101 protein-coding genes, 2 tRNA genes and 2 other RNA genes (1 of these 105 running past the window's edge) are annotated in these 115,343 nt (G+C 54.1%); 65 read left to right on the top strand and 40 right to left on the bottom strand.

All coding sequences use genetic code 11. From position 1 onward, the window contains the following. Both N5923_RS05300 and N5923_RS05295 read right to left on the bottom strand, forming a co-directional pair. On the bottom strand, window positions 1-3,400 hold the 5' portion of the coding sequence (locus N5923_RS05300; protein WP_267143442.1) for a hypothetical protein. Its footprint begins 806 nt before the window's first position; only the first 3,400 of its 4,206 coding nucleotides appear in the window; it begins with the start codon at window positions 3,398-3,400; its stop codon lies beyond the left edge, outside the window. A 178-nt stretch (window positions 3,401-3,578) separates the two neighbouring features. After that, window positions 3,579-8,021, bottom strand: coding sequence for a hypothetical protein (locus N5923_RS05295; protein WP_267143443.1), 4,443 nt, complete (start codon window positions 8,019-8,021; stop codon window positions 3,579-3,581). Window positions 8,022-8,421: 400 nt separating this feature from the next. Between N5923_RS05295 and chiP the strand changes: the two genes are divergently transcribed. Next, window positions 8,422-9,825 (top strand): chitoporin ChiP, encoded by a 1,404-nt coding sequence (gene chiP / locus N5923_RS05290; protein ID WP_407704386.1) that lies wholly within the window; start codon window positions 8,422-8,424, stop codon window positions 9,823-9,825. 43 nt (window positions 9,826-9,868) lie between these two features. Continuing rightward, window positions 9,869-12,544: a beta-N-acetylhexosaminidase gene (locus tag N5923_RS05285; protein ID WP_407704385.1), complete on the top strand. Its 2,676-nt coding sequence runs from the start codon at window positions 9,869-9,871 to the stop codon at window positions 12,542-12,544. 57 nt (window positions 12,545-12,601) lie between these two features. Here N5923_RS05285 and fur read toward each other — a convergent pair whose 3' ends face one another. The 4 genes from fur to ybfF form a co-directional block, all read right to left on the bottom strand. Continuing rightward, complete coding sequence (gene fur / locus N5923_RS05280) at window positions 12,602-13,045, bottom strand: ferric iron uptake transcriptional regulator (protein WP_017799238.1); 444 nt, start codon at window positions 13,043-13,045, stop codon at window positions 12,602-12,604. Window positions 13,046-13,415: 370 nt separating this feature from the next. Further along, window positions 13,416-13,946: a flavodoxin FldA gene (gene fldA / locus N5923_RS05275; protein ID WP_267143444.1), complete on the bottom strand. Its 531-nt coding sequence runs from the start codon at window positions 13,944-13,946 to the stop codon at window positions 13,416-13,418. 167 nt (window positions 13,947-14,113) lie between these two features. Further along, complete coding sequence (ybfE, locus tag N5923_RS05270) at window positions 14,114-14,392, bottom strand: LexA regulated protein (protein WP_017799236.1); 279 nt, start codon at window positions 14,390-14,392, stop codon at window positions 14,114-14,116. A 221-nt stretch (window positions 14,393-14,613) separates the two neighbouring features. Beyond that, window positions 14,614-15,378, bottom strand: a complete 765-nt coding sequence (gene ybfF / locus N5923_RS05265) for an esterase (RefSeq protein ID WP_267143445.1) — start codon at window positions 15,376-15,378, stop codon at window positions 14,614-14,616. Window positions 15,379-15,627: 249 nt separating this feature from the next. Between ybfF and seqA the strand changes: the two genes are divergently transcribed. Next, on the top strand, window positions 15,628-16,164 hold the full coding sequence (seqA, locus tag N5923_RS05260; RefSeq protein ID WP_017799234.1) for a replication initiation negative regulator SeqA: 537 nt from the start codon (window positions 15,628-15,630) through the stop codon (window positions 16,162-16,164). A 24-nt stretch (window positions 16,165-16,188) separates the two neighbouring features. After that, complete coding sequence (gene pgm, locus N5923_RS05255; RefSeq protein WP_267143446.1) at window positions 16,189-17,829, top strand: phosphoglucomutase (alpha-D-glucose-1,6-bisphosphate-dependent); 1,641 nt, start codon at window positions 16,189-16,191, stop codon at window positions 17,827-17,829. 126 nt (window positions 17,830-17,955) lie between these two features. Here pgm and kdpE read toward each other — a convergent pair whose 3' ends face one another. The 6 genes from kdpE to N5923_RS05225 are packed head-to-tail and all read right to left on the bottom strand — an operon-like array spanning window position 17,956 to window position 25,759. Further along, complete coding sequence (gene kdpE, locus N5923_RS05250) at window positions 17,956-18,633, bottom strand: two-component system response regulator KdpE (protein ID WP_267143447.1); 678 nt, start codon at window positions 18,631-18,633, stop codon at window positions 17,956-17,958. Next, on the bottom strand, window positions 18,630-21,299 hold the full coding sequence (kdpD, locus tag N5923_RS05245; protein WP_267143448.1) for a two-component system sensor histidine kinase KdpD: 2,670 nt from the start codon (window positions 21,297-21,299) through the stop codon (window positions 18,630-18,632). Before kdpD ends, kdpE begins: the two co-directional genes overlap by 4 nt. A gap of 42 nt (window positions 21,300-21,341) precedes the next feature. Continuing rightward, a complete protein-coding gene (gene kdpC, locus N5923_RS05240; RefSeq protein WP_267143449.1) occupies window positions 21,342-21,911 on the bottom strand; it encodes a potassium-transporting ATPase subunit KdpC in 570 nt (189 codons plus the stop codon). 9 nt (window positions 21,912-21,920) lie between these two features. Beyond that, a complete protein-coding gene (kdpB, locus tag N5923_RS05235; protein WP_267143450.1) occupies window positions 21,921-23,969 on the bottom strand; it encodes a potassium-transporting ATPase subunit KdpB in 2,049 nt (682 codons plus the stop codon). A gap of 15 nt (window positions 23,970-23,984) precedes the next feature. Beyond that, window positions 23,985-25,670 (bottom strand): potassium-transporting ATPase subunit KdpA, encoded by a 1,686-nt coding sequence (gene kdpA, locus N5923_RS05230; RefSeq protein ID WP_267143451.1) that lies wholly within the window; start codon window positions 25,668-25,670, stop codon window positions 23,985-23,987. Next, window positions 25,670-25,759 (bottom strand): potassium-transporting ATPase subunit F, encoded by a 90-nt coding sequence (locus N5923_RS05225; protein ID WP_267143452.1) that lies wholly within the window; start codon window positions 25,757-25,759, stop codon window positions 25,670-25,672. Before N5923_RS05225 ends, kdpA begins: the two co-directional genes overlap by 1 nt. A gap of 304 nt (window positions 25,760-26,063) precedes the next feature. On the opposite strand from N5923_RS05225, the gene N5923_RS05220 reads away from it, so the two are divergent. The 11 genes from N5923_RS05220 to nei all read left to right on the top strand — a co-directional run bounded on the left by N5923_RS05220 (window position 26,064) and on the right by nei (window position 35,417). Continuing rightward, on the top strand, window positions 26,064-26,264 hold the full coding sequence (locus N5923_RS05220) for a YbfA family protein (protein ID WP_267143453.1): 201 nt from the start codon (window positions 26,064-26,066) through the stop codon (window positions 26,262-26,264). Window positions 26,265-26,510: 246 nt separating this feature from the next. Beyond that, window positions 26,511-27,473: a YbgA family protein gene (locus tag N5923_RS05215; RefSeq protein WP_267143454.1), complete on the top strand. Its 963-nt coding sequence runs from the start codon at window positions 26,511-26,513 to the stop codon at window positions 27,471-27,473. 14 nt (window positions 27,474-27,487) lie between these two features. Next, the gene (phrB, locus tag N5923_RS05210) at window positions 27,488-28,909 is read left to right on the top strand and encodes a deoxyribodipyrimidine photo-lyase (protein ID WP_267143455.1); all 1,422 of its coding nucleotides are present in this window, start codon (window positions 27,488-27,490) and stop codon (window positions 28,907-28,909) included. Between the two features lie 12 nt (window positions 28,910-28,921). Continuing rightward, window positions 28,922-29,665, top strand: a complete 744-nt coding sequence (locus N5923_RS05205; RefSeq protein ID WP_267143456.1) for a type 2 GTP cyclohydrolase I — start codon at window positions 28,922-28,924, stop codon at window positions 29,663-29,665. A gap of 172 nt (window positions 29,666-29,837) precedes the next feature. Next, window positions 29,838-30,494, top strand: coding sequence for a 5-oxoprolinase subunit PxpB (gene pxpB, locus N5923_RS05200; protein WP_267143457.1), 657 nt, complete (start codon window positions 29,838-29,840; stop codon window positions 30,492-30,494). After that, a complete protein-coding gene (pxpC, locus tag N5923_RS05195) occupies window positions 30,488-31,420 on the top strand; it encodes a 5-oxoprolinase subunit PxpC (protein ID WP_267143458.1) in 933 nt (310 codons plus the stop codon). The genes pxpB and pxpC overlap by 7 nt, the downstream gene beginning before the upstream one ends. Continuing rightward, window positions 31,410-32,147: a 5-oxoprolinase subunit PxpA gene (pxpA, locus tag N5923_RS05190; protein ID WP_267143459.1), complete on the top strand. Its 738-nt coding sequence runs from the start codon at window positions 31,410-31,412 to the stop codon at window positions 32,145-32,147. Before pxpC ends, pxpA begins: the two co-directional genes overlap by 11 nt. A gap of 63 nt (window positions 32,148-32,210) precedes the next feature. Beyond that, window positions 32,211-32,939 (top strand): DUF969 domain-containing protein, encoded by a 729-nt coding sequence (locus N5923_RS05185; protein ID WP_267143460.1) that lies wholly within the window; start codon window positions 32,211-32,213, stop codon window positions 32,937-32,939. Further along, window positions 32,936-33,955 (top strand): DUF979 domain-containing protein, encoded by a 1,020-nt coding sequence (locus N5923_RS05180; protein WP_267143539.1) that lies wholly within the window; start codon window positions 32,936-32,938, stop codon window positions 33,953-33,955. Before N5923_RS05185 ends, N5923_RS05180 begins: the two co-directional genes overlap by 4 nt. A gap of 7 nt (window positions 33,956-33,962) precedes the next feature. Beyond that, complete coding sequence (pcp, locus tag N5923_RS05175) at window positions 33,963-34,610, top strand: pyroglutamyl-peptidase I (protein ID WP_267143461.1); 648 nt, start codon at window positions 33,963-33,965, stop codon at window positions 34,608-34,610. 15 nt (window positions 34,611-34,625) lie between these two features. Beyond that, window positions 34,626-35,417 (top strand): endonuclease VIII, encoded by a 792-nt coding sequence (gene nei, locus N5923_RS05170; protein WP_267143462.1) that lies wholly within the window; start codon window positions 34,626-34,628, stop codon window positions 35,415-35,417. A gap of 129 nt (window positions 35,418-35,546) precedes the next feature. On the opposite strand, the gene N5923_RS05165 is transcribed toward nei, so the two are convergent. After that, window positions 35,547-36,029: a cold shock domain-containing protein gene (locus tag N5923_RS05165; RefSeq protein WP_267143540.1), complete on the bottom strand. Its 483-nt coding sequence runs from the start codon at window positions 36,027-36,029 to the stop codon at window positions 35,547-35,549. Between the two features lie 285 nt (window positions 36,030-36,314). Between N5923_RS05165 and yajD the strand changes: the two genes are divergently transcribed. The 9 genes from yajD to N5923_RS05120 all read left to right on the top strand — a co-directional run bounded on the left by yajD (window position 36,315) and on the right by N5923_RS05120 (window position 46,146). Next, window positions 36,315-36,662 carry an HNH nuclease YajD gene (gene yajD, locus N5923_RS05160; RefSeq protein ID WP_267143463.1) on the top strand — a complete coding sequence of 116 codons (348 nt, stop codon included), beginning with the start codon at window positions 36,315-36,317 and terminating at the stop codon, window positions 36,660-36,662. 211 nt (window positions 36,663-36,873) lie between these two features. Continuing rightward, window positions 36,874-37,881: an N-acetyltransferase DgcN gene (dgcN, locus tag N5923_RS05155; protein WP_267143464.1), complete on the top strand. Its 1,008-nt coding sequence runs from the start codon at window positions 36,874-36,876 to the stop codon at window positions 37,879-37,881. A 1-nt stretch (window position 37,882) separates the two neighbouring features. Further along, window positions 37,883-38,848: an N-acetyl-D-Glu racemase DgcA gene (gene dgcA, locus N5923_RS05150; RefSeq protein ID WP_267143465.1), complete on the top strand. Its 966-nt coding sequence runs from the start codon at window positions 37,883-37,885 to the stop codon at window positions 38,846-38,848. Window positions 38,849-38,866: 18 nt separating this feature from the next. After that, window positions 38,867-40,747: an ABC transporter ATP-binding protein gene (locus N5923_RS05145; protein WP_267143466.1), complete on the top strand. Its 1,881-nt coding sequence runs from the start codon at window positions 38,867-38,869 to the stop codon at window positions 40,745-40,747. A 21-nt stretch (window positions 40,748-40,768) separates the two neighbouring features. Next, window positions 40,769-42,310, top strand: a complete 1,542-nt coding sequence (locus N5923_RS05140) for a glutathione ABC transporter substrate-binding protein (RefSeq protein ID WP_267143467.1) — start codon at window positions 40,769-40,771, stop codon at window positions 42,308-42,310. A gap of 128 nt (window positions 42,311-42,438) precedes the next feature. Next, complete coding sequence (locus tag N5923_RS05135; RefSeq protein ID WP_267143468.1) at window positions 42,439-43,368, top strand: ABC transporter permease; 930 nt, start codon at window positions 42,439-42,441, stop codon at window positions 43,366-43,368. Further along, complete coding sequence (locus N5923_RS05130; protein ID WP_267143469.1) at window positions 43,368-44,264, top strand: ABC transporter permease subunit; 897 nt, start codon at window positions 43,368-43,370, stop codon at window positions 44,262-44,264. The genes N5923_RS05135 and N5923_RS05130 overlap by 1 nt, the downstream gene beginning before the upstream one ends. Before the next feature lie 8 nt (window positions 44,265-44,272). Continuing rightward, window positions 44,273-45,313, top strand: a complete 1,041-nt coding sequence (locus tag N5923_RS05125) for a DmpA family aminopeptidase (RefSeq protein ID WP_267143470.1) — start codon at window positions 44,273-44,275, stop codon at window positions 45,311-45,313. Window positions 45,314-45,324: 11 nt separating this feature from the next. Continuing rightward, entirely contained in the window at window positions 45,325-46,146 is an 822-nt protein-coding gene (locus tag N5923_RS05120; RefSeq protein ID WP_267143471.1) for a M55 family metallopeptidase, read from the top strand. Window positions 46,147-46,235: 89 nt separating this feature from the next. Here the strand turns inward: N5923_RS05120 and N5923_RS05115 are convergent, their stop codons facing one another. The 6 genes from N5923_RS05115 to N5923_RS05090 are packed head-to-tail and all read right to left on the bottom strand — an operon-like array spanning window position 46,236 to window position 52,819. Then, window positions 46,236-47,744: a serine hydrolase domain-containing protein gene (locus N5923_RS05115; RefSeq protein ID WP_267143472.1), complete on the bottom strand. Its 1,509-nt coding sequence runs from the start codon at window positions 47,742-47,744 to the stop codon at window positions 46,236-46,238. After that, complete coding sequence (locus N5923_RS05110; RefSeq protein WP_267143473.1) at window positions 47,741-48,481, bottom strand: ABC transporter ATP-binding protein; 741 nt, start codon at window positions 48,479-48,481, stop codon at window positions 47,741-47,743. The genes N5923_RS05115 and N5923_RS05110 overlap by 4 nt, the downstream gene beginning before the upstream one ends. Next, window positions 48,478-49,311 (bottom strand): ABC transporter ATP-binding protein, encoded by an 834-nt coding sequence (locus N5923_RS05105; RefSeq protein WP_267143474.1) that lies wholly within the window; start codon window positions 49,309-49,311, stop codon window positions 48,478-48,480. The genes N5923_RS05110 and N5923_RS05105 overlap by 4 nt, the downstream gene beginning before the upstream one ends. Further along, complete coding sequence (locus N5923_RS05100; protein ID WP_267143475.1) at window positions 49,312-50,211, bottom strand: ABC transporter permease; 900 nt, start codon at window positions 50,209-50,211, stop codon at window positions 49,312-49,314. Continuing rightward, a complete protein-coding gene (locus tag N5923_RS05095; RefSeq protein ID WP_267143476.1) occupies window positions 50,208-51,218 on the bottom strand; it encodes an ABC transporter permease in 1,011 nt (336 codons plus the stop codon). Before N5923_RS05095 ends, N5923_RS05100 begins: the two co-directional genes overlap by 4 nt. Next, window positions 51,218-52,819, bottom strand: coding sequence for an ABC transporter substrate-binding protein (locus N5923_RS05090; RefSeq protein ID WP_267143477.1), 1,602 nt, complete (start codon window positions 52,817-52,819; stop codon window positions 51,218-51,220). Before N5923_RS05090 ends, N5923_RS05095 begins: the two co-directional genes overlap by 1 nt. 212 nt (window positions 52,820-53,031) lie before the next feature. Between N5923_RS05090 and N5923_RS05085 the strand changes: the two genes are divergently transcribed. After that, a complete protein-coding gene (locus N5923_RS05085) occupies window positions 53,032-54,108 on the top strand; it encodes a dipeptidase (RefSeq protein WP_267143478.1) in 1,077 nt (358 codons plus the stop codon). Between the two features lie 75 nt (window positions 54,109-54,183). Beyond that, window positions 54,184-55,098 (top strand): LysR family transcriptional regulator, encoded by a 915-nt coding sequence (locus N5923_RS05080; RefSeq protein ID WP_267143479.1) that lies wholly within the window; start codon window positions 54,184-54,186, stop codon window positions 55,096-55,098. A 78-nt stretch (window positions 55,099-55,176) separates the two neighbouring features. On the opposite strand, the gene N5923_RS05075 is transcribed toward N5923_RS05080, so the two are convergent. Then, window positions 55,177-56,466, bottom strand: coding sequence for a citrate synthase (locus tag N5923_RS05075; protein ID WP_267143480.1), 1,290 nt, complete (start codon window positions 56,464-56,466; stop codon window positions 55,177-55,179). A 637-nt stretch (window positions 56,467-57,103) separates the two neighbouring features. Here N5923_RS05075 and sdhC point away from each other — a divergent pair. The 23 genes from sdhC to N5923_RS04960 all read left to right on the top strand — a co-directional run bounded on the left by sdhC (window position 57,104) and on the right by N5923_RS04960 (window position 77,152). Further along, on the top strand, window positions 57,104-57,493 hold the full coding sequence (sdhC, locus tag N5923_RS05070; protein WP_267143481.1) for a succinate dehydrogenase cytochrome b556 subunit: 390 nt from the start codon (window positions 57,104-57,106) through the stop codon (window positions 57,491-57,493). Continuing rightward, window positions 57,487-57,834 carry a succinate dehydrogenase membrane anchor subunit gene (gene sdhD, locus N5923_RS05065; protein ID WP_017799196.1) on the top strand — a complete coding sequence of 116 codons (348 nt, stop codon included), beginning with the start codon at window positions 57,487-57,489 and terminating at the stop codon, window positions 57,832-57,834. Before sdhC ends, sdhD begins: the two co-directional genes overlap by 7 nt. Continuing rightward, window positions 57,834-59,600: a succinate dehydrogenase flavoprotein subunit gene (gene sdhA, locus N5923_RS05060; RefSeq protein ID WP_267143482.1), complete on the top strand. Its 1,767-nt coding sequence runs from the start codon at window positions 57,834-57,836 to the stop codon at window positions 59,598-59,600. Before sdhD ends, sdhA begins: the two co-directional genes overlap by 1 nt. Window positions 59,601-59,616: 16 nt before the next feature. After that, on the top strand, window positions 59,617-60,333 hold the full coding sequence (locus N5923_RS05055; protein ID WP_017799194.1) for a succinate dehydrogenase iron-sulfur subunit: 717 nt from the start codon (window positions 59,617-59,619) through the stop codon (window positions 60,331-60,333). A 208-nt stretch (window positions 60,334-60,541) separates the two neighbouring features. Next, window positions 60,542-63,349: a 2-oxoglutarate dehydrogenase E1 component gene (sucA, locus tag N5923_RS05050; RefSeq protein ID WP_267143483.1), complete on the top strand. Its 2,808-nt coding sequence runs from the start codon at window positions 60,542-60,544 to the stop codon at window positions 63,347-63,349. Between the two features lie 14 nt (window positions 63,350-63,363). Continuing rightward, window positions 63,364-64,593 carry a 2-oxoglutarate dehydrogenase complex dihydrolipoyllysine-residue succinyltransferase gene (odhB, locus tag N5923_RS05045; RefSeq protein WP_267143484.1) on the top strand — a complete coding sequence of 410 codons (1,230 nt, stop codon included), beginning with the start codon at window positions 63,364-63,366 and terminating at the stop codon, window positions 64,591-64,593. 131 nt (window positions 64,594-64,724) lie between these two features. Beyond that, window positions 64,725-65,891 carry an ADP-forming succinate--CoA ligase subunit beta gene (gene sucC / locus N5923_RS05040; protein ID WP_267143485.1) on the top strand — a complete coding sequence of 389 codons (1,167 nt, stop codon included), beginning with the start codon at window positions 64,725-64,727 and terminating at the stop codon, window positions 65,889-65,891. Further along, window positions 65,891-66,763 carry a succinate--CoA ligase subunit alpha gene (sucD, locus tag N5923_RS05035; RefSeq protein WP_267143486.1) on the top strand — a complete coding sequence of 291 codons (873 nt, stop codon included), beginning with the start codon at window positions 65,891-65,893 and terminating at the stop codon, window positions 66,761-66,763. Before sucC ends, sucD begins: the two co-directional genes overlap by 1 nt. 796 nt (window positions 66,764-67,559) lie before the next feature. Next, complete coding sequence (gene cydA / locus N5923_RS05030) at window positions 67,560-69,128, top strand: cytochrome ubiquinol oxidase subunit I (protein WP_267143541.1); 1,569 nt, start codon at window positions 67,560-67,562, stop codon at window positions 69,126-69,128. Between the two features lie 14 nt (window positions 69,129-69,142). Next, window positions 69,143-70,282 (top strand): cytochrome d ubiquinol oxidase subunit II, encoded by a 1,140-nt coding sequence (cydB, locus tag N5923_RS05025; protein ID WP_267143487.1) that lies wholly within the window; start codon window positions 69,143-69,145, stop codon window positions 70,280-70,282. A gap of 15 nt (window positions 70,283-70,297) precedes the next feature. After that, a complete protein-coding gene (cydX, locus tag N5923_RS05020; protein WP_267143488.1) occupies window positions 70,298-70,408 on the top strand; it encodes a cytochrome bd-I oxidase subunit CydX in 111 nt (36 codons plus the stop codon). Further along, the gene (gene ybgE / locus N5923_RS05015; protein ID WP_267143489.1) at window positions 70,408-70,701 is read left to right on the top strand and encodes a cyd operon protein YbgE; all 294 of its coding nucleotides are present in this window, start codon (window positions 70,408-70,410) and stop codon (window positions 70,699-70,701) included. The genes cydX and ybgE overlap by 1 nt, the downstream gene beginning before the upstream one ends. 205 nt (window positions 70,702-70,906) lie before the next feature. Further along, window positions 70,907-71,311: a tol-pal system-associated acyl-CoA thioesterase gene (gene ybgC, locus N5923_RS05010; RefSeq protein WP_267143490.1), complete on the top strand. Its 405-nt coding sequence runs from the start codon at window positions 70,907-70,909 to the stop codon at window positions 71,309-71,311. 5 nt (window positions 71,312-71,316) lie between these two features. Further along, window positions 71,317-71,994 (top strand): Tol-Pal system protein TolQ, encoded by a 678-nt coding sequence (tolQ, locus tag N5923_RS05005; RefSeq protein ID WP_017799184.1) that lies wholly within the window; start codon window positions 71,317-71,319, stop codon window positions 71,992-71,994. Between the two features lie 13 nt (window positions 71,995-72,007). Beyond that, window positions 72,008-72,439 carry a colicin uptake protein TolR gene (tolR, locus tag N5923_RS05000; protein WP_017799183.1) on the top strand — a complete coding sequence of 144 codons (432 nt, stop codon included), beginning with the start codon at window positions 72,008-72,010 and terminating at the stop codon, window positions 72,437-72,439. A gap of 30 nt (window positions 72,440-72,469) precedes the next feature. Beyond that, complete coding sequence (gene tolA / locus N5923_RS04995; RefSeq protein ID WP_267143491.1) at window positions 72,470-73,708, top strand: cell envelope integrity protein TolA; 1,239 nt, start codon at window positions 72,470-72,472, stop codon at window positions 73,706-73,708. Window positions 73,709-73,833: 125 nt separating this feature from the next. Then, complete coding sequence (tolB, locus tag N5923_RS04990) at window positions 73,834-75,126, top strand: Tol-Pal system beta propeller repeat protein TolB (protein WP_267143492.1); 1,293 nt, start codon at window positions 73,834-73,836, stop codon at window positions 75,124-75,126. Between the two features lie 42 nt (window positions 75,127-75,168). Continuing rightward, window positions 75,169-75,678: a peptidoglycan-associated lipoprotein Pal gene (gene pal, locus N5923_RS04985; RefSeq protein ID WP_267143493.1), complete on the top strand. Its 510-nt coding sequence runs from the start codon at window positions 75,169-75,171 to the stop codon at window positions 75,676-75,678. A 9-nt stretch (window positions 75,679-75,687) separates the two neighbouring features. Continuing rightward, the gene (cpoB, locus tag N5923_RS04980) at window positions 75,688-76,491 is read left to right on the top strand and encodes a cell division protein CpoB (RefSeq protein WP_267143494.1); all 804 of its coding nucleotides are present in this window, start codon (window positions 75,688-75,690) and stop codon (window positions 76,489-76,491) included. A 164-nt stretch (window positions 76,492-76,655) separates the two neighbouring features. Next, a tRNA-Lys gene (locus N5923_RS04975) sits at window positions 76,656-76,731 on the top strand. A gap of 13 nt (window positions 76,732-76,744) precedes the next feature. Further along, window positions 76,745-76,870, top strand: a non-coding RNA gene (locus N5923_RS04970) — RtT sRNA. A 33-nt stretch (window positions 76,871-76,903) separates the two neighbouring features. Next, window positions 76,904-76,979 (top strand) — tRNA-Lys (locus tag N5923_RS04965). Between the two features lie 45 nt (window positions 76,980-77,024). Then, a non-coding RNA gene (locus N5923_RS04960) (RtT sRNA) lies at window positions 77,025-77,152 on the top strand. Between the two features lie 114 nt (window positions 77,153-77,266). Here the strand turns inward: N5923_RS04960 and N5923_RS04955 are convergent. Further along, window positions 77,267-78,718, bottom strand: coding sequence for an AlkA N-terminal domain-containing protein (locus N5923_RS04955; protein ID WP_267143542.1), 1,452 nt, complete (start codon window positions 78,716-78,718; stop codon window positions 77,267-77,269). Window positions 78,719-78,890: 172 nt separating this feature from the next. Between N5923_RS04955 and N5923_RS04950 the strand changes: the two genes are divergently transcribed. The 3 genes from N5923_RS04950 to pnuC all read left to right on the top strand — a co-directional run bounded on the left by N5923_RS04950 (window position 78,891) and on the right by pnuC (window position 81,348). Then, window positions 78,891-79,388 carry a methylated-DNA--[protein]-cysteine S-methyltransferase gene (locus N5923_RS04950; RefSeq protein ID WP_267143495.1) on the top strand — a complete coding sequence of 166 codons (498 nt, stop codon included), beginning with the start codon at window positions 78,891-78,893 and terminating at the stop codon, window positions 79,386-79,388. Between the two features lie 155 nt (window positions 79,389-79,543). Further along, on the top strand, window positions 79,544-80,605 hold the full coding sequence (gene nadA / locus N5923_RS04945) for a quinolinate synthase NadA (RefSeq protein ID WP_267143496.1): 1,062 nt from the start codon (window positions 79,544-79,546) through the stop codon (window positions 80,603-80,605). 26 nt (window positions 80,606-80,631) lie between these two features. Beyond that, complete coding sequence (pnuC, locus tag N5923_RS04940; RefSeq protein ID WP_267143497.1) at window positions 80,632-81,348, top strand: nicotinamide riboside transporter PnuC; 717 nt, start codon at window positions 80,632-80,634, stop codon at window positions 81,346-81,348. Window positions 81,349-81,351: 3 nt separating this feature from the next. Here pnuC and zitB read toward each other — a convergent pair whose 3' ends face one another. The 4 genes from zitB to N5923_RS04920 form a co-directional block, all read right to left on the bottom strand. Then, window positions 81,352-82,281 (bottom strand): CDF family zinc transporter ZitB, encoded by a 930-nt coding sequence (gene zitB / locus N5923_RS04935; RefSeq protein WP_267143498.1) that lies wholly within the window; start codon window positions 82,279-82,281, stop codon window positions 81,352-81,354. Further along, entirely contained in the window at window positions 82,256-85,381 is a 3,126-nt protein-coding gene (locus N5923_RS04930) for a hybrid sensor histidine kinase/response regulator (protein ID WP_267143499.1), read from the bottom strand. The genes zitB and N5923_RS04930 overlap by 26 nt, the downstream gene beginning before the upstream one ends. Continuing rightward, entirely contained in the window at window positions 85,363-85,956 is a 594-nt protein-coding gene (locus tag N5923_RS04925; protein WP_267143500.1) for a response regulator transcription factor, read from the bottom strand. Before N5923_RS04925 ends, N5923_RS04930 begins: the two co-directional genes overlap by 19 nt. Window positions 85,957-86,052: 96 nt before the next feature. After that, window positions 86,053-86,391, bottom strand: a complete 339-nt coding sequence (locus tag N5923_RS04920; protein ID WP_267143501.1) for a YbgS-like family protein — start codon at window positions 86,389-86,391, stop codon at window positions 86,053-86,055. A 296-nt stretch (window positions 86,392-86,687) separates the two neighbouring features. Here N5923_RS04920 and aroG point away from each other — a divergent pair, with 296 nt between their 5' ends. Next, complete coding sequence (gene aroG, locus N5923_RS04915) at window positions 86,688-87,740, top strand: 3-deoxy-7-phosphoheptulonate synthase AroG (protein WP_267143502.1); 1,053 nt, start codon at window positions 86,688-86,690, stop codon at window positions 87,738-87,740. 39 nt (window positions 87,741-87,779) lie between these two features. Here aroG and N5923_RS04910 read toward each other — a convergent pair whose 3' ends face one another. The 7 genes from N5923_RS04910 to modE form a co-directional block, all read right to left on the bottom strand. Continuing rightward, window positions 87,780-89,825: an LTA synthase family protein gene (locus N5923_RS04910; RefSeq protein ID WP_267143503.1), complete on the bottom strand. Its 2,046-nt coding sequence runs from the start codon at window positions 89,823-89,825 to the stop codon at window positions 87,780-87,782. A 438-nt stretch (window positions 89,826-90,263) separates the two neighbouring features. After that, window positions 90,264-91,016 (bottom strand): 2,3-diphosphoglycerate-dependent phosphoglycerate mutase, encoded by a 753-nt coding sequence (gene gpmA / locus N5923_RS04905; protein WP_267143504.1) that lies wholly within the window; start codon window positions 91,014-91,016, stop codon window positions 90,264-90,266. Window positions 91,017-91,174: 158 nt separating this feature from the next. Then, the gene (gene galM, locus N5923_RS04900) at window positions 91,175-92,209 is read right to left on the bottom strand and encodes a galactose-1-epimerase (RefSeq protein WP_267143505.1); all 1,035 of its coding nucleotides are present in this window, start codon (window positions 92,207-92,209) and stop codon (window positions 91,175-91,177) included. After that, the gene (gene galK, locus N5923_RS04895) at window positions 92,203-93,351 is read right to left on the bottom strand and encodes a galactokinase (protein ID WP_267143506.1); all 1,149 of its coding nucleotides are present in this window, start codon (window positions 93,349-93,351) and stop codon (window positions 92,203-92,205) included. Before galK ends, galM begins: the two co-directional genes overlap by 7 nt. Further along, window positions 93,348-94,400, bottom strand: coding sequence for a galactose-1-phosphate uridylyltransferase (gene galT, locus N5923_RS04890; protein WP_267143507.1), 1,053 nt, complete (start codon window positions 94,398-94,400; stop codon window positions 93,348-93,350). Before galT ends, galK begins: the two co-directional genes overlap by 4 nt. 271 nt (window positions 94,401-94,671) lie before the next feature. Continuing rightward, window positions 94,672-96,144 (bottom strand): molybdate ABC transporter ATP-binding protein ModF, encoded by a 1,473-nt coding sequence (gene modF / locus N5923_RS04885; protein WP_267143508.1) that lies wholly within the window; start codon window positions 96,142-96,144, stop codon window positions 94,672-94,674. A 75-nt stretch (window positions 96,145-96,219) separates the two neighbouring features. Next, complete coding sequence (modE, locus tag N5923_RS04880; protein WP_267143509.1) at window positions 96,220-97,002, bottom strand: molybdenum-dependent transcriptional regulator; 783 nt, start codon at window positions 97,000-97,002, stop codon at window positions 96,220-96,222. A 111-nt stretch (window positions 97,003-97,113) separates the two neighbouring features. On the opposite strand from modE, the gene N5923_RS04875 reads away from it, so the two are divergent. The 4 genes from N5923_RS04875 to modC all read left to right on the top strand — a co-directional run bounded on the left by N5923_RS04875 (window position 97,114) and on the right by modC (window position 99,951). After that, window positions 97,114-97,272: an AcrZ family multidrug efflux pump-associated protein gene (locus N5923_RS04875; RefSeq protein WP_026111405.1), complete on the top strand. Its 159-nt coding sequence runs from the start codon at window positions 97,114-97,116 to the stop codon at window positions 97,270-97,272. Between the two features lie 161 nt (window positions 97,273-97,433). Beyond that, on the top strand, window positions 97,434-98,207 hold the full coding sequence (modA, locus tag N5923_RS04870; protein ID WP_267143510.1) for a molybdate ABC transporter substrate-binding protein: 774 nt from the start codon (window positions 97,434-97,436) through the stop codon (window positions 98,205-98,207). Then, complete coding sequence (gene modB / locus N5923_RS04865) at window positions 98,204-98,893, top strand: molybdate ABC transporter permease subunit (RefSeq protein WP_267143511.1); 690 nt, start codon at window positions 98,204-98,206, stop codon at window positions 98,891-98,893. Before modA ends, modB begins: the two co-directional genes overlap by 4 nt. After that, the gene (gene modC, locus N5923_RS04860) at window positions 98,893-99,951 is read left to right on the top strand and encodes a molybdenum ABC transporter ATP-binding protein ModC (RefSeq protein WP_267143512.1); all 1,059 of its coding nucleotides are present in this window, start codon (window positions 98,893-98,895) and stop codon (window positions 99,949-99,951) included. The genes modB and modC overlap by 1 nt, the downstream gene beginning before the upstream one ends. Here modC and N5923_RS04855 read toward each other — a convergent pair whose 3' ends face one another. Further along, entirely contained in the window at window positions 99,952-100,770 is an 819-nt protein-coding gene (locus N5923_RS04855; protein ID WP_267143513.1) for a pyridoxal phosphatase, read from the bottom strand. Window positions 100,771-100,926: 156 nt separating this feature from the next. Between N5923_RS04855 and pgl the strand changes: the two genes are divergently transcribed. Continuing rightward, window positions 100,927-101,922, top strand: a complete 996-nt coding sequence (pgl, locus tag N5923_RS04850; protein ID WP_267143514.1) for a 6-phosphogluconolactonase — start codon at window positions 100,927-100,929, stop codon at window positions 101,920-101,922. Between the two features lie 107 nt (window positions 101,923-102,029). Here pgl and N5923_RS04845 read toward each other — a convergent pair whose 3' ends face one another. The 4 genes from N5923_RS04845 to bioA form a co-directional block, all read right to left on the bottom strand. Next, a complete protein-coding gene (locus N5923_RS04845) occupies window positions 102,030-102,506 on the bottom strand; it encodes a kinase inhibitor (protein WP_267143515.1) in 477 nt (158 codons plus the stop codon). Window positions 102,507-102,528: 22 nt separating this feature from the next. Continuing rightward, window positions 102,529-103,209, bottom strand: coding sequence for a type 1 glutamine amidotransferase domain-containing protein (locus N5923_RS04840; protein ID WP_267143516.1), 681 nt, complete (start codon window positions 103,207-103,209; stop codon window positions 102,529-102,531). Beyond that, the gene (locus N5923_RS04835; RefSeq protein ID WP_267143517.1) at window positions 103,209-104,261 is read right to left on the bottom strand and encodes an NADP-dependent oxidoreductase; all 1,053 of its coding nucleotides are present in this window, start codon (window positions 104,259-104,261) and stop codon (window positions 103,209-103,211) included. Before N5923_RS04835 ends, N5923_RS04840 begins: the two co-directional genes overlap by 1 nt. Window positions 104,262-104,333: 72 nt before the next feature. Next, window positions 104,334-105,626 (bottom strand): adenosylmethionine--8-amino-7-oxononanoate transaminase, encoded by a 1,293-nt coding sequence (gene bioA / locus N5923_RS04830; RefSeq protein WP_267143518.1) that lies wholly within the window; start codon window positions 105,624-105,626, stop codon window positions 104,334-104,336. Window positions 105,627-105,715: 89 nt separating this feature from the next. Here bioA and bioB point away from each other — a divergent pair, with 89 nt between their 5' ends. Genes bioB through bioD form a run of 4 tightly spaced genes read left to right on the top strand, consistent with a single transcriptional unit; the run spans window position 105,716 to window position 109,314 of the window. After that, on the top strand, window positions 105,716-106,747 hold the full coding sequence (gene bioB, locus N5923_RS04825) for a biotin synthase BioB (RefSeq protein ID WP_267143519.1): 1,032 nt from the start codon (window positions 105,716-105,718) through the stop codon (window positions 106,745-106,747). Then, a complete protein-coding gene (gene bioF, locus N5923_RS04820; RefSeq protein WP_267143520.1) occupies window positions 106,747-107,901 on the top strand; it encodes an 8-amino-7-oxononanoate synthase in 1,155 nt (384 codons plus the stop codon). The genes bioB and bioF overlap by 1 nt, the downstream gene beginning before the upstream one ends. Continuing rightward, window positions 107,882-108,637: a malonyl-ACP O-methyltransferase BioC gene (gene bioC / locus N5923_RS04815; protein ID WP_267143521.1), complete on the top strand. Its 756-nt coding sequence runs from the start codon at window positions 107,882-107,884 to the stop codon at window positions 108,635-108,637. Before bioF ends, bioC begins: the two co-directional genes overlap by 20 nt. Then, window positions 108,634-109,314, top strand: coding sequence for a dethiobiotin synthase (gene bioD, locus N5923_RS04810; RefSeq protein ID WP_267143522.1), 681 nt, complete (start codon window positions 108,634-108,636; stop codon window positions 109,312-109,314). The genes bioC and bioD overlap by 4 nt, the downstream gene beginning before the upstream one ends. A 29-nt stretch (window positions 109,315-109,343) precedes the next feature. Here bioD and N5923_RS04805 read toward each other — a convergent pair whose 3' ends face one another. Further along, on the bottom strand, window positions 109,344-110,060 hold the full coding sequence (locus tag N5923_RS04805; protein ID WP_267143523.1) for an ATP-binding cassette domain-containing protein: 717 nt from the start codon (window positions 110,058-110,060) through the stop codon (window positions 109,344-109,346). A 218-nt stretch (window positions 110,061-110,278) separates the two neighbouring features. Here N5923_RS04805 and N5923_RS04800 point away from each other — a divergent pair, with 218 nt between their 5' ends. The 3 genes from N5923_RS04800 to N5923_RS04790 all read left to right on the top strand — a co-directional run bounded on the left by N5923_RS04800 (window position 110,279) and on the right by N5923_RS04790 (window position 113,469). Then, entirely contained in the window at window positions 110,279-110,500 is a 222-nt protein-coding gene (locus N5923_RS04800; protein ID WP_267143524.1) for a hypothetical protein, read from the top strand. A 478-nt stretch (window positions 110,501-110,978) separates the two neighbouring features. Then, window positions 110,979-113,003, top strand: a complete 2,025-nt coding sequence (uvrB, locus tag N5923_RS04795) for an excinuclease ABC subunit UvrB (RefSeq protein WP_267143525.1) — start codon at window positions 110,979-110,981, stop codon at window positions 113,001-113,003. Window positions 113,004-113,016: 13 nt separating this feature from the next. Further along, complete coding sequence (locus tag N5923_RS04790; RefSeq protein WP_267143526.1) at window positions 113,017-113,469, top strand: GNAT family N-acetyltransferase; 453 nt, start codon at window positions 113,017-113,019, stop codon at window positions 113,467-113,469. 174 nt (window positions 113,470-113,643) lie between these two features. Here the strand turns inward: N5923_RS04790 and N5923_RS24705 are convergent, their stop codons facing one another. Both N5923_RS24705 and N5923_RS04785 read right to left on the bottom strand, forming a co-directional pair. Then, on the bottom strand, window positions 113,644-113,883 hold the full coding sequence (locus N5923_RS24705; RefSeq protein WP_323379595.1) for a helix-turn-helix transcriptional regulator: 240 nt from the start codon (window positions 113,881-113,883) through the stop codon (window positions 113,644-113,646). A gap of 30 nt (window positions 113,884-113,913) precedes the next feature. Further along, complete coding sequence (locus N5923_RS04785; RefSeq protein WP_323372736.1) at window positions 113,914-114,435, bottom strand: autoinducer binding domain-containing protein; 522 nt, start codon at window positions 114,433-114,435, stop codon at window positions 113,914-113,916. Between the last annotated feature and the right edge of the window lie 908 nt (window positions 114,436-115,343).

Raw genomic sequence — 115,343 nt, 5'->3', positions numbered from 1 at the left:
AGAGATAGTTTAGCGAATGTTCTAAATCATTGAGATAATTTATTGGCGTCTCAGTCGTTAACTTTTGCTCAATGCTGCTTAAGCAGGATCTGATAAAGTTTGCAGGTTCCTGTTTTAATACATCAGCAATAAATCGCATCATTAAGTCTTTAGCCATCGGGGGGAGGAGCAGAAAGCAGGGGGGGTTGATTAACCATTCAGTATTGATGCGGATACCTTCGGTAAGGTTATTTTCTTCTGCATTTTCACTATATATTTCCGTATAGGCACGCTGGAATATATTCCAGCAAACCGGTGAGGAGGTAATAAATGTGATGAGTGCCTGCAGTTCCTGGTTGTTTAACGGCAGCGTTGAGCTCTGCGGTTTGCGGGTGGAGCCCATCTCCCTCTTAACAATATACAGAAAGGCATTATATCCAGATTGTTCACTGGCCAGATTGGTGTTTATTCTGGCGAGAGAAAGAAAGAGTTTGTCGCGTTCTTTAATCACTTTTAATGCGATTTTTAGCACCATTGTTCGGATAATCTCACCCGTCTGTTTATCCAGTAACTGGTTACATGAATTTTCCAACGTTCGGCTAATTATATCAATGTAGAGATCTTCACTAATTTTTTCCGCTAACAAGCCGGCATTAAGTATATTCAGCGGTATGGCAATTTTTTCTGCTACACTTATCGTCGAGAAATTATTGCTAATGCTACTGATTAATTCATCTTTAATGTTTTTACTGTTGTGGTTTAGCAGGTTAAGGTGGAGAGTTAATACCGAGCTGGTTAAATGATTGCACAGCTCTTCACGCTCTTTTTTTGTTGTGAGTGGATTTTCATTAATAGCATTTATCGTGGTTTTTAGCATTATCTGGAAACGGTTAGCGGTTTTATGGATATCGTATTTATCCGAATTGATGTTGGCGCTGGCTATCTCATCGATTATCGTTTTACTTTCCTCGCTATTGGCCATTGGCGACAGAAATTGCAAAATACCGGCGACTATTTCAATGGTGTTATTATCGGTAAATATATAGTTACCGATAAAGTTAAACTTATTTATTAAACGATTGGCTACAGCTGCGGGCAATGCTAGTGGCACTCTTTTTCTCTGTTCAATATGAGCTTTCCACTTTTTGTGGTCTTCTATTATAGCACCGCCCTGATCGACAATCAGGCATTTATCATTGGCAATCTTTTCTGATTTAACAGATCTAATCTTTTTCCAGTAAGAGAGGAATGTTTTTACCACATCCTCCTTCTTGTCGGTATAAATATCAATTACTTTATCCGGTGGGTAGACTTCAATAAGTAGTAACATCACAATAGCATTAAGTCGCTCATTTTTTTTTACGTTAACCTCAAAGAACTTGTGAAACATCTTCTCGCTGTATTCTCTGGATAAACGTTCGTAACAAAAAGCGATAAAATAGATGGTGGCTAATGGTCTGTTACCATCGCTGCCGGCTTGGGATAAGATGCCTTCAAACTGCCTGGCGATAGATTCACTCCAGGTTAACGGCTGGCGAAAAGCGGCTGTAAGCCGTAATGATATAAGGCGATCTTCAATGCTACAGAGTTTTCGATGCTTAAATGATAACGATGTTTTTATTTCAGAATGGTATCTTTTAAAACCGCCCTCACAACTGTAGATTAAAGGCCAGAATACTTGTTTTATCGAGTTTTTATAGCCCTCACTTTTAGTATGACTTTCCGTGGCTTGCATAAATGTAGTGAAGTAGTTTTCTAACCTATTTTGCGTGATTTCCTCCTCTAAGGATTCTTTTGCCAGTTCACGATAAACGTTTTCGACCATTTTTTGTGCAATGGAAAAAAAGGTATTTGTGTTATCATTAAATATCGACATGATACCATTGAAGGCGGCGCTAAATTCCGTGGATTTATTTCCGAGTATGTTTTTTGACAATCTGTACAGGTAGTTAGCCAATGTGTCAATATTTGACTTATCCTGGATAACCATTGCAGTCATGGCATTAAAAGCCCAGGGGGGAGGAGCCTCGATCTCACTAACAATAAAGTGTACCTGTGCCGGGGTGACCCGCTCTCTTTTCGCTGCGGCTGCGGCTGTACCTGAACTGGCTGGATGGTTTTTATTTCCTTGTTGAGCTTTTCTTGTTTGTTCTGGGAATAAAGTAAATTTGATATTTAATAACAGCGTCAGGAAAAACTCATTTTTGGCAATGCTATTGCAAGGGTTTTGATTAAAAAAAACGTTTATTTTTTCTAATGCGGTTTTTATTGCTAAGGTATTTCCTTTAGTAAATAAAGAGTGAAGGGTAGTATATTGTGCGACGCCCTGTTGTTGCAAAATATCAGGGGTGCTGGTAAATGTATTATAGATCGCGATGTTATCCGTTGTCCGAAACAGGTTTATCGGAATAGTTTCCAAAAGGGTTACCAGAGCGGAAGACTCAAGTTCTGTGCGCATTTGGTCGTTGCCCGCTTTTCTAATTATCATCGAGGTGCCATTTCTTGTTTTTAAAAAAGAAATCGCATCACTGATTTCATAGGGCGATATTTTCTTTTTCACGGGTTCGCCGTTGTTATAAACCGTCGACTCATTGCTTTCTGATGTAGTGATCAACACTGGCAGCCGAATAGCGCAAGAGAGCAAACGCATAAAATATTCGGCCTTACATCTGTTTATTTTGTCTCGCTGTTCTGGGGTGAACTGCAGATGCTTTGCAGCAGATGTATTCTGGCTCGTTCCGGGGCTAGATGCGGGGTGAGGGGGCGGCGGATAGGGTTCTGATGCCTCTGCACCGCCTGATGCCTCTGCACGACGTGACGTTACTGGCGGAATGGTTTCTTCCATCATATAGACCAGCACATTACTCTTGCTGATTTGACTGGGATTGAACTTAAGCAGTTGCGCGAGCCTGGCGTTGGCCTCCTGCCATTTAACGTTGACGGGATTTTCCTGGCAACTGCGGGTGATATAATCAGGCAGCGGGGACTTTCCGGGGGCATGTTTACTGCCAGTTACTACATCGCGTTGTTGCATCAAATTGCAAGTGTTGCTGAACGCTTTGATCTGCGGCTTACATTGCGGGCTGCCCGGGGGAACCTGTGGGGATAGCTGCGGCATTTGCGTGCTGCTGGGGCCGGCAGGCAGGGATAACTGCGGCATTTGCGCGCTACTGGGGCCAGCAGGCAGGGATAACTGCGGCATTTGCGTGCTGCTGGGGCCGGCATGTGGCTGCTGAATGGTAAAGGAGTGCTGGCGCAGGTCAATTTCCGTTGGCGGTTGCAGAGTAGCGGGCAGCACAGACACATTATCTGCCGACTTCAGGGATTGACCAACTATGTTGTCAGGTTGCCGGGCGGGTCGTAGGGCGGAATTATCAACCTTATTAACCGCCACGGCGCGTGAGAGTGGAGGAGTCTTCATGCTAAATATCCTTTTAGTTGTGACTGACAGACTCAATCGAAAAAAGCCAGCGGTCAGATATACACTGACCGCTACGATAAATTTTTTTAAAAGAAATCTTCTTCACTAACAGGTTTATAGTGATCTTTTTTCTCATCAAATTTAAGGATCCTTAATTTCAATGCTGGGTTATTTATAATTATATCAATGGATTTTTTTCCATATCTTTATAGTTTTGGGCTTCAGATTCAATTTCTTTATGGGTGCCAATTTTAATAAGATAGCAATGTTTTTTGGATCCTATTAGTATCAGGCCTCGACAATTCCCCCTGCCTCCTTTGCCCAGATATATATCAAAGCTAAACGCTCGCCCAGCGTATTTATGAACATTTAATTCATGATCATTTTTACCTGTCGCCAATAGACTTATTGATTTCTGTAAAGGTTGCATTAAATCTTTTTCGGTACTATATCTCTCCCACTTTTTATCAACATAGATGGTTCTTGTGGTAACAGGTGGTGTCTTCTGCCCCTTATCTGGTCTTTGCTCAGCGTCAACTGAGTCGGGGGCGAAGTCGGTATCTGACTCCACGCTGACGCGCGGCCTCGGTTCATATCTATCGGGGACAAACCGGAATTCTTGCACTACTGACTGATCCGGCAGCAGCAGAGTTTTATAGTCACCCGTTAGTTTTTTGTGGATTTCAGCAGATGTGGTTTCCAGGTTTTCCAGTATCGAATGAAGAGATTTATTGAGTGAAATGCTTATGGTCGGTTTTACTTTACGTAGCATAATGCTATTGCTAAGGATAAAAATTCGGCTAACTAACTCCGGAAGATCCTGATGATTAATTTTTTTTATTCCATTACAAATGAGCGAAAGCGAGTTTTCTAAATTAATAATCGTGATATTGTCTTGTGGCAATGTTAACATGCCTTCTATCTTCTCCAGATACCGCTTAATCCAGACAACGGTTTCCGTGCTAAATTTGTCAGATATGAATCTCAGCATCAGCGCCTGCACTTCTGCTGAAACATTAAAAAAGCTTTCCGGCTTCATTATCCACTCTATTTTACCGGGAGATTTATAGGCATCTTCAAATATCCCCCATGCGGCCGGGCTGCTCGTTATAAAGGTTGTAAATGCCTGCAGTTGTTTCTCATTCAGTAAATCAGGCGTTTTAGACGTACTGGCATTAGCACTATCTGGCGTCAGCTGCATTTGCCGGGACACAATGTCGGAAAATACTTTATATCCGCTCAATTTGCTGTTTTTTAAAGTTAATTCTGCCAGTCGAGGAAACAGTTCTTCTGGGGCGATGCTTCCGAGGGCGGTCTTAAGTATTTTTGCTCGAACCTCCTCGCCTTTTTTAGTTTGCCAGGTGGCGTATGACTTTTTCACTGCCTGTGCAATTATTTCAAGATATATGATATTTTTTACTTTTAGTTCTTTTCTGTTGTCGGTAATGTTTTTTTTAGCAGTCCTGACTGCAGCATTTTCAGTACTACTGACTTTCAGCCACTTGTTTAACCTTACCAAAGGCTGGATAATTTCATTGGAATCATCTATCTCCGCAAGATTATTTTGCAGGGAGTAAGTAACATGAGATTCGGTACAATATTTCATTAATTCAGCCTGAATCGATGACACATTACTGAGTAACTTGTTCCAGAGAGTGTGATCCTTTTGACTTTTTAATGCGTTTCGCTTGCTATCAATGATTTTTTGTAAGCGAGTAACCAGATTAATGATTATCTCTTGATTTTTAATCCCTGTCTGTACATTAAGATTAACTATTCTATTTATTATTTCTGTTTTTTGTACAGGGGGGATAGAATGCAATATCTCGCCCAGAATTGGTGCGTACTCTTCACCGGTAAATACCATTTCCTCAATATTTTTATATTTTTCCAGAGTGCGTTTGACCTCGATATGATTTAGCGCATAAGTCAACGTGCTATTAATATCCCCCTCCTTAATAACCCGCATCTCATCCTGACTCTGTATCAGAAAATCCCCTGGCAAAATGGTTGGGTGAGTTAACAGAATGTTCTGGTATTGCAACCATTTATTTACAAAGGCTTTAATCGCTTTTTCATCACCTGCTACGCTATAGATAGCGTTAGCGATTTCTTCGGAGCCCATTGTCCGAATCATTATCGCCGTGATGGCTTTAATTTTATTAATATTTGTTTTTATATTTCTACCAATGAGGTTGGCTGATATTACTTTTGCACGTTCAGGCGAAACCATCATATTGGTGAACTCGATCAACTCAATACAGGAAAAAGGCAAGGTGCCATTTTCCCCTAATTTATTGATGATTTTATAGTAGAAGGTCGTGATGTATTCTGACCAGTCAGTAGGGAGTGTGTAGCTGTTGGTGATAAACATCGACAATAAACTATCTGTGGTACCTTGTGGGAGTGTTATTTTGCTTGAGCTTACCGAACCATAAACAATTCTGTTAAAGTTTGTTATCAAGTCACTCAGAGTTTTTTGGATAAAAATCTCTGGCAACTCAGTAAGGACAGTAAGTGGCAATAAGGCTTCTGCAGCATAATACTGCTTCTGCTCGCTTAAACCGGATTTTTTCAGCGCCCCGATAAACCGGTTGTAGTAAAAAAAAATGGTCTTGCGGGCATCTTTATGATTGGGTTTTTCCTTCAGTTCGCTGCAAATAAATTTTCTAATCTCTTTGAAAAGCTCCTTCGGAGTAACAGATTGTTGCTGATGATCAAGCGCCGACAATATTTCCCGCAACTCCTTTTCCAGTGACGGGATTTCATTATCTGCAATGAACTTTGCGAGATAATATAACCGTGCGCAGGTAGAGGGGATATCACAGGTTTCACGTCTGAAGTTTCCTGATCCACTGGCATAAATTTTTTCTAATACCTCTGTAGCCGACAATTTAAAAATATCAATAATTAGCGGCATAATTTTGCTGAAACCCGTCGGGTTTCTTTGTGAATGTATTTTCGCCGCCTGAAAAAAGCCTCGTTCGGTAATCCAGCGTCTGGTCAGACTATTAAAACGGGTTTCTATTTCTTTACCGACTTTTTTCGCCTGATATAAATTTACTGCTGTCGCCTTAAAGAGTGATTCATAGCTGGCCGGACCCAAAAGGATGTCATTATAGGTTTCAGGATCGAACATCGCACAAATTGCGCCTGCTTCGTACATCACCAGCATCAGTGGCGGTATCTTTTCCAGCAGGCTGGCGAGCTGATCACCAGGAACCGTGGCGCAGCTAATCTCAGTCCCTGCAATGCGCACGCTTATCCCGATATGAGCATCCTGTGGCTTCAGCACCACCGCATCTCTGACCTCATCCTCTGATAAATTCCCCATCCCGATTCCGGCGATAAACACCTCGTCAGCTTTGTTGACGATTTGGAGAATAACCGGGAATTCGCAGATAGCGGAAATTGTGCTCGCAAAATGTATCTTTGCTCTGTTGATCGCTATTTTCTGCTGCTCACTCAGTGTTAATTGAGTAGCCATCCTCTTCATCTTATGCGGGATAAGCGCCTCATAGTGCTGCCCTTCAGCATTAATAATATGCACCACATCGCCGACGCCAGGCTCTGCGCCTGCAGCATGCAGAAACTCTTTGGCCGGACCATCATCCTGAGGTGCAAAATCATGAAAAATCACCCGCAACGGTGGCAGTCCTTTACTCTTCAGTTTTTCATTAACCGCCGCTAATAGCTGCTTTGTTGAGGCGCTGCCGGGTGCCATATAACCGTTGGCGCCAAATCCGCCCGGTGCTCCGAGCCAGCCTTGCTGCACCAGCATCAGGCGTAGCTCTCCAACCAGGAGCGCGTTATAGGCATCATCCGGTTCATAATATCCGGTCATATGCTGGACTATCGCAAACAGCAGGCAGTCCGAATAGCCTGTTTCAGAGAAGAAAGGGTTATTGGCCATAATCTGAAACCTGCTGGCGGGGAGCTTCTCCTCCTCCGCAACGCCTTCGGCTGGATCAAGGACCGCATCTTGGCGCTGTTTAGCGGTGGTGCGCTGGGCATCGGCATATTCCTGCTCCTTCTCCGGCGTCCATTCTATTTGTCTCTGAGGAGGGTTATCTGGCTTTTGCTGAGGGTCGGTATTGGCATCCGCCATGTAAACAATGGTGTTTTTGGATTGCTGATCGAACTGCGTGGGGTCCGGCATCGATAATCCGGCGAGATATAACTGATTAATGGCTTTCCGCAAATTATCATTAGTTATAGCAGACTGAGCGTGTGACTTTTGCATGTGATATTGCACAGTCATTTGCGGTGGATTCGTATTGTCACTGCGTGGCGAGACTTGCTGTGATGGAATAGTATATTTTATCTGTGGAAGCAATTGCGGCATGGGTTCGGGAGGGGGCATCTGACCCAGCGATCCTGGCCTTAAAGGTCCGGGCCGATGGTCGGTTTTAGCGGCGGATTCTGTTACCGATAAATACGTTGCGGCCTTATGTGGTGGCGGGGAGGATTCTTGAAAAAAGCGGATGGGCTTTTGCTGGGTATTTGTGATTTCCATCACTGGCAAAACATTTCGCTGCGGTGTGCTTTGCGTGGGTGTTACTGGCGGAGGTTGAGTAGCCCGAACTAAATCGCGGCCATCTGTCTGTTGTGTTGGATTCATAGAAGTTTTCCTTAACTGCAGTTTATTTTTAACAATAACAGATGCGTCGGCTAGAAATAGTGAATGGATTTTCCTTAAATAATCGATGTATGTTGATAATATTATTTTATTCTTGGGTGCTGTAAATAAAGCCCCGGAAGTTATTTCCATTACTGGCATGTTAATGGTTAGTGATTTTAATATGATATATCAATTTTAAATTAGCCTGATATTAAATTTAATCGCAATTGTTTTATGCTCTTGGTTTTTATACCTTTCACACTTGTGGTGATGATCATATTTATCTGACTTTTTGTTGATAATTTACTGCTGCGAAAATAGTATGGCGTCGACATCAAAAAAACGAGATTTAGTTGTACTCATCGCTAATTATTATCGCCTAAACATAAAAGGGAATTTTATGTCTGCAACCAAAGGAATGCGCAAAGCAGTGGCCTTTGCGACCGCCTGTATCACTACCATGCCAGTCATGGTGATATCTGCCGAAGCCAGAGCCGAAGGGTTTATCGAGGACTCATCGTTAACCGGTGGTCTCTATTACTGGCAGCGCCAGCGCGATCGGAAAAACCTTGAACCTGGCAGCGATCACTATGGCCAGTATCAGAATAACCTGCATCACTCCAGCTTGAACGGCAGTCTGGATTTCAGTTCCGGCTATGCTGGTGACGTGATAGGCGCCGATCTTGGCGTCTATGGCGCCGTTGAAATGGCTAACAGCGGCCCGGCCGCGCCCAATGAGATTGGCTTTAGCAAGGCGCGAACACGCTGGGAGGAAGAGTGGGCCGGTGATAAGGGCGGTGTAAGTTTTTATCAGGCGGCGGTGAAACTGAAGTTTGACGACTACTGGCTGCGCGGCGGCTATTTACAGCCGAGCGGCCAGACGTTAATGACGCCGCACTGGAGTTTCCTGCCGGGCACTTATCGCGGTGCTGAAGTCGGTGTGGCGCAGGATTATGGCGATAGCGGCGTTTTTTCACTCTCTTATATGTGGGCCGACGCCTATAAAGCGCCCTGGTATCAGCATCTTTACCGCTTCCGCAAAGCTGATGGTGAAGCAGAAGTGCCTTATCTGCATTCGGTCGGTGCCAGATATGATTTTAAAAACAACCTGACACTGGAAGCCGCTGTTGGCCAGGCAGCGCACTATGTTGACCAGTACTTTGCTAAAGCCTCTTACGCCTTTCCGGTCGCCGGTAACGACCTGCGCACCAGCTATCAGTTCTATGGCGCCCGCGATAAAGAGCGCGGAGGCGCGGCGAATGTTAATGATATCTACGATGGCCTCGCCTGGTTACAGGCATTAACCTTTGGTTATACCACCGGCCCGTTTGATTTCCGCCTCGAAGGTACCTGGGTTAAAGCTGAGGGCAATCAGGGCTATTTTCTGCAGCGTATGACACCCGGCTATGCCACGTCTAATGGCCGGCTTGATATCTGGTGGGATGCGCGTTCTGACTGGAACGCCAATGGCGAAAAGGCGCTGTTTGCAGGGGTCATGTATGACCTGAAAGAGTGGCAGCTGCCAGGGTGGCAAATGGGAACCTCATTTGCCTGGGGCTGGGATGCGAAACCCGCCAGTAATCCGCAATGGGACCAGAGTCAGCGGCTGAAAGAGTCGGCATGGAGTATGGATCTGCTCTATACCATTCCGCAGGGGCGTGCGGAAGGCACGATGTTTAAACTGCATTACACCCAGTATAGCAACCACAGTTCGCTACCCAGCTACAGCGGCGGCTACGGCAATATGTTCCAGGATGAGAAAGATGTGAAATTTATCGTTACGGCTCCTTTCACCATTTTTTAACCAGTGCTGACCTTAACTGCGGGCAATAACAGGAGATAAGTACGTGAGACGACGTAAATCAGGGATGATGGTGGCTGTATTAAGCGGTTTACTGGCTTGTGGCAGCAGTATGGCAAGTGATCAACAGCTGGTCGATCAAATCAGCCAGTTTGGTGTGAAGTATCAGGTGACGGATAATCATGCTGCGCAGCATGGCGTTGATTGTGCGGCGTTGGGGGCCGACTGGGCTTCCTGTTATCGCGCAGTGATTACGCTGACCAATCCTGGCCCGGCATTAAGCGGACAGAACTGGGCAATCTATATCAGTAGTATCCGCCAGATATTAAAGGTCGACAGTGAGCAGTTCCGTATTACGCATATTATTGGCGACCTGCATAAATTGCAGCCGACGGAAAAATTTAACGGTTTTGCCGCCGGAGAGAGCGTCAGCATCCCGATTATTAACGAATACTGGCAGCTGGCGCTAACTGATGTGATGCCGCGCTGGTATGTCACCGCCGGTGATGCGCGCGCCAAAGTGATCAGCAGCACCGATACTGAAGATCTGCCGCAGTTTGTCGCGCCACTGGACAGGCAGTGGAAGCGAACGCCTGATGATAAAAATGTGCTGATGACCGCACAAACCCGCTTTGAAAAAAATCGTGATATCAAAAAACTGACGGCCGCCAGTTTACGCGGGCAGATCACCCCGACGCCGCTGACGCTGACGGTGCATCCGCATGATGTTGATTTGCAGCAGGGGGTGAAGCTCGATCTGCTGTCGCTGCCGCAGGATAAAGCTGCCGTAATTCGCGAGCATTTTGCTCGTGCTGGCATCACTGAGCAGCAGAGTGGCTATCCGATCACGACCCGTATTGAGCGCAGCGATTTTAATGACGAGCAAGCGCATTCCGGCGCTTACCGCTTAGTGATTGGCGAGCAGGGGGCGGAGATCAGCGCTTTCGATGCGACAGGGGTATTTTATGGTCTGATGTCGATCCTCTCGCTGGTGCCCTCTGAAAATGATAAGAAGATTGCCGCCCTTGAGGCCAGTGATGTCCCCCGTTTTGCTTATCGTGGCGTCGCAGTTGATGTGGCGCGTAATTTTCACAGCAAGGAGGCGATAAAACGCCTGCTCGATCAGATGGCGGCGTGGAAAATGAATAAGCTGCATTTCCATCTGACGGATGATGAGGGCTGGCGCATTGACATTCCCGGCCTGCCGGAGTTAACCGACGTCGGTGGCCGACGCTGTCACGATCCAGGCGAGCAAAGCTGCCTGATGCCGCAGCTGGGATCGGGGCCTGACAGCGACAATCATGGCAGCGGCTATTTTAGTCGCGCCGACTATATCGAGATCCTGAAATATGCTGATGCGCGGGCAATAGAAGTGATCCCGGAAGTGGATATGCCTGCCCACGCGCGCGCGGCGGTTATCGCTATGGAAGCACGTTATCAGCGTTTAATGCAGCAGGGAAAAGTTACCGAGGCCAGCCAGTACCGGTTGCTGGACCCGGACGATAACTCCAGCACCACGTCGGTGCAGTTTTATGACCGCACCAGTTATCTCAATCCTTGTCTGGACTCCTCAAAACGCTTTGTCGACAAAGTGATCGCTGAGTTCCGTTCAATGCACCTGGAAGCGGGGCAGCCGCTAACCCGCTGGCATTTTGGTGGCGACGAAGCGAAGAATATTCGTCTGGGGCCGGGCTATACCGACAGCCGCCAGCCGGAAGCCGGCAAGGGGATTATCAATCGTCGGCTCGAGGATCAGCCTTGGGCGAAATCTGCCGCCTGCCAGCGTATGGTGCAGCAGGGCAAAGTCGCGGATATCGGCCATCTGCCGGGCTGGTTTGCCGTTGAGGTGAGCCAGCTGGCAAAAGCCCAGGGTATTGATCAGATGCAGGCATGGGAGGATGGTCTTAAGGCGGTCGACAATGCCAGCGCTTTCGCCACTACCCGTGTCGCGGTGAATTTCTGGGACACCCTCTACTGGGGCGGTTTCACCAGCGTTAACGACTGGGCCAACAAAGGCTACGAGGTGGTGATCTCCAATCCCGATTATCTGTATATGGATTTCCCCTATGAGGTCAATCCGCTGGAGCGCGGCTATTACTGGGGAACGCGCTTTAACGATGAGCGCAAAATGTTCAGTTTTGCCCCGGATAACTTACCGCAAAATGCCGAAACCTCGGTTGATCGCGATGGCAACAGCTTTAGCGCCAAATCTGATAAGCCCTGGCCGGGCGCGCGCGGTATTTCCGCACAGTTGTGGAGTGAAACGGTACGTAGCGATCAGCAGATGGAGGAGATGATTTTCCCGCGCCTGCTGTCGGTTGCCGAGCGTGGCTGGCACCGTGCCGGATGGGAGCTGGACTATCAGCCCGGACGCGAATATCAGCAGGGGAAAACTCACTGGGTGGATACTGAGATATTGCGCCAGGACTGGCAGCGTTTTGCCAATCTGCTTGGTCAGCGAGAGTTAGCCAAAATGGATAAGCTGGGGATTGCCTGGCGTTTGCCGCCGCCAGGCGCGCGCATTTATCACGGCATGCTGGAAGCGAACAGCGCACTGCCGGGGATTGGCATTCAGTTTTCCACCGACGGCAAGCAGTGGCAACCTTATAACGATCAGGAGCGACCACGGGTCGGAACTGAAGTCTGGGTGCGCACCGTCAGTGCTGATGGTAAGCGCTTTAGCCGGCTGGAGCATCTGCAGGCGCCGCTTTCCGCAGATTAATCAGGCATAAAAAAACCGGTGAGAAATCACCGGTTTTGTTTTACTGCATAGCATAATTTATTTGTCGTGCAGCGTGTCGTCTTCGCGGCAATCGCCTAATGCACAGTGACCGTACAGGTACAGGCTGTGGTTAGTCAGCTTGATACCGTGGCGCGTGGCAATTTCACGCTGACGCGTCTCAATAGATTCATCGCTGAATTCGATCACTTTGCCACAGTCGAGGCAAATCAGGTGATCGTGATGATGCTGCTGCGTAAGTTCGAAAACAGACTTGCCGCCCTCGAAATTATGACGGGTAACGATCCCCGCATCATCAAACTGGTTCAGGACGCGGTAAACCGTCGCCAGACCAATCTCTTCGCCCATATCAATCAGGCGCTTATACAAGTCTTCCGCACTGACGTGATGGCCCTCTGGTTCCTGAAGCACTTCCAGAATTTTCAGTCGGGGAAGCGTGACTTTCAGGCCGGCCTTCTTTAATGCGGTGTTATTGTCAGTCATGCGGATATTGTCCTGTTACTTTGCTAGTCACAATGTGGCTGAGTGGCTGAAAAGCCCTGAACATCGGTCAACGCGAAATCTTAGTGCGTCTCATTATAGAACTCGTGCTTCGAAATGAAAACCGCAAGGAGAGCGTGAAACAACTGCAGGTTGTAATGAGTTACGTGCCTGAGAAGTCCATGACCCGGAGCCTGTCCCATTACAGATACTGTGCTAAACCCTTCACTTTACTTATAAAACTTCAATAGCAGTGTGACCGATGGGGGTATTGTACAGATTTGCAGGTAAAAGTTACAAACATGTATCTATTATTTCTATAGGAAAAACCACTTACTCAATGTGAGATTGCGCTCACATTGAGTTTTTCATCCTATGCTTCGATGATTTCTTTCAGATGAAGTTCATCAAAAATTTGCTTAACCCAACCATCAACGCGCTCATTGGTCAGTTCTGGTTGACGATCTTCATCAATCGCCAGGCCGAGGAAGTGCTCATCGTCGGCCAGACCTTTAGAGGCTTCGAAGTTATAACCCGCGACCGGCCAGTGACCGACTATCACCGCGCCATTTGGCTCAATGATATCGCGGATGGTGCCCATCGCATCGCAGAAGTACTCCGCGTAATCTTCCTGATCGCCACAACCAAACAGCGCAACCAGCTTACCGTTAAAGTCGATCTCTTCCAGCGTCGGGAAGAAGTCATCCCAGTCGCACTGCGCTTCGCCATAGTACCAGGTCGGGATGCCGAGCAGCAGAATATCAAAAGCCTCAAGATCTTCTTTAGCGCACTTGGCGATATCATGAACCTCAGCAACCTCTTTACCCAGTTGCTTTTGGATCATCTTTGCAATGTTTTCGGTATTGCCAGTATCGCTGCCAAAGAAAATGCCTACGATTGCCATGAGCTTAATAACCTCTTGAAACCTAATGATATGGTGAATGCTACAGATACACAGTTACTGGCAATGATAGCAGACAGTACCGGGGCGAGGAACTTCAAATGCCGCTGGATTTGTCGCATTGTGCGTTCAAAGCCGCGGTTTAGCGCGGCGTTTATCAGGGCGGGCGATTAGCCGTTAGCGTTAAGCTGCGCCAGAATCATCTCTTCAATCAGCTCGCTGCGGCTCATATTACGCTCTTCAGCCATCTGATTGAGTGCATCAACCGCGTCGCTGCCGATTTTCAGTTCGACACGGCGCAACCCACGACTTTTATCGCGTTTTAACTGATTGCGTTTATTAATGCGCAGCTGTTCATCACGCGTGAGCGGATTGGTTTTTGGTCGACCCGGGCGACGTTCGTCTGCGAACAGATCGATCGTTGTGCGGTCGGTGTTTTCTTTTGCCATAGAATCGTGATACTGAATGAGCGTCCGCGTTTGCAACGCCAGGGGTTCTGACTTAATGGGCCGGTTTGCCGTTGAAAATAACACCGCGCCCTCAGGCTGAATATCTCACCTGTTACAGCCAATGGTCGGCGTGGTGAACAGCGCCAAAATTTTAGCGCGCCATCATACCCCAGTGAAAGTCGTCACGACAATCATTTCCCGACGCCAGCAACTATTTGCTTTTAAAGCGCAAAAAATCGGCGGATTGCGCGCAAAACCGCATCAGGTTTTTCGGCATGCACCCAGTGTCCGGCGCCGGCAATCACATGCGCGCGCGCCTGCGGGAACTGGCTGATAACGGCCTGACGATGGATATCGTCAAGATAAGGGGATAACTCACCGCGAATAAACAGCGCCGGATGCGGCCAGGCGGGCAGCTCTTCCCAGCCGGAAATGGTGGTGTAGTTGTCCCACAGCACCGGCACATTAAAGCGCCATTCACCTTCGTGGAACGATTTCAGCAGGAACTGAATAATCCCTTCTTCATCGACATGGCCGCGCATCACTTCCGCCGCCCGGGAGCGCAGGGTTACGCCCGCCGCGCTAACTGCATTGATAGCAGCAAAGATGGCGTCATGGCGACGCGTCTGATAATCCACCGGGGCAATATCGATCATCACCAGCTGTTCGATACGTTCTGGCGCCAGTGCGGCAAGCGTCATGGCGATTTTGCCGCCCATCGAATGGCCCACCACTGATACTTTATCGATGCCCTGAGCATCCAGCGTATCCAGCATATCCTGCGCCATCACGTGGTAGTTCATCTGCTCGCTGCGCGCCGAAAGACCATGATTGCGCACATCCACCTGCAAAATTGGACGTTCAGCTTTCAGGCCGCGCGCCAGCCCTCCCAGATTATCGAGACTGCCAAACAGGCCATGGATAAGCAGAATCGGGGTAGCGGCAGCATTAGATTGTTCAGTTTGCAGGCGAGCATTCAAATTCATGGCAAAGTTCTTACAGTGGAAACCAAAGCTTAGGTTATCATGGATTTCTGTTTACTTGCCGGGTAAAAGCTGCCGGATAAAAGTACATTGCGCGTTACGCTCTTTTTGCGGCTTATTCTGACTTTTGCCTGCAAAGGGCGGTGGCGCTACACTGCGGCAAGATTTAACTTTATAATCCTTAATGTCAGGGTCGGGTTACCCATTAAACGTCACCCGACCCTGCGACACGTAATAACCGTACGGACAAAGATGAAAACGATTGAAGTCGACGAAGAGCTCTACCGCTATATTGCCAGCCATACTCAACACATTGGTGAAAGCGCATCTGATATTTTGCGGCGTATGCTGAAGTTTACCGCCGGTCAGAGTGCGCCTGCGACGCCGCAAGCGTCGCCAGCAAAAGAAGCTGTGGCGGTGAAAACCGAATCACGTCCGCAAGACCGTGTGCGCGCGGTGCGGGAGCTGCTGCTCTCCGATGAATACGCGGAGCAGAAGCGGGCGGTTAACCGCTTTATGTTGATCCTGTCGACCTTATATACCCTGGATCCGAAAGCGTTTGCCGACGCGACCGAGTCACTTCATGGGCGTACTCGCGTCTACTTTGCGGGTAACCAGCAAGTCCTGATCCAGAATGGCACCCATACCAAGCCGAAGCATGTGCCCGGCACGCCGTATTGGGTGATAACCAATACTAATACAGGTCGCAAATGCAGCATGATTGAACACATTATGTTGTCGATGCAGTTCCCGGCGGAACTGACTGAGAAGGTTTGCGGCACCATCTAACTGAAGCGTCAGGGAGAAGCGCCAATGGCCAGTCACCCCCGTGCCGGGCAGCCAGCCCAGCAGAGCGATTTGATTAACGTTGCACAATTAACATCCCAGTATTATGTGCTGCAGCCGGATCTGGCTAATGCAGAACATGCGGTGAAATTTGGCACTTCCGGCCATCGTGGCAGCTCAGCTCGTCACAGCTTTAATGAATCGCACATTCTGGCGATTGCGCAGGCGATTGCTGAAGAGCGTAAAAAGAATGGCATCACCGGCCCGTGCTATGTCGGTAAAGACACCCATGCACTCTCCGAACCGGCGATTATTTCGGTGCTGGAAGTGCTGGCGGCCAACGGTGTGGATGTGATCGTGCAGCAGGACAATGGCTATACGCCCACCCCTGCCATTTCGAATGCCATCCTTGAGCATAATAAAAGCGGTGGTGCGCTGGCTGACGGTATTGTGATTACACCCTCACATAACCCGCCTGAAGATGGTGGCATTAAATACAATCCACCGAACGGCGGCCCGGCAGATACCAATGTCACCAAAGTGGTGGAAGATCGCGCCAACCAGCTGATTCATGGCGGCCTGCAAGACGTCAAACGTCTGGCGCTGGATAAAGCCTGGGCGAGCGGCCATATCCAGCAACAGGATCTGATCCAGCCTTATATTGAAGGTCTGGCGCAGGTGGTGGACATTGCGGCGATCCAGAAAGCCGGTCTGAAAATTGGCGTTGATCCGCTTGGCGGCTCCGGTATTGCTTACTGGCAGCGTATTGCTGAGTTCTATAATCTCGATCTGACCATTGTTAATGATGCGGTCGATCAGACCTTCCGCTTTATGCATCTGGATAAAGATGGCGTGATCCGTATGGATTGCTCGTCTGAATCGGCGATGGCGGGTCTGCTGGCGCTGCGTGATAAGTTCGATCTGGCGTTTGCCAACGATCCGGACTACGACCGTCACGGCATCGTCACCCCAGCTGGCCTGATGAATCCAAACCACTACCTGGCGGTGGCGATTAACTATCTGTTCCAGCATCGTCCACAGTGGGGCAAAGATGTCGCGGTCGGTAAAACGCTGGTGTCCAGCGCGATGATCGACCGGGTAGTTAACGATATTGGCCGTAAGCTGGTGGAAGTGCCGGTAGGTTTTAAATGGTTTGTTGACGGCCTGTTTGACGGCAGCTTTGGTTTTGGCGGCGAAGAGAGCGCGGGCGCTTCCTTCCTGCGCTTTGACGGCACCCCATGGTCAACCGACAAAGATGGCATCATCATGTGCCTGCTGGCGGCGGAAATCACTGCCGTCACCGGTAAAAATCCGCAGCAGCACTATGATGAGCTGGCAGAGCGCTTTGGCGCGCCAAGCTATAACCGTTTGCAGGCTTCGGCAACCTCAGCGCAGAAAGCGGCGCTGTCTAAGCTGTCACCAGAGATGGTCAGCGCAGATACGCTGGCGGGCGATCCGATCACCGCACGTCTGACGGCTGCGCCGGGCAACGGTGCGTCGATTGGTGGTCTGAAAGTAATGACGGAGAACGGCTGGTTTGCCGCGCGTCCGTCAGGCACTGAAGACGCCTACAAAATCTACTGTGAAAGCTTCCTCGGTGCTGAGCACCGTGAAAAGATTGAAAAAGAAGCGGTAGAAATTGTCAGCGAAGTACTGAAGAACGCGTAATCATCTGAGAAGGGTGGCGATAACGCCACCCCTACACTGACCGCTGGGGCGGCGTTACCGCCGCCCGTGTTGATGGTGCGCACAGGCCGCAGGGGCGGCGTTATCGCCGCCCTTTTTACATCCTGGTTACGGCATAAAGCGGTAACCAATCCCGGTTTCAGTAATCAGATGTTTGGGTTGCGCCGGTTCAGCTTCCAGCTTCTGGCGTAAATGCCCCATATAAATACGCAGATAGTGGCTATGTTCCACCGCGTTTGGCCCCCACACTTGATTAAGCAACTGGCGCTGAGTCAGCACTTTCCCCGGATTATTCAGCAAAATCACCAGCAGGCGAAATTCAATCGGCGTCAGATGCAGTTGCTGATCGTCACGCGTTACGCGGCGGGCAGCGATATCCACCGTTACGCCGGAAAAAGTGATCACTGAAGCTTGCGGCTGCGTTGAGCCGTGGCGACGCAGGGCGACACGCACCCGCGCCAGTAACTCGCCCACGCCAAAGGGTTTCGCCAGAAAGTCATCGGCGCCGGCATCCAGCGCATCAATCTTATCCTGCTCGTCGCTGCGTGCTGACAGTACCACAATCGGCATCGCGCTCCACTGGCGGACTTCACGGATAAAATCAATACCGTCGCCATCGGGCAGACCGAGATCGAGGATCACCAGGTCGGGTTTGCGCGTCGCGGCTTCAATCAGTCCGCGTTGCAGCGTTTCACTGTCAAACACGCGTAAAGACTCGCCCTCCAGCGCAATGCGCAGGAAGCGGCGGATCTCTTTTTCATCTTCGACAATCAGGACTGTGGTCACATTTCCTCAATCTGTTCGGGATCCCAGGCGGGCAGTTCATCCTGCGGCAGGCGCAGATGGAAGCTGGCGCCGCCGGATGGCCGGTTCGTCGCCACAATGTCGCCCTGATGCAGGGTGACTATCGCCTGGCAGATCGCCAGACCCAGGCCGACACCGGGAATCGCTGACTCTTTGTTACCTCGGGTAAATTTATCAAATATCTGCTGTTCCTGCCCGGGTAAAATGCCCGGCCCGCTGTCCCACACTTCAATATCGAGTATATTGTCCTGACGCCGCGCGCGAATGCCAATTTGCGCCTGCTGTCCGGCATACTTCAGCGCATTCTCCAGCAGATTGGTCAGCACCCGTTCGATCAGCGGGCCGTCAACCTGCACCAGCAGTAACTCATCCGGCAAGTCGAGATCAATCCGCCGCTCATTCAGCAATGGTGCCATTGCATTCAGCGTACTGCCAATAATCTCTTCCAGCGTCAGCCACTCTTTGCGCAGCACAAAACCACCGGACTGAATGCGCGCCATATCCAGCAGATTATTCACCAGCCGGGTGGTGTTAATAATATGCTGGCGGATCTGATTCGCCTGCGGTGCATGTGGCGAGTTAGCGGCGGCTAAATCCAGCGTCAGAATTTCCGCCATGCCAAACAGCACCGTCAACGGGGTGCGCAAATCATGGGACAGCGCCGCCAGCAGCGAGTTACGCAGCTGCTCGCTTTCCGCCGAGAAACGCGCCTGCTCCTCAGATTGCGTCAGCGCCAGCCGCTCAAGGGCGGTGGCAATCAGCACCATAAAAGTGTCAATCAGCCGCTGCTGTTCGGGGATCATAAGCTGGCGCAGGCTGGAGGGCTGGATAATCAGCAGGCCCCAGCTTTTCTCCTGCATAACTAACGGCAGAATCTGATAGGGCACGCCGGGCAGGGTATCGGTGCCTGCACCGGCAGGCTGGCGGTTATCAAAACTCCAGCGGGCGATGGCGGCATCCGCCTGGCGCGGCAGCGGCAACTGGCCCTGTGCATTGGGCAGCAGCAGCTCGCTGTTGGCGCGGAAGCTGTTATCGATAAAATGCTGGCTGACGCTGATGATATCCTGCGGATTACGCGTGCGGCTCAGGGCTTTCGACATCTCATACAGCTGGCGCACGCGGCCTTCACGGTAGCGCGCCACCCGGGCCTGATAACGCATACTGGCGGTCAGATTACCGATAATAATCCCCACCGCCAGCATAATGCCGAAGGTCAGCAGATACTCGAGATCGGATACTGCAAGTGTGCCGCGCGGGGCGATAAAAAACAGGTCAAAGCTGGCGACATTGATCACCGAAGCCAGCACCGACGGCCAGCGGCCATACAGTAAGGCGACAATCACCACACCGAGCAGATAGAGCATCACCAGATTGGCGTCGGCCACCTGCGGAAACAACCAGCTGGCGCCGAGGGTGGTCAGCGCGCAGAGCGCAACCGCCAGCGCGCAGCCTTCCAGCGGTTTACGCCATTTTTCCGCTGTGCTTTTCGCGCTAAGCGGACGGGCGGATGGGGCATTATCCGGCTCATCGCGCGCGACAATAATCAGATCGAGATCCGGCCCCAGCTTGCCCAGCCGGTTGGCAAAGCCGTCGCGTTTCCAGCGCTGTGCGGCGCGGCGGCCAATCACAATTTTACCCAGGTCATGTTCGCGCGCGTAGCGCAGTACCGACAGCTCTTCATCAGTGTCGGAGAGGGTGGCGGTCTCTGCGCCGAGATCCTGCGCCAGCTTTAATGCCTGCAGAATGCGCCGCCGCTGTTCGCCCGGTAATTTATGCAGCTGCGGGGTTTCGACATACACCGCATGCCAGGGCGCGTCGAGTTTAGCGGCCAGACGCGCGGCAGTGCGCACCAGCTTCTCATTGCCGCCACCCGCGCCAATACACAGCAGAATCGCATCACGGGTATGCCAGACTTTTTCCCGCCCTTTATGGTCGCGCCAGGCGCGCATCTGGTCGTCAACCCGGTCGGCGGTGCGGCGCAGCGCCAGTTCACGCAGGGCAATCAGGTTACCTTTGCGGAAAAAATGCTCAATAGCGCGCTCCGCCTGTCCGGCGATATAGACTTTGCCTTCGGCCAGCCGCTGACGCAGATCGTCAGGAGTCAGATCGACCAGCACGATCTCATCGGCAAGGTCGAAAATCGGATCCGGCACCGTTTCGCGCACCAGAATCCCGGTGATGCTACTGACCACATCGTTCAGGCTTTCCAGGTGCTGCACATTAACGGTCGTCAGCACGTCGATACCGGCATTCAGCAGCTCCTCGACATCCTGCCAGCGTTTTGGGTGACGCGCGCCGCTGATATTGCTGTGCGCCAGTTCATCGATCAGGATAATCGCGGGCGCACGGGCGAGGGCCGCATCAAGGTCAAACTCCTGATACTGACGGCCTTGTTGCGTAAAACGCTTCATCGGCAGCAGGCTGAGACCCTCAAGCAGTGCCGCGGTTTCGCGGCGGCCGTGAGTTTCCACCACGCCAATCAGCACATCCAGCCCCTGCTCGCGCAGGCGGCGTCCCTCCTGCAACATGGCATAGGTTTTACCGACGCCCGCGCAGGCGCCGAAAAAGATCTTCAGTTTACCGCGCGGTGCAGCGGCGATCTGCTGCAACAGCTTCTCTGGTGACGGACGCTGTAGCTCGTCGTTCATTGGTTATCCTTTTGACACGGGCGATGCCGGGCAGGGGAGCCGTTATCGGCTCCCGTCCAACGCCAGATTCAGCATAAGGACATTTACCGTCGCTTCGCCAGTAAATTTGATCAATGGCGTATGTATCTGGCTGGCAATCAGCTGGTTAAGCTGTTGCAGCGACATACCTCGGGCTTCCGCCACCCGTGGCGCCTGCCAGTAAGCGGCGGCAGGCGAGATCTGCGGATCGAGCCCGCTGGCGGAAGCGGTCACCAGATCCAGCGGCACGGGGCCGGTTGCCAGTGGATTCGCGGCACGCAGAGCCGTCACCCGTTCCGCAATCAGTTTATCCAGCGCCGGATTGCTGGCCGCCAGATTACTGCCCGCTGACGCCAGTGCGTTATACGGCGACCCGGCGGTGGCCGACGGGCGGCCATGAAAATCGGCCGGATTGTCAAACGCCTGACCGATCAGCTCAGAACCGCGCACTTTACCGGCGACGCTAATCAGCGAACCGTTAGCCTGCGACGGAAATATCGCCTGTGACAGACCGGTAACCAGCAGCGGATACGCCGCGCCGGTAATCAGTGATAACAGAATAAATACCAGCAATGCCGGACGTAAGATGGACATAACAGTTCCTTAAACCAGACCGGTAACGGTTAACAGCAGGTCGATAGCTTTAATGCCGATAAAAGGCACCACAATGCCCCCGGCTCCATAAATCCACAGGTTGCGACGCAGCAGCGCGGCAGCACTGAGCGGCCGGTAGCTGACGCCTTTTAGCGCCAGCGGGATCAGAAACACGATAATCAGCGCGTTAAAGATCACTGCCGACAGAATCGCCGACGCCGGTGAATGCAGTTGCATAATATTCAGCGCATTCAGTTGCGGCCAGGTGACGGCAAACGCCGCCGGGATAATGGCAAAGTATTTCGCCACATCGTTGGCGATACTGAAGGTAGTCAGCGAGCCACGGGTCATCAGCATCTGTTTGCCGATATGCACCACTTCAATCAGCTTGGTGGGGTTGGAGTCGAGATCGACCATATTGCCCGCTTCTTTGGCTGCCTGGGTGCCGGAGTTCATCGCCACCGCCACATCGGCCTGCGCCAGCGCCGGCGCATCGTTGGTGCCGTCGCCGGTCATCGCCACCAGACGGCCTTCCGACTGGTACTGACGAATCAGCGCCAGCTTGGCTTCCGGCGTGGCTTCAGACAGAAAGTCATCGACACCGGCTTCGGCGGCAATCGCTGCGGCGGTTAACGGGTTATCACCGGTGATCATCACGGTTTTAATCCCCATGGTGCGCAGCTCGGCAAAACGCTCTTTTATCCCGCCTTTAACGATATCTTTTAATGCCACCACGCCCAGCGCCACGCTGCCTTCCGCTACCACCAGCGGTGTACCGCCGGTGCGCGCCACCTGTTCCACCAGCGTCATCACTTCCGGCTGAAACTGACCGCCATTGGCTTCGACATGACGCTTAATCGCATCCACCGCCCCTTTACGAATCATCCGCTGCTGGATATTGACGCCGCTCATACGGGTTTGCGCTGAGAACGGTACAAAGGTGGCGTCCAGTGCGTGCAAATCGCGCTCACGCAGATTAAAGCGTTGCTTCGCCAGCACCACAATGCTGCGGCCTTCCGGGGTTTCATCCGCCAGGGAGGCCAGCTGGGCGGCATCCGCCAGCTGCTGTTCATTCACGCCTGGCGCTGGCAGGAATTCTGACGCCTGCCGGTTACCGAGGGTGATGGTGCCGGTTTTATCCAGCAGCAGCACATTGATATCACCGGCGGCTTCTACTGCACGACCGCTGGTGGCGATTACATTGGCCGCCAGCATGCGGCTCATTCCGGCAACACCAATGGCCGACAGCAGGCCGCCAATGGTGGTGGGGATCAGACACACCAGCAGTGCCACCAGCACCGTGACGCTAATCGCTTCCCCGCCAAACAGCGCAAACGGATAAAGCGTGGCGGTGGCAAACAGGAATACCAGCGTCAGCGCCACCAGCAGAATGGTAAGGGAGATTTCGCTGGGGGTTTTACGCCGTTTGGCACCTTCCACCATGGCGATCATCCGGTCGAGAAAGGTTTCGCCCGGGTTGGCGCTACACTGAATCACCAGCCAGTCCGATAACACGCGCGTGCCGCCGGTAACCGAAGCAAAGTCACCACCGGATTCGCGGATCACCGGCGCCGATTCACCGGTAATCGCGCTTTCATCCACCGAGGCGCCGCCCTCAATCACTTCGCCGTCACAGGGAATGGTGTCGCCTGCCGAGGCCAGCACGATGTCACCTTTACGCAGTGATTCTGCCGGAACCGACTCAATGGCGGCATCATGTCGCGGCGCCGCCAGTTTATTGGCCCAGCTGGTTTTCTTCATCCCTTTCAGCGAGTTGGCCTGCGCCTTACTGCGTCCTTCGGCAATGGCTTCGGCGAAGTTGGCAAACAACACGGTAAACCACAGCCAGATCGCGATGGCGGCAGTAAAACCGGCGCTGCCGCTGCTGTAACCGAGGGCCATCGCCAGCGCAATACCACTGGTGAGAATCGAGCCGAGATACACCACGAACATCACCGGATTACGCCACTGCACGCGCGGGTCGCATTTTTTCAGCGCATCGGCTAATGCCTGCCGCGTGATGGCCGCATCAAAGAGAGGTTGTTGCTTGCGTGTCATTATCTGCTCCGGCACTTAATGATTCAGTAATTGAAGGTGTTCAGCGACCGGTCCGATCGCCAGCACCGGTACAAAAGTCAGAGCGGCAACCAGCAGCACGGTGCCGGTCAGCAGACCAATAAACAGCGGACCATAGCTGGGCAGGGTGCCTGCCCCCGCCGGTTGCGCTTTTTTCACCACCAGTGAACCGGCAATCGCCAGCACCGGCAGAATGATGGCAAAGCGTCCGACAAACATTGCCACTGCCAGCAGCAGGTTCCAGAACGGAGTGTTGACGCTGAGTCCGGCAAAGGCGCTGCCGTTGTTATTGGCGGCGGAGGAGAGGGCATACAGCACTTCGCTAAAACCGTGCGGCCCCGGATTAAGGATGCCCGCGCGCCCGGCATCGGTAGCGATCGCCAGCGCAGTGCCGATCAGCACCAGCGTCGGTGTCACCAGAATCGCCAGCGCGGTCATTTTCATTTCGCGGATTTCGATTTTTTTGCCGAGATACTCCGGTGAGCGACCAATCATCAGTCCGGCGATAAATACCGCCAGCAGCACAAACAGGATCATGCCGTACAGACCTGAACCAACACCGCCAAAGATCACTTCACCAATCTGCATCAGCAGCATCGGTACCATGCCGCCGAGTGCGGTAAAGGAGTCATGCATCGCATTGACCGCGCCACAGGAGGCGGCAGTGGTCACTACCGCATACAGCGCGGAATTGAGGATGCCGAAGCGCGTCTCTTTGCCTTCCATATTGAATGGCGAGGAGGCGCCGGCAGCGAGCAGATGCGGATTACCGTTAAACTCAGCCCAGATCACCACGATGGCGGCAAGAATAAACATCAGCGTCATTGCTGCCAGCAGCGCGTGCCCCTGACGGCGATCGCGCACCGCCTCACCAAAGGTGAAGCAGAGGGCGGCCGGGATCAGCAGAATGGCCAGCATCTGCACAAAGTTGGTCAGCGCGTTAGGGTTTTCAAAGGGATGCGCCGAGTTAACGCCAAGGAAGCCGCCGCCGTTGGTGCCCAGTAGCTTGATCGATTCCTGCGAGGCGATCGGCCCCATCGGTAAGGTCTGACTGTGCCCCGCCAGCGTCTGCACGCTTTGATAGTCATTAACGTTTTGCAGCACGCCCTGGCTGACAAAAAACAGCGCCAGCAGCAGAGACAGCGGCAGTAACAGATAGAGGGTGATGCGCAGCAGATCCTGCCAGGCGTTGCCGAGCGTCTGCACGCTATGGCGGGAGAAGGCGCGGATCAGCGCAAAGGCCACGGCAATGCCGCTGGCAGCGGAGAGAAAGTTTTGCACCGTCAGGCCAGCCATCTGGCTAAAGTAGCTGAGGGTATTTTCCCCGCTGTAAGCCTGCCAGTTAGTGTTGGTGACAAAACTGATGGCGGTATTTAGCGCCAGGTGCCAGCTCATTGGGGCGAAGTGCTGTGGATTGAGCGGCAGACGATCCTGCAGCATCAGAATAGCGAACAGCACCAGTATGCCGACCAGGTTGATAGCCATAATCGCCCAAAAATAGCTGAGCCAGCTCATCTCCTGCTGACGGATACCGCACAGCCACCACAGACGACGCTCAAAACCGGCGCGCAGCGGACCGGCATCGCCGTCCACCAGTTTCGCCATGCTTTTACCTAATGGCTGCGCCAGAATCAGCAACAGCACCACAAAGCTAAACAGTAATATGCTTGCTGACGCGGCCATCAGAAGGCCTCCGCATAAATCAGGGCATAAATCAGATAGCCCGTCAGCAGCGCAACCAGCAGTACGCCAGCGACAATCGCAATACTCACACTACACCTCCGAAGGGGATTACTCAGATAAGTGCAGGGTAATCATTAGCGTGCAAAGAAGGTGTATAGAAAGCAGGGCACGGTATAAAAAAAGTATAAAAATGGCGGTTAACAAAGCTGATTTATGGAATTAACAATTATGTAACTCAATTACAGTAATCGGTAAAAAATGCGATTTTTTTCGCCATAAAGTGGTCGGATGAGTAGTAAAATTACCAAACACGGCGTAAGATAGTGGTCAGATTACACACAGCATTCATTTTAATGTGATCTGCATCGAACTTAATTACGGAGGGCGTGGGCCATGTATCAAAACTATTCATTGCTTAAAATCATCCTGCGTCGCACAGCGGCGATTATGATTGGCTTACTGGCGTTACCGGTGATGTTATTCCGCGAGGATCGGGCGCGTTTTTACAGCTATCTGCATCGTTACTGGAGCAAAACCAGTACCCAACCCGTATGGCTGGCGCAGTCTGAAGCCGCCGGTGGCGATTTCTGGTAACAGTGAATATATGGCGTACGGGCGGCGTTCTCGCCGCCCGTGTTGAGGGCTAGCCCGATCCTGCCGTTCAGACGGGAGCCGAAAACGGCTCCCCTACAAATTTTTGCTTCTCACACTCAGACTTCCCATCATTTCTTTACCCTCTCCTTTTTAATAAAACTCTCGCGCAGCGATCCTTTTTAGCGCCAATCATATCAGTTTCAGCTACACTTAAAACCTATACAGAATTTAAGAGGCTGTACAACTATGAGCGAGAAAATTCCGGTTGGGATCAGTGCCTGTCTGCTCGGGGATAACGTCCGCTTTGATGGCGGTCATAAACGTTTTGCCTTTGCGACTAACGAACTCGCTCCTTTTGTGCGCTTTGAACCGGTCTGCCCGGAGATGGCGATTGGCCTGGCCACTCCGCGTCCGGCATTGCGGTTGGTAAAAGACACCGAAGCCGAGGATCAGGTTGCGCTCTGCTTCAGTAAAGAGGGGGGCGAGGATGTGACGCAGCAGATGCAGAGTTACTCCGCGGAAAAAGTCACCCATATGCATCATCTCTGCGGCTATATCGTCTGCGCCAAATCCCCCAGCTGCGGCATGGAGCGGGTGCGCATCTATGAATCCGTGACTAATAACAACCGCAAGGCGGGTGTCGGCATATTTACCCGCGAACTGATGCGTGAGATCCCCTGGCTGCCGGTGGAAGAGGACGGGCGTCTGCATGATGACGCTATCCGTGAGAACTTTGTCGCCCGCGTCTATACCCTGTATGAATTTAATCAGATGTGTAAAGCGGGCCTGAGCCGCTTTAGTCTGATGGCGTTTCACAGCCGTTACAAACTGCTGCTGCTGGCCCATTCACAGCCGCAATATCGCGAGCTGGGACGCTTTGTCGCTGCCATTGACCAGTGGGATTCGCTGGAAGCTTACGCCGTGGAGTATCGCCAGCGTTTGATGAATCTGCTGTCGCAGCCAGCCACCCGCAGCAACCACACCAATGTGCTGATGCATGTGCAGGGCTATTTCCGCCGTCAGCTGACTTCGCCGCAGCGCCAGGAGCTGGCAGCGCTGATTGATCGCTATCGTCAGGGGATCCAGCCGCTGCTGGCGCCAATCACCCTGCTTAAACACTATATGGCTGAATATCCGGATGCGTATCTGACGCAACAGCGCTATTTCGAGCCATACCCGGAAGCGTTGCGTCTGCGCTACGGTTACTAATTTTCAGGAGTTTTATGGCCACCCATTTGGTATGGCTGCGTAATGATTTGCGCGTCAATGATAATACCGCTTTGCATGCCGCCTGCCGTGATAAGCAGGCGAAGGTGATTGCCCTGTTTATCGCCACGCCGCAACAGTGGCAGCAGCATCAGATGGCGCCGCGTCAGGCGGCGTTTATTTATGACAATCTGCAACTGCTGCAACAGGAACTGGCAGAGCGCGGCATCCCGCTGCACTACCATCAGTGCGACGATTTTACCGCCTCGGTGGCTTATATCACCGCATTCTGTCAGCAGCAGCAAGTGGATAAGCTGTTCTACAACTATCAGTATGAAGTCAATGAGTTACAGCGTGATGCCTTAGTTGAAAAAGCGCTGTTCTGGCAGGATATCGTGGTGCAGGGCTTTGATGACAGTTTGCTGTTGTCGCCAGGCAGCGTGCAGACCGGCAATCGTGAAATGTATAAAGTGTTTACGCCGTTTAGCAAAGCCTTCGTTAAACGGCTGCAGCTCGGTTTGCCGGAGTGTGTGCCTGCGCCTTCCGCGCGTGACGGCGCGCCGCTAAAAAAATTGCCAGCGCTGAAACCCTTCGACTATCCGCGCCAGCCTTTCGACCAGCAGCTGTTTCCCGCTGGTGAGCAGGCGGCGATCAAACAACTACGCCACTTCAGCAAACAACCGGTGATGGATTACCCCAGCCAGCGCGATATTCCGGCGCTGGACGGCACCAGCCGGCTGTCGGTCTATCTGGCTACCGGCGTGCTGTCGCCGCGTCAGTGCCTGCACCGCCTGCTAAAAGATCATCCTCACGCGCTGGAGGGGGACGACAGTTTTATCTGGCTGAATGAACTGATCTGGCGCGAGTTTTATCGTCATCTGCTGGTGGCGTATCCGGCGCTGTGCCGCCACCAGCCCTTTACCCGCTGGACGCGCAATGTGCAGTGGCAGGCGGATGATCAGCAGTTGCATGCCTGGCAGCAGGGTAAAACCGGCTATCCGATTGTTGATGCAGCGATGCGTCAGCTGAACAGCCTGGGCTGGATGCACAATCGCCTGCGGATGATTACCGCCAGTTTCCTGGTAAAAGATCTGCTAATCGACTGGCGCGAAGGCGAGCGATATTTTATGTCACAGCTTATCGACGGTGATCTGGCGGCGAATAACGGCGGCTGGCAGTGGGCTGCTTCTACCGGTACCGACGCCGCACCCTATTTCCGCATCTTTAATCCGACCACCCAGGGCGAACGCTTTGACGCGCAGGGCGAATTTATTCGCCACTGGTTGCCGGAATTACGTGATGTACCGGACTCTGACATCCATCAGCCCCAGCGGTGGGCAAAGAAAAATCAGCAAACGCTCGATTATCCGCAGCCAATGGTAGACCATAAGGAAGCACGTAAGAGGACACTGGAAGCCTTTGAGGCCGCACGAAAATAGTCGGGGATAACCATGCGCAATTTTGAACTGGAACATATTGTTAACCAGCAGCTTAACACCGCGAGCTTTAGTGACTACGCACCGAATGGCTTGCAGGTGGAAGGGCGCGCTGAAGTGAAGAAAATCGTCACCGGCGTCACCGCCTGCCAGGCGCTGCTGGACGAGGCGGTACGTCTGCAAGCCGATGCGGTGCTGGTACACCATGGCTACTTCTGGAAAAGCGAGTCTCAGGTGATCAAGGGGATGAAGCGTAACCGGCTAAAAACCTTGCTGGCCAACGATATCAATCTGTATGGCTGGCATCTGCCGCTCGACGGTCATCCGCAGCTCGGGAATAACGCGCTGCTGGCGAAAGATCTGGGGATTGAGGTGCGCGGTGAAATCGCCCTGTTGCTGCCCTGGGGCGAGCTGAATGATGCTCTGACCGGCGAAGAGCTGGCGCAGCGTATTGAGCAGAAACTGGGCCGTACACCACTGCATTGTGGTGATAATGCGCCGAAACTGATTCGCCGCGTCGCATGGTGTAGCGGTGGCGGACAGAGTTATATTGATGAAGCGGCGGAATTTGGCGTTGATGCCTTTATCTCCGGCGAAGTATCGGAAAAAACCATTCACAGCGCGCGCGAAAACGGCGTGCACTTTTTTGCTGCCGGCCACCATGCCACCGAACGCGCCGGAATCCGGGCATTAGGCGACTGGTTAGCGGAAAGCTATGGTTTAGATGTCACCTTTGTCGATATTGACAATCCTGCCTGAACCTTCCTGTCTGCTCCCCCGCACAGCCGGGGGAGCAAAGTGATTGACACACAACGCATTGTTAAGCATAACTGTCTGCCTTAAATGAATAAGCAGATAACTGATATCGCTGGCGCTACTATCTGCCCGGCGATGCAGGATATTTGCCTTTTAGTCTGTCAGGAGGTGCATATTGCAACGAGCACGCTGTTACCTGTTAGGGGAACGCGCTGTTGTGCTTGAGTTGGATCCCCCGGTTTCCCTCGCCAGCCAGCAGCGAATTTGGGGATTAAGTGAGCGCCTGAAAAGCAACCCACAAATCGTCGAAACCATTCCGGGGATGAACAATCTGACCCTGGTATTAGCCGATCCCCAGCATACTGCGCTGGATGCCATTGAGCGTTTACAACGCTGGTGGGAAGAGAGCGAGGCGCTGCTGCCCGAATCACGCCAGGTGGAGATCCCGGTGATTTACGGTGGTGAAGCCGGTCCCGATCTTGATGAAGTGGCGCGTCACAGCCAGCTGACACCACAGCAGGTAGTAGAGCTGCATGCTTCAGTTAACTACGTGGTCTATTTTATTGGTTTCCAGCCAGGTTTCCCTTATCTCGGTGGACTGGATGAGCGTCTGCATACGCCGCGCCGTGCTGAACCGCGCCTGCTGGTGCCCGCGGGATCGGTGGCGATTGGCGGCAGCCAGACCGGTATCTATCCGTTAGCCACCCCAGGCGGCTGGCAGCTGATTGGCCGCAGCGATCTGGCGCTGTTTGATCCACAACAACAACCGCCGACCTTGCTGCGCCCGGGCGACAGCATCCGTTTTGTGCCACAGAAGGAGGGCGTGTGCTGACGATTATTCGTGCCGGAATGAGCACCTCGATTCAGGACGCAGGCCGCTTTGGCTGGCGCCAGTATGGTATCGGCCTCAGCGGCGCGCTGGATATTCCGGCGATGAAAACCGCTAATCTGCTGGTGGGTAATCCGCAGGAGAGCGCGGTACTGGAAATCACGCTCGGCCAGTTTAGCGCTGAATTTGGCCGTGACGGCTGGATCGCGCTGACCGGCGCAGGCTGTCATGCCGAGATTGATGGCAAAGCGGTGTGGACCGGCTGGCGCACGGCGGTTAAAGCCGGACAACGGCTGACACTGGCGATGCCACAGCGCGGCATGCGCAGTTATCTGGCGCTGGATGGCGGTTTCGATCTGCCACCGCTGCTCGGGTCGTTAAGCACCGATCTGAAAGCCGGATTTGGTGGTCAGCACGGACGCCGGATTGAAGATGGCGATCAGCTGCCGTTACTGCCTGCCACGCGTCGGTTCACTAAGCCAGCAGGCGTTCGTCAGCTGCTGTGGGGCAACCGGGTTCGCGCCTTGCCTGGCCCGGAGTATCATGAATTTAGCCGTGAATCGCAGGAAGCTTTCTGGCGCAGCGCATGGAAGTTAAGCCCGCAAAGTAACCGCATGGGTTATCGCCTGCACGGGCGCACTTTAACCCGCAACAGCAGCCGCGATATGTTGTCGCACGGTCTGTTGCCGGGCGTGGTGCAGGTTCCGCCTGGCGGTCAGCCGATTGTGCTGATGTCTGATGCGCAAACCACCGGTGGCTATCCGCGTATTGCCTGTGTGATTGAAGCGGATCTCTACCATCTGGCGCAGGTTCGTCTGGGTGAGCCGCTGCACTTTGTTCACTGTACGCTGGATGAGGCGTTGCAGGCTAAACAACAGCAACAACGCAGTATCGATCAAATGGTATGGGGATTAGAAAATGAAAATTGATCTCAACGCCGATCTCGGCGAAGGCAGCGGCAGTGACCGGCAGCTATTGCAGCTGGTGACCTCCGCCAATATCGCCTGCGGCTTTCACGCCGGTGATGCGCAAACTATGTTGCAGTCAGTACGCTGGGCGCTGGAGTCAGGCGTCGCCATTGGCGCCCATCCTGGCTTCCCGGATCGTGAGAACTTTGGCCGTACCGCCATGCAGTTGCCGCCGGAAACCGTCTGTGCGCAGGTGATCTATCAGATCGGCGCGCTGAAGGCGATCACTGAAAGTGAAGGCGGCAGGCTGGTGCATGTGAAACCGCACGGCATGCTGTATAACCAGGCGGCGCTGGATGCTGAGCTGGCGGAGGCGATCGCCCGCGCGGTAAAAGCGGTGGATCCATCGCTGATTCTGGTGGGGCTGGCCAACAGCGAACTGATTCGTGCCGCCGAACGTTTTGGCCTGAGCAGTCGCCAGGAAGTGTTTGCCGACCGTGGTTACCAGGCGGATGGCACGCTGGTGCCGCGCAGCCAGCCCGGGGCAATGATTGAAAGTGACCAGCAGGCCATTGAACAGACGCTGAGTATGGTGCAGCACGGTAAAGTGCGCGCTGTCAGCGGTGAAGAAGTGGCGGTGCGCGCGGACAGCGTCTGTCTGCATGGCGACGGCGCGCATGCGCTGGAATTTGCCAGCCGACTGCGTGAAGCTTTCGCCGCGCAGCAGATTAGCGTCACCAGTCAGTAAGCCCCCTGTTTATTCTCTCCGGTCGTCAGGCCGGAGATTTTTCATTACTCCTGGAGAGTCACCATGGACAACGCTGTCAATCTCTGGCCGCTTATTGGTATCGCGGCGATTATTATCGGCTTTTTACTGCGTTTTAACCCGGTGCTGGTGGTGATCGCATCCGGCATTATTACCGGTATTGCGGCCAATATGCCGATCGAGTCGATTCTGGAAAAACTCGGTTCCGGCTTCCTCAATACCCGTAACCTGGCGTTAATTCTGTTACTGCCGCTGGCAGTTATTGGCCTGGTGGAACGACACGGCCTGAAAGAGCGTGCACAGGGCTGGATTGCCCATATTAAAAGCGCCACTGCCGGGCGTCTGCTGATTGTCTATCTGTTTGTGCGTGAAGCGACCGCGGCGCTGGGCTTAACCAGTCTCGGCGGTCATCCGCAGATGGTACGTCCGTTGCTGGCGCCAATGGCGGAAGGCGCAGCGGAAAACCGCTATGGCGAGTTGCCGCCGCAGGTGCGCTACCGTCTGCGCGCCATGTCAGCCGCCACTGATAACGTCGGTCTGTTCTTTGGCGAAGATATCTTTGTCGCCTTCGGCGCGATTATCTTTATGCATAACTTTATGCTGGAGTCCGGCGGTATTCAGACTGAGCCGCTGCATATTGCGCTGTGGGGTATTCCGACCGCAGTATGCGCTTTTATTATTCATGCGGTGCGTTTACACCGTCTGGATAAAACCCTTGCCGCTGAACTGGCATCCATTAATGCGCAGGCGTTGCAGGCGAAGGGAGCAAAATAATGTTTCAACAACAATATCTGTTCTGGCTGGCAGGCGTCATCCTGCTGATTGTCGGGGTGATGTCCTGGCGTGATAAAGCCAATCCACGACGTTTAACTACCGGTCTGTTTTGGGTGCTGTATGGCCTGGTGTTCCTGGTCGGCGACTGGACTTACGCACTGATGAGTCAGTTTGCCGGTTCCGGCGCCGCAGGGCAGCGCAGCCTGCATATGGTGGTCGGCGTGCTGGTGGTGATTATGGCGCTGATAGCCGGTCTGGGCGGCGTTAAACTTGGCAGCTATCATCAGCGCACTGAAGTGCAACGCAAAGAGAGCGCCACCCGTCTTGGCAACAAACTGTTCCTGCCAGCGTTATCGATCCCGGTAGTCACCGTGGTGGGCGTACTGGCGTTTAATAATATCCCGGCGCTGCAACAAGCGGTATTTGGCGCCGGTAACCACTCGACGCTAATCACCCTGTTCTCGATGACCGTCGGCTGTCTGGTCGGCTGGCTGGTGGCGCTGAAACTGACGCATGAAGCACCGGCGCAGTCATTACAGGAGACGCGTCGTCTGCTGGATTCAATTGGCTGGGCATTTATTCTGCCGCAAATCCTCGCGACCCTTGGCCTGCTGTTTACCACTGCCGGTGTCGGCGTCGCTATCTCGCATCTCACCGAAACCTATCTGGCGGTGGATAACCGTCTTGTCGCGGTGGCTACCTATACCATTGGTATGGCGTTGCTGACCATGGTGATGGGCAATGCTTTTGCGGCCTTCCCGATTGTCACTGCCGGTATTGGTATTCCGATCCTGGTATTGCAGCACGGCGGTAATCCGGCGGTGATGGCGGCGATTGGCATGTTCTCCGGTTATTGCGGCACGCTGATGACGCCGATGGCCGCTAACTTCAATATTGTGCCTGCCGCACTGCTGGAGCTGCCGGATCGTAACGCGGTGATTAAGGCTCAGGTGCCGACTGGCGTGCTACTGTTAATGGTTAACGTGTTCCTTCTCTACTTCCTGATGTTCCTGTGAGGTCTTAATGAAAACGGTATTGATCACCGCCTTTGACCCCTTTGGTGGCGAGCAGGTAAACCCATCATGGGAAGCGGTACGTCAGCTAAATGAGCATATTATCGGCGGGGCGAAAGTGGTCGCCCGCCAGTTACCGACGGTGTTTGGTGAAGCGCTGACCACCCTGTATGCAGCGATGGATGCGCTGCAACCCGAGCTGGTCATTGCGGTCGGCCAGGCCGGTGGCCGGGCGGATATCAGCATTGAGCGTATTGCGATCAATGTTGACGATGCGCGTATCCCGGATAACCAGGGCAAGCAGCCGATTGATGAGCCAATTGTCGCTGGCGGCCCGGCGGCTTACTTTTCAACGTTGCCGATCAAAGCGCTGGTGGAAGGGATTCGCGAAGCCGGGATCCCGGCGACGGTTTCGCAAACGGCGGGCACCTTTGTCTGTAACCATGTGATGTACGGCCTGTTGCACCGGCTGGCAGAGCAGGGCGGGGAGGTACGCGGCGGCTTTATTCATATCCCGTATCTGCCGGAGCAGGCGGCAAAACTGCCGGTTACGCCGAGTATGTCAGCGCAAACCGTGATTCTGGCGCTGGAGATGGCAATCTCTGTCGCCTTACGTACTGAGCAGGATTTGCGTCTGGTTGGCGGCGCGACGCATTAATTACAGGGAGTCACTATGCCAGAAGGTCCCGAGATTCGGCGGGCGGCAGATCAGCTGGAGCAGGCAATTCTGGGGAAGACGCTGACCGAGGTGTGGTTTGCCTTCCCTGAATTGAAAACTTATGAACCGGCGCTGCTGGGTGAGAAGGTTACGGCGATTGAAACGCGCGGCAAAGCACTGCTGACGCACTTTTCCAACGGCCTGACGCTCTACAGTCATAACCAGCTGTATGGCGTCTGGCGCGTGGTAAATCGTGATGACACGCCGCAAACTAACCGCGTATTGCGGGTGCGGCTGGCGACCGCCGATCGGGCGATTTTGCTCTACAGCGCCTCCGATATTACATTGTTGAACAGTGAAACCCTGGCGACGCATCCGTTTTTAAATCGAGTCGGGCCGGACGTGCTGGATATGAGTCTGACGGTGGAGCGGGTGACGGATCGGCTGTTATCCGCGCGTTTTCGTCGGCGGCAGTTTAGTGGATTATTACTCGATCAGGCCTTTCTTGCCGGGCTGGGCAACTATCTGCGGGCGGAGATTCTGTGGCAGGCGCAGCTGTTGCCACAGCATAAAGCGCAGGATCTTTCACCTCAGCAGCTGGCAATCTTTGCCGACGCGCTACTGGCGATCCCGCGTCACTCTTACCAGATGCGCGGCACCATGGATGAGAAGCGCCATCATGGCGCGGCGTTTCGCTTTAAGGTGTTTCATCGTACCGGTAAACCTTGTGAACGCTGCGGCACGATTATTGAGAAAAGTACGCTATCTTCGCGCCCCTTTTACTGGTGTCCGGGGTGTCAGAGATAATCTCTGGCACGGGCGGCGAGAACGGCGCCCCTGCAGAATACAGTGGTATACAATTATTTTGAGTAAATGATGCCAACACCCTGCTTATCAATGGTGCAGGCTTCCGGCACCGGGACAGTCCGAATGATTTCAGACCTTAAGCATTTTCACCGTGGCATCCACGTCTATCTCATCTTCCGAGAAGATTAACGTCGTTCCCTGGAAGGTGGTGATCGCCAGTTTTTTCAGCGAGCGCATTTCACCAGGCGTAGCGGATGATTTCGGCCTGATACTACTCATCAGCACCCCCACAGACAGCACCGCATTTTCTTTATCAATGCGGGTATCGGCTGGCACTTCTTCACTGTAAACCACGTAAGACTTGAGCGAGGTGAGCTTAAGGCGTTCGCCCGCGATATAGATGTATTTACTTTCCGCTGCGACCTTCACCGCATAGGCTGACAAGCCCTTGTTATTTGTAGTGGGTTCGAAAGTCACCGCCGCATCTTTTTTAATCAGATCAGGGTTGGCGACCTTAATCACATGAAAATAACGGTTATCCCCGTTTTCATCTTTGATAAAGCCAAAACCTTTATCTTTAAACCAGCTTGTGATCGTTCCGTTCATCGCCATTACCGCCTGTTTCATCGTTTATCTGCTCAATTTTTGCAGCGCGCAGTGTAAAGCACAATGCCTGCGCAGACTACGTCTTTGGTTTAAGTCTGGACGATAAATTTCTGGTATGCGAGGAGGCGGCCACGCGAAGGCGTAAGCGACTGGTTACAGGGACGACCTCTGTGGACTTTACCATTGAAAAAACCACCTCATATTCCTCTCTCATTTTTCCTTCTGTTCCATGATGGGATATATTGAGAGTACTATTGTAAAATCATCTCTTTGTAACAGGTACCATCGGCAATGGCTCTGATTCCCAAAAATTACATGCGGCTGGAGAGCGGCTACCGTGAGAAAGCGCTCAAAATCTACCCGTGGGTATGTGGACGCTGCTCACGTGAGTTTGTTTATTCAAACCTGCGCGAATTAACCGTTCACCATATCGATCACGACCATACCAATAACCCGGAAGATGGCAGTAACTGGGAGTTGTTGTGTCTCTATTGCCATGACCACGAACACTCTAAGTACACTGAAGCTGACCAGTACGGTACAAGCGTGGTGGCGGGGGAGGACGCGCAAAAAGATGTGGTTGCAGCAACCTATAATCCCTTTGCCGATTTAAAGTCGATGCTTAATAAGAAGAAGTAATCTCGATTTATCCGATCTCCCCAACTAAAATGAGTAGCTGGGGATGCGGTAACTACGCGCGGGGAAATATCTTCCGTTGGCTTTGATGCCCAGCGCATCATGCAGCTTCCAATACCCCATAACTTCAGGCTATACCCCCCCGCCAAACAAGCATTCGCCAACCCACTCTCCAGATGAAATAGTCAGATCAGCCTAAATCTGGAGATACATCATGCTGATCCCACAACCCTATTTATTATTCCTTGGCGACGTAACCGACCCGCTGGCAGCGAAAACCGCGCGCGGCATCCAGGTATGGCGCCCGGAGCAGTGTGTCGGCGAACTGCGCCTGCCTGGTTGCACCGTCTCCCTCGGCCTTGAAGAGCTGGATATCGCCACCGCAGTGGCGCGCGGCGCGAAAACCCTGGTGCTGGGCACCGCCAATGCCGGTGGTTATCTGCCGGAACACTGGCTGGGCACGGTACGCGCCGCAATCAGCGCGGGCATGAACGTCGCCAGCGGTTTGCATCATCGTCTGGCGGATGAGCCGGAGCTGGTGGCGCTGGCCGCAAGCCATAACGTTGAGCTATTCGATATTCGCCATATGCGTCCGAAACTGTCGGTCGGCAGCGGCAAAAAACGCAGCGGCAAGCGTGTGCTGACCGTTGGCACCGACTGCTCGGTCGGCAAAATGTACACCTCGCTGGCGCTGGAAGCGGCGATGCGTGAGATTGGCCTGAAAGCCGATTTCCGTGCCACCGGTCAGACCGGCATTCTGGTGGCCGGTGAAGGTATCGCCATCGATGCGGTGATCGCTGACTTTATTGCTGGCGCCGCTGAAGCGCTGTCACCGGCTAACGAAGATGATCACTGGGATATCGTTGAAGGTCAGGGCTCGCTGTTCCATCCGTCCTACGCCGGTGTCAGCATGGGCCTGATCCATGGCGCGCAGCCACACTGGCTGGTGATGTGTCATGAAATGGGGCGTCCGCATATGCGTCACCTGCCGCACTCCCCCATGGTCAGTCTGGCGGATTGCGTGGAAGCCAATATCCGTGCAGCGCACGTGACCAGTGACAACGTCCAGCTGGCCGGTTTTGCCATCAATACCTCCAATGCCAGCGAAGAAGAAGCCCGGGCTTATTGCCAGCAGGTCAGCGCTGAGTTTGGCGTGCCAGCCACCGATCCGGTGCGTTTTGGTATTGCCGGGATCGCCGCGTTGCTGAAAGAGCGGGGCTAAGATGCGTCGCATGCATTTTGAAGCGGTGGAACTGCCGCTGGCACGGCCATTTGCCATTGCGCGCGGTATACGTACCGCCGTAACCGTGGTGCGCGTCACACTGGAAGAGCAGGGATTTATTGGCCTTGGCGAATGTACGCCAACGCCGCATTACAACGAGAGCGCGGAGAGTGTCACTGCGCAACTTAGCGCGCTGCAGGCGCAGGTGGAAGCCGGTCTGAGCCGTGAGGCGCTGCAAAGTTTGCTGCCAGCCGGCTCCGCGCGTAATGCGCTGGACTGCGCGCTGTGGCGCCTTGAGGCGGCATTAAGTAAGCAAAGCCTGTGGCAGCTGCTCGATCTGAGTGCGCCACCGTCGGTGATTACCGCCGAAACCCTGAGTCTCGATAGCGTGGAAAACATGGCTAACGCGGCGGCGGATGCGGTATCACGCGGCGCCATCTTGCTGAAAATTAAGCTCGATCGCGAGGCGATTCTGGAAAAGGTCGCTGCTATTCGCCAGGCCGCACCAAAAGCCACGCTGATTATTGATGCCAATGAAGCCTGGTCGGGTATCGATCTCGGCAGTTTGTTTGATGCGCTGACGCACTACAACATCGCGATGATCGAGCAGCCGTTACCGGCGGGCAACGACGGTGATCTGCAGCGTTTCCCGCATGTGATCCCGGTCTGCGCTGACGAAAGCTGTCACCAGCGTGGCGATATTGCGGGTCTGCGTAATCGCTACGAGATGATCAATATCAAGCTCGACAAATGTGGCGGTCTGACCGAAGCGCTGGCGATGGTGACCGAGGCGCAGCAGCAGGAGTTACGCGTAATGGTCGGCTGTATGCTCGGCTCTTCGCTGGCGATGGAAGCGGCGCTGCCGGTGACGCTGACGGCGGAGCATGTCGACCTTGACGGTCCGATCTGGCTGGCGGCCGACAGTTCACCTTTCCTCTCTTATCACAACGGCCAAATCTGGCTCTAACCCTTTCCCGGAGTGACGATGACGGATATCACGCTAACTTCTCCTGACACCGCCGCGCCCTCCGGTTCTTTCACGACGCCTGTGCTGGCCGTGAACGATCTGAGCGTCAGTTTCCATGGACGCAGTGGCCGCAATCTGGCGCTGAAAGGCGTCTCTTTTACGGTAAATAAAGGCGAAATTGTCGCCGTGGTGGGCGAAAGCGGCTCCGGCAAATCAGTGACTTCGCTGGCGGTGATGGGACTGCTGGCAAACTCCGCGACCATCGAGCGCGGCGGCGTGCAGTTTACTGGCCGCGACGGCAAAACCCGCGATTTGCTAAGTCTGAACAACGAGCAGCGCCGCCAGTTGCGCGGGCGCGATATGGCGATGATTTTTCAGGAGCCGATGACCTCGCTGAATCCGGTGCTGAAAGTCGGCGATCAGCTGACGGAAGCACTGCGCGATCATCAGTTGTGCGACAAACAAGCCGCCGATGTGAAAGCGCGTGAGTTGCTGCGCAAGGTGCGGATTGCCGATGTCGATCGCGTAATGAAAAGCTATCCCCATTCGCTGTCCGGCGGTATGCGCCAGCGCGTGATGATTGCGCAGGCGCTGGCCTGCGATCCGCAACTACTGATTGCCGATGAGCCGACCACCGCGCTGGATGTCACCGTGCAGGCGCGCATTCTGCAAATTCTGCGCGACCTGCAACAGCAGACCAATATGGCGGTGATGTTTATCACCCACGATATGGGAGTGGTGGCGGAAGTCGCCGATCGCGTGGTGGTGATGTACCGCGGTGAAGTGGTGGAGCAGGGCAGCGTTGAGCAAATTTTTACTGCGCCACAGCATGCTTACACCCAGTCGCTGCTGGCGGCGGTGCCGCGCCTCGGTGATATGCGCGACAGCCGCTGGCCAAAGCGCTTTCCGCTACTTGGTCAGCAGAGCGACAACGCCGGCGATCAGCAGATCACTGCTCGTTACGAAGAGAAACCGCTGCTGGATGTACGTGGACTGCGTGTCTACTACCCGGTGCGCAGCGGCGTGTTCTCTGCACTGACCCATCGCGTGCATGCGGTGGAGCAGATTGATTTCAGCCTGTGGCCGGGTGAAACACTGGCGATTGTCGGTGAGAGCGGCTGCGGCAAATCCACCACCGGTCGCGCGCTGCTGCGGCTGATCGACAGCCAGGCCGAAAGTATTCTGTTCCGTGGCGATGAAATTTCCCACCTGAAAGAGCAGGCATTTCAGCCGCTGCGCCGCGAAATGCAGATGGTGTTTCAGGATCCCTACGCCTCACTGAATCCACGCTTAACTGTCGGCTTTACCATTGCCGAACCGCTGCTGCTGCACGGACTGGTGAAATCGCTGGAAGAAGCGACGCCGCAGGTGCAGGAACTGCTTAAAAGCGTTGGTCTGTTGCCGGAGCATGCCAGCCGTTATCCCCATGAGTTTTCTGGCGGTCAGCGCCAGCGTATCGCCATCGCCCGCGCGATGTCGCTGCAACCGCAGGTGATTATCGCCGATGAGGCCGTTTCGGCGCTGGACGTGTCGATTCAGGCGCAGGTGGTCAATCTGATGATGGATCTGCAGAAAAGCACCGGTGTGGCATGGATTTTTATCTCCCATGACATGGCGGTAGTTGAACGTATCGCCAACCGTGTGGCGGTGATGTACCTCGGACAGATTGTTGAAATCGGCCCGCGTCAGTCGGTATTTAATCATCCACAACATCCTTATACCCGACGTCTGCTGTCATCGGTGCCGGTTGCCGATCCGCTGAATCGTGCGCTGCGCACCTTCGATGACAGTGAAATCCCTTCGCCGCTGCGCAAAGTTGGCACTGAGGTGGAGAAAACCCGTTATCGCCAGGTGGCCGAGCAGCACTGGGTTGCCGAAGGCGCATTTTCGCAAGCATAACTTTTCATCAGGAGAGACACCATGAAAGCCATACTTCGCCGTTCTGCCGTCGCCCTCGCGCTGTCATTGTGTCTGGCGGCTGTTGCCCAGGCACAGGATTTACGTATTTCGGCCTATGTCGATATTACCGGGATGGATCCGCACGATACCTCCGATAACGCCAGTTATTCGGTGCAGAGCGGCGTATTTGAGCGTCTGTTCCAGTTCGACAGCCAGATGAAACTGACGCCGTGGCTGGCGACCGATTACACCAGCAATGAAAATGCCACCGAGTTTGTGCTGAATCTGCGCAGCGGTGTGACCTTCCAGGATGGTACGCCTTTTGATGCCGCGGCGGTAAAAACCAACCTTGACCGGCTGGCCGATCAGACCAAAGGTCTGAAACGTAACAGCCTGTATAAGATGATTAAAACTGTCACCGTGGTTTCACCAACTCAGGTGAAAGTGGAGCTCAACCAGTCGTTTGGCGCCTTTATTAACACCCTGGCTCACCCTTCGGCAGTGATGTGGAGCCCGGCGGTACTGGCGCAATACCCGGAAGAAGCGCAGCTGCGTCTGCACCCGGTCGGAACCGGTCCGTTTAAATTTGTCGAGTGGCAGCCAGGCAAACTGGTGAAACTGGTTAAAAACGACAAATACTGGAAGCAGGGCTGGCCGAAAGTGGACAGCGTTATCTTTACGCCAAGCCCGGAAGATGCCACCCGCGTTGCTGCACTGAAATCTGGCCAGGTGGATGCGATCTATCCGCTGCCAGCCGATTTGCTGGCTACCGTGCAGAACGACAGCAAACTGGCGGTACAGCGTGACCCGAGTATCTACCTCTACTATATGGCGCTCAATACCCAGCATAAGCCGCTGGCCGATGTGCGCGTCCGTCAGGCGCTGAACTATGCCGTTAATCGCGAGCTGTTTCTGAAAGTCGGCTTTGGCGGTATGGGTAAACCCGCCAGCTCAGCAATGCCGTCAGGCGTACAGTTCTATCAGAAACAGACCGATGTCGATTACAGCTACAACCCGGAGAAAGCCAAAGCGCTGCTGAAAGAGGCCGGTTATGGCAACGGCCTCGATCTGAAACTGTGGAGCACCAATACCACCGCCGCAGTACGTGTCGCGCAGTTTCTGAAACAGCAGCTTGGCGCCGTTGGCATTCGTGTCACCGTTACGCCAATGGATTCCGGTTCGCGTAACGCCAAACTGTGGGGCGTGAAGGATCCGAAGCAGGCAGAGTACGATCTCTACTACGGCGGCTGGTCTACCTCCACCGGTGATGCCGACTGGGCGCTGCGTCCGCTGTTTGCCACTGAGTCCTGGGTGCCAACCTCGTATAACGTCTCTTACTACAGCAATCCGGCGGTCGATAAAGCAATAGCCGGTGGTCTGGAAACCGCCGATCCGGCGAAACGCGCGGTGGCTTATGCCGAAGCACAGAAGCTGTTGTGGAAAGACGCCCCTGTCGCTTTCCTCGGCACGCCGGATAACCTGGTGGGTAAAAGTAAAAAGCTGGAAGGCGTATCGATGCTGGCTGACGGCAACCTGCTGTTTACCCAGGCCGAGTTTAAATAAACCATCGCTATGGTAGGGGAGCCGTTTTCGGCTCCCGTCTGGATGACGGCTACGGTGCAAACCATTGGCACGGGCGGCGATAACGTCGCCCCTACAGTGATAAAATTTTTAACCGACGAGAAATCACCATGTTTGCTTATATTGTCCGACGTCTGTTGGAAATGATCCCGGTACTGCTGGTGGTCTCGCTATTAGTATTTGGTTTTATCAAACTATTACCGGGCGATCCGGCGCGTATTTACGCCGGTCCGGACGCTACCATTGAAGCAATAGAAGCGGCGCGCCTGCACCTAGGGCTTAACGATCCGCTGCCGCAACAATATATTCACTGGCTGGGTGGTCTGTTTAAAGGCGACTTAGGTGTTACTTTTCGCACCCAGCAGCCGGTGACCGAAGTGATCGCCCAGGGCTTTATGCCGACGATGCTGCTGGCGCTGGCTGGTTTTGCCTGGTCAGTGATCCTCGGACTGATTATTGGCGTGATTGCTGCGCTAAAACGGGGGAAATGGCAGGACTGGACGCTGATGAGCTTCGCCGTCGGCGGTATCTCTATGCCGCCATTCTGGCTCGGCCTGCTGCTGGTGCAGTTTGTCGCTATGCCGTTTGGCCTGTTTTCGGTCAGCGGTTTTAATCAACCCAGCGATATTATTCTGCCCGCGTTAACCCTTGGTGCGTCAGTGGCGGCGGTAATGGCGCGCTTTACCCGATCGGCGTTTCTGGAAGTGGCACAGGAGGACTATGTGCGCACCGCCAAAGCCAAAGGGCTGCGCAGCCGGCTGGTCACCTGGAAGCATGTGATGCGTAATGCGCTGATTCCGGTTCTCACCATGCTTGGTCTGCAATTCGGTTTTTTGCTCGGCGGTTCGATTGTCGTCGAGAGCGTATTTAACTGGCCTGGCCTCGGCTGGCTGCTGATTGAATCGATCAAATCGCAGGATCAGCCGGTTATTCAGGCGCTGGTGATGCTGTTTGTGTTTGAATTTATTGTGATTAACTTGCTGGTGGATCTGCTGTATGCGGTGGTCAACCCGGCGATTCGTCTGCACCAGGAGCGATGATGACCTTACCAACTGAACCGGTGATCCCGGTGGTGACAGAGAAAAGCACTATCCGCTCGCCAGGTCGCGATTTTCTGCATGCTCTGGTGCGCAATCCGCTGGCGCTGGTCTCCGGTGGTTTTGTGCTGTTACTGCTGCTGGTGGCGATTTTTGCCCCGTGGCTGGCGCCGTGGGATCCGATGGAGCCGGACTGGATGGCGCTGTCGTCGCCACCTTCCGCCGCCCACTGGATGGGAACGGATGATCTCGGACGTGATGTACTGAGCCGGATTATTTATGGTGCGCGTATCTCGCTGTATATCGGCGTGCTGTCGGTGACGCTCGGCATGCTGGTGGGGATCTTTCTGGGACTGCTGGCGGGCTACTATGGCCGCTGGATCGATATGCTGATTATGCGTGCCTCCGACGTGCTGTTCGCCTTTCCGGGTATGCTGCTGGCGATTGCGGTGGTGGCGATCCTCGGTCCGGGACTGAATAACGTGATCATTGCGGTGGCGGTATTTAGCGTACCGGTGTTTGCCCGAATTGTGCGCGCCTCCACGCTGTCGCTGAAACAGGCCGCTTATGTGGAAGCGGTGCGCTGCGCCGGTGCGCCGGACCGCGTGATTCTGCTGCGTCATATTCTGCCCGGCACGCTGTCGAGCGTGATTGTCTATTTCACCATGCGTATCGGTACCAGTATTCTGACTGCGGCAGGACTGAGTTTTATCGGTCTGGGGCCGGAGCCGGATGTGCCGGAGTGGGGCAATATTCTGGCGATGAGCCGCAATATGATGATGGCCGGTTTATGGCATGTCAGCGTGTTTCCTGGCCTGGCGATTTTTATTACGGTACTGGCCTTCAACCTGCTGGGTGATGCGCTGCGTGATACACTCGATCCGAAACTGAAAAGCTGAGAAAAGTGATGGATTTTCAACAGATGCAGCGTGATTTGCTGCTGCAACGCTGGCGCGAAACGCGCAGCCTCGGGCAGCCGCGGATGGCCTGTGGGCCACGCAATACGCTGGCCGATGTGCCGGGCGTCTGTGTCGGACACAGTACCCTTGATGACGGTGACATTCAGACTGGCGTGACCGCGATTGTGCCGCCGGGCGATAACCTGTTTACCCGGCCGCTGCCCTGTGCGGCGGCGGTGCTGAATGGTTTTGCCAAACCGGTGGGGCTGGTGCAGCTGGAAGAGCTGGGCGTGCTGCAGACGCCGATTCTGCTAAGTAACACGCTGGCGGTCGGCACGCTGTTTACCGCGCTGGTGCGTGATGCCATCAGCCGCAACCCGGAGCTGGGCCGTAGTTTACCGACCGTCAATCCACTGGCGCTGGAGTGCAATGACGGCTGGCTGAATGATATTCAGGCACTGGCGGTGACTGAGGAGATGGCGCAACAGGCATTACGCACGGCAGATGCGGAGTTTGCCCGCGGCAGCGTTGGCGCAGGACGTGGGATGAGCTGTTTTAGCCTGAAGGGCGGAGTCGGCAGCGCCTCGCGGCTGATTCCTTCTCTGAATGCCACCCTTGGCGTGCTGGTGCTGGCGAACTTTGGCGCGTTAAATGCGCTGACGCTGGACGGCGTGCGCTTCGGCGCAGCGATTGAGCCGCTGCTGCCGGAACTGACGCCGCAGCGTGATGCCGGTTCAATCATCATCATTATGGCCACCGATGCGGCACTTGATGCGCGTCAGTTAAAGCGTGTAGCGAAGCGTGCAGGCGCCGGATTAGGGCGGTTGGGTAGTTACTGGGGCCACGGTTCCGGTGATATCGCCGTGGCATTTTCCACCCAGTCGCAACCAGAATCGCTGGCGGATGCGGCGCTGGAACCGCTGCTGGCGGCAGCGGCCGATGCCACCGAACACGCGGTGCTGGATGCCTTACTTAGCGCCGAAGCGGTGACCGGTTTCCGTGGTCATTCCCGCCCGGCGTTATGCGATATTCTCGATCGCCTTTGCTGAAGGAAGTAACCATGAAAATTTTTATCTCTGCCGATATTGAAGGCATTGCGGGTGTCATGCGCCCGGAGCAGTGCAGCCCGGGCACCGCCGAGTATCAGCTGGCGCGTGGCCTGATGGAACAGGAAGTGAATGCGGCGATTGACGGCGCTTTTGCCGGTGGCGCCAGCGAAGTGGTGGTAGCGGACAGCCATGCGGCAATGACCAATCTGCGCGCTGAAAATATTGACAGCCGCGCGCGGCTGGTGCAGGGCAAACCGCGCGGTTTATCGATGGTGGAAGGCCTGGAACAGCAGCAGTATGACGGCATGATGTTTATTGGTTATCACAGCGCGGCCGGAGAGTCTGGCGTGCTGGCGCATACCATTAACGGTCGGGCTTTTTACCGGGTGAAAATTAACGGTCAGGTGATGGGCGAGAGTGATATCTACGCCGCCGCCGGAGCAGAGCAGGGCTCGCCTCTGTGGCTGGTCAGTGGTGACGATACCTTGCAGACGTGGATTAATCAGCACTATCCATCAGTAAATTATGCTTGTGTTAAGCGGGCAATTTCCCAGACCTGCGCCGAATCATTAAGCCCGCCGGCGGCGCGCGAGGCGATTCGCGAAGCGGCGGCCAGCGCGGTGCGTCAGGCGAGCCAGGCGGCGACCACGCGGATTTCTGCGCCTTATCAGCTGGAATTAATGGTGGCGAAACCGGTGCTGGGCGATCTGTTTTGTCTGATCCCCGGGGTCGAGCGGATTGATGCCATTACGGTAGGTTATCGTGCAGAGAAGATGGCGACGCTGGTCAGTCTGCTTAGCGCGTTTTCCTATCTGGCGACCACGCAGAATTAAGATCGCTCTGTTTTGTAGGGGCGGCGTTCTCGCCGCCCGTGCCGATGGTTGCAGCGGGAGCCGATAACGGCTCCCCTGCATTATCCGGGCTAACGCACATACTTCACTATCCGGCTGCGATTCAGCAGCAAGCGAATGCCATCCTCTTCCCGCTGGATCACAAAGCGTTTTTCCCACGGACCATCCTGCGCAGTAGCCAGCACCCGGCCTTTACCCAGTGATACCAGGCTGGCGGTAATTGATGCCGGGCCGATCCCCATCAGCAATGAATCACCCTCGATATCAATCAGGCTGCGATATGCCGCCAGCTGCCAGCGCCCCTGCAACTGTTGCAGGGTGTCATCCGCTACCACCGGTACAAAACGCCGCGCCGCCAGACCGATCTCACCGGCAATGGCTGTACCATCCTGCGCCAGACGTATCGGGAAGGTAGAGGAGAGAGAGACCGCTTCACCCGGTACTGCGCTGCGATACAGGGTTTCACCGGCGCCAGTCCAGGTAGCAGTCACGCCGTTAATCTCCAGCCAGTCGCTGCCTTGTTCCGCCGCATAGATCCCGGGTTGCAGGTCATGACCTTTGTCCGGCAGGGATTCATCCAGCAGCGCCGCCATAATTTTTAAGGCGTTCTCAAAAGTGGTGACATCTTCACGATTGGCAACCAGCGCCAGTCCGACTTTCAGTTCAGGATGCAGCAGGAAATAGCTTTTATAACCGGCATGGGAACCACCGTGTCCCACCAGACGGTGGGTGCCAATCTGCGAATGCGCCACACCGAGGCCATAACCCGTTTCCCGGCCATCGGCTAAGTAGCGCGGAGCGCTCAGGCGCGCCAGTACGCCAGCGCCTGGCCCCTGGTCCGCCAGCAGCGCTTGTAACCAGCGGCTGAGATGGTTAATGCTGCCGGTGACGCTACCGGAAGCGGAAAGATGCAGTCCTGCGCTGGCCAGTTGCCACTGACTGCCCTGACGCCAGTAACCCGGCACCAGACCCGGCACAATATCAAACCAGCTTTCCGGCGCAGTCAGGCGAATATCCAGCGGCTGACAGATATGTTGTTGCAGCAGGTCGTTAAACAGGACGCCTTTGGCTTTCAGCGCCTCTTCCACCAGGCGATAGCCGGTATTGGAGTAGGAGACTTCGCTGCCGCAGGGATAGCTCAGGTCGCCGTTGCTGGCGACAAAATCCAGCAAGGACGCGGCGCTGGTGGCGTTATACACTGACAACCCCAGCAACGACAGGGTTTCGCGTACGTCCGGCAGACCGGAGGTCATATCCAGCGCCTGGCCGACGGTGACTTTCCCCGCATCGCCAGTCAGCTGCGGCAGATGCTGCTCCAGGCTGTCCTGCAAATTCAGCAGGTCGCTGGCCGGACCGCTGACCATAGCGGCGAACAGATGTTTCGTCACTGAGGCGAAACGCACCACGCTGTCGGCGCTGAACGGCGTCTGCTGGGCGAGGTCCGCGAGGCCACCGGCGTGGGTGGCGTGGATTTTTTTACCATCAAACAGGGTGATGGCGCCGCCCGGCGCGCCCGGCTGGTTCCAGCTGGCGGTCAGCCGGGCGGCGATATCGCTGGCGTGCTGCCAGTTTAGTTTCATGCGGGTTCCTCAAGAGTAATACTTAAGTCGAACAGTTCAGCCGTATGCGGATGCCGGATGCGCCGTGCGCGCAGATCGTCAGAGCTGAGTTGCTCCACCATCTGACCATGCTGCATAACCCCAATCCGCTGGCAGAGATGGGTCACTACCGCCAGGTTATGGGTCACCATAATATAGGTGAGCTTGCGCTCTTCACGCAGATCGCTAAGCAAATTAAGAATTTCCGCCTGTACCGAGACGTCCAGCGCCGAGGTCGGTTCATCCAGCAATAACACTTCCGGTTCAGCAATCATCGCGCGCGCAATCGCCACGCGCTGGCGCTGTCCGCCGGACAGCTGATGCGGATAACGAAAGCGTACCGCAGCAGGCAGACCGACTTCCTGTAACGCTGTAGCGATGCGCTGTTCAGCACGATCGAGGCGATGCACCAGCAGCGGCTCATGCAGAATGCGATCGATGGTCTGGCGCGGATGCAGTGAGCCATAGGGATCCTGGAACACCATCTGCACCTGGCGGAAGAAGCTGCGGCCACGATGGGCGGTCAGCTGCGTACCGCCAAATTCCAGCTTGCCCTGCCACTGATTATTCAGTCCGGCCAGTACGCGCAGAATGGTGGATTTGCCCGATCCGCTCTCGCCGACGATGCCAAAGCTTTCGCCATTGCCAACCTGAAAGCTGACGCCCTTAACCACTTCATGATCACCAAAGGCGATACGCAGGTTCTCGATATTAATCATATTTCATCCCGCCATGCGGCTTCACGTTTCATCACTGGCAGCCGATCGCGTGGATGGCGCAGTGAGGGCAGGCAGGCCAGCAAACCTTTGGTGTAAGGATGTTGCGCCTGCTGCAGCTGGCCCGCGTCCAGCATTTCGACAATCCGTCCGGCATACATTACCGCCACACGGTCGCAGAAGTGGGAAACCAGCGGCAGATCGTGACTGATTAAAATCAGTCCCATCCCGCGCTGTGACACCAGTTCATCAATCAGCTTCAGAATTTCCGCCTGCACGGTAGCATCCAGCGCGCTGGTCGGTTCATCGGCAATCAGCAGTTCCGGATCCGGCGCCAGCATCATGGCGATCATTACACGCTGGCCCATACCGCCGGAGACTTCATGCGGATAGCGTTTTGCCACCAGATCAGGATCGCGAATTTTCACCTGTTGCAACAGATCAATCGCCGCTGCCATTGCCGCTTTTTTGCTGCCGCCTTTATGCTCGCGCCAGGCTTCGGCAATCTGCTGGCCGATGGTCATTACCGGGTTAAGAGAATATTTCGGATCCTGCAAAATAAAGCCGACGCGCTTGCCACGGATTTTGCGCAGGGTTTTCTCGCTGGCACCGCGTAAATCGATGCCATCAAAGCTGAGTTTATCCGCCTGGATCTGTGCATTGCCGGGTAACAGCTGCATCAGGCTGCGCGCGGTCAGCGATTTGCCGGAGCCACTTTCACCGACAATGGCGAATTTCTCTTTGCCGACACTAAGGGATACACCGCGTACAGCCTCGAAACTTTCGGTGCGGCTGGCAAAGGTAATGCGCAGGTTTTCAATTTCGACCAGCATCTAGCGCTCCTTAGGATCGAGGACGTCCCGCAGGCCATCGCCGAGGAAGTTGAACGCCAGAGAGGTGAGGAAAATCGCGATACAGGGCATCAGTGGCACCCACCATTCGCTAAACAGGAAGCGACGGGCGGTGGCAATCATCGTACCCCATTCCGGTGACGGTGGCTGTGCACCCATGCCGAGGAAGCCAAGGCTGGCGGCGGTAATAATAATTGAGCTCATATCCAGCGTGACGCGCACAATCAGGCTCGGCACACACAGCGGCATCACATGGCGCAAAATAATACGCAGCGGTGAAGCGCCGGTGATACGGCTGGCGGCGATAAAGTCACTGTTACGAAACTGCAGGGTTTCAGCGCGCGCCAGACGGGCGTAGGGCGGCCAGGCAGTCAGGGCAATTGCCAGCACCGCACTTTCCACGCCGGGTTTCAGCGCGGCGACAAACGCCAGCGCCAGAATCAGCCGCGGGAAGGCGAGGAAGATATCGGTCAGACGCATCAGCGTTTTGTCTAACCAGCCGCCGACATAACCGGCGATACAGCCAATCAGCAGGCCCAGTGGCGCGGTCAGCAGCACCACGGCAATCACCATGCCCAGCGTGGTGCGTCCGCCAAAGATAATCCGTGTCCAGACGTCGCGTCCCAGCTCATCGGTGCCCAGCCAGTGCTGGAGAGAGGGCGCGGCCAGCCGGTTCGTCAGATCCTGGGTACCCGGCGTGTAAGGCGTCAGCAGCGGGGCGAGCAGTGACAGCAGCAGCACCGCCAGAATCACCAGCAGACCAGACATCGCCAGCGGGTTTTCGCGCAGGCCAAGCCATAAACGATAGCGTCGGCCCCACACCGCCTGACGGCGGGTAGCGGGAGTTTCATCGAGCAACCATGCTCTTGTCAGAGATTTCATTTTACGCGCGGATCCCAAAGTCGGTAGAGGAGGTCGGCGAGCTGGTTCAGCAGGACGTAAGTCGCGCCGACCAGCAGCGTAGCGCCAACCACCGGGTTCATATCAGCATTCATCAGCGAAGTGGTGAGGTATTGGCCGAGTCCCGGCCAGGCAAAGACATTTTCCGTCACCACCGCACCTTCCAGCAGTCCGGCGTAAGTCAGCGCCAGCACCGTGACCAGCTGCACCGCGACGGTAGGGAAGGCGTGACGCCAGATCACCCGCCGCGAGGACAGCCCTTTAGCGCGTGCGGTAATGACAAACTCGCCGCTCAGCGCATTCAGCATAAAGGTGCGCGTCATACGTGTGATATAGGCCATGCTGAAGTAAGCAAGGATCAATACCGGCTGCGCCATATGCGCCAGCGCATCCCAAAACGCCTCATAATCGCCGGCCAGCAGCGAATCGACGGTAAGCAAGCCGGTGACCTGCGGCACCATATCCTGGAAGATAATGTCCTGACGACCCGGGCCAGGCGCGATGCCGAGTACCGCATAGAAAATCAGCAGGCTCAGCAATGCCAGCACAAATACCGGCAGCGAGTGTCCGGCAAGACAGACCACGCGGATAATCTGGTCGAGGGTTTTGCCCTGACGCACCGCAGCCCAGACGCCAAGCGGAATGCCGACAATCGCCGCAATAATAATCGCCGCCGTCGCCAGTTCCAGCGTCGCCGGGAAGAAGCGGGCGATATCGGTGGTGACTTCGTTGTGGGTCAGCACTGAACGACCTAAATCGCCGTGCAACAGTTGATTAAGATAGTGGCCAAACTGCATGTACAGGGGCTGATCCAGCCCCATTTCTTGTCTGACACGTTCCACGACCGACTGCGGTGCGTTATCACCCACCGCAGCCAGCACCGGATCGGTCGGCATTACCCGACCGATAAAGAACGTTAATACTGACAAACCAAACAGCGTCAGCACCAGGCTGCTCAGCGTGCTGAGTAAACGTTTAAACGACGACATTACGCTTTTTTCACCTGCTCAAACGGGTTGTCGCGCAGTACAGTCATATGCACGCCGGTGATGTTTTTACCGCAGGCGATGTTTTTCACATCCTGCATCATCTCGATAAACGGACTTTTTTCACGGTGTTCACGCTGAATCTGCTCATACAAGGCAATGCGTTTTGCCGGATCGGCTTCATGCAGCGCGGCGACAGTCATTTTGTTAAATGCATCGTCTGACCAGCCGCAACGCCAGGCGAGCGTACGGTTCCGCGCGCCGCTGCTGTTGTCGGTATTGACGCAGAATGCTTCGGTGTTGGAGTTTGGATCGAAATAGTCCGCGCCCCAGGCGGTCAGCGCCAGCTGATGGGTACGGGCGCGCATTTTGGTCAGAACCTGACGGTTTTCCGAAGAGATCAGCGACACTTTGATGCCCACTGCGCCCAGCTGAGTTTGCAGCGCCTGCGCGATATCCGGGTAAGGCTGTGCCGAGTAGTGATCGAGGGTGATCTCAAAGCCATCTGCATAGCCCGCTTCGGCCAGCAGCGCTTTGGCTTTGGCGGCATCGACTTTAAATGGCTGATCGTCCAGCGCCGCCGGGAAGCCGGAAGGCAGGAAGCTCTGATGCACTTTGTGCGTCAGCGGCAGAATATTTTGCTGTATGCTGTTGTAGTCAATTGCCCATTTCAGCGCCTGCCACACCTGTGGCTTTTGCAGATGCTCATTGGTGGTATTGCATGACATCAGCATGATGGTGGAAACATCAGTCTTATAGACATTGAAGTTTTTGTCACCCTGCAACGGTTTCAGCTGTTCGGTAGTCAGATCGCGGGCGATATCGACATCGCCTTTCTGCAGCATCAGCAGCTGAGCGGAAGGATCGGTGATATGTTTGATAATCACGCGTTTGGTGGTGCTCTTCGACGGGCTGTGCGGGTTTTTTTCGAGGATAATGCTTTCACTGGCTTTCCACGCGCGCAGGGTGAACGGGCCGGAACCAGCGCTCTGCTGTTTCATCCAGCCATTACCCAGATCGCCGGCCTGCTGATTGGCCAGCGCCGCTTTCTTCTGCACTACGCTACCTACCGGCGCTGACAGGCAATAGAGCAGGAAGGTTTCCGCTGCCGGTTCGGCGAGATTCAGCACCAGCGTACTGGCATCCTTCGCCACGATCATCTGTTCAACGTTATCTTTGGTAAAACCAAACTGATTGATAATAAACGCCGGACTTTTATCCAGTTTCACCACGCGCTGCAATGAGAAAGCGGCATCTTCAGCGGTCAGCGGGCTGCCATCGGAAAATTTCACCGACGGGTCCAGATGGAAGGTAAAGGTTTTGCCGTCGCTGCTGACTTCCCAGCTTTTTGCCAGCTCGCCTCTGATTTCACTTGGTTTTTCCGGGTTTGGCATCACCAGACGTTGATAGAGGTTGCCAGTCACTTCAGAGCCAATCGCTTCAAAGCTTTCTGCCGGATCCAGACTGGTCATATTGTCGATCTGCATCGCCATTACCAGCATGCTGGCCGGGGTGGCGGCAAAGGCGCTGCTGCTGTTCAGACTAAGATAAGAAAGAAACGGAACCGCTGAGCATCCTGCAAGAAAACGTCTTCTGGTAACCATGGTATCTCCAACTGGTTGATATTTAATATTATTTTTAAGTATAAGCGTCGTTTTCGCCTTGACTTCTGTCAGAAGGCGGTGGTTAATATTGTCAGGAGCAACTTATTTTCTCCGGCGACAAAAGATGCCTCTTTTCAGTGCAAGCGCCTGTGCGCATGCGCGTTTATGATGCATTGTCTTCTACCGCTTATCCGTTCACGGGACTTCAACTTATGTCTGATACGCTATTTTCTGACGCCGACCTTGTGCCGGTTTTTGACGGTCACAATGATGTGCTGCTGCGCCTGTGGCGCTCACACGCTGCCGATCCGGTTGGCGCTTTTCTGCAGGGTCCTGCTGCGGGCCAGATGGATTTACCGCGTATCAGACAGGGCGGTATGGCCGGTGGTCTGTTTGCGACTTATGTCCCAACGGGGGGAGTTAAGGCAAGAAATGTGCCAGGCAAGTTAAATTTCACCGATGTGCCTGAAACACCATCGATTGAAGAAGCGCGGAATATCACTTTTTCGATGCTAAACACATTAATTCGCATCGAAAAAAATTCTAATGGCCAGGCCAGAATCTGCCGTACCGCAGCGGATATTCGTCACAGTATTGAAAACAAGGTGCTGGCGATGGTGATGCACATTGAAGGTGCAGAGGCGCTGGATGCCGATCTCGAGTTGCTGGACGTCTTGTACGCGGCCGGGTTACGCACCCTTGGCCCGCTGTGGAGCCGACCCAATATTTTTGGCGATGGCGTGCCGTTCCGCTTCCCTTCATCACCGGATATTGGCGCCGGTCTGACGGAGGCCGGATTACGGCTGGTGCGTGCCTGCAACCAGCTGCGCATTATGGTCGACTTGTCGCATATGGATGAGAAGGGCTTCTGGCAAACCGCCACTATCTCCGACGCGCCGCTGGTGGCCAGCCACTCCAATGCCCATGCGCTCTGTGCGCAGTCACGCAATCTTACCGATAAACAACTGGCGGCAATCCGCGAACGCAACGGCTTTGTCGGCGTGAATTTTGGCACCATGTTCCTGCGTGAAGATGGCAAAAAGAGTCCCGATGCCACCGTGGATGAGATTGTGCGTCATGTGGATTATCTGCTGGAAAAAGTCGGCGAAGAGGGCGTGGGTTTTGGTTCCGATTTTGACGGCACCACTATTCCGCCGGATATGAAAGATGTCGCCGGTCTGCCGCTATTAGTGAAGGCGCTGGCGCAACGTGGTTACGACCGCGCGTTGCTGGAGAAAATCTGTTATCGCAACTGGGTCAGGGTGCTGGAAGCCACCTGGGGTGAATAAACGCTAAACGGGCGCGGGTTCGGCACTATCCTTGCATTGCTTATGCTCAGGATAAGTTAAGCGAGACCTGACCTTATGCGTTTGCGTCATATCGAAGTTTTTCAGGCCATTGTGCAGAGCGGCTCCATCAGCGGCGCGGCGCGCTTGTTAAATGTGTCACAACCCAATGTCAGTCGCGTGCTGAATCACGCCGAGCAGCAGCTGGGGTTTGCGCTGTTTGAGCGCCGTGCGCAGGGGATGGTAGTCACCGCCGAAGGACGCCGGTTGCTGCCGGAAGTGGATGAGTTATATCAGCGTCTGCAAGTGATTAGTCAGCTGACCGATCAGTTACGGCGCGGTGAAGGGCAGACCGTGCGGCTCGGCGCCGCGCATGCCTTTGGCCAGATGGTGCTGGCGCCGGCGCTGGTGGCTTATCGTCAGCAGGCTTCGTCGGTGAATGTGGAACTGGTGACCGAGCATTTCAGTGCCCTGTGCCACAGTCTGCTAAACGACGAGCTCGATTTTGCACTGGCCTTTGGGCAGCAGGTGCATGCTGATTTGCTGGCGGAGCCGCTGTTTCAGTCGTCAATGGTGGCGGTATTGCCGCTGAACAGCCCGCAAAGCGGTGCGGTGACGCTGGAGTGGCTGTGTCAGAACAACCTGTTAATGATGCAGCAGCAGGATCCGCTGGGGCGTGTGTTACATCGCGCGCTGCGTGATAAAGCGCTGCAACCGGCAGTATCGCTGTCGATTAAAACCTATTCGGTGATTGCGGATATGACACTGGCGGGAGGCGGTGTGGGGATTGTTGATCTGTTTACCGCCTGTCGCTATGTCGGTCAGCTGAAAATTCTGCCAATTGCGCAGCCGTTGCCGTTTGAGGTGATGCTGATTAGCCGCCGCGATCGGCCACAATCGCAATCTACTTTGCAACTGAAGCAGGTGATTCGCCAGAAGCTGTGGGATATCGCACGCCAGTGCGAGACGCTGTTTTTGACGCCAGCGGTGTAAAAAAAAGGGCGGCGAGAACGCCGCCCCTACACCAGATCCATGTAGGGGCGGCGTTCTCGCCGCCCGCGTATTACAATATTACTTGTCCTGTTTCAGCTGCGAAGCGAATTCACGCTTATCGTAACCGGTGTACAGCTGACGTGGACGGGCAATTTTAATGCCGTCGTCATGCATCTCTTTCCAGTGCGCAATCCAGCCAACGGTACGCGCCATAGCGAAGATCACGGTAAACATCGACGACGGAATACCCATCGCTTTCAGAATAATACCTGAGTAGAAATCGACGTTTGGATAGAGTTTACGCTCAATAAAGTACGGGTCGTTCAGCGCAATATGTTCCAGCTCCATGGCTACTTCCAGCAGGTCATCTTTCATACCCAGCTCGTTCAGCACTTCATGGCAGGTTTCACGCATTACGGTGGCGCGCGGATCGTAGTTTTTGTAAACGCGATGGCCAAAGCCCATCAGGCGGAAAGAGTCATTTTTGTCTTTCGCACGTTTCACAAACTCAGGGATATGATCGACGCTGCTGATCTCTTCCAGCATGCGCAGACAGGCTTCGTTGGCGCCGCCATGCGCCGGTCCCCACAGCGAGGCGATACCCGCCGCGATACAGGCGAAAGGATTGGCGCCCGAAGAACCGGCAGTACGCACGGTTGAAGTCGAGGCGTTCTGTTCGTGATCGGCATGCAGCACCAGAATACGGTCCATGGCGCGTTCCAGCACCGGATTCACCACATACTCTTCGCACGGGGTAGAGAACATCATATTGAGGAAATTACCCGCGTAGGAGAGGTCGTTACGTGGATAAACAAACGGCTGGCCAATCGAGTATTTGTAACACATCGCGGCGACCGTCGGCATTTTCGACAGCAGACGGAATGCGGCGATTTCGCGATGGCGTTCAATGTTTACATCTAATGAATCGTGGTAAAACGCCGCCAGCGCGCCGGTAACACCGCACATCACCGCCATAGGGTGTGAGTCGCGACGGAAACCCATAAACAGACGATTAATCTGTTCATGAATCATGGTGTGACGGGTGACGGTAGTACGGAATTCATCAAACTGCGCCTGCGTCGGCGCTTCGCCGTTCAGCAGGATGTAGCACACTTCCAGGTAATTAGAGTGCAAAGCGAGTTGGTCAATCGGAAAACCGCGGTGCAGCAGAATGCCTTCATCGCCATCAATATAGGTGATTTTGGATTCGCAGGACGCAGTTGAGGTAAAGCCCGGGTCAAACGTAAACAGGCCATGCGAACCCAGGGCCCGAATGTCAATTTCGTCTTCACCAAGCGTACCTTGCAGCACGTCTAGCTCAATAGGAGCTTCGCCATCTCGGGTTAGCGTCGCTTTTTTATCAGCCATTACAGTCTCCTTAGCGCCTTATTTGTAGGGATCTTTGACACCTTGACTGGCTATCATACCCGGATTGCTTGCGTAGAGATGCAGTCTATCGACTCTGTGGCATGGTGTATCTTGCAGGGTACAGAGCGATGGGCGCTTACAAGCGAGGGTCCGTCTGGCATGACATGCTGCGTTACACGGTTGTTAAAGATCCGGTCTGGACATTATTGTTCTCGTAACCATTACCTGATGCTTTCGGGTGGCTCACCCAATCAATGTTACATAACTTACGCTTAGGGGAAAGTGTATCCCCATAACTTTTGTGCATCATAGGGTTTTCAATTATTCGTTTGTAACAGGAATGTTGAACTTTTGTCAAATCAGATAATTAAATTTGTATAAATTGTGAAAATCGTGAGGTTGATCACTGTTCAACCTAAATGTTCCCAAACAGTTTGTAGGGGAATTGTAATAAGAATGTGATCCCCCTATACTTCGGCCAGGTCTCCGGAATACCCTGCAGTAGGAGCCACCCAGCGTTTCATACGCGTCGTTTTGACACTGGACGTTGCAGTTTTAGTGCCTGGCGCTGTGCTTTCGATTGTTAACGCTGTCTGACCCCCTTCAGGACCGGAGGAAGCAAAATAAGAAAGGCTGTGTGGGCAAAACCGTGAAAAAACAAAGACCTGTCAACTTGGATCTCACTACGATCCGGTTTCCCGTTACTGCGATAGCGTCCATTCTCCACCGCGTCTCCGGCGTGATCACTTTTGTGGCTGTCGGTATTCTGCTCTGGCTACTGGGTCTCTCTCTCTCATCACCCGAAGGCTTCCTGCAGGCATCCGCCGTTATGGACAGCTTTTTTGTTAAATTCATCGTATGGGGCATTCTGACTGCGCTGGCTTATCACATTGCCGGTGGCATTCGCCATATGCTGATGGATTTTGGTTACCTTGGTGAAACGCTGCAAATTGGCACGCGTTCCGCTCAGATAACTTTTGGTCTCACCGTCGTGCTTTCAATTCTGGCAGGAGTCCTCGTATGGTAAGCAATGCTTCTGCACTGGGGCGTAATGGTATACATGACTGGTTGCTGTTACGTGCCGCGGCCATGGTTATTACTCTCTATGTGCTCTATATCCTCGGTTTCCTCGTGGTGTCAGATACCCTGACCTACGATATCTGGCGTGGATTTTTTGCCTCCTCATTCACCAAAGTATTCACTCTTCTGACGCTATTATCGATTCTGGTTCATGGCTGGATTGGTATGTGGCAGGTGCTGACTGATTACGTCAAACCGGTTGGCTTGCGACTGATGTTGCAGCTGGTGGTGGTGCTGGCGTTGTTGGTGTATGCATTTTATGGAACTGTTGTGGTGTGGGGTGCTTAATGAAATTGCCAGTCAGAGAATTTGACGCCGTTGTGATCGGCGCTGGCGGTGCAGGCATGCGTGCCGCGCTGCAGATTTCCCAATCGGGCAAAACCTGTGCCCTGTTGTCAAAAGTCTTTCCTACCCGTTCCCATACCGTGTCTGCGCAGGGCGGTATTACCGTAGCGCTGGGTAACACCCATGAAGATAACTGGGAATGGCATATGTACGATACCGTCAAAGGTTCCGACTATATCGGTGACCAGGACGCAATTGAATATATGTGTAATACCGGCCCGGAAGCGATTCTGGAACTGGAGCATATGGGATTGCCATTTTCCCGTCTCGACGATGGCCGCATCTATCAGCGTCCGTTCGGCGGCCAGTCGCTGAACTTCGGCGGCGAGCAGGCGGCGCGTACCGCCGCGGCGGCTGACCGTACCGGTCACGCCTTGCTGCATACGCTGTATCAGCAGAACCTGAAAAATAAAACCACTATCTTCTCGGAATGGTATGCGCTGGATCTGGTGAAAAACGCCGATGGCGCAGTGGTCGGCTGTACCGCGCTGAATATCGAAGATGGTGAAGTGGTCTACTTTAAAGCGCGCGCTACGGTGCTCGCCACCGGCGGTGCCGGTCGTATTTATCAGTCCACCACCAATGCGCATATCAATACCGGTGACGGTGTCGGTATGGCGCTGCGCGCCGGCGTACCGGTGCAGGATATGGAAATGTGGCAATTCCACCCAACCGGTATCGCTGGCGCCGGGGTGCTGGTCACTGAAGGTTGCCGTGGTGAAGGGGGTTACCTGCTGAATAAGCATGGCGAGCGCTTTATGGAGCGTTATGCTCCTAATGCCAAAGATCTTGCCGGTCGGGACGTAGTGGCGCGCTCAATTATGATCGAAATCCGTGAAGGCCGTGGCTGTGAAGGTCCATGGGGCCCGCATGCGAAACTGAAACTGGATCACTTAGGTAAAGACGTGCTGGAATCCCGTCTGCCGGGCATTCTGGAGCTGTCGCGCACCTTTGCTCATGTCGACCCGGTGAAAGAGCCAATCCCGGTGATCCCGACCTGCCACTATATGATGGGCGGTATTCCGACCCGGGTGACTGGTCAGGCGCTGACGGTAAACGATCAGGGCGAAGATGTGGTTGTGCCGGGCCTGTTTGCGGTCGGTGAAATCGCCTGCGTATCGGTGCATGGCGCTAACCGTCTGGGCGGCAACTCGTTGCTCGATCTGGTGGTGTTTGGCCGTGCCGCGGGTCTGCATCTGCAGGAATCTATCGAGCAGCAGGGTGAACTGCGTGACGCCAGTGAAGCGGAGATCGATGCTTCCCTGGCGCGTCTCAATCGCTGGAACAATAACGTTACCGGCGAAGATCCGGCGGAGCTGCGCAAAGCGTTGCAGGCCTGTATGCAGAATAACTTCTCGGTATTCCGCGAAGGTGATGCGATGGCCAAAGGTCTGCAGGAGCTGAAAGTGCTGCGCGAGCGCCTGAAGAATGCCCGTCTGGATGACCGTTCCAGCGACTTTAACACCCAGCGTGTTGAGTGCCTGGAGCTGGATAACCTGATGGAAACGGCGTATGCCACAGCGGTCTCCGCTAACTATCGTACCGAAAGCCGTGGCGCCCATAGCCGCTTCGACTTCCCGGATCGTGATGATGCCAACTGGTTGTGCCACAGCTTGTATCTGCCGGATAGCGAGAGCATGACGCGTCGTGAAGTGAATATGGCGCCGAAGCTCCGTGAAGCCTTCCCGCCGAAAGCGCGTACTTACTAGTTGCGGAGATAAGACGATGAGACTCGAATTTTCTATTTATCGTTACAACCCGGATGTTGATAACGCTCCGCGCATGCAGGAATACACGCTGGAGAGTGACGAAGGACGCGACATGATGTTGCTGGACGCACTGATGCGTCTGAAAGAGAAGGATCCGACGCTGGCGTTCCGCCGTTCCTGCCGTGAAGGAGTGTGCGGCTCCGACGGCCTGAATATGAACGGTAAGAATGGCCTCGCCTGTATCACGCCGGTTTCGGCGCTGGGCAATGGCACGAAGAAAATTGTTATTCGTCCACTGCCGGGATTGCCTGTTATTCGCGATCTGGTAGTAGACATGAGTCAGTTCTACACTCAATATGAGAAGATTAAACCTTACCTGTTGAATAATGGAGAGAATCCGCCTGCACGCGAACATCTGCAGGAACCGGAACAACGTGAAAAGCTGGATGGCCTGTACGAATGTATTCTTTGTGCCTGCTGTTCAACCTCATGCCCGTCATTCTGGTGGAACCCGGACAAATTTATCGGTCCGGCAGGGTTACTGGCGGCGTACCGTTTCCTGATTGACAGCCGTGATACAGAAACTGATGCGCGTCTTGACGATCTGAATGATGCTTTCAGCGTATTCCGCTGTCACAGCATTATGAACTGTGTGAGCGTATGTCCGAAGGGACTCAACCCGACGCGCGCCATCGGCCATATCAAGTCGATGCTGCTGCAGAGAGGCGCTTAACAGCGAGTTTTCCGGGAACCTCAGGGTTCCCGGATATTCAGGAAGCCTTTAAAAACGTTTGCGCGTGCAGCGATCGTTTTCAAAGGTTCCCTTACGGGCCGGGCGCCGATAGCGCACAGTGCTCGTATCGAACTTGTACTACGGCAAGCCGTTAACCCGGCAAAAAATGAAACCTCGAAAAAAAGCATAAAATGCTTAAGGGATCACAATGCAGAACAGCGCGATGAAGCCCTGGCTGGACTCCTCCTGGCTGGCCGGCGCGAACCAGTCCTACATAGAGCAGCTCTATGAGGATTTTCTAACCGATCCTGACTCTGTTGATGCTGCATGGCAGTCGTTATTCCAGCAGCTTCCTGGCACTGGGGTTAGACCTGAGCAATTCCACTCTGCAACGCGTGACTATTTCCGTCGTCTGGCGAAAGATGCTTCGCGTTACACCTCCTCTGTTACCGATCCGGAAACCAACTCCAAGCAGGTTAAAGTTCTGCAACTGATTAACGCGTTTCGTTTTCGCGGTCATCAGAGTGCAAACCTTGATCCGCTGGGCCTGTGGAAACAAGAAGCGGTGCCGGATCTCGATCCTGCGTTTCACGATCTGAGTGACGCGGATTTTCAGGAGACCTTTAACGTCGGCTCCTTTGCCATCGGTAAAGAGACCATGAAGCTCGCCGATCTCTTCGCGGCGCTTGAGCAGACTTATTGCGGATCGATTGGTGCAGAGTATATGCACATCACCAATACTGAAGAGAAACGCTGGATCCAGCAGCGCATCGAATCGGTAGTGGGACATGCCAGTTTCACCAATGAAGAGAAGAAAGGCTTTCTGAAACAGCTGACCGCTGCGGAAGGTCTGGAGCGTTATCTCGGGGCGAAATTCCCGGGCGCCAAACGCTTCTCCCTCGAAGGTGGTGACGCACTGGTGCCGATGCTTAACGAAATGATTCGTCATGCCGGTAAGAGCGGAACCCGTGAAGTAGTATTAGGTATGGCGCACCGCGGTCGTCTGAATGTTCTGATTAACGTGCTCGGTAAAAAGCCGCAGGATCTGTTCGACGAATTCTCCGGTAAGCATAAAGAGACGCTCGGCACCGGCGACGTTAAGTACCATATGGGCTTCTCGTCCGACGTGGAAACCGAAGGCGGTATGGTGCACCTGGCACTGGCGTTTAACCCGTCGCACCTTGAGATCGTTAGCCCGGTGGTGATGGGGTCAGTACGCGCCCGTCTGGATCGTCTCGACGAACCGAGCAGCAATAAAGTATTGCCAATCACCATTCATGGTGATGCCGCCGTAACGGGCCAGGGCGTGGTGCAGGAAACCCTGAACATGTCACAGGCGCGCGGTTATGAAGTTGGCGGTACGGTGCGTATCGTGATTAACAATCAGGTGGGTTTCACCACTTCCAACCCGAAAGACGCCCGTTCGACGCAGTACTGTACCGATATCGGTAAAATGGTACTGGCGCCGATTTTCCACGTTAATGCTGACGATCCTGAAGCGGTGGCCTTTGTTACCCGTCTGGCGTTGGATTTCCGTAACACCTTCAAACGTGACGTGTTTATCGATCTGGTCTGCTACCGTCGTCATGGTCATAACGAAGCGGATGAGCCAAGCGCCACCCAGCCACTTATGTACCAGAAGATCAAAAAGCACCCAACGCCACGTAAGTTGTATGCTGACAAGCTGGAAGGCGAAAAAGTCGCCAGCCTGGAAGATGCCACGGAAATGGTCAACCTGTACCGCGATGCGCTCGATGAGGGCGAATGCGTGGTGCCAGAATGGCGTCCGATGAGCCTGCACTCCTTCACCTGGTCACCCTATCTGAATCATGACTGGGACGAAGCCTGGCCGGACAAGCTGGATCTGAAACGTCTGCAGGAACTGGCTAAACGCATCAGCCATGTGCCGGAAAGCGTTGAGATGCAGTCGCGCGTGGCGAAAATCTACAACGACCGCGCAGCGATGGCCGCCGGTGAAAAGCCATTTGACTGGGGCGCGGCTGAAAACCTCGCCTACGCCACGCTGGTTGATGAAGGCATCCCATGCCGCCTCTCCGGCGAAGATATGGCGCGCGGCACCTTCTTCCACCGTCATGCGGTGATCCATAACCAGGCCAATGGCTCTACCTATACCCCGCTGCAACATATCCATAACGGACAGGGTGTATTTAAGGTATGGGATTCCGTGCTGTCGGAAGAAGCGGTGCTGGCGTTTGAGTATGGCTATGCTACCGCTGAGCCGCGCACTCTGACCATCTGGGAAGCGCAGTTTGGTGACTTTGCTAACGGCGCGCAGGTGGTTATCGACCAGTTTATCAGTTCCGGCGAACAGAAATGGGGCCGTATGTGTGGCCTGGTAATGCTGCTGCCGCACGGCTACGAAGGTCAGGGGCCGGAGCACTCCTCCGCGCGTCTGGAACGTTATCTGCAACTCTGCGCCGAGCAGAATATGCAGGTTTGCGTGCCTTCCACCCCGGCGCAGGTGTATCACATGTTGCGCCGTCAGGCACTGCGCGGCATGCGCCGTCCGCTGGTGGTGATGTCGCCAAAATCTTTGCTGCGCCATCCGCTGGCGATTTCGAGCCTGGAAGAGATGGCGACCGGCGGCTTTAAACCGGCGATCGGCGAGATTGATGACCTTGATCCGCAAGGGGTTAAACGCGTCGTGCTATGTTCTGGTAAGGTTTACTATGACCTGTTAGAGCAGCGCCGCAAAAACGAACAAACTGACGTGGCTATTGTACGTGTTGAACAGCTGTATCCGTTCCCGCATAAAGCGGTACAGGAAGCGTTGCAGCCTTATTCACATGTACATGATTTCGTCTGGTGTCAGGAAGAGCCGCTTAACCAGGGCGCCTGGTATTGCAGTCAGCATCACTTCCGTGAAGTTGTGCCATTTGCAGCTTCATTACGTTACGCCGGGCGTCCAGCATCCGCTTCACCGGCAGTTGGCTACATGTACGTTCACCAGAAACAGCAACAAGACCTGGTTAATGACGCGCTGAACGTTGATTAAATAAAGGATAGATAATGAGTAGCGTAGATATTCTCGTTCCCGACCTGCCTGAATCTGTTGCCGATGCCTCTGTGGCAACCTGGCACAAAAAACCGGGCGACAGCGTCCAGCGCGATGAAGTGCTGGTTGAAATTGAAACCGATAAAGTGGTGCTGGAAGTTCCGGCGGCTGTCGACGGTATCCTTGAAGCCATTCTGGAAGATGAAGGTGCCACCGTAACGTCTCGTCAGGCGCTGGGTCGTCTGAAAGAAGGCAACAGCGGTGGTAAAGAGACTTCAGCAAAATCTGACACCAAAGAGTCTACTCCGGCGCAGCGTCATACTGCCGCACTGGAAGATGAGAGCAACGATGCGCTTAGCCCGGCGATCCGTCGCCTGATTGCCGAGCACGATCTGGATGCTGCGGCGATTAAAGGCAGCGGTGTCGGTGGTCGTCTGACGCGTGAAGATGTTGAAAAACATCTGGCCAATAACAAGGCCGCGCCTGCTAAAGCGGAAGCGAAACCTTCAGCCGCAGCGGCCGCGCCTGCGCCATCACTGGCCGGTCGCAGTGAAAAACGCGTGCCAATGACGCGTCTGCGCAAGCGTGTCGCCGAACGTCTGCTGGAAGCGAAAAACAGCACCGCGATGCTGACCACTTTCAATGAAGTGAACATGAAGCCAATCATGGATCTGCGTAAGCAGTATGGCGACGCGTTCGAGAAACGCCACGGTGTGCGTCTGGGCTTTATGTCCTTCTACATCAAAGCGGTGGTTGAAGCGCTGAAACGCTATCCGGAAGTGAACGCTTCCATCGATGGTGAAGAGGTGGTGTATCACAACTACTTCGACGTCAGTATCGCCGTTTCCACGCCACGTGGTCTGGTTACGCCGGTACTGCGTGATGTCGATGCGCTGGGCATGGCCGATATCGAGAAGAAAATCAAAGAACTGGCGGTTAAAGGTCGCGACGGCAAACTGACCGTTGATGAACTGACCGGCGGTAACTTCACCATCACCAATGGTGGTGTGTTTGGTTCACTGATGTCGACACCAATTATCAACCCGCCGCAGAGCGCGATTCTTGGTATGCATGCGATCAAAGATCGTCCAATGGCGGTCAATGGTCAGGTCGTGATCCAGCCAATGATGTATCTGGCGCTTTCCTACGACCATCGCTTGATCGACGGCCGCGAATCCGTTGGTTATCTGGTGGCGATCAAGGAGTTGTTGGAAGATCCAACACGCCTGCTGCTGGATGTCTGACCCCGTCGGGCACGGCAATGATCGTGCCCAACCCTATGTGTGGCCGTCTTTCCGCGTTGTTACCGCCTGAAAGGGCAGGGTGACAATGCGAATTCGGCCAAATCTTTTCAGCTCTGAATGGATAGAACATCATGAACTTACACGAATACCAGGCGAAACAGCTGTTTGCACGGTATGGTCTGCCGGCACCCACCGGTTACGCCTGTACCACGCCACGTGAAGCGGAAGAAGCAGCCTCAAAAATTGGCGCCGGTCCGTGGGTGGTTAAATGTCAGGTTCATGCCGGTGGCCGTGGTAAAGCGGGCGGTGTGAAAGTTGTTAACAGTAAAGAAGAGATCCGTACTTTTGCGGAAAACTGGTTAGGCAAGCGCCTGGTGACCTATCAGACTGACGCTCATGGCCAGCCGGTAAACCAGATTCTGGTTGAATCCGCGACCGATATCGATCAGGAACTGTACCTCGGCGCAGTGGTGGACCGTGGCACCCGTCGTGTGGTGTTTATGGCGTCTACCGAAGGCGGCGTGGAAATCGAGAAAGTGGCGGAAGAGACTCCACACCTGATCCACAAAATGGCACTGGATCCGTTAACCGGTCCACAGCCGTATCAGGGCCGTGAACTGGCATTTAAACTGGGTCTGACCGGTAAACAAGTTGGCCAGTTCACCAAGATCTTTATGGGTCTGGCGACTCTGTTCCTCGAGCGCGATCTGGCGCTGGTGGAGATAAACCCGCTGGTGATCACTAAGCAGGGCGACCTGGTGTGCCTTGATGGCAAACTGACCGCCGACGGCAATGCCCTGTTCCGCCAGCCGGAACTGCGTGAAATGCGCGACCCAAGCCAGGAAGACGCCCGTGAAGCACACGCAGCGCAGTGGGAACTGAACTACGTGGCGCTGGAAGGCAATATCGGCTGTATGGTCAACGGCGCGGGTCTGGCAATGGGCACCATGGACATCGTCAAACTGAGCGGCGGCCAGCCCGCTAACTTCCTTGACGTTGGCGGTGGCGCGACCAAAGAACGTGTCACCGAAGCCTTTAAGATCATCCTGTCTGATGACGCGGTTAAAGCGGTATTCGTTAACATTTTCGGCGGCATCGTGCGCTGCGACCTGATTGCGGACGGCATCATCGGCGCGGTAGCGGAAGTGGGTGTCAACGTACCGGTAGTGGTACGTCTGGAAGGTAACAATGCCGAGCTGGGCGCGCAGAAACTGGCGGACAGCGGTCTGAATATCATTGCAGCAACCAGCCTCAGTGACGCGGCGCAGCGCGTTGTTGCTGCAGCGGAGGGTAAATAATGTCTATTTTGATCGACAAAAACACCAAAGTGATCTGCCAGGGTTTCACCGGCGGTCAGGGTACTTTCCACTCCGAGCAGGCGCTGGCGTATGGCACGCAGTTGGTTGGCGGTGTGACCCCAGGCAAAGGCGGCACTGAGCATCTGGGTCTGCCGGTATTTAATACCGTGCGTGAAGCGGTTGAAGCCACTGGCGCAACGGCATCGGTTATTTACGTTCCGGCGCCGTTCTGCAAAGACGGTATCCTCGAAGCGATTGAAGCCGGTATCAAACTGATTATCACCATCACCGAAGGTATTCCTACCCTCGATATGCTGACCGTCAAAGTGAAGCTGGACGAAGCCGGTGTGCGTATGATCGGGCCAAACTGCCCGGGTGTTATCACCCCAGGCGCATGTAAGATTGGCATTATGCCAGGCCACATTCATAAACCAGGCCGTATCGGTATCGTTTCCCGCTCCGGTACCCTGACTTATGAAGCGGTTAAGCAGACCACGGATATTGGCTACGGCCAGTCAACCTGCGTCGGTATCGGCGGTGACCCGATCCCTGGCTCTAACTTCATCGATATCCTGCAGTTGTTCCAGGACGATCCACAGACCGAAGCGATCGTGATGATCGGTGAGATCGGTGGTAGCGCAGAAGAAGAAGCGGCGGCGTTTATCAAAGAACATGTGACCAAGCCGGTAGTTGGTTATATCGCTGGTGTTACCGCGCCGAAAGGTAAGCGTATGGGCCACGCCGGCGCGATTATCGCCGGTGGCAAAGGCACCGCAGACGAGAAGTTTGCAGCCCTTGAAGCTGCCGGTGTGAAAACCGTCCGCAGCCTGGCGGATATTGGTGATGCGGTTAAAGCCGTACTGCCAGCGTAATCTTTGTTCTGGCGGCGAAAACGCCGCCCGAACAATCATAGAGTTATCGAGGGGCAGCGTTTTCGCTGCCTTTTTTTATACCTGTGACGGCCTGAAATCGTGAAACCTGGCGTGCTATTAGTAGCAAAGTAAAAAAACTCAGCTATCCTTACAAACTAAAAGGTTAAATCCCTTCACTACCGGCGTAAAATATTTGTGAAATAAGCCGGAGTAAATAGTCAGAATAGAATAACAATGCCGATAATCGTGAATAAAAGAATAAACTTATAGCGCGAAAAAACCTTTAGCGTATTGCTACGCTAAAGTTAAAAAGTTGACGGTTATTTTTATCTTTCCCCTGGCTTTTATTACCAGGGTAGCGCAATTATTTAACATCACTTTTACTTAGCACTATTACTGGCAAGGCGTTATTAACCTGGATCAAAAAAAGGTGCGATATATCAAGCTTTAGCGCTGGATTAATCGCGGGTTTTTCTTTAAATTGCGCCACATCAATTTCGCGAGATTCACGTCTTTTTGCGAAATGCGATCTAACTACTAAAACAGGGTTCACATCACGTTAATAACTATTTGTTGTTAGCGCGAAGCGGCGTATTATATTCCTGTCTCATTTTGTGGTTACTTTTGTTTTCATTATCAGCTGTGGCTATGCGCCGCCTGTTTTCGGCTGCGCCACACAGTATTACTGGAAGAATATCATCCGTCTGTAACGGCAATGACAATAGCCATCAATGACTGTTACCGGTCAGCGACCATGCTGTTAGTCAGAACCATTCGCGAGGAGCAAGGGGTCAAAATGTTTGATATCGTCGAACTGTCGCGTTTACAGTTTGCCCTGACTGCGATGTACCATTTCCTGTTCGTTCCGCTAACGCTGGGTATGGCGTTTTTGCTGGCGATTATGGAAACCGTGTATGTGCTGTCTGGCAAACAAATCTATAAAGATATGACCAAGTTCTGGGGCAAGTTATTTGCCATTAACTTTGCGCTGGGCGTGGCCACCGGCCTGACCATGGAGTTCCAGTTCGGGACTAACTGGTCATACTTTTCGCACTATGTCGGCGATATCTTCGGCGCGCCGCTGGCAATCGAAGGATTGATGGCATTCTTCCTCGAATCCACCTTCGTTGGCCTGTTCTTCTTTGGCTGGGATCGTCTCGGTAAAGTTCAGCATATGGCGGTGACCTGGCTGGTGGCGCTGGGGTCAAATCTTTCGGCGCTATGGATTCTGGTCGCCAACGGCTGGATGCAAAATCCTATCGCCTCAGACTTTAATTTCGAAACCATGCGTATGGAGATGGTGAGCTTCTCCGAGCTGGTGCTGAACCCGGTTGCGCAGGTGAAATTCGTGCATACCGTTGCGGCGGGCTATACCTGTGGTGCGATGTTTGTGCTTGGTATCAGCGCTTACTATTTGCTGCGCGGACGCGATGTGGCTTTTGCCAAACGCTCGTTTGCGATTGCCGCCAGCTTCGGCATGGCCGCGATCCTGTCGGTTATCGTGCTGGGTGATGAATCCGGTTATGAAATGGGTGACGTGCAGAAAACCAAACTGGCGGCAATCGAAGCCGAGTGGGAGACTCAACCGGCTCCGGCCTCCTTTACCCTGTTTGGTATCCCGGACCAGGAGACGCAGGAGAACAAGTACGCGATTCAAATCCCATATCTGCTTGGTTTGATCGCCACGCGTTCGGTGGATAAGCCGGTTACCGGTCTGAAAGAGCTGATGCAGCAACATGAAGTGCGCATCCGCAACGGGATGAAAGCTTACCAGCTGCTGGAAGAGCTGCGATCCGGCAATAGCGATCCAAACATCCGTGCTGAATTTGACCAGCATAAAAAAGATCTCGGCTACGGTATGTTGCTAAAACGCTATACGCCCAATGTTTCTGACGCCTCTGAAGCACAGATTCAGCAGGCCACCAAAGATTCGATTCCACGTGTGGCGCCGCTCTATTTCGCCTTCCGTATTATGGTCGGTGCTGGCGTACTGATGCTGCTGATTATCGGCCTCAGTTTCTGGAGTGTCATCCGTAACCGCATCGGTAAAAGTCCTCTGCTGCTGAAAGTGGCGCTGTACGGCATTCCGTTGCCGTGGATTGCCATCGAGTCCGGCTGGTTTGTGGCGGAATATGGCCGCCAGCCATGGGCCATCGGTGAGGTGCTGCCTACTGCGGTAGCTAACTCGTCGCTGACTGCGGGCGATCTGCTGTTCTCCATGGGACTGATTTGCGGTCTGTATACGCTGTTCCTGGTTGCGGAAATGTACCTGATGTTTAAGTTTGCGCGCCTCGGCCCAAGCAGTCTGAAAACCGGGCGTTATCACTTTGAACAGTCAACGCTCTCGTCACAGCCGCTGCGATAAACAGGAGTCGATAAATGTTAGATTACGAAAGTTTGCGTTTTATCTGGTGGCTGCTGATCGGTATCTTACTGATTGGCTTCGCCGTCACCGACGGTTTCGATATGGGCGTAGGCATGCTGTCACGCATCCTGGGTCGTACCGATACCGAACGCCGCATTATGATTAACTCGATTGCTCCACACTGGGACGGAAATCAGGTGTGGTTGATCACTGCTGGTGGCGCGCTGTTTGCCGCCTGGCCGATGGTCTATGCCGCTGCCTTCTCCGGTTTCTATGTGGCGATGATCCTGGTGCTGGCTTCACTGTTCTTCCGTCCGGTTGGTTTTGACTACCGCTCGAAGATAGAAGATATGCGCTGGCGTGGCATGTGGGACTGGGGCATTTTTATCGGCAGCTTTGTGCCGCCGCTGGTGATTGGTGTAGCGTTCGGTAACCTGTTACAGGGTGTGCCGTTCCATATCGATAGCGATTTGCGCCTGTTCTATACCGGTAACTTCTTCCAGTTGCTGAATCCGTTTGGTCTGCTGGCAGGCGTGGTTAGCGTGGCGATGATCCTGACGCAGGGAGCAACCTATCTGCAAATGCGCACCGCCGGTGAGGTGCATCTGCGTGCCCGCCTGACGGCGCAGATTTCGGCGTTGGTGATGATGATCGGTTTTGCCCTTGCCGGTGTCTGGGTGGTGTATGGTATTGACGGATATGTGGTGACTTCTGTGCTCGATCATGCCGGTCCATCCAATCCGCTGCACAAAGATGTCGTGCGTGAAGCGGGTGCCTGGATGGTCAACTTCAATAAAGCACCTGTTCTGTGGCTGATTCCGGCTCTTGGCGTGGTACTGCCGTTGCTGACTATTCTGTTCTCACGGCTGGAGAGAGGCGCGCTGGCATTTATCTTCTCCTCACTGACGCTGGCCTGTGTGATTCTGACTGCCGGTGTGGCGATGTTCCCGTTTATTATGCCATCCAGCACCGTGCCGAACGTCAGTCTGACCATGTGGGATGCCACCTCAACCCTACTGACGCTGAAACTGATGACCTTTGTAGCGATGGTGTTTGTACCGATTATCCTGCTGTACACCAGCTGGTGTTACTACAAGATGTTTGGTCGCATCACCAAAGAGCATATTGAAGACAACAACCATTCTCTCTATTAATCAAGGAGCAGAACAATGTGGTATTTCGCCTGGATCCTCGGCACCTTGCTGGCCTGTTCATTAGGTATTATGACGGCGCTGGCGATTGAACACGTGGAAGAAAACGCCGCCAAAGAGCAGAAGTAATGGGCGCACTGATTAACCGACTGTATGGCGTGATGGATAAGAGCCCGCTAAGGGCGCTTTCTCTGCTGCTGGCATTGCTGCTGGCGGGCTGCATGTTCTGGGAACCGTCACGTTTTGCGGCGAAAACCGGGCCGCTCAGCATCTGGCAGGGGTTAGTCATGATGTGGGCGGTTTGCACCGGGGTGATTCACGGTGTTGGTTTTCGTCCACGCCGCTTGCGCTGGCGCGCGTTTTTCTCACCGTTACCGGCACAGATTATTCTGTTAATCGGCCTCGGCTTTTTCTTCCTTTAAGCATATAGATCACGGCCGGGCTGCTAACGGCCGTTTGTTAAGTAGATTTATCTCTGTTTATGTGAGGATTTGTCTAAGATTTGTCCCGAAAATCTAATCAATTGTTTCCTTCGGATAATTATTTTCGTTCCCCTCTGGCAACCCATTCCCAAGCCGATTTCTTCTGCGTATAGTAGCAACGTTTAAAGCATTACCGGGATGTAGAGTGAGTACAACGCTGTTTCAATGGCCGGTACGCGTCTATTACGAAGACACGGATGCCGGTGGCGTGGTTTACCATGCCAGCTATGTGGCTTTCTATGAACGAGCACGGACTGAAATGCTGCGCCAGCACCATTTCAATCAACAGGCGCTGCTGGATCAGCAGATCGCTTTTGTCGTGCGTCGAATCACAGTCGACTATCTTGCCGCTGCACGCCTTGATGATTTGCTGGAAGTGCAAAGCGAGGTGGTTTCAATGCGCAGGACGACTATGACATTCGCACAACGTATCGTTAATGCAGAAGGCAAGGTTCTCAATGAAGCGGAAGTCCTGATCGCCTGCATCAACCCACATCTAATGAAGCCGATAGCGCTTCCCAAGTCTATTGTCGCGGAGTTCAAGCAGTGACTGACATGAACATTCTTGATTTGTTCCTGAAGGCGAGCCTTCTGGTCAAACTTATCATGTTGATTTTGATTGGGTTTTCTATTGCCTCATGGGCAATCATTATCCAGCGTACCCGTATTCTGAACGCCGCAGGGCGCGATGCCGAAGCTTTTGAAGATAAATTCTGGTCGGGTATAGAACTCTCCCGTCTTTATCAGGAGAGCCAGGCGCGTCGTGACGAACTCGGCGGTTCTGAGCAGATTTTCTATGCCGGCTTTAAAGAGTTTGCGCGTCTGCACCGGGCCAACAACCACGCACCGGAAGCGGTAGTGGAAGGTGCCAGCCGGGCGATGCGTATTTCGATGAACCGTGAGCTGGAAAGCCTGGAAAATCATATTCCTTTCCTTGGCACCGTTGGTTCCATCAGTCCGTATATCGGTCTGTTTGGTACGGTGTGGGGGATTATGCACGCCTTTATCGCGCTTGGTGCGGTGAAACAGGCGACATTGCAGATGGTCGCTCCGGGTATTGCCGAAGCACTGATCGCTACCGCGATTGGTCTGTTTGCCGCGATTCCGGCGGTGATGGCGTATAACCGCCTGACCCAGCGAGTGAATAAGCTGGAACAGAACTACGACAACTTTACCGAAGAGTTCACGGCTATCCTGCATCGTCAGGCGTTCTCCAGCGAGAGCAGCAAGTAATCGGAGGTTACGCATGGCCAGAACGCGTGGTCGTCGCGCTCGTCGCGACGTAAAATCTGAGATCAACATTGTTCCGCTGCTGGACGTCTTGCTGGTGCTGCTGCTGATTTTTATGGCGACAGCACCGATCATTACGCAGAGCGTGGAAGTTGATCTGCCGGATGCGACAGATTCAAAAACAGTTTCCAGCGATGATAATCCACCGGTAATCGTTGAAGTATCAGGTGTTGGACAGTACAGCCTGGTGGTCGATCATGACCGTATGGAGCAACTGCCGTCAGAACAGGTCGTCGCCGAAGCGCAACGCCGCATTGAAGCGAACCCGAAAACGGTGTTCCTGATTGGCGGAGCGAAAGACGTGCCCTATGACGAGATTATCAAAGCGCTGAATTTGCTACATCAGGCGGGCGTGAAGTCCGTTGGTTTGATGACGCAGCCGATCTAATTAATTCGAACCGTTTTTTGGGAACCGAGAGTGTCGAAGGCAACCGAGCAGAACGATAAGTTAAAACGCGCGATTATCATTTCAGTGATACTGCATATCTTTTTGATTGCAGCGCTGATTTGGAGCTCGTTTAACGAAAATATCGACGCCAGCGCTGGCGGCGGCGGTGGCGATATCAATGCTGTCATGGTCGATCCTGGCGCGGTAGTGGAACAGTACAATCGTCAGCAGAATCAACAGAGCGACAGCAAACGCGCTGAGCAGCAGCGTAAAAAGCAGGCTGAACAGCAGGCTGAAGAGTTGCAGCAAAAACAGGCCGCCGAACAGCAGCGTCTGAAAGAGCTGGAGAAAGAGCGTCTGCAGTCGCAGGAAGAGGCGAAAGAGCAGGCCAAGGCGCAGGCTGAGCAGCAGAAACAGGCGCAGGAAGCGGCAAAGCAGGCGCAGGAACAGCAGAAACAGGCGGAAGCCGCCGCGGCGAAGGCGAAAGCTGATGCCAAAGCTGAAGCGGATGCGCAGGCGAAAGCGGCGGCCGATGCGAGAAAAAAAGCTGAAGAAGAGGTGAAAAAAGCCGCTGCGGATGCGAAGAAAAAAGCGGAAGAGCAGGCGAAAGAGGCTGCAGCTAAAGAGGCCGCTGCGGCGGCTGAAGCGGCGAAAGTAAAAGCGGCTGCTGACGCTAAAGCGAAAGCCACCGCTGATGCGAAAGCCAAAGCGGCGGAAGAAGCCAAACAGGCGCAGGCCGAAGCCGCGCAGGAAGCGAAAGAAAAGGCTGCTGAAGAGGCGAAAGCCAAAGCTGCCACTGCGGCGAAGGCGAAAGCCGATGCGGCGGCCAAAGCGAAAGCGGCTGCGGATGCGAAGAAAAAAGCCGCAGCCGAAGCCGCTAAAGAATCCAGTGATGTTGACGATTTACTGGGTGGGCTCTCTTCTGGTAAAAATTCGCCAAAAGAAGGTAAAACCGCCGGCGCAGCGGCAGGGCAGGGCAATCAGAAGAAAGCCGGTGCCTCTGGCGCGGCGATCGACAGCTATCTTGGTCAGGTTAAAGGCGCGATTGAAAGCAAGTTCTATGACTCTGACCTGTATAAGGGTAAAACCTGTGATCTGGCGATTAAACTGGCGCCTGATGGCCTGCTGATTTCAGTACAGCCAAAAGGTGGCGACCCGGCGTTATGCCAGGCCGCGGTGGCGGCAGCTAAACAGGCGCGGCTACCTAAGCCACCAACGCAGGACGTGTATGAAGCTGTGAAGAATGCGACATTAGGCTTTAAACCTTAAGAATTGCGTACCCGGCGGCATGTTGAACTATGTTCTGTATGCCGTGCTCTAAATGGCTTTGCATTATTGGTTCGTTGTAACACTGCTAATTATCGTGGACTTAGGGTTCAGATAAGGGAGAAAAGATGAAGCAGGCACTGCGTGTAGCGTTAAGTTTTCTATTTCTGTGGGCAGCCGTGCTGCATGCGGAAGTTCGTATTGAGATTACCCAGGGGGTAAACACCGCACGTCCAATCGGCGTGGTGCCGTTCAAATGGGACGGTCCGGGTGCCGCGCCAGAAGATGTTGGCGGGATTGTTGCGGCTGACTTACGTAACAGTGGCAAATTTAATCCACTGGATCGCGCACGTCTGCCACAGCAGCCAACCTCTGCGGCTGAAGTTCAGCCTGCAGCGTGGAGCGCGCTGGGTATTGACGCAGTTGTGGTGGGTCAGGTGCAGCCTGGCGCCGATGGCAGCTACACTGTCTCTTACCAGTTAGTCGATACGGCCGGTTCTCCGGGTACCGTACTGGCGCAGAACTCGTTTAAAGTGACTAAGCAGTGGCTGCGTTATGCGGCGCATACTGCCAGTGACGAAGCATTTGAAAAACTGAGCGGAATTAAGGGGGCATTCCGTACCCGTATCGCTTATGTGGTGCAGACTAACGGTGGTCAGTATCCGTATGAATTGCGCGTGTCTGACTATGATGGTTACAATCAGTTTGTGGTGCATCGTTCACCGCAGCCGCTGATGTCACCAGCCTGGTCGCCAGACGGCAGCAAAGTGGCGTATGTGACCTTTGAAAGCGGTCGTTCCGCGCTGGTTATCCAGACGCTGGCTAACGGTGCGATTAAACAGGTTGCCTCATTCCCACGTCATAACGGTGCACCGGCGTTTTCACCGGACGGCAGCAAACTGGCGTTTGCCCTGTCGAAAACCGGTAGCCTGAATATTTATGTGATGGATATCGGCTCCGGCCAGATTCGTCAGGTGACCGATGGTCGCAGCAACAACACTGAGCCGACCTGGTTCCCGGATAGCCAGAACCTGGCCTATACCTCGGATCAGGCAGGACGTCCTCAGATTTATAAAGTGAATGCAAACGGCGGCGCGCCTCAACGTCTGACCTGGGAAGGTTCCCAGAATCAGGACTCCGATGTCAGCGCCGACGGTAAATCTTTGGTGATGGTGAGCACCAATGGCGGTGCGCAACATATCGCCAGACAAGATCTGGAAACGGGAGCCGTTCAACAATTAACGGACACGTTCCTGGATGAGACGCCAAGTCTCGCACCTAACGGCACAATGGTAATCTACAGCTCTACTCAGGGTATGGGTTCCGTGTTGCAGTTGGTTTCGACAGATGGGCGTTTCAAAGCGCGTCTTCCGGCAACTGATGGACAGGTCAAATTTCCTGCCTGGTCGCCGTATCTGTGATGCATGTAAAAATGTATAGCAAACTATAATAGGATTTTAGAAATGCAACTGAACAAAGTGCTGAAGGGTTTACTGCTGGCACTGCCAGTGATCGCAGTGGCTGCATGTAGCTCCAAAAAAGACAACAACAACGATCAGACCGGTATGGGTGCTGATGCTAACAGTGGCATGACCAGCGGTAACATGTCTTCTGAAGAGCAGGCACGTCTGCAGATGCAAGAACTGCAGAAAAACAATATCGTTTACTTCGGTCTGGACAAGTACGATATCGCTTCTGACTTCGCTCAGATGTTGGATCAGCACGCAGCTTTCCTGCGTAGCAACCCGTCTTACAAAGTCACCGTAGAAGGTCATGCGGATGAGCGCGGTACTCCTGAATACAACATCTCCCTGGGCGAGCGTCGTGCCAGCTCTGTGAAGATGTACCTGCAGGGTAAAGGCGTTTCTGCTGATCAGATCTCTATCGTTTCTTACGGTAAAGAGAAGCCAGCTGTACTGGGCCATGACGAAGCGGCATATGCCAAAAACCGTCGTGCCGTACTGGTATACTAAGAGAATCACATGATTAGTAGCTTCAGAACTCACCTGTTGAGTCTGTCGTTACTGATTGGCGTAGCGGCCCCCTGGGCCGCTAATGCCCAGGCATCAATCAGTAACGTTGGCTCCGGCTCGGTAGAAGACCGTGTCACCACTCTTGAGCGTATCTCTAATGCTCAGGGACAACTCCTTCAACAACTTCAGCAGCAACTCAGCGACAGTCAGCGTGATATCGATGCTTTACGCGGACAGATTCAGGAAAATACCTACCAGTTGAATCAGGTTGTCGAGCGGCAGAAACAGATCTATCAGCAAATCGACAGTCTCAGCAGCAATGGTGGCGCTCAGGGCGCATCAGGCGGCGACGCAGCGGCTGCAGGCGCCGGTGCAGCAGCCGCAACCGATGCACCTGCTACAGGCGCTGACAACGCTGCTGCTGCGCCAGTTCAAAGCGGTGATGCCAATACGGATTACAATGCGGCGGCGGCGCTGGTGCTGGAGAAGAAGCAGTATGATCAGGCGATTACTGCCTTTCAGGCTTTTGTGAAAAAATATCCGGATTCAACTTACCAGCCGAATGCCAATTACTGGCTCGGTCAGTTGAATTACAACAAAGGTAAGAAAGACGACGCCGCCTATTATTTCGCCACTGTCGTGAAAAATTACCCGAAATCACCAAAAAGCCCGGAAGCGCTGTATAAGGTCGGGGTGATCATGCAGGACAAAGGCGATACCGCAAAAGCCAAAGCGGTGTATCAGCAAGTTGTAAAACAGTACCCAAATAGCGAAGCGGCAAAGCAGGCGCAAAAACGCGCGGCGGGGCTGTAATCGTCGCGGTTTGACCAGATATCGTGTGATTTCTGGTCTTGCCGCGTGAAAGGTAAGCAGTTGAACAACTTATTGCTAAATAGTGGTTGCGCTGAAAATTCAAATCAGTAATATATGCCGCCGTTGACAGGGCATTAGTGAATGCGCTCTGACAGCCTGAAAGTGGGTCGTTAGCTCAGTTGGTAGAGCAGTTGACTTTTAATCAATTGGTCGCAGGTTCGAATCCTGCACGACCCACCACTTTAAAGCAGTACCCGGTGTTAAATCGTGAAGGATGAGAACCGTAAAGGTTCGGGTCGAGCGCAAGCGAGACAACGTTGCCTCCGGCAACGGCCCGAAGGGCGAGGCCACAGGCCGAGTCATCCTGCACGACCCAGCACTTAGAAGAATTAAATGTTGTAACCGCATCAGCGGGTCGTTAGCTCAGTTGGTAGAGCAGTTGACTTTTAATCAATTGGTCGCAGGTTCGAATCCTGCACGACCCACCAATTCAAAACTAAAGCGCCTTCTGGCGCTTTAGTTGTTTCTGGGCATCGCAACTTAATTCGTGTGGGGTTCGAACCTGCTGCAGGTTCGGGTCGAGCGCAAGCGAGACAACGTTGCCTGCGGCAACGGCCCGAAGGGCGAGGCCACAGGCCGAGTCATCCTGCACGACCCACCAATTCAAAACTAAAGCGCCTTCTGGCGCTTTAGTTGTTTCTGGGCCAGCGGGCGGCGAAAACGCCGCCCCTACATCGACCTGAACGTAGGGGCGGCGTTCTCGCCGCCCGTGCCATTAAGACATATTCTTCCAGATATGGATCACCGCATAACTGCGCCACGGGCGCCACGCCTGTGACATCAGCTCTGCCTGCTTTGCGCTGACGCCACCCAGGTTATTGCGCACCGCAATATCCTCTTTTGGAAAGGCATCCGGCCAGCGTAGCGCACGCATTGCAATATAGTTGGCGGTCCACGGGCCGATACCTGGCAAGGTCACCAGCTGAGCAATCGCTTTTTCTGGCTCACTGCCAGCCTCCAGCCGCAATTCTCCTGAAGCACAAGCCTGCGCCATTGCCAGAATGCAGCGTGAGCGCGCACTGACGATGCCAAGGCTGGCAATATCATCAAGGCTGGCTTCACAGACGCGCGTTGCCAGCGGCGACAGTCGGCTTAGCTGTGGAAAAGGCGTCTCAATCTTTTCACCAAAAGCATCGGCAAAGCGACAGGCAATGGTGGTGGCCGCTTTAACGGTGATTTGCTGGCCGAGAATGGCGCGCACCGCCATTTCAAAGCCATCAAACGCGCCGGCAACGCGCAGACCCGGATTAACACTGAGGCTGTGGTGAAACAGTGGGTCCAGTCCCAGATGGCTGGCAATCAGGTCCGGCCGCGCGCTGAGATCGAACAAATTACGCAGGCGGCGCAGCAGCACCGGTAACACCGGCGTCAGCGAATGGGTGAATTCGACCATCAGCGCCGATTTTGCTGCGGCATGTGTGACGCGAACCCAGCCCGTACAGCTGCCCAGACGCACCGTACGGGCATAACTATTTTCGCTGATATGTTCCACGCCCTTAATCGCACGCATGCTGAGAAACGCCAGCATCGCCTGCCAGTCATAGGGTGGGCGGTAGCTCAGTTGTAAGGTCGAGGTTTCGCTTGCCATAAAAGGGTGACTGTCATCCGCCGCCTCTTTGCGCAGACGACTGGGAGACAGGCGATATTGCGCATTAAAAGCATCATTAAAACGGCGCAGGCTGCTAAAACCGCTGGCAAAAGCAACCTCGGTGACCGGCAGCCGCGTCTCCGTCAGTAACTGTTTGGCCAGCAGCAGACGACGGGTCTGTCGGATCTCAACCGGCGATACCCCCAGTTCTTTCTGCACAATACGCCGTAGCTGGCGTGAACTGATGCCAAACTGACTGGCGATCTGCTCCAGACTCTCCGCTTCGGAGGTGAGTCCTTCATCAATACGCTGTACCAGCAGATCGGCAATACGGTGCGCGCTATCCACCGGCGCATTGCCGGGAGCCAGCTCAGGCCGACAGCGCAGACAGGGACGAAATGATGCTTTTTCTGCAGCTTCCACGCTGTCAAAAAACAGGCAGTTTTTCTGTTGTGGCGCTTTCACCGGGCAGATTGGGCGGCAGTAGATACCGGTGGAGGTGACGCCGACAAAAAATACGCCGTCGAAACGCGCATCACGCGAGGTGAGCGCCTGATAAGCGGCATTATTATCCATGATGCAGATTTCCTGGTGATCAGCTGAGGTAATCAGTTTATGTCTGCGTGAGCTGGCAAACTGGCCATTATCGGACATCAAACTATTTTAACCTGATGTCCGAAAACAGCCAGTCACGGGCGATCAATCAGCGATAATACGCGTGAGAGTTATGGGATATTACGGAGGCTATATCATGTCTTACTACTGTAAATTATTCACTTCACCGGTCGGGACCCTGACACTGATCGCAAGCGATAAAGGGCTGGCGGCGATTCTGTGGGAAAATGATAACCCGCTACGTGTGCGCCTGCCGCCACTGACTGAAAATAACCAGCATCCGATTCTGCTGGAAACCGAACGTCAGCTTCAGCGCTATTTTGCCGGAACCTTGCAGCGTTTCGATCTGCCGCTGGATTTTGTCGGTACCGAGTTCCAGAAAAAGGTCTGGGCGGCGCTGGTGGCGATTCCTTTTGGCGAAACCCGCAGTTACGGCGAAATAGCCCGGCAGATTGGTCATCCAACAGCGGTACGTGCCGTCGGCGCGGCTAACGGTAAGAACCCGATCTCGATTGTCGCGCCCTGTCATCGGGTGATCGGCGCCAATGGCAAGCTCACCGGTTTTGCTGGTGGGCTGTCGACCAAAGCCTTTTTACTCGATATCGAAGCGGGTAAAGCGCAGCCAGTGGAATGATCTACATCACATCCTGTGCTTAATCATAAAAAACCAGCGACAGCCGGAAACATTTTCGCTATCGTGTTTAGCATATAAAACACCCGCAGCCATATAGCGGATGAAACAGTGATATTTTGCCAGATACGTTAAGTCGAAGAAACGAGACTGCTGCTATGAGCCTGATGTTCGATGCTGAAAATGCTGTGTATCCGTTCCCGCCAAAACCCGCCCGGCTCTCTGTTGATGAAAAACAGTTCTACCGGGAGAAGATCAAGCGTCTGCTGAAAGAGCGTGATGCAGTGATGGTGGCTCACTATTACACCGACCCGGAAATCCAGTCGCTGGCGGAAGAGACCGGTGGCTGCGTCTCCGACTCGCTGGAGATGGCGCGCTTTGGCAGCAACCATCCTGCCAGCACGCTGCTGGTGGCTGGTGTGCGGTTTATGGGCGAGACAGCGAAGATCCTCAGCCCGGAAAAAACCGTGCTGATGCCGACGCTACAGGCGGAGTGTTCACTGGATCTTGGCTGTCCGATCGAAGAGTTTACTCAGTTCTGCGATCAGCACCCGGATCGCACGGTAGTGGTGTATGCCAATACCTCGGCGGCAGTCAAAGCGCGTGCCGACTGGGTGGTGACCTCCAGCATCGCCGTGGAACTGATTGAACACCTCGACAGCCTTGGCGAGAAGATTATCTGGGCGCCGGACCGCCATCTTGGCCGCTATGTGACGCAGCAGACCCGTGCAGATGTGATTTGCTGGCAGGCGGCCTGCATCGTGCATGACGAGTTTAAAACTCAGGCACTGCAACGGATGAAAGCGCTTTATCCGCAGGCGGCGGTACTGGTGCATCCTGAGTCGCCGCAGGCGATTGTCGATCTGGCCGATGCGGTAGGCTCTACCAGCCAGCTGATTCAGGCGGCGAAAACCCTGCCGCATCCACAGATGATTGTCGCTACCGATCGCGGCATCTTTTATAAAATGCAGCAGGCCTGTCCGGATAAAGAGTTACTGGAAGCGCCGACCGCCGGTGAAGGCGCTACCTGTCGTAGTTGTGCGCACTGTCCGTGGATGGCGATGAACGGACTGAAAGCGATTGCTGACGGGCTGGAGCAGGGCGGTCAGCAGCATGAGATCCATGTCGACGAGAGTTTACGTCAGGCCGCATTGATCCCTTTGAATCGTATGCTATCTTTTGCAGCAGAGCTGAAACTTAACGTCAAAGGCAATGCCTGACGCTTCCCTTACGACAAGGTGCTGATATGGATTTCTTTAGTACAAGTAACATTCTGGTGCATATTCCGATCGGCGCAGGTGGTTATGATCTGTCGTGGATTGAAGCGATCGGCACCGTTGCTGGCCTGCTGTGTATCTGGCTGGCGAGTAAAGAGAAGATTATTAACTACCTGTTTGGTCTGATTAATGTCTCGTTGTTTGCGGTGATTTTCTTCCAGATCCAGCTGTATGCCAGTCTGTTATTGCAGCTGTTCTTCTTTGTCGCCAATATTTACGGCTGGTATGCCTGGAGCCGGCAGACCGCCGACCATCAGGCGCAGCTGAAAATTCGCTGGTTACCGCTGCCTAAGGCGATTGGCTGGGGTGCAGGCACGGTAGTGGCGATTGCGCTGATGACGCTATTTATCGATCCGGTATTTGCTTTCCTGACTGAGATTGCTGTGTCGGTCATGCAGGCCTTCGGCTTTGCGGTGGCGATGCCAGAACTGCAACCGGATGCGTTCCCGTTCTGGGATTCGTGCATGATGGTGCTGTCGATTGTGGCGATGATTCTGATGACGCGCAAATACGTCGAGAACTGGCTGCTTTGGGTGATTATTAATGTAATTAGCGTCACCATCTTTGCCCGTCAGGGCGTATATGCGATGTCGCTGGAGTATATGCTGCTGACGTTAATTGCGCTGAACGGGTGCTGGTTGTGGATTAAAAGCGCCCGCGAACAGGGTTCACGCGCGCTCTCTTAAACGTTAATGGTGGTGATGGTGGTGCTGACTGCTGGCGATACCCAGTTCGCAGTCACCATCATCACAACGCTGATACTCCATCTGTACCGTCGCATGGGCAATCTGATAGCGCTGATGCAGGTGGTCGTGAATGCGATGCAGCAGCCCGTCATGGTCATAGGGCGGGACAACCTGCACATGCAGGGTCATCACGGGCTTCTCTCCTACCTGCCAGACGTGAACGTGATGCACATTGCGTACTTCGGCAATACTCAGGGTTAAATCGCGCGTCAGCTTCTCCACATTAACCGAACCGGGTGTGCCCTCCAGCAGTTCGTGAAAACTCTCGCGCATCAGTGCCCAGGCGCTGCGTAATACCAGAATCGATACCAGCATCGAAAGTATCGGGTCGATGGGCGTCCAGCCGGTAAACAGAATAATCAGCGCAGCGACAATCGCCCCTACCGAACCCAGCAGATCCCCCATCACATGCAGCGCCGCCGCGCGCACATTAAGGTTTTTCTCTTCGCTACCGCGATGCAACAACCAGAACGACAGCACATTCGCCAGCAGGCCCGCGATGGCAATTCCCAGCATCAGACCGCCAGCCACCGGCTGTGGCTGCCAGAAACGCCGTATCGCCTCCCAGACAATCAGCGCGGTAATCACCAGCAGCGCCAGCGCATTAACAAACGCCGCCAGCGTGGTAAGACGCAGCAGGCCAAAGGTATGGCGACCATTGGGTTTACGCCGGGAAAACTGTACCGCCAGCAGTGCCATCAGCAGGGCGGCGGCATCGGTCAGCATATGTCCGGCATCGGCCAGCAGCGCCAGTGAACCCGACAGAATACCGCCAGCCACTTCGGCCACCATAAACAGTGCGGTAACGGTAAACGCCGCCAGCAGGCGCTTACGGTTGCTATTGCCTTCAGTGTGATTGTGTTGATGCGCCATAATTATCCAGATTTTTTAATAGTTTCTCGGTTAATGATACCAATAAATTCCACTCTGACGGGCTATCGTTGTGCAGTTTTGCCTGCTCAATTATCGCCTGACACAGAATTTCGCCCTGCGGATAGGCCAGCAGCAGCCAGCTGCCTTTGCAGCGATGGGCGATCTGTTCCACCTGTTGCCACTGCTGCTGCTGTCGGGCCAGCGCCAGCGCCGCCATATCATCGTGCAGCGCCCGGGTTAAGGTGCTGACAATTCGTTGACTGTAGTCGGGCTGAAAACTGGCGAGACGCTGAATGCGGTTATCCAGATCGCTGAACGGCGCCTGCTGATGGCGCTGCAACACCGTCTCAATCGCGCTGAGCGCCACGGGTTTTAACAGAAAGGCATCGGCGCAGGGTTGGGCAGATTGAGTATCCGCAGAGCAGAGCACCAGCGTCTGCGGCATTGTCTGCTGGCGCTGGCGACGGCGCAGAATGCGCGCCACCGTAATACCGTTCGGGTGTGGCATCGAGTAATCAATAAATATCACATCGAACGGCTGTTGCGCGGCCGCACGCAGCAGCGCGCGACCGTGATCAAAGGTGGCGGCCTCAATCCCTAAATAAGCCAGCTGCTGCTGCATCACCAGCAGATTCGTCGGGTGGTCATCAACAATCGCCACCCGCAGCGCGCGTAATGACAGCCGATCGCTGGCGGGCCGCGTCTCTGCCGCGAGCGCTGCGCTATCGGTGGCGATCAATGGCAGCATCACCGTCACCCGGGTGCCGCGACCGGGTGTCGATTGTAGTTCGATAGTGCCGCCCATACGGTTGACGATTTCGCGGCAGATCGATAAACCCAGCCCGCTGCCCTGAACCGACAGCGTTTTACCCGACGGTGTCTGATACCAGGGTTCAAACAGTCGCGCCTGTTCGTCAGCGGGAATGCCGCTACCGCTGTCGCTGACCTGCATACAGAGCTGCTGATCCTGCTGTGCCAGCGTCAGACGAATTTCGCCCGTGCGGGTAAATTTAATCGCATTAGCAATTAAGTTATTGGCTATCTGTTGCAGCCGTTCACTGTCGATCATCACGCTCGCTGGCAGTGGCGACAGGGCGCTGACCTGAAATTTGGGGCCATCAGTGCGCATTAGCGGATGGTAAAAATCGGCCAGATGCATCAGCCACTGATGCAGATCAACCGCATGCGGGCGCAGAGTAAAGGTGTTGCTCTCGATACGGGCGTGATCCTGCAGATCGTTTAACAGTGTCAGTAATGAGGCGGCGCTGCTATGGATCACTGCCAGATTTCCAGGCTGCGGCTGGCGGGCGACCTCAATTTCCAGCAGGCCAAGGATCGCCTGCATCGGCGTACGTAATTCATGGCTGACGGTAGCGAGAAACTGGCTCTTCATCTGATTAGCGCGCTCCGCTTCTTCGCGTTGCTGCTCCAGCTGACGCCGCTGGCGCAGATCACGGCGCTGTTGCATATAGCGGCGGATCAGCAGAATCAGCAGGAAGGCGATGGCAAACAGGGCGGCGATAAACATAAACAGCGAAATCGGCCGCATATTGCCATCATCACGACTCGCCAGCTGAGGATTATTACTCCAGTTTTCACGCATACGCTGCTGGGTATCCGGTGGGATCTGCTGTAGTCCTTTATTGAGGATTGATCGCAGCAGCGGCTGGCCGTTGCTGACGCCCATCGCAATCGGCCAGGCGGTATCGCTGGCGGCAAACGCCAGATGAATAATGTCGTTATAGCGCGTCTGGATCAGCCAGCGCGCCGACAAAACATTATCCACCACCGCGTCCAGCTGACCATTAGCCAGCGCGTCATACAGCGTTTTGCCGTTATCGAACTGACTGATATTCAGCGTCGCCGGAATCAGATGACGACCCAGATCGCCACGCCGCACACCGATGCGCATGCCCTGCAAATCCTGCCAGCTGACTACCGCTTTTGACATATTGCCTGTATAGACACCCCAAAGCGCACGCCACACCGGCAGCGTATTGCCCTGCATATTGTCATTACCGGTCAGCGGCAGCATCAGTTGCAGCATGGGACGCGTCTGGCTTAGCAGGCTCCCCGCTTGTTGCGCGTTCTCCACCCAGCGCGGCCGGAAGCGCAGGCCGGTGTTCTGGCCGATGGCATTCAGTAACTCGACGCTGTAGCCGCTGGCCTCACCATTAGCGCCACGATAGCTCCACGGATAGTCGTCAGCCAGCGCAGCATAGTCAATCGTCGGATGCTGCGTAATCCACTGGCGCTCCATACTGGTCAGGCGTGCGGTATTGGTATCGAAGTAACGCGGTAGCTGACTGCTCCAGCGTCCCTGAATCTCGTTAACCACATCCATCGGCAGCTGACGCAGGGTCGAATCCAGCGCGGCGGCCAGTGCCGCATCACCGGTGACCGCCTGCAAATTGAGCTGGCCCGGTTCGAGGGGGGATTCCAGCTGGTAGATCTGCCCCTGCTGCAGCTGCGTCAGCAGAAATCCGGCGCTGGTTTCATCGGCGACGACATAATCGCTTTGCTGATTTAGCAGGGTGTACAGCGCCTGCAGATCGCTGTCGAGGGTGAGCCACTGATGCTGGTGGGCGAATCCGGGATTTACCAGCGCCCGCGTCTGTTTGCTAATCGCAATACGCGCATCAGCGGAATTAAACATCACCTGACGCTGATTATTGCGGTTGCGATAGATGCGCAGTGGCGTGCTGTACCATGGCTGAGTGGCGTACAGGCCGGCTGGCAATGCATGCTGCGGAACGCCAGACAGCAGATCAAGCTGACCCTGTTGCAGCGCCTGCAACATCGCTTCATAAGAGGGATAGCCGGCGATATCAAACTGCAGGCCAGCGCTGTGGCTTAACAGCGCCAGATAGTCGGCATTGATGCCATACAGATCGCCACCCACCACAATATTCCAGGGTGAGCTGTTGTCGCGAAGTACGCCGACGCGCAACAGTTTGTCATGCCAGGGACGCATTACGCTGTTGGGCATCATCTCCTGCGGTAGCGCAATACTGCTGACTGCGCGATAAGCGGCAGGAGAACTCAGACTGATCGTGAGCAACAGCAGCAGCAACAGGCGTTTCACTGTTGTGCTTTCCACACGGCAGCGAGATCCAGCACGGAAGTGGCGCCGGTTTTATCGAGAATATTCTTTTTATGGGTGCTGACGGTTTTATTGCTGATATGCAGCTGTTCAGCAATTTGCAGATTCGATAAGCCACGCGCCAGCAGCGCAAGGATCTGCTGTTCTTTACTGGTCAGGCTGGCGCCGGCAGGTAAGTCAGACGCATCCAGCGCCGGGAATGCGCGTTGTCCACCCAGCACCGCCAGGATAGCGGCCAGTAGCTGCGCCATCGGCTGGCGTTTGACGATATAGCCTGCCGCACCCGCAGTTTCGGCCATGCGCAGATACATCTTCTCCTCCTGAGCCGAATAGATCAGTACTGCCTGATGCGGATAACGATTTTTCAGTTGTTTTAGCAGTTGCAAGCCATCGCTGTCCGGCAGGCCAATATCAAGGATAATTAAATCCACCTGATGATTGTGCAGATAATTGCGTGCCTGCTGTTCATTACTGACGGCGTAAAGCTGGAGGGGAATCGGTGAGCGACTAACAGCGGCTTCCAGTGCAACCTGAACCAGGGGATGATCGTCGATTAACAGCAGAGTGGCCATGGTGATTTCCGTCACTATTCAGGATGTTCAGCATAGCGAAGCGGGGCAGGGATGCAACAAAATCAAAGGAGAGCCGTAGCTCTCCAGTTTGGCGGGTTACTGCGTAGTACCATCAGTTTTGGTATTGACGTCAGTCCCGGATCCGGTTTCAACTTTTTTGTTAACATCCGGACATTTCCCGTCTTTACACTGGGAATTTTTATGTACTTCATCCGCCGACAGTTTGCCGTTATCGGTCGTAGTGCTGGTAGTGCCGCCAGTGTTGATTTTCGAGTTATCAACTTTATTCGGCGCCAGATTCTGATTAGCATCGCCTGCTTTGGCGCCGGCGTCAGCAGCCTGGTTAGCAGTACCATTATTACCTGATGCAGCCATTGCTGCACCACTACCAAGCGTCATTGCGGCGGTGAAAAGAACGATTGCAAACTTTTTCATCGTAATGCTCCTGTTGATTATTAATTGATGGTCTGACTCAACCTGAAACGGTAATTACAGTGCTATACGTAATAAAGCCGAAATAAAATATCGGTTAATAATTACAAGCCAAACAGATATGGCGTAAAAATCAATTTTTTAAGCGGTAACGTTTAAAAGTGTAGTAAACAACCCCGAAAATGCAAACTTGTGATGTCGTCCACAGGGAGAAAGTCGATTTACAGCACAACGCACACAGGCTAAATTGGTCAGGTTGTGCCCGGTGCGCACCGGGCAAAGAATTTAATGGACAGACTATGAATTACCAGAACGATGATTTAAGAATCAAAGAGATAAAAGAACTTTTACCTCCTGTAGCACTGCTTGAAAAATTTCCGGCAACCGATAAAGCGGCTGAAACCGTCTCCCTCGCCCGTCAGGCGATTCATAATATTCTTAAAAATAAGGATGACCGTTTGCTGGTGGTGATTGGACCTTGCTCCATTCATGATACCGAAGCGGCAAAGGAGTACGGCGCACGGCTGTTAAAGCTGCGCGAAGAGCTGAGCGACTCGCTGGAAGTGGTGATGCGCGTCTATTTTGAAAAGCCGCGTACCACTGTCGGCTGGAAAGGGCTGATTAACGACCCGTATATGGACGGCAGCTTCCAGATAAACGATGGCCTGCGTATTGCACGTAAGCTGCTGCTGGATATTAATGACAGCGGCCTGCCTGCTGCCGGTGAGTTTCTCGATATGATCACACCGCAATATATGGCGGATCTGATGAGCTGGGGCGCAATTGGCGCGCGCACCACTGAATCGCAGGTCCATCGTGAACTGTCATCCGGTCTTTCCTGCCCGGTGGGTTTTAAAAATGGCACCGATGGCACGATTAAAGTGGCGATTGACGCAATCAATGCTGCCAGCGCGCCGCACTGCTTCCTGTCTGTCACCAAATATGGTCATTCGGCGATTGTTGAGACCAGCGGTAACGGCGATTGCCATATTATTCTGCGTGGCGGCAAAGAGCCGAACTACAGTGCACACCATGTGAGCGCAGTAAAAGCGGGTCTGGAAAAAGCCGGCCTGGCGCCACAGGTGATGATCGACTTCAGCCACGCCAACAGCAGCAAGCAGTTCCAGAAACAGCTGGTGGTGTCGGATGATGTGGCGCAACAGATTGCCGGTGGGGAGCAGGCGATCGTTGGCGTGATGATCGAGAGCCATCTGGTCGAAGGTAATCAGAATCTGGACGGTGGCGAACCGCTGGTGTACGGCAAAAGTGTGACCGACGCCTGTATTGGCTGGGATGACACCGAAAACGTACTGCGCCAGCTGGCGGCGGCGGTGAAAGCGCGTCGCGGTTAACTATCCGTTCCCCCTCCCTTGCCATGGGAGGGGGACTGTTTAGCCGGTTGATTCTCGCCTGGTCTTTTTACTTTCGTTTTGTACCTGGCGGTTTAACTGCCACCACAAAAGATCGGTAAAGGCACCCCAGCGATGACACAGTTTTTCCTGTGTTGAGTTCATGGGTGCAGCCGTGCCCAACAACAAACCATTCTGCGTTTTCCATGGGCGGAATTCGGTTTTCCCTTTCAGCATACAGGCACCTTCAGGAGTGATTACCACCTCAGGGTTATAACCCTGGCACCAGGTGTTATCCAACGACGTTGCCAGTAAATTGCAGCCCGTACGATAATATTCCGTCTCTGACAGGCTGAGCTGATAAAGCGTTGGCAGGATATCTTTATGACTGCCGACTCTGTTAGCATCAAAATAACTGTTATGACGATAATTCATTGGAACATAGATATAAAATGGAACGGCATGACCAAGAACCCGCTCCTGAGGATCAGGATAGCCAATACTGCGAATATTATGATCGCCAGTGGCCGCGATAATAGTGTGCGATCCTGATGAGTGACTATCTTTAACCCTGCTAATAAACTGGCCTAACTGATCGTTACTGTAGCGTAATGTATTCAAAACTTCTTGCAGCTCATCGCCAGATGCCAGGTTTTTTAAACGTTTTTTCTCTGTGTCGGTTAAATGAAAATCCGTTTTATTATAACCCGGCGGGGTTCTGTAGGGCGGATGATGAGTGGTTGACATCGACATAATAAAAATATGTTCCCCTTTTTTGTCGGCTTCTTCCAGGCGCTCTGCCATATAACGGAACATATATTCATCTGGCACTCCCCATGTGCCAGTCTGAGCCGATGGATAGCGTTTTTTTAATCCATTCTGTTCTATAAATTCACTCACGCCTAACCGGGGCAGGAACTGGTTAATATTATGCCACGCACCATTTCCGGAAGTGACAAAGATAATTTTATAACCGTTAGCGAGAAAGGGTTTAAACATATTACTGGCAAAATCGGTGGTCTGCGCGCTGGACTGACTGATGGTGCTCATCGGGCTGCGGACAAAGAATCGGCTCAGGCTATCGATGGTGCCATCACCTTCGGAAATAAAACGGTCAAAGCGCCAGTCTGACTGCCAGTGTTGCCGCAGAGCAGCGTATAAATCCCGATCGCTCCGGTCGTAGCTTGCAAGGTCATACCCCATACTTTCCATTACCGCCAGCACCACATGGGGAGGATTTTCTCTGGCAGTCGGGTTTACATCGGTTGTAGCCATAAACGGCTGCAGGCTGGCTGGAACAGGTCGTTGCAGAAAACGGCTTAAAAGTCTGGCTCCTTCCTGATCGGTAGCTTCCGCAAAATGGTTACTTTTTGTATGAGCCTTAAAAGCCCAGTCAAGTGCAATCAGGCCGTTGGGTGTCAGCATATTGAGCAGTTTTATTTCTGAGACCTGAGCATCATCCTGGCGCAGCGGAAAAGTGCCGAGGGAACCACGCATACCGGCCAGGCAGACCAGCAGAATGGTCAACGTTATGATGGTGGATACTGGCAAGTTACTGTCACGTACTTGTCTGGTATTAAGCCAGCGTTGCCAATAACGATAAGCAAAGAATACCATCACCGCGAATATGCTGAGGGAGAACAGAACCCGAATAACCGGATAGTCTGACCACAGGGTAGTTAAGACTGCAATAGTGTCATCTTCAACTAAACCGAATACAAAAATATCAATAAAGCGATCAAAGGTGGCATAATAGAAAACGTTCACTACCGTCAAAGTAGTGATGACCAGACTCAGAAACGTTGCCAGCCAGGGCCAGAAAGATTGCCAGAGATAAAATCCACGGTTGTTTAAAGCAATAATCCCTGCGATCAATAAACAAGGAACGAACAGCAAACTGGCGATACGAATATCAAACAGCATTCCCGTCCAGAACATTCGCATTATATCCTGCGAAAAGCCAGTCAGCGCGTCTGATGAGCCATAGGCAATTAACAGATAAATTCTTCCCCCAGACTGGATAACAACAGCAACTAACCATGGTAATAATAAGGCAGTAAATATTTGCCGAAATCGTAAAAACCACATAACACCTTCTTCATAAAAGGGAACAGATACCAGCAGGGCGTGGCATCAGTATGGTGGGAATAAGCTGGGCTATTTTTTATTTGAAACTTTAATAATATTAATTAATTCAATTTGTCAGTTATATTTCCTTTGGCGGAATCCTCTTAATATATAAATTAAACCGGCATTCGCTCTCAGCCAGAACTGGCATATATTACCCGGGAAATAAGTGATTTCCAGCCTGGTCCTCAATTTTTTATGTCTGGTTTGGACAGCGTTTAAAATGAGATGCAGTTTATTCTGGCGGGTTATTTTAATAATAAGCAGGCATCGGTATTACATACTTAGCAGGTTGCGCGGCTGGAGGAGGGGCAGGGAAAGTCGGTATTACAGGCAAAAAAATGCCCGCTAACGCCCTGGCGAACCAGGGTTTAGCGGGCAGTTATCAGACGAAATTAATTACTTCGCTTTACCCTGATTTGCTACGGCTGCGGCTTTCGCGGCAATCTCATCAGCATCACCCAGGTAGTAGCGTTTCAGCGGTTTGAAGTTCTCATCGAACTCATACACCAGTGGAACGCCAGTCGGGATGTTCAGCTCAAGAATTTCATCTTCGCCGAGATTATCCAGATATTTTACCAGCGCGCGCAGCGAGTTACCGTGCGCAGCAACGATCACACGCTCACCGCTTTTAATGCGCGGCAGAATGCTTTCGTTCCAGTAAGGGATAACGCGGTCGATGGTTAGCGCCAGACTTTCGGTCAGCGGCAGCTCAGCGTCGGTCAGTTTTGCGTAACGTGGATCGTGGCCAGGGAAACGCTCATCTTCACGGGTCAGCTCAGGTGGGGTGATGGCAAAGCCACGACGCCACTGCTTAACCTGCTCGTCGCCGTATTTCTCAGCGGTTTCAGCTTTATTCAGACCCTGCAGCGCACCGTAGTGACGCTCATTCAGCTTCCAGGATTTTTCAGTTGGCAGCCAGGCCTGATCCAGTTCGTCGAGAACGTTCCACAGAGTGTGGATGGCACGTTTCAGCACGGAGGTGTATGCAAAATCGAAAGCAAAGCCTTCTTTTTTCAGCAGTTCGCCTGCTGCTTTGGCTTCAGTACGACCTTTATCGGACAGATCAACATCGTACCATCCGGTGAAGCGGTTTTCGTTGTTCCACTGGCTTTCGCCGTGACGCACCAGAACCAGCTTAGTTACAGCCATAGCTTAACTCCTTAATAATCTGACAGTTCTATGATATCGATTATCATGATATTGCCGAAAATTGCCCGCTTCGACAATCTGATATCCCTCTACCATAACGGAAATCTGGGCACGGCGTAAGCCTGGGACGTACGCAGTGCGCGTTTTTCAAGCTGTTGTTAACAGGCGGTCAGCGTATAGCACGTAACTGACTGATACGTTTCACCTGGCTGCAACCAGCAGTTAACTTGTGGCCATTCCGCATGGTTTGGTGAATCCGGCAGAAACTCACTTTCCAGCGCGATGCCCTGAAAGGCAGTATAGCTGCCCTGTTCACGGGCGGGCGTGCCATCAAGATAATTGCCCGAATAGAACTGCAAGGCCGGTGCAGCGGTCTGTACCGTCAGTTGCAGCTTGCCATCCGCTGACCACAGCTGTGCGGCTGGCTGGCTGACATCGCCCTGTGTATTCAGTAAAAAGGCGTGGTCGTAGCCTTTGACCGCGCGCTGATCATCATCCTGCAGAAACTCGGAGGCTACGACTTTCGGCTGGCGAAAATCAAAACTGTTCCCGGTCACCGGTTTTAAATCTGCGCAGGGAATGCCATTGCTGTCCACCGGCAGATAGTGATCCGCCAGCAATTGCAGACGATGCTGGCGCGCATCGCCATGCTCTGCATCCAGATTGAAATAGGCGTGGTTGGTCAGATTGACCGGACAGGGCTGATCAACCTGCGCATGGTACTCAATCGACAGGCAGTTGTTATCATCCAGACGGTAGCGCACCGAAGCCAGCAGATTGCCCGGGAATCCCTGGTCACCGTCCGGCGAATCAAGCTGATAATGCACCTCGCTTTCGCTCTGGCTGACAATCTGCCAGCGGCGTTTATCAAAGCCTTCCGGGCCGCCGTGCAACTGATGTTCGCCCTGATTGGCCACCAGCTGGATATTGCTCTGTTGCAGCCGGGCATTGGCGATGCGGTTAGCGTAACGTCCGACGGTGGCGCCCAGATAGGCGCTTTGATGGAGATAATCTGACGGCGTGGCGCAGCCCAGCAGCGCTTCGCGTACGCTGCCGTCTTTCATCGGCACGCGCGCGGAGAGCCAGGTAGCGCCCCAGTCCATAAACGTCACCACCATACCGTGCTGATTGCGTAGCACGGTAATGCGCCACGGCTGACCATCAGGGGCATGGGATTGGGGTTGGTTTAGCATGGGCCTGCCCCCTCCGAAGCTTTACAGACGTAGAAGGTCTCTTTAATGCCGGATTTGGCTTCATACTGCTCAGCCACCGCCGCTTTGACGCTGTCGACCAGATCAAATGGCATCAGCGCGACGATACAGCCGCCAAAGCCGCCGCCGGTCATCCGCACGCCACCTTTGTCACCAATCACGGCTTTTACGATCTCAACCAGCGTATCAATCGGTGGTACGGTGATTTCAAAGTCATCGCGCATTGAGGCATGGGATTCCGCCATCAGCACGCCCATCCGCGCCAGATCGCCTTTACTGAGCGCATCGGCGGCTTCCAGAGTACGGGCGTTTTCGCTCAGTACGTGGCGCACGCGTTTTGCCACTTCCGGCTCCAGCTGCTGTTCAAGCGCTGTAAACTCGGCGAGCTCAACGTCACGCAGCGAGCTTTTACCGAAGAAGCGCGCACCGGCCTCACACTGCTGGCGACGGGTGTTGTATTCGCTGCCTACCAGGCTGCGGCGGAAGTTGGAGTTAATAATCACCACGGCAATCTCTTCCGGCATCGGCACCGGACGGGTGCCCAGCGTACGGCAATCCAGCAGCATTGCGTGGTCCTGCTTGCCCAGCGCGGAGATCAGCTGATCCATAATGCCGCAGTTACAGCCGACAAACTGGTTCTCCGCCTCCTGCCCATTCAGGGCAATGGCGGCACCATCCAGCGGCAGCTGATACAGCTGCTGGATCACCGTGCCGACCGCCACTTCCAGCGACGCCGATGAACTGAGACCGGCGCCCTGCGGCACATTGCCGCTGATCACCATATCCACGCCGCCAAAGTCGCTGTTGCGCTGCTGCAGGTGTTTCACCACGCCACGCACGTAGTTGGCCCACATTTTGTCCTGCAGGCTGTCTATCGGCTGATCCAGTGAGAAGATATCCTGCTGATTATCGTAATCGACAGCCACCACGCGCACCTGACGATCGTCACGTCTGGCGCAGCTGATCACCGTCTGATAATCAATGGCGCATGGCAGCACAAAGCCGTCGTTGTAATCGGTATGCTCGCCAATCAGATTAACGCGGCCGGGCGCCTGAATGGCATGCGTTGGCTGATAGCCAAATACCTGACTGAAAATCTGCTGGGTAAGGGTCTTTAAGCTCATTGTGATGCTCCGTTCTGGCGGAAATGAATATCGCTGACAGAACGCAGACGTTCAGCCGCCTGTTCCGCCGTTAAGTCCCGCTGGGTTTCAGCCAGCATTTCATAACCGACCATAAATTTACGAACGGTTGCCGAGCGCAGCAGCGGGGGATAGAAGTGGGCATGTAACTGCCAGTGATCGTTCTCTTCACCATTAAACGGCGCGCCGTGCCAGCCCATCGAGTAGGGGAAGGAGCACTGGAACAGGTTGTCATAGCGACTGGTGAGTTTTTTCAGCGCCAGCGCCAGATCCTGACGCTGCGCATCGGTCAGATCCACCAGGCGTTTAATTGGCGCTTTTGGCAGCAGCAGGGTTTCAAATGGCCAGGCTGCCCACCAGGGCACCACCGCCAGCCAGTGCTCGGTTTCCACGACCGTACGGCTGCCATCTTTTTGCTCACGCGCGGTGTAATCCACCAGCATTGCGGAACCATGCTGCTGCCAGTAACTGCGTTGCAAATCGTCTTCGCGCTTGATTTCGTTCGGCAGGAAGCTGTTCGCCCACACCTGGCCGTGCGGATGCGGATTCGAGCAGCCCATCGCCGCCCCTTTATTTTCAAACACCTGCACCCATGGATAGTGCTGACCGAGGTCGGCGGTCTGTTCCTGCCAGGTGCGTACCACTTGCTCCAGCGCCGATAACGGCAGCTCCGGCAGCGTTTTGCTGTGATCCGGCGAGAAGCAGATCACCCGGCTGGTGCCGCGTGCGCTTTCGCAGCGCATCAGCAGATCGTCGCTTTGCGGCGCATCCGGCGTATCGGTCATCAGCGCGGCGAAGTCGTTGGTAAACACATAGGTATGGGTATAGTCCGGGTTTTTATCACCGGTTACCCGGGTATTGCCCGGACATAAGAAGCAGTCAGGATCGTGCGCCGGTAACTGTTCCTGCGCCGGGGTTTCCTGCGCGCCTTGCCATGGGCGTTTGGCGCGATGAGGAGAAACCAGCACCCACTGGTCGGACAGCGGGTTATAACGGCGATGCGGATGATCAACCGGATTAAATTTTTCCATGTTCAGTCCTGATAACCTTTTAATGCAAAGAGAGCCTGGATAAAAAGTAGCACATTGGCGGCGACGAAAGCGTGATCGAGTCTGAATAAATGGAATCGTTTACACAAGCTGAATATTCTTACTTATCAGACCAGGTGGCGGTGGGTAAATATAGCTTCACATAAATCTGCGATAAAAATGGTAGCGGTTACATTATTGCGCGACAGTACAAACGGCTGCGGAAGGTGGGGGAAATCGCTGGCCAATAATTGATTGACCAGCCGGGTAGCGGTTAGCTTAACGCATCCTGCTGATAACCATAGATCTCGCCGTCAGGGACAAAGGTTAAGCGATGAGTGATGCACTGCGGCGCATCCTCGGCGTGATGCGAAACAAACAGCAGCTGGGTCTGTCCTTCGCCAATCAGCACATCAATAAAGCGACGCACCAGCAGGCGGTTAATCGGGTCCAGCCCCTGCAACGGCTCATCAAGGATTAACAGCGTGGGATGTTTGACCAGTGCGCGGGCAATCAACACCAGCCGCTGCTGTCCCCAGGAGAGACTGTGGAACGGCGCATCGGCGATGGCATTATTCATCCCCAGCAGCGCCAGCCAGCTGTTGGCCAGGTGGTGCTGACGATCTGATACCGCCTGATAGAGACCAATCGAATCGAAGTAGCCGGAGATCACCACATTGCGCACGCTGGTGCTGACACGGTAATCGAGGTGCAGGCTGCTGCTGACATAGCCAATATGCTGCTTGATATCCCAGATGGTTTCGCCGCTGCCGCGACGAACGCCAAACAGGGTCAGATCGTTGCTGTATCCCTGCGGATGATCGCCGGTCACCAGACTGAGCAGCGTTGATTTCCCGGCGCCATTCGGACCGACAATCTGCCAGTGCTCGCCGGCTTTGACCTGCCAGCTCAGATTATGCAAAATCGCCCGATCGTTATACGACACCACGCCGTTATTCAGCACGATGCGCGCGGCGTCTGGCGCCATCTGAGGCTGGCTGTCGGGCATATCAGCTTCGGGTAACGCCATCCCGGCCAGCTTCTCACTGTGTGCCAGTTGCGCCACCAGTGCTTCGGCGAGGATCGTTGCGCGGGCGCCAGTATGGGTAAGCGTGCATTCTGCCAGCACACCGACGTTAGCGACATAGTCAGGAATATCATCAAAACGATTAAGCACCAGCACCAGCGTCAGTCCCTGCTGATGCAGCTCGCCAAGCAGCGTCGCCAGACCGGCGCGCGACTGCACATCAAGACCATCAAAAGGCTCATCGAGGATCAGCAGATCCGGCTGTGCCATCAGCGCCTGGCACAGCAGGGTTTTGCGTGTTTCGCCGGTTGAGAGGTATTTAAAACGGCGATCCAGCAGGTGGGTAATGCCAAACTGCGCGGCCAGCTGCTGACAACGCGCGCCATCTTTTACCTCCTGCTGAATAATCTCCGCCATGGTATAGCCGGTATCTTCTTCACCCGGACTGAGTAAATCGGTGTTATTGCGCTCCCACTCTTCGCTGACCAGCTTTTGCAGTTGCTCCAGCGACAGGCGGGCAGGGCGCTGGAAGTCACAACGACGGAGGCCCTGCAACTGCGTCAGTTCACCGGACAGCGCGCGCGCCAGTGATGATTTACCGCTGCCGTTAGCACCGACAAACGCCCAGCTTTCGCCATTGTTCAGGGTCAAATCATTGAGAGTCAGTATTCGGGTATCGCTAAGACGAAACGTGCCTTGCGTAATTTGCAACGTAGTCATTATTTATCCCACTTTATGCATTGTCTTAACGGTTGTAACCACTGTGGGCAATAATGTCAAACCCCGGCATGCGCTTTACAGCAGCGTGGCAATAATCACCTGATCGGCATTAAAAGAGGCACTGACACTGACGCCGGGTTGCAATTGCTGCAGATCAGCTACGCTATTCAGCAGGGTGGCGCACAGGGTTTCGCCGCTGCCGAGGGTCAGCAGCACTTCACTCTGCTGCTCGCCGCGTTCAATCTGGCTGACGCTCGCTGAAAGCTGATTATCGGCATCCGTCGCTTCGCGCGTGACGGCCACCCATGGCGCTTTAATCAGCACCAGCACCTCTTTACCGGCACTCAGTTGCAGGCGATCGGCGCTCTGTTCGGTAAGCGCTGCTTTTAACCGCGTTACGCCATCGGCGAGCAACACCTCTACATGCTGCTGCACCTGCAGGTTATCGCGCTCAGTAATGGTGCCAAACAACTGGTTGCGTGCGCTGGTTTGCAGTGAAAAACGTGAGATGGCGGCCAGCAGACTGTCGAGCGGCAACTGGTCATCCTGCAACACATCAAACGCTTTCTGCTGAATCTGCTCCAGTAACTGAAACAGCTGGATCAGCCGCTCACCGTATAACGTCAGTATTGCGCCTCCGCCGCCTTTTCCGCCGGTAGCGCGTTCCACCAGCAGGCGGTCGGCCATCTGGTTCATCTCATTAATGGCATCCCAGGCGCTTTTATAACTAATCCCCGCCAGTTTTGCCCCCTGACTGATGGAGCCGGTATGCTGAATCTGTTTCAGCAGCTCAATCCGGCGTGGATCGGCGAACAGTTTCTGTTGCAGCCTGATAATAAGTGAAATGTTGGCCTGCATGGTCTCTCCCCGGGGCAATCAATCAGTCGATTGTAAAGCGCACAAAAGGTCAGTGCACTTTTTTCTCCTGCCGTTACAATGGTTTTTTTGCTCAGTGCAGATGAGGCTCCGATGTTTGAGTTATTAAAAAGTCTGGCATTCGCCATTATTATGGTGCCGGTGGTGATGGCGCTGATCCTTGGCGCGATTTATGGCCTCGGTGAAATCTTTAACGTCATCTCCAAAATTGGTCATCGCCGCGAAGACCAGCCAGCAAAAAACCGCCAGTAAAAATCCAGGGCCGGTGCAAGCCATTGGCACGGGCGGCGTTAACGCCGCCCCTACAGTCTGTTATCACATCTAAACTTCCGCTAATTTCCGCCGATATAGCACATGACAGTTTTTGCGTAGTCGTTATATTATAAAATATATAACGTAACCTGGAGATTGCTATGTCTGTCAAACTGAGCCACTGGTTTACCGGTGCCGCTTTAACTCTGTCCGTCGCCGGTCATGCGGTCGCGGCCGATAAAATTACGGTATTTGCTGCGGCTTCGCTGACTAATGCGCTGGAAGAGATCGCCACGCAGTATCAGCAGGGTAAAGAGGTAAAAATCGTTTCTTCTTTCGCGTCATCCTCAACGCTGGCGCGGCAGATTGAGCAGGGAGCGCCTGCCGACCTGTTTATCTCCGCCGATCAGCAGTGGATGGATTACGCCATCGATAAAAAAACCATCGATGACAGCAGCCGCTACACCCTGTTAGGCAATGATCTGGTGCTGGTCGCACCCACCGCCGCAAAACCGCAGCCGGTGGCTATCAGCAAATCCACTGACTGGAAAAGTCTGTTAAACGGCCAGCGTCTGGCGGTCGGCGATCCGGACCATGTCCCGGCCGGGATTTACGCCAAAGAGGCGTTACAAAATCTTGGTGCATGGGATACGCTGTCACCAGTGATGGCGCGTAGCAACAGCGTGCGTGCCGCGCTGGCGCTGGTGGAACGGGATGAAACGCCATACGGCATCGTCTACGGCTCTGATGCCATTGCCAGTAAAAAAGTGACGGTGGTCGGCACCTTCCCGGCCGACAGCCATAAACCGGTGGAATATCCGATGGCGATCGTCAAACAACATAACTCTGCCGCTGTGACAGCGTTCTACGCGTACCTGAAAGGTGCCGAAGCGGCGGCAATCTTTAAACGTTACGGATTTGCGCCACGTACATGATACTCAGCGATCTCGAATGGCAGGCGGTTGAACTTAGCCTGAAAGTCTCCACCGTTGCGGTGATATGCAGTTTGCCATTGGGGATCCTGGTTGCATGGATTCTGGTGCGCTGCCAGTTTCCCGGTAAAGCGCTGCTGGACAGTATTGTCCATCTGCCGCTGGTGCTGCCGCCGGTGGTGGTGGGCTATCTGTTGCTGATAGCCCTCGGGCGGCGCGGTTTTATCGGTGAATGGCTGTATAACTGGTTCGGCTTTAGCTTTGCATTTAGCTGGCGCGGTGCGGCGCTGGCTTCGGCGGTGGTGGCTTTTCCGCTGATGGTGCGCGCCATCCGTCTGGCGCTGGAAGCGGTGGACACTAAGCTGGAGCAGGCGGCGCGTACGCTCGGCGCCGGACGCTGGCGGGTGTTTTTCACTATCACGCTGCCGCTGACCCTGCCGGGCATTATTGTCGGCACGGTACTGGGGTTTGCCCGCTCGCTCGGTGAGTTTGGCGCGACTATTACTTTTGTCTCCAATATTCCCGGCGAAACCCGCACGCTTCCCCTCGCGATGTATACCCTGATTGAAACCCCTGGCGCCGAAGGCGCGGCGGCGCGGCTCTGTGTGATTGCAATTGTACTGGCGCTGATGTCGCTGCTGTTATCTGAATGGCTGGCCCGCTGGGGCCGTAAGCGTCTGGGGGCATAATGCTGGAACTTAACTTCAGCCAGCAGCTGGGCGATCATCAGCTGACGATTAACCAGACACTGCCCGGACAGGGCATTACCGCTATTTTTGGCGTTTCAGGTGCCGGTAAAACCTCACTGATTAATGCCATCAGCGGCTTAACCCGGCCACAACAGGGCGCAATTCGCCTCAATGGCCGGGTGTTAAGTGATGCCGAAACCGGGGTTCATTTGCCGCCGGAACAGCGTCGCGTCGGTTATGTGTTCCAGGATGCACGCCTGTTCCCGCACTATCGGGTGCGCGGCAATCTGCAATACGGTATGGCGAAAAGCATGAAGCCGCAGTTTGATACGCTGGTGCAGCTGCTGGGGATTGAGCCATTGCTGACGCGCTTTCCCTGGTCGCTGTCCGGCGGTGAGAAACAGCGGGTGGCGATTGGCCGCGCGCTGCTGACCGCACCGGAAATTTTACTGCTGGATGAACCACTGGCTTCGCTGGATCTGCCGCGCAAGCGCGAGCTGCTGCCCTATCTGCAGAAGCTGGCAAAGCAGGTGGATACGCCGATGCTGTATGTGTCGCACAGTCTTGATGAGATCCTGCATCTGGCCGATAACGTACTGGTGCTCGATCAGGGCAAGGTGAAAGCTTTTGGCGCGCTGGAGCAGGTGTGGGGCAGTAGCGCGATGCGTCCATGGTTGCCGCGCGCCGACCAAAGCAGCGTATTACGCGTGCAGGTGCTGGAGCAGCATCCTTACTACGCGATGACGGCGTTGTCGCTCGGCGATCAGCATATCTGGGTCAGTCGCATTGATGCGCCGCCGAAAACGCCGTTGCGCATCCGTATCCGCGCCGCCGATGTTTCGCTGGCGTTGCAGCCGCCGCAAAACACCACTATCCGTAATATTCTGCCGGTACAGGTGGCGGAGCTGCTGGAGATTGACGATCAGATTGAGGTCAGACTACAGATTGGTCAGCGCGAGCTGTGGGCGCGGATTACGCCCTGGGCTCGTGATGAACTGGCGATCAAACCGGGGATGTGGCTTTACGCGCAGATTAAAAGCGTGTCGATCACGCCCTGATTACAACACTTCGCGGTAGATGGTTTCGGCAATGCCTGGCTCAAGGTTGGTGCCAGTCACCCGGTGGGCGCGGGCTTTAATCGCCTCATCGGCATTGCCCATCGCCACGCCTAAACCAACATTTTCCAGCATGCTGAGATCGTTATAGTTATCGCCAAACGCCAGCACTTCACTCATCTGATAGCCCGCTGACTCCACCCACTGCGCCAGGCGTTTACCTTTACTGTTACCGGCGCGGGCGATATCAACCTGATCGTGCCATGACCACTCGCAGGCCAGTCCCATCTCATTTTCCACTTTATCGGCAAACTGTTGCAGCGCACGGGTATCAGGATGGGAAAGGGCGAATTTCCAGATTGACTGTGCATCAGCCGCAGCAGCGCTCAGGCTATCCACCTGCAGGAAGGTCGGACGCTGATGTTCTGGCAGCGATTGCGCCCAGTTAAGGGTGCGGGTGACGTGGCCGGTTGCGGTCTGATAAAGCATCGCGTTATCAACGTACAGCAGACCATGAATCGCCTGCTGATCCAGCATCTTAATCACCTGTTGTGCCTGATCCAGCGGCAGCGGGTCGGCGCTCAGCACCTTTTGTGCATGATAATCATACAAGTAAGTGCCGTTACAGCAAATTGCAGGTGTATCTAATGCCAGTGCCTGATAAAAAGGGTGGATAGCAACGTGATGACGACCGGTGACGATCAGCACTTTTACGCCAGCCTGTTGGGCTTTTGCCAGTGCTTCCAGTGACTCAGGGAGTATGGTCTTATTCGGTGTCAGCAGTGTGCCGTCGAGATCAAGGGCGATAACGCGATAGCTCATAAGTCATTCCGGTGGTAATTATTATCAAACCAATGATACTACACCTTGCTGCGGTTTCGACCAAACCGGCAGTAATCGAATCATCCGACGGGCTGCCGTAAAACAGACTACGCTTTGCGGCAGATCTTACTTTCAGGCATTGAACAAGGAGCATTCATGAAACAAGTTGTCTACACCGCCAGCCCCGAGAGCCAGCAAATTCACGTCTGGCAGCTAAACGATCAGGGCGAGCTGACACTGTTGCAGGTAGTTGATGTGGCAGGCCAGGTCCAGCCGATGGTAGTCAATCCAACCCAGGGTTTTCTCTATGTGGGTGCTCGTCCTGATTTTCGCGTTATTGCTTACCGCATCGCGGCAGATGGCAGCCTGACTGAAGCCGGACAGGCGCCGTTACCTGGCAGCCCGAGTCATATTTCTACCGACCGTAGCGGTCGCTTCCTGTTCAGTGCTTCCTATAACAATGCTTCATTCAGCATCAGTCCGATTGGTTTCGATGGTCTGCCGCTGGCACCGAGTCAGGTAATCGAAGGACTGGAAGGCTGTCACTCGGTGAATATCGATATCAGCAACCGTACTCTGTTTGTGCCCGCGCTGCTGCAGGATCGTATCTGTCTCTATCAGCTGACGGATGACGGCAAAGCCGAACCGCGTCCGCAGGCGCAGGTCAGCAGCGTATCCGGCGCCGGTCCACGTCATATGGCGTTCCACCCTAATCAGCAGTTCGCTTACTGTATTAATGAGCTGGACAGTACGGTTGACGTCTGGCAACTGAGCAATGCTAAAGGTGAAGTGGAGCGGGTACAGACACTGGATATGATGCCTGCCGATTTCAGCGGTACGCGCTGGGCGGCGGATATCCATCTGACGCCGGATGGCCGTCATCTGTATGCCTGTGACCGCACGGCCAGTATTGTTACCGCATTCAACGTCAGTGAGGATGGTGCGCTGATTGAGCTGGCGGGTTACCAGCCGACCGAAGCGCAGCCACGTGGCTTTAATATCGACCATAGCGGGCAGTATCTGATTGCCGCAGGTCAGAAGTCGCACCATATTGAAGTGTATAAAATCGACGATGCGCAGGGGCAGTTGCAGCCGCTGGCGCGTTATGCGGTCGGTCAGGGACCAATGTGGGTGGTGATTCACCAGCTGTAAAACAAAACGATAAATTGACAGAAATATTCCAGGGGCGGCGTTTTCGCCGCCCCTGCCGATGAGGATTACGGGAGCCGATAACGGCTCCCCTACAGGTTAACAACCCATTAGCTATAAATCGCCGTGATCGATGCGCTGGCTAAACTATGAAAATGCACATTAAAGCCCAGCATCGCGCCGCTGGCGTGCTCATCCACTTCCAGCTTCTCCACATCCAGCGCATAGACGCTAAAGATATAGCGATGAGATTCACCTTGCGGTGGCGCCGCGCCGCCGTAGCCCGCTTTACCAAAATCGGTACGCGTTTGCACCGCTTCTTCCGGCAAATCTGCAATACCGGAACCGGCACCCTGTGGTAATACCGTGACGCTGGCGGGAATATTCGCCACTCCCCAGTGCCACCAGCCGGAACCGGTCGGTGCATCGGGATCAAAGCAGGTGACGACAAAACTTTTGGTTCCCGCAGGAACCTCATCCCACGCCAGTTGCGGAGAGAGGTTATCGCCTTCGTAGCCCATGCCATTAAACACATGGCGCTCAGGCAATTTTTCCCCATCGTTAAAATCGTGACTGAAAATTCTCATCAACATGTCTCTGTAAGTGAGTTTAAAGGTGAAGAAGCTTCAGCAACTCCTCGGCGGCAGCCGCGGAAGAGGCGGGATTCTGTCCGGTGACCAGATGGCCGTCGGTCAGCGTGTACACGCCCCAGTTATCGGTATGCTCAAAGTGCGCGCCCAGCTGCTTCAGTTCGTCTTCCACGAGGAAAGGCACCACGTCGGTCAGGCCGACAGCCTGCTCTTCACTGTTAGTAAATCCGGTGACGCGCTTACCGGCCACCAGTGGCGTGCCGTCAGGTTTTTTAGCATGGCGCAGTACGCCCGGTGCATGGCACACCGCAGCCACCGGTTTACCGCTGGCAAACAGGTTTTCGATCAGTGCGATGCTGGACTTGTCCTCTGCCAGATCCCACAGCGGGCCGTGGCCGCCAGGATAAAATACCGCGTCGTACTTACTGCTGTCGATGGTATCGAGGCGCAGTGTATTGGCCAGCGCCTGCTGCGCGGCAGAGTCGTGGCGAAAACGTTCGGTATCGGTGGTTTGCGCATCGGGTTCATCACTCACCGGATCCAGTGGCGGCTGACCGCCCAGCGGCGAAGCCAGTACCACATTGATGCCGGCATCTTTAAACACATAATATGGCGCGACAAACTCTTCCAGCCAGAAACCGGTTTTTTTGCCGGTGTCGCCCAGTTTATCGTGCGAGGTTAACACCATCAGCACTTTCATCACTTACCTCCGGGTTTATCTGCCGCCACCCGTACCAGTACTTTGCCGAAGTTTCTGCCCTCCAGCATGCCGATAAAGGTTTCCGGCGCGTTATCCAGGCCGTCAATCACATCTTCGCGGAAGACAAAACGATCTTCAGCCACCCACTGACTCATCTGGCGGAAAAACTCCTCAAAGCGATGGCCGTAATCCTGGGTGACAATAAAGCCCTGAACCCGCAGACGCTTACGCAAGATAGTGTCCTGAAACTGTGGCAGGCGATCCGGGCCAGGGGCCGCTTCTGTGGCATTGTAATCGGCAACCAATCCGCATAATGGGATGCGGCCTTTGCTGTTCATCAGCGGCAGTACGGCATTAAACACCTTGCCGCCGACATTCTCAAAATAGACATCAATACCGTCCGGGCAGTAGCGTTTCAGCTTCTCCGCCAGGTCGTCATTCTGGTGGTCGAGGCAGGCATCAAAGCCCAGCACCTCTTCGGCGTAGCGGCACTTCTCGGCGCCACCGGCGATACCAACCACATGGCACCCTTTCAGTTTAGCAATTTGCCCGACGATTGACCCCACTGCGCCAGTGGCCGCAGCGACCACCACGGTTTCTCCCGCCTGTGGCTGACCAATATCCAGCAGCCCCATACAGGCGGTAAAACCGGTCATACCCAGCATGCCGAGCGCCCATGAAGGATGTTTCAGCACCGGACCGGTTAATTTAAATAACCCGTTGCCGCGCGACAGCGCGTAATCCTGCCAGCCGTTCTGGCTGACCACCCAGTCGCCCGGCGCATAATCGGAATGATTAGATTGCTCAACTATCGCAACAGTACCAGCACCCATCACCTCATTGATGCCAATCGGTGGAACATAGGAGGGGGCATCGCTCATGCGACCACGCATATAGGGATCCAGCGACAGCCAGATGGTGCGGAGTAATACTTCCCCCTCAGCAGGCTGCGGAATGTGCTGGTGCTCAGTGCGGAAATTGGCTTCAACAGGTGCGCCGTGTGGACGCGACGCTAATACCACACGACGGTTTGTGTCTTTTTGCTGCGACATGATCGGCTCCTCTGCGTTGTGAATGATAAAAGCGTAGCGCATCACAACCGGCAGTGCCCGCAGCAGCAGGAATTACTGGTACTGAAACAGCGCCGGACGATCCAGCGCCGCAATAATTGCGTCAGTCAGCTGTTGTAATGCTTGTGCATCAATCACATACGGCGGCATCAGATAGATTAAGCGGCCAAACGGGCGGATCCACACGCCCTGTTCAACAAAAAATTGCTGAATTGCCGCCATATTGACCGGGTGACGACACTCAATTACGCCTATTGCTCCCAGAACGCGCGCATCGGCAACCTGAGGATGGTCACGCAGCGGCAGCAGGGCGGCGCGCAGCTGCTGTTCAATCGCGGCGACCTGGGCTGGCCAGTGATTTTCCGCCAGCATCGCCAGACTTTCACTGGCGACTGCACAGGCCAGCGGATTGCCCATAAAGGTGGGGCCGTGCATAAAGCAGCCCGCCGCACCGTTACTGATGGTTTCTGCTACGGCGCGGGTGGTCAGGGTGGCGGACAGCGTCATGGTGCCGCCGGTCAGGGCTTTGCCAACGCAGAGAATATCGGGCGCAATCCCGGCATGATCGCAGGCGAACAGTTTGCCGGTGCGGCCAAAACCGGTGGCAATTTCATCGGCAATCAGCAGCACGCCGTGCTGGTCGCAGAGTTCGCGCACCCGTTGCAGATAGCCTGGGTGGTAAAAGCGCATGCCGCCCGCACCCTGCACAATCGGTTCGAGGATCACTGCCGCCAGCGAGTTTTTATGCTGCTCAATCAGGCGGGTGAATGAGTCAGCATCATCCGGCTGCCAGTTATCCTCAAAGCGGCACTGTGGCGCGTCGGCAAAATGGTGGCTGGGCAGATAGCCCTGATACAGGCTGTGCATGGAATTCTGCGGGTCGCAGACCGACATCGCCGCAAAGGTATCACCGTGATAGCCATTACGCAGCGTGAGGAACTGCTGTCGCTTCGCGCCGCGCGCCTGCCAGTATTGCAGCGCCATTTTCATCGCCACTTCCACCGCCACCGAGCCGGAATCGGCGAGAAACACGCACTCAAGAGGTTCTGCCGTCATCCCGACCAGCTGACGACAGAGCGCTATCGCCGCCGGATGGGTAATACCGCCAAACATCACATGTGACATCTGACCGATCTGCGTCTGTAACGCCTGATTCAGCCGTGGATGATTGTAACCGTGGATCGCCGCCCACCATGAGGACATACCATCAACCAGCTGACGCCCGTCACTCAACTGCAAGCGGGAGCCACTGGCGGCCACCACTGGATAGCAGGGCAGGGGATCGGTCATTGAAGTGTAGGGATGCCAGATATGCTGACGGTCAAATGCGAGGTCTGATGGGGTCATAGCGAAACTTGTAAACCAAAATAAAAAGATTTAGTTTACAAGTATAACTCAGCAGTAAGATAAAACGACAGACCTTTTTGGAGCATGCAATGGCACAACGCTGGACAGTATCACAGGCACAAGACCTGTTTAATAAACCTTTTCTCGAACTGATGTTTGAAGCGCAACAGATCCACCGTCAGCACTTCGATCCGCGCCAGGTGCAGGTCAGCACCCTGTTATCGATTAAAACCGGCGCCTGTCCGGAAGACTGCAAGTACTGCCCGCAGAGTGCGCGGTATAAAACCGGTCTGGAGTCAGAACGTCTGATGGAAGTGGAGGAAGTGCTGGCTTCGGCGCGCAAAGCAAAAGCTGCCGGCTCCGGTCGTTTCTGCATGGGCGCGGCCTGGAAAAACCCGCATAACCGCGATTTACCCTATCTTGAGCAGATGGTGAAAGGGGTTAAAGCGATGGGGATGGAAACCTGTATGACGCTGGGCACGCTGGACGAAAGCCAGGCTAACCGCCTTGCGGATGCCGGCCTCGATTACTACAACCATAACCTCGATACCTCGCCGGAGTTCTACGGCAGCATTATCACCACCCGCAGCTACCAGGAGCGCCTGGATACGCTGGGTAAAGTGCGTGACGCGGGTATCAAAGTCTGTTCCGGCGGAATTGTCGGTCTCGGCGAAACTGTCAAAGATCGCGCCGGTCTGCTGGTACAGCTGGCTAACCTGCCGGTGCCGCCGGAAAGTGTGCCGATCAATATGCTGGTCAAAGTGAAAGGCACGCCGATGGCGGATAACGACGATGTGGAACCATTTGATTTTATCCGTACTATCGCCGTCGCGCGCATTATGATGCCTGCCTCCCATGTGCGCCTGTCAGCGGGCCGTGAGCAGATGAGTGAACAGACCCAGGCGATGTGTTTTATGGCTGGCGCTAACTCGATTTTCTACGGCTGCAAACTGCTCACCACACCAAATCCGGAAGAGGATAAAGACCTGCAGCTGTTCCGCAAGCTGGGGCTGAATCCTGAACATACCACCACTGAATCGGGTGATAACGAACAGCAGCAGGTGCTGGCGGGTCAGCTGCTGAACGCCGATACCGAGCAGTTCTACAACGCGGCAGTCTGATGAGCTGGCAACAGCGAATCACCCTGGCGCTGGCGCAGCGGCGGGAGAGTGGGCGCCTGCGCCAGCGTACGCTGAATCAGCAGGGCGATGCGCGCTGGATTGAGGTGGACGGTCAGCGTTATCGCAACTTCTCCGGCAATGACTATCTCGGACTCAGCCACGATTTACGGGTGATCCGTGCATGGCAACAGGGCGCCGAGCGCTACGGCGTCGGCTCGGGAGGCTCCGGTCATGTGACCGGTTATTGCCGTCCGCATGCCGAGCTGGAAGCCGAACTTGCCGACTGGCTGGGCTATCCGCGCGCTTTACTGTTTATCTCCGGTTTTGCCGCCAATCAGGCGCTAATTGCCGCGTTAACCGGAAAAGATGATCGCATCTTCGCCGATAAACTGTCGCATGCTTCGCTGCTTGAAGCCGCCAGCCACAGCCCGGCGACGCTGCGGCGCTTCGCCCACAATCAACCTGCAAGCCTGCAAAAACTGCTTACCCCACACACGGCTGGCGAAACGCTGGTAGTGACCGAAGGGGTGTTCAGCATGGATGGCGACAGCGCGCCGCTGGCCGAACTGCAACAGCTGGCGCAGCAGCATAACAGCTGGCTGATGGTCGATGATGCCCATGGTATTGGCGTGCTGGGAGAGCAGGGACGTGGCAGCTGCTGGCAGCAACAGGTGCGGCCTGAACTGCTGGTGGTAACCTTTGGTAAAGCCTTTGGCGTCAGTGGCGCTGCAGTATTGTGTGATAACGACACCGCCGACTATCAGCTGCAGTTTGCCCGCCATCTGATCTACAGCACCTCGATGCCACCAGCGCAGGCCTGTGCTTTGCAGGCGGCGTTACAGGCAGTGCGGCAGGGGGATGAGCTGCGTCAGCAACTGGCGGAGAATATCGCCCGTTTCCGTCGCGGAGCAGGTGATTTGCCATGGCGTCTCGCTGATTCGCACACCGCCATTCAGCCGCTGATTGTCGGTGAAAACCAGGCGGCGCTGGATCTGGCGGCAGAGCTGCGCGCCCGCGGCTGCTGGGTCAGCGCTATTCGTCCGCCAACCGTGCCACCCGGCACCGCCCGGCTGCGCATCACGCTGAATGCCAGCCATCAGCCGCAGGATATCGATGGTTTACTGGAGAGGTTGTATGACGCCAAAGGTGAATAAGCAGGCGGTGGCGCAGGCCTTCGGTCGCGCGGCGCAAAGTTACAACCATCATGCCGAACTGCAACGGTTATGCGGCGAAAGATTGATGTCCCTCAGCGAGGTTTCCGGTTATCGCAGCGTGCTGGACGCCGGTTGCGGCACTGGCTGGTTCAGCCAGCGCTGGCGCGATCGCGGTTTGCAGGTCACCGCGCTGGATCTGTCGCCAGCAATGCTGGCCGAAGCGCAGAGCCGCGCAGCGGCGCACCACTATCTGTCGGGCGATATTGACGATTTGCCGCTGCCTGATGGTGCTGTCGATCTCTGCTGGAGCAATCTGGCGGTGCAGTGGTGTGATGATTTACAGCATGCGCTGAATCAGCTGTGCCGGGTGACGCGCACCGGCGGCAAGGTGATGTTCTCCACGCTTGCTGCCGATTCGTTAAGCGAGGTGCGTGACGCCTGGCGCCAGCTGGATGGCGCCAGCCATGTTAATAATTTTCTCAGCATCGGGCAGATTGCCGCCGCTGGTGCCGGGAAAAATATGCAGCTTAGCGAGCAGCACCTGACACTGGCGTTTCCTGATGTGCTGGCGGCCATGCGTTCACTGAAAGGCATTGGCGCGACTCATCTGCATCAGGGGCGCAGCGCGGGACTGATGACCCGTCAGCGCCTGCAACAGCTGGAACAGTGCTGGTCACGCGACCAGCGCGGCTGTTTACTCAGTTACCATTTAGTTTTTGGAGTGATTTCGTTGTGATTAAGCGCTGGTTTGTAACCGGAACCGATACTGAAGTGGGAAAAACCGTGGCCAGTACGGCGTTATTGCAGGCGGCGGTTCAGGCAGGGTATTGCGCTGTCGGCTATAAGCCGGTGGCATCAGGCAGTGAGTTAACCGCAGAAGGGGTACGCAATAGCGACGCGCTGGCGCTGCAAAAGTACAGTTCGCTGACGCTGCCTTATGAACAGGTCAATCCGCTGGTATTTATGGAACCCACCTCGCCGCACATTATCAGCGCGGAAGAGGGCAGGCCGATTGAATTAAGCCAGCTATCGGCGGGCCTGGAGACCATCAGTGCGCAGGCCGACTGGGTGCTGACCGAAGGGGCGGGCGGCTGGTTTACGCCACTCTCTGCGCACACCACCTTTGCTGACTGGGTAGTGGCGGAGCAGTTGCCGGTAATTCTGGTGGTGGGGATCAAACTTGGCTGTATCAACCATGCGTTATTAACGGCGCAGGCAATCGCGGCCGCCGGCCTGCCTTTGGCCGGCTGGATTGCCAACGATGTGCTGCCCCCGGGGCGACGGCATCAGGAGTACCTCGCCAGCCTGCGTCAGCGCCTTTCTGCACCGTTTTTAGGCGAGATCCCTTATCTGACTAACGGTGCGGCCTTCGACCAGCTTGGCGGCTATCTGCGTCTGCCAGAGTCACTCTGAGGTTGCGGGACCGGTTGCGTCCCGCAGCATCAGGATACTGTCATCCACATATTGACCATACTGTCATCCAGCTGGGCGACTTTACCCTGCGCCACATTCCTTCCGCGATGCAGTAGCAGAAAGTAGTCGGCGACGCGGCGGATAAACGACAGGCGTTGCTCCAGCAGCAGGATGGTCAGACCAAAATCGTGATTCAGACGGTGGATCAGATTGCCCATCTCCTCCTCCAGCCACGGCGACATGCCTTCCGTCGGCTCATCAAGGATTAGCAGCTTCGGCTGCAGCACCAGCGCGCGCGCCAGCGCCAGCTGCTGTTGCTGATCGACCGGCAGTTCGCCGCTGCGCTGATGACGCAGCGAATAGAGATGGGGGAACAGCTCATACACCATCGGCGGAATGGCGCGATGGCGATCGTCCTGACCCGCCAGCAACGCAATTAGCAGGTTATCCTCGACGCTCAGCTGGGAGAATATCTGGCGGCCCTGCGGCACGTAACCGATGCCCATGCGCGCACGCGTCTCCATTGGCTGTAGCAGCAGATTTTTTGGCGGCGAGTCATCTTCCTGCCAGGTCATACTGCCGCTGTTAACCGGTAAATTACCCATGATGCAATTAACCAGCGTGGTTTTTCCCATGCCGGGGCTGCCGAGAATCCCGGTACAGGTGCCTGGTGGCAAATCAAGGTCAACATCCCACAGAATATGATTCTGTCCGTAAAACTGATTTACTGCGCGTAAGCTCAACATCTGACACTCTCCTTCCAGACAATTTTCCGCTGGCACTGATTATTCCCGTCCGCTGGCGCACTGCCTGAGGGCGGAAAACGTTGTTGCCACGGCTTCGTGCGATCGCTCTGGTGTAATGAAAGCGCGAGGTGGTGGAATGGTGTTGCAATTATCAGGCCAGAAAGGGGGAGCAGGGCGGGGTTTGCTTGTACAGATAAAGTGATTACGGGTGTTAATAGGTGAACGTTGCTAAACAATGGCGCAAAGGTCAATCTGGCGCTGCACTGAGGCGGTGCTTTTTACCTTCATCCCCTGGTGCAAATGGTCCGCAACAAGGCAGTACCGTACCAGTTGTGACACCAGAATCAACCGGTAAAAAGCAGTGGAATCCCGGCATAAGTTATGCATTGCTTAATCTGTCTGGCGCTAAGATAAGACGAAAAAAAGCGAAAAAAAAATAATTCAGCATGCAAATAGAGTGCAGCACGGTTTTATACACACCAGATGTTTCGGGCGCTGTAATCAGTTATCCACTATTCCTGTGGATAACCATGTGCATTAGATTCTGAAAACATGTGGCAGACGAGAGCGGACGCGGCCTGGGCTTTAACTGCTGCTAAACTCGACTCGGGAATCAATCGCCATTAAATCAACACGTTGATGAAAATCAAGCCTGAGGCTTTTCCGGCTTTTTTCAGATGACGGTTTCGCTACAGTGTGCTTGACAAATGTTAATCGATAGAAACTTCTGGGGATAACCTTGCACGTCAATTCTCGGGCTTCTGCCCAATTATGGCGAGTGAAAGTGACGCTTTGCTTTCTGGCGAAGCATCTTGCAAAATAACTGTTATTATATCCAGTGTAATTTTCTGGAAAAATCGTCAGGGACGAGTAGAATTACACTCCGGTTCGCGCGTTTCTTCATCAGGTAGCCCATCAATGAGCAAAGTTTTTAAACTCAATTCTGCATTTCAACCAGCAGGCGATCAGCCTGAGGCCATTCGTCGTCTTGAGGAAGGACTGGAGGATGGACTTGCCCATCAGACGCTGCTGGGTGTAACCGGATCGGGTAAGACCTTTACCATTGCCAATGTGATTGCCGATCTGAATCGTCCCACTATGGTGCTGGCGCCAAATAAAACGCTGGCAGCCCAGCTGTATGGTGAGATGAAAGAGTTTTTCCCCGATAACGCGGTGGAATATTTCGTCTCTTACTACGACTACTACCAGCCGGAAGCCTATGTACCGAGTTCAGATACCTTTATCGAAAAGGATGCCTCGGTTAACGAACATATTGAGCAGATGCGTCTTTCGGCGACCAAAGCGCTGCTGGAGCGCCGCGATGTGATTGTGGTGGCGTCAGTATCGGCGATCTATGGCCTTGGCGATCCCGATCTTTATCTGAAAATGATGCTGCATCTTACGCGCGGCATGATTATCGACCAGCGCGCGATACTGCGCCGTCTGACCGAGCTGCAATACACCCGCAACGACCAGGCATTCCAGCGCGGTACGTTCCGCGTACGCGGTGAAGTGATTGATATTTTCCCGGCCGAATCTGATGAGATTGCGCTGCGTGTGGAGCTGTTTGATCAGGAGGTTGAGCGCCTGTCGCTGCTGGATCCGCTGACCGGTCAGGTACTGGAAGTGTTGCCGCGTTATACCATCTATCCAAAAACGCACTATGTGACGCCGCGCGAACGTATTCTGACGGCGATGGAAGAGATTAAAGTCGAGCTGGCCGATCGCCGCCAGGTGCTGCTGGCGAACAACAAGCTGCTGGAAGAGCAGCGTCTGTCGCAGCGTACCCAGTTTGATTTAGAGATGATGAATGAGCTGGGTTACTGCTCCGGCATTGAAAACTACTCGCGTTACCTCTCCGGGCGTGGACCGGGCGAAGCGCCGCCGACGCTGTTTGACTATCTTCCTGCTGACGGTTTGCTGGTGGTGGATGAGTCGCATGTGACTATTCCGCAGATTGGCGGCATGTATCGCGGCGACCGTGCGCGTAAAGAGACGCTGGTGGAGTATGGCTTCCGTCTGCCGTCGGCGCTGGATAACCGCCCGATGAAATTTGAAGAGTTTGAGGCGCTGGCGCCGCAAACTATCTATGTTTCGGCGACGCCGGGTAACTATGAACTGGAGAAATCCGGTGAAGAGATTATCGATCAGGTGGTGCGACCAACCGGTCTGCTCGACCCGTTAATTGAAGTGCGTCCGGTAGGCACTCAGGTCGACGATCTGCTGTCGGAAATCCGTAAGCGCGTGGCGATTAACGAACGCGTACTGGTGACCACGCTGACCAAACGCATGGCCGAAGATCTTACCGAGTACCTTGAAGAGCATGGCGAGCGGGTGCGCTATCTGCACTCAGATATCGATACCGTGGAGCGTGTCGAGATTATCCGCGACCTGCGTCTGGGTGAGTTTGATGTGCTGGTGGGCATCAACCTGCTGCGTGAAGGGCTGGATATGCCGGAAGTGTCGCTGGTGGCGATCCTGGATGCCGATAAAGAGGGCTTCCTGCGTTCCGAACGCTCGCTGATCCAGACCATTGGTCGTGCGGCGCGTAATATCAATGGTAAGGCGATTCTGTATGGCGACCGTATCACCGCGTCGATGGCCAAAGCCATCAGCGAAACCGAGCGTCGTCGTGAGAAGCAGCATCAGTACAATCTGGATAACGGCATTGTGCCGCAGGGGCTGAACAAGAAGATCGCCGATATTCTGCAGCTCGGTCAGGGCTACGGCAAAAACAAAACCCGGGGACGCGGTAAATCTTCACGGGTGGTTGAAGAGGCCAGTGAAGGCTATCTGGCGCTGACGCCGCAGGCGCTGCAGAAGAAAATTCATGAGCTGGAAGCACAGATGCAACAGCATGCGCAAAATCTGGAGTTTGAAGAAGCGGCGGCGGTGCGCGATCGCTTGCATGAGGCGCGCGAGCTGTTTATTGCTGCTTCCTGATAAAGGGAGTGATATGGAAATTATCTCGGTACGTGAGCGCCCCGAAGTTGCCGATGCGGCCATTGCTTATTTTCAGCAAAAATGGGCATCGAAAGAGACGATGATGATGTATCACGACGCCATTACTCACGCTATTGATGCAGAAAACCCGTTGCCACAATGGTTTTTGCTGATGGAGAAGCAAGAGTGTATCGGCTGTGCGGGGTTGATAACCAATGATTTTATCAGTCGGGGGGAACTTTATCCCTGGTTATGCGCGCTGTTTATTGAGGAAAAATACCGCGGGCAGGGATATGCCAGACGGCTGATTCAGCATGTGGCACAACAGACAAAGCTGCTGGGGTTCAAAAAGTTGCATCTGTGTACCGATCTGGACGGTTTTTACGAGCGATACAACTTTGTATTCGATGGTTCCGGCTATCACCCGTGGGGAGAAACTTCACGGGTATATACGCTGGAACTGTAAAAACGACGTTCAGGCCAGTGATGCTGATCCAGACCATTGGCCGTGGGCAATAGATTTTATATGACGCGTGCACGGTTTATTGCCCTGAGTGTAATGACCAGATTGAAGTAAATACAATACAAACGCCGCATTGCCATGAAGATAGATTTTCGCTGTGAAACTATGCAGCAGGGTTCACCCGATTGATTTATCGTAAAACAGGATTCTCTTTTCTCTCTGACAAGCAGAAAAAAGTTTTAATTCAATTCCCAGGCTTATGGCATGTTTCGCATTATTGACACCCATTTTTTTTACAATATTGCCCATATGAAATTTCACCGTACTAACGGAGATGTTAAATATGATAGCAATTTCGGGATACGTCTTTCCAATGCTGCACCAGTAAAATATTTCAGCCTCACGGGAAGAAAAAATATTTTTATCAATTCTTGTACGGTTGATTTCTTAGTCTTCGCGGTAGAGATAAAGCAACATTTCATGGATAGTAATCAAAAGACCCTGAAGTGCATCTTTATGTTTTCTTACATTATCATCAATGTCCGCCATTAAAAACTTATTAATATACAGTGATAATAATGCAATATTGTTATTGTTGTCATGTAAAACAAAGGTCTGCCCACTGATAATATTGAAAGGAGTGACTGATTTTAAGATATACCCCCATGCTTTCTGGCAACGTTTAGAGGTTGTCCATTGAGAGTTAACAGCCAGATCCTCATCCCAGGTTAGCAGCGAAATACGATTTAGCGCATTGATTATAACAGGATCTATACTTTGATATTTATTCTTCAGGTAAATATTCGTGAAATAGTCACTTAAATTACTGATAATCATTATTTCATCAAGTTTTATTTTATTCATTACGAGATAGGCATAATTCATTATCCCATATCTCGATAATTGTTTTTCCAGATATTCCTTTATATAATTGTTATTTTTATTATTTAAGAAAAAACCATTATTCATCAATTAATTCCTTTTTTGGATGTGGTCGTACTAAATATTTTTTAATGTCACGTAAGCTGCGCGAAAATCGGTATAATGCAGTTATTGAATTGTTCGGAATATGCGAAGATCGTTTATTGCACTAACTACCGTATTTATTAATCTTTTCTGTCAGTAGCTAAAAAATGGTTGAAGTTTTTGACTATGATTGTTTTAAACTCACCAATAATATTTGGCCATGCTATTGCGGAAAAACCCGCCATTCATAATCCTGCTATTGAGCGAAAAAATTGACGCCACTGAGTTTAAAATGATGGAAAAGCAGCAGAGTAATGTAGACTCCGCCTTAACAGTCACGCACTGAAGCATACTTTAAATAGACTAAAGACCAGGTAGTAACTGTAATTTGGTTTAGGTATTGATTCTAATTAGCTTCGCTCATGGGATCGTTCAGAAGTTTCTAATCTTTTGCGCAGAGCACTTTTCTATTTAATAAGAAACGTAACAGCATGCCTGATAACACTTGAGCAGGTTGTTGTAGCTACCGCCTTGAACGTCAAGCCGTAGCTGCATAGTTTTCGTCCCGTGTCGCGGATCTGCACCATAGCAAGTGTGGCATTCGTTATTACGGGAGCCGAAAACGGCTCCCCTACAACAGTCTTCGGCTTTGTGTAGGGGCGGCGTTCTCGCCGCCCGTGTCGCGGATTTGCACCATAGCTGGGGTGGCATTCGTTATTACGGGAGCCGAAAACGGCTCCCCTACAACAGTCTTCGGCTTTGTGTAGGGGCGGCGTTCTCGCCGCCCGTGTCGCGGATCTGCACCATAGCAAGTGTGGCATTCGTTATTACGGGAGCCGAAAACGGCTCCCCTACAACAGTCTTCGGCTTTGTGTAGGGGCGGCGTTCTCGCCGCCCGTGTCGCGGATTTG

Origin of the sequence: Winslowiella arboricola, from assembly GCF_025527015.1 — a bacterium.
In the GTDB taxonomy this organism is placed as follows: domain Bacteria; phylum Pseudomonadota; class Gammaproteobacteria; order Enterobacterales; family Enterobacteriaceae; genus Erwinia; species Erwinia arboricola.
The sequence above is the reverse complement of the archived record's forward strand: the minus strand, read 5'-3'. Positions and strand labels throughout refer to the sequence as shown.

Excerpts from the sequence above, each read along its gene's own strand:
- N5923_RS05140 (WP_267143467.1), top strand. The coding sequence starts at position 40,769 with ATGAAAGCCATACTTCGCCGTTCTGCCGTCGCCCTCGCGCTGTCATTG.
- chiP (WP_407704386.1), top strand. The coding sequence starts at position 8,422 with ATGTCTGCAACCAAAGGAATGCGCAAAGCAGTGGCCTTTGCGACCGCC.
- seqA (WP_017799234.1), top strand. The coding sequence starts at position 15,628 with ATGAAAACGATTGAAGTCGACGAAGAGCTCTACCGCTATATTGCCAGC.
- yajD (WP_267143463.1), top strand. The coding sequence starts at position 36,315 with ATGGCTCTGATTCCCAAAAATTACATGCGGCTGGAGAGCGGCTACCGT.
- fldA (WP_267143444.1), bottom strand. The coding sequence starts at position 13,946 with ATGGCAATCGTAGGCATTTTCTTTGGCAGCGATACTGGCAATACCGAA.
- cpoB (WP_267143494.1), top strand. The coding sequence starts at position 75,688 with ATGATTAGTAGCTTCAGAACTCACCTGTTGAGTCTGTCGTTACTGATT.
- N5923_RS05125 (WP_267143470.1), top strand. The coding sequence starts at position 44,273 with ATGGATTTTCAACAGATGCAGCGTGATTTGCTGCTGCAACGCTGGCGC.
- N5923_RS05205 (WP_267143456.1), top strand. The coding sequence starts at position 28,922 with ATGCGCAATTTTGAACTGGAACATATTGTTAACCAGCAGCTTAACACC.
- N5923_RS04910 (WP_267143503.1), bottom strand. The coding sequence starts at position 89,825 with ATGTGGTTTTTACGATTTCGGCAAATATTTACTGCCTTATTATTACCA.
- galM (WP_267143505.1), bottom strand. The coding sequence starts at position 92,209 with ATGCTAAACCAACCCCAATCCCATGCCCCTGATGGTCAGCCGTGGCGC.
- N5923_RS04875 (WP_026111405.1), top strand. The coding sequence starts at position 97,114 with ATGTTTGAGTTATTAAAAAGTCTGGCATTCGCCATTATTATGGTGCCG.
- sucD (WP_267143486.1), top strand. The coding sequence starts at position 65,891 with ATGTCTATTTTGATCGACAAAAACACCAAAGTGATCTGCCAGGGTTTC.
- cydA (WP_267143541.1), top strand. The coding sequence starts at position 67,560 with ATGTTTGATATCGTCGAACTGTCGCGTTTACAGTTTGCCCTGACTGCG.
- ybgE (WP_267143489.1), top strand. The coding sequence starts at position 70,408 with ATGGGCGCACTGATTAACCGACTGTATGGCGTGATGGATAAGAGCCCG.
- N5923_RS05295 (WP_267143443.1), bottom strand. The coding sequence starts at position 8,021 with ATGAATCCAACACAACAGACAGATGGCCGCGATTTAGTTCGGGCTACT.
- N5923_RS05130 (WP_267143469.1), top strand. The coding sequence starts at position 43,368 with ATGACCTTACCAACTGAACCGGTGATCCCGGTGGTGACAGAGAAAAGC.
- modE (WP_267143509.1), bottom strand. The coding sequence starts at position 97,002 with ATGCAGGCCAACATTTCACTTATTATCAGGCTGCAACAGAAACTGTTC.
- pxpA (WP_267143459.1), top strand. The coding sequence starts at position 31,410 with ATGAAAATTGATCTCAACGCCGATCTCGGCGAAGGCAGCGGCAGTGAC.
- ybfE (WP_017799236.1), bottom strand. The coding sequence starts at position 14,392 with ATGGCAAAAGAAAACACCGACCGCACAACGATCGATCTGTTCGCAGAC.
- N5923_RS05185 (WP_267143460.1), top strand. The coding sequence starts at position 32,211 with ATGGACAACGCTGTCAATCTCTGGCCGCTTATTGGTATCGCGGCGATT.
- N5923_RS04950 (WP_267143495.1), top strand. The coding sequence starts at position 78,891 with ATGTCTTACTACTGTAAATTATTCACTTCACCGGTCGGGACCCTGACA.
- N5923_RS05095 (WP_267143476.1), bottom strand. The coding sequence starts at position 51,218 with ATGTCGTCGTTTAAACGTTTACTCAGCACGCTGAGCAGCCTGGTGCTG.
- N5923_RS04925 (WP_267143500.1), bottom strand. The coding sequence starts at position 85,956 with ATGGCCACTCTGCTGTTAATCGACGATCATCCCCTGGTTCAGGTTGCA.
- nei (WP_267143462.1), top strand. The coding sequence starts at position 34,626 with ATGCCAGAAGGTCCCGAGATTCGGCGGGCGGCAGATCAGCTGGAGCAG.
- bioA (WP_267143518.1), bottom strand. The coding sequence starts at position 105,626 with ATGACCCCATCAGACCTCGCATTTGACCGTCAGCATATCTGGCATCCC.
- N5923_RS05135 (WP_267143468.1), top strand. The coding sequence starts at position 42,439 with ATGTTTGCTTATATTGTCCGACGTCTGTTGGAAATGATCCCGGTACTG.
- cydB (WP_267143487.1), top strand. The coding sequence starts at position 69,143 with ATGTTAGATTACGAAAGTTTGCGTTTTATCTGGTGGCTGCTGATCGGT.
- kdpA (WP_267143451.1), bottom strand. The coding sequence starts at position 25,670 with ATGGCCGCGTCAGCAAGCATATTACTGTTTAGCTTTGTGGTGCTGTTG.
- bioF (WP_267143520.1), top strand. The coding sequence starts at position 106,747 with ATGAGCTGGCAACAGCGAATCACCCTGGCGCTGGCGCAGCGGCGGGAG.
- N5923_RS04855 (WP_267143513.1), bottom strand. The coding sequence starts at position 100,770 with ATGAGCTATCGCGTTATCGCCCTTGATCTCGACGGCACACTGCTGACA.
- N5923_RS05120 (WP_267143471.1), top strand. The coding sequence starts at position 45,325 with ATGAAAATTTTTATCTCTGCCGATATTGAAGGCATTGCGGGTGTCATG.
- N5923_RS04805 (WP_267143523.1), bottom strand. The coding sequence starts at position 110,060 with ATGTTGAGCTTACGCGCAGTAAATCAGTTTTACGGACAGAATCATATT.
- fur (WP_017799238.1), bottom strand. The coding sequence starts at position 13,045 with ATGACTGACAATAACACCGCATTAAAGAAGGCCGGCCTGAAAGTCACG.
- ybfF (WP_267143445.1), bottom strand. The coding sequence starts at position 15,378 with ATGAATTTGAATGCTCGCCTGCAAACTGAACAATCTAATGCTGCCGCT.
- modB (WP_267143511.1), top strand. The coding sequence starts at position 98,204 with ATGATACTCAGCGATCTCGAATGGCAGGCGGTTGAACTTAGCCTGAAA.
- N5923_RS05220 (WP_267143453.1), top strand. The coding sequence starts at position 26,064 with ATGTATCAAAACTATTCATTGCTTAAAATCATCCTGCGTCGCACAGCG.
- sucC (WP_267143485.1), top strand. The coding sequence starts at position 64,725 with ATGAACTTACACGAATACCAGGCGAAACAGCTGTTTGCACGGTATGGT.
- pgm (WP_267143446.1), top strand. The coding sequence starts at position 16,189 with ATGGCCAGTCACCCCCGTGCCGGGCAGCCAGCCCAGCAGAGCGATTTG.
- kdpB (WP_267143450.1), bottom strand. The coding sequence starts at position 23,969 with ATGACACGCAAGCAACAACCTCTCTTTGATGCGGCCATCACGCGGCAG.
- nadA (WP_267143496.1), top strand. The coding sequence starts at position 79,544 with ATGAGCCTGATGTTCGATGCTGAAAATGCTGTGTATCCGTTCCCGCCA.
- dgcA (WP_267143465.1), top strand. The coding sequence starts at position 37,883 with ATGCGTCGCATGCATTTTGAAGCGGTGGAACTGCCGCTGGCACGGCCA.
- N5923_RS05055 (WP_017799194.1), top strand. The coding sequence starts at position 59,617 with ATGAGACTCGAATTTTCTATTTATCGTTACAACCCGGATGTTGATAAC.
- aroG (WP_267143502.1), top strand. The coding sequence starts at position 86,688 with ATGAATTACCAGAACGATGATTTAAGAATCAAAGAGATAAAAGAACTT.
- bioC (WP_267143521.1), top strand. The coding sequence starts at position 107,882 with ATGACGCCAAAGGTGAATAAGCAGGCGGTGGCGCAGGCCTTCGGTCGC.
- galT (WP_267143507.1), bottom strand. The coding sequence starts at position 94,400 with ATGGAAAAATTTAATCCGGTTGATCATCCGCATCGCCGTTATAACCCG.
- tolR (WP_017799183.1), top strand. The coding sequence starts at position 72,008 with ATGGCCAGAACGCGTGGTCGTCGCGCTCGTCGCGACGTAAAATCTGAG.
- modC (WP_267143512.1), top strand. The coding sequence starts at position 98,893 with ATGCTGGAACTTAACTTCAGCCAGCAGCTGGGCGATCATCAGCTGACG.
- odhB (WP_267143484.1), top strand. The coding sequence starts at position 63,364 with ATGAGTAGCGTAGATATTCTCGTTCCCGACCTGCCTGAATCTGTTGCC.
- bioB (WP_267143519.1), top strand. The coding sequence starts at position 105,716 with ATGGCACAACGCTGGACAGTATCACAGGCACAAGACCTGTTTAATAAA.
- N5923_RS04845 (WP_267143515.1), bottom strand. The coding sequence starts at position 102,506 with ATGAGAATTTTCAGTCACGATTTTAACGATGGGGAAAAATTGCCTGAG.
- galK (WP_267143506.1), bottom strand. The coding sequence starts at position 93,351 with ATGAGCTTAAAGACCCTTACCCAGCAGATTTTCAGTCAGGTATTTGGC.
- cydX (WP_267143488.1), top strand. The coding sequence starts at position 70,298 with ATGTGGTATTTCGCCTGGATCCTCGGCACCTTGCTGGCCTGTTCATTA.
- gpmA (WP_267143504.1), bottom strand. The coding sequence starts at position 91,016 with ATGGCTGTAACTAAGCTGGTTCTGGTGCGTCACGGCGAAAGCCAGTGG.
- modA (WP_267143510.1), top strand. The coding sequence starts at position 97,434 with ATGTCTGTCAAACTGAGCCACTGGTTTACCGGTGCCGCTTTAACTCTG.
- N5923_RS05145 (WP_267143466.1), top strand. The coding sequence starts at position 38,867 with ATGACGGATATCACGCTAACTTCTCCTGACACCGCCGCGCCCTCCGGT.
- N5923_RS04920 (WP_267143501.1), bottom strand. The coding sequence starts at position 86,391 with ATGAAAAAGTTTGCAATCGTTCTTTTCACCGCCGCAATGACGCTTGGT.
- N5923_RS05215 (WP_267143454.1), top strand. The coding sequence starts at position 26,511 with ATGAGCGAGAAAATTCCGGTTGGGATCAGTGCCTGTCTGCTCGGGGAT.
- N5923_RS04835 (WP_267143517.1), bottom strand. The coding sequence starts at position 104,261 with ATGTCGCAGCAAAAAGACACAAACCGTCGTGTGGTATTAGCGTCGCGT.
- pnuC (WP_267143497.1), top strand. The coding sequence starts at position 80,632 with ATGGATTTCTTTAGTACAAGTAACATTCTGGTGCATATTCCGATCGGC.
- sdhD (WP_017799196.1), top strand. The coding sequence starts at position 57,487 with ATGGTAAGCAATGCTTCTGCACTGGGGCGTAATGGTATACATGACTGG.
- pcp (WP_267143461.1), top strand. The coding sequence starts at position 33,963 with ATGAAAACGGTATTGATCACCGCCTTTGACCCCTTTGGTGGCGAGCAG.
- N5923_RS04790 (WP_267143526.1), top strand. The coding sequence starts at position 113,017 with ATGGAAATTATCTCGGTACGTGAGCGCCCCGAAGTTGCCGATGCGGCC.
- N5923_RS05100 (WP_267143475.1), bottom strand. The coding sequence starts at position 50,211 with ATGAAATCTCTGACAAGAGCATGGTTGCTCGATGAAACTCCCGCTACC.
- tolB (WP_267143492.1), top strand. The coding sequence starts at position 73,834 with ATGAAGCAGGCACTGCGTGTAGCGTTAAGTTTTCTATTTCTGTGGGCA.
- sucA (WP_267143483.1), top strand. The coding sequence starts at position 60,542 with ATGCAGAACAGCGCGATGAAGCCCTGGCTGGACTCCTCCTGGCTGGCC.
- pal (WP_267143493.1), top strand. The coding sequence starts at position 75,169 with ATGCAACTGAACAAAGTGCTGAAGGGTTTACTGCTGGCACTGCCAGTG.
- modF (WP_267143508.1), bottom strand. The coding sequence starts at position 96,144 with ATGACTACGTTGCAAATTACGCAAGGCACGTTTCGTCTTAGCGATACC.
- N5923_RS05090 (WP_267143477.1), bottom strand. The coding sequence starts at position 52,819 with ATGGTTACCAGAAGACGTTTTCTTGCAGGATGCTCAGCGGTTCCGTTT.
- N5923_RS04840 (WP_267143516.1), bottom strand. The coding sequence starts at position 103,209 with ATGAAAGTGCTGATGGTGTTAACCTCGCACGATAAACTGGGCGACACC.
- N5923_RS05165 (WP_267143540.1), bottom strand. The coding sequence starts at position 36,029 with ATGGCGATGAACGGAACGATCACAAGCTGGTTTAAAGATAAAGGTTTT.
- pgl (WP_267143514.1), top strand. The coding sequence starts at position 100,927 with ATGAAACAAGTTGTCTACACCGCCAGCCCCGAGAGCCAGCAAATTCAC.
- N5923_RS05115 (WP_267143472.1), bottom strand. The coding sequence starts at position 47,744 with ATGAAACTAAACTGGCAGCACGCCAGCGATATCGCCGCCCGGCTGACC.
- tolQ (WP_017799184.1), top strand. The coding sequence starts at position 71,317 with ATGAACATTCTTGATTTGTTCCTGAAGGCGAGCCTTCTGGTCAAACTT.
- N5923_RS05080 (WP_267143479.1), top strand. The coding sequence starts at position 54,184 with ATGCGTTTGCGTCATATCGAAGTTTTTCAGGCCATTGTGCAGAGCGGC.
- zitB (WP_267143498.1), bottom strand. The coding sequence starts at position 82,281 with ATGGCGCATCAACACAATCACACTGAAGGCAATAGCAACCGTAAGCGC.
- sdhA (WP_267143482.1), top strand. The coding sequence starts at position 57,834 with ATGAAATTGCCAGTCAGAGAATTTGACGCCGTTGTGATCGGCGCTGGC.
- N5923_RS04785 (WP_323372736.1), bottom strand. The coding sequence starts at position 114,435 with ATGAATAATGGTTTTTTCTTAAATAATAAAAATAACAATTATATAAAG.
- N5923_RS05075 (WP_267143480.1), bottom strand. The coding sequence starts at position 56,466 with ATGGCTGATAAAAAAGCGACGCTAACCCGAGATGGCGAAGCTCCTATT.
- dgcN (WP_267143464.1), top strand. The coding sequence starts at position 36,874 with ATGCTGATCCCACAACCCTATTTATTATTCCTTGGCGACGTAACCGAC.
- phrB (WP_267143455.1), top strand. The coding sequence starts at position 27,488 with ATGGCCACCCATTTGGTATGGCTGCGTAATGATTTGCGCGTCAATGAT.
- N5923_RS05110 (WP_267143473.1), bottom strand. The coding sequence starts at position 48,481 with ATGATTAATATCGAGAACCTGCGTATCGCCTTTGGTGATCATGAAGTG.
- kdpD (WP_267143448.1), bottom strand. The coding sequence starts at position 21,299 with ATGAACGACGAGCTACAGCGTCCGTCACCAGAGAAGCTGTTGCAGCAG.
- N5923_RS05105 (WP_267143474.1), bottom strand. The coding sequence starts at position 49,311 with ATGCTGGTCGAAATTGAAAACCTGCGCATTACCTTTGCCAGCCGCACC.
- N5923_RS05085 (WP_267143478.1), top strand. The coding sequence starts at position 53,032 with ATGTCTGATACGCTATTTTCTGACGCCGACCTTGTGCCGGTTTTTGAC.
- uvrB (WP_267143525.1), top strand. The coding sequence starts at position 110,979 with ATGAGCAAAGTTTTTAAACTCAATTCTGCATTTCAACCAGCAGGCGAT.
- kdpC (WP_267143449.1), bottom strand. The coding sequence starts at position 21,911 with ATGTCCATCTTACGTCCGGCATTGCTGGTATTTATTCTGTTATCACTG.